This window comes from Exiguobacterium sp. RM11, assembly GCF_059821525.1.
Map to the genome: position 1 here is coordinate 2,380,001 of NZ_CM187558.1, position 115,343 is coordinate 2,495,343.

The 115,343-nt window shown below is 46.2% G+C and carries 114 protein-coding genes and 2 riboswitches (1 of these 116 cut by a window edge); of the genes, 38 read left to right on the forward strand and 76 right to left on the reverse strand.

Annotation, left to right across the window (positions count from 1 at the left end):
• On the forward strand, positions 1-570 hold the 3' portion of the coding sequence (locus AC5LIL_RS12395; protein WP_339963294.1) for a VanW family protein. 273 nt of this gene lie to the left of the window's left edge; 570 of the gene's 843 nt are visible here — the last part of the coding sequence; the start codon falls outside the window, past its left edge; it ends in the stop codon at positions 568-570.
• 26 nt (positions 571-596) lie between these two features.
• On the opposite strand, the gene AC5LIL_RS12400 is transcribed toward AC5LIL_RS12395, so the two are convergent.
• The 6 genes from AC5LIL_RS12400 to AC5LIL_RS12425 form a co-directional block, all read right to left on the reverse strand.
• Positions 597-1,955 (reverse strand): NCS2 family permease, encoded by a 1,359-nt coding sequence (locus AC5LIL_RS12400; protein WP_499824247.1) that lies wholly within the window; start codon positions 1,953-1,955, stop codon positions 597-599.
• 88 nt (positions 1,956-2,043) lie between these two features.
• Positions 2,044-2,145: riboswitch (purine riboswitch) on the reverse strand.
• Positions 2,146-2,280: 135 nt separating this feature from the next.
• A complete protein-coding gene (gene guaA / locus AC5LIL_RS12405; protein ID WP_074032595.1) occupies positions 2,281-3,804 on the reverse strand; it encodes a glutamine-hydrolyzing GMP synthase in 1,524 nt (507 codons plus the stop codon).
• Positions 3,805-3,914: 110 nt separating this feature from the next.
• A riboswitch (purine riboswitch) is annotated at positions 3,915-4,015 on the reverse strand.
• A gap of 41 nt (positions 4,016-4,056) precedes the next feature.
• Positions 4,057-6,156 (reverse strand): transglutaminase domain-containing protein, encoded by a 2,100-nt coding sequence (locus tag AC5LIL_RS12410; RefSeq protein WP_499824248.1) that lies wholly within the window; start codon positions 6,154-6,156, stop codon positions 4,057-4,059.
• Positions 6,153-7,223 (reverse strand): DUF58 domain-containing protein, encoded by a 1,071-nt coding sequence (locus AC5LIL_RS12415; RefSeq protein WP_499824249.1) that lies wholly within the window; start codon positions 7,221-7,223, stop codon positions 6,153-6,155. The genes AC5LIL_RS12410 and AC5LIL_RS12415 overlap by 4 nt, the downstream gene beginning before the upstream one ends.
• Positions 7,220-8,170, reverse strand: coding sequence for an AAA family ATPase (locus AC5LIL_RS12420; RefSeq protein WP_499824250.1), 951 nt, complete (start codon positions 8,168-8,170; stop codon positions 7,220-7,222). Before AC5LIL_RS12420 ends, AC5LIL_RS12415 begins: the two co-directional genes overlap by 4 nt.
• Positions 8,171-8,342: 172 nt before the next feature.
• Positions 8,343-8,948, reverse strand: a complete 606-nt coding sequence (locus AC5LIL_RS12425) for a flavin reductase family protein (protein ID WP_499824251.1) — start codon at positions 8,946-8,948, stop codon at positions 8,343-8,345.
• A gap of 237 nt (positions 8,949-9,185) precedes the next feature.
• On the opposite strand from AC5LIL_RS12425, the gene AC5LIL_RS12430 reads away from it, so the two are divergent.
• Both AC5LIL_RS12430 and AC5LIL_RS12435 read left to right on the forward strand, forming a co-directional pair.
• Complete coding sequence (locus AC5LIL_RS12430; RefSeq protein WP_499824252.1) at positions 9,186-11,027, forward strand: ATP-binding protein; 1,842 nt, start codon at positions 9,186-9,188, stop codon at positions 11,025-11,027.
• A 97-nt stretch (positions 11,028-11,124) separates the two neighbouring features.
• On the forward strand, positions 11,125-11,541 hold the full coding sequence (locus AC5LIL_RS12435) for a hypothetical protein (protein WP_143406605.1): 417 nt from the start codon (positions 11,125-11,127) through the stop codon (positions 11,539-11,541).
• 48 nt (positions 11,542-11,589) lie between these two features.
• Here AC5LIL_RS12435 and AC5LIL_RS12440 read toward each other — a convergent pair whose 3' ends face one another.
• Positions 11,590-12,855: a tetratricopeptide repeat protein gene (locus AC5LIL_RS12440; protein WP_271306300.1), complete on the reverse strand. Its 1,266-nt coding sequence runs from the start codon at positions 12,853-12,855 to the stop codon at positions 11,590-11,592.
• Positions 12,856-13,112: 257 nt separating this feature from the next.
• On the opposite strand from AC5LIL_RS12440, the gene AC5LIL_RS12445 reads away from it, so the two are divergent.
• From AC5LIL_RS12445 to AC5LIL_RS12455, 3 genes are all read left to right on the forward strand, one after another.
• A complete protein-coding gene (locus AC5LIL_RS12445; protein ID WP_337874697.1) occupies positions 13,113-13,784 on the forward strand; it encodes a hypothetical protein in 672 nt (223 codons plus the stop codon).
• Between the two features lie 74 nt (positions 13,785-13,858).
• A complete protein-coding gene (locus AC5LIL_RS12450; RefSeq protein ID WP_499824253.1) occupies positions 13,859-14,110 on the forward strand; it encodes a hypothetical protein in 252 nt (83 codons plus the stop codon).
• 224 nt (positions 14,111-14,334) lie between these two features.
• Positions 14,335-15,639, forward strand: a complete 1,305-nt coding sequence (locus AC5LIL_RS12455; RefSeq protein ID WP_499825365.1) for an N-acetylmuramoyl-L-alanine amidase family protein — start codon at positions 14,335-14,337, stop codon at positions 15,637-15,639.
• Between the two features lie 33 nt (positions 15,640-15,672).
• Here the strand turns inward: AC5LIL_RS12455 and AC5LIL_RS12460 are convergent, their stop codons facing one another.
• Entirely contained in the window at positions 15,673-16,194 is a 522-nt protein-coding gene (locus AC5LIL_RS12460) for a GNAT family N-acetyltransferase (protein ID WP_499824254.1), read from the reverse strand.
• A gap of 21 nt (positions 16,195-16,215) precedes the next feature.
• Positions 16,216-17,043, reverse strand: coding sequence for a CPBP family intramembrane glutamic endopeptidase (locus tag AC5LIL_RS12465; protein ID WP_499824255.1), 828 nt, complete (start codon positions 17,041-17,043; stop codon positions 16,216-16,218).
• 139 nt (positions 17,044-17,182) lie between these two features.
• Here AC5LIL_RS12465 and AC5LIL_RS12470 point away from each other — a divergent pair, with 139 nt between their 5' ends.
• A complete protein-coding gene (locus tag AC5LIL_RS12470) occupies positions 17,183-19,531 on the forward strand; it encodes a bifunctional diguanylate cyclase/phosphodiesterase (protein WP_499824256.1) in 2,349 nt (782 codons plus the stop codon).
• 39 nt (positions 19,532-19,570) lie between these two features.
• Here the strand turns inward: AC5LIL_RS12470 and AC5LIL_RS12475 are convergent, their stop codons facing one another.
• From AC5LIL_RS12475 to glmS, 6 genes are all read right to left on the reverse strand, one after another.
• Entirely contained in the window at positions 19,571-20,719 is a 1,149-nt protein-coding gene (locus AC5LIL_RS12475; protein ID WP_339963306.1) for a mannitol-1-phosphate 5-dehydrogenase, read from the reverse strand.
• A complete protein-coding gene (locus AC5LIL_RS12480; protein ID WP_214748595.1) occupies positions 20,720-21,151 on the reverse strand; it encodes a PTS mannitol transporter subunit IIA in 432 nt (143 codons plus the stop codon).
• 47 nt (positions 21,152-21,198) lie between these two features.
• Positions 21,199-22,620, reverse strand: coding sequence for a PTS mannitol transporter subunit IIBC (locus AC5LIL_RS12485; protein WP_214697278.1), 1,422 nt, complete (start codon positions 22,618-22,620; stop codon positions 21,199-21,201).
• Positions 22,621-22,787: 167 nt separating this feature from the next.
• On the reverse strand, positions 22,788-24,818 hold the full coding sequence (locus AC5LIL_RS12490; RefSeq protein WP_499824257.1) for a BglG family transcription antiterminator: 2,031 nt from the start codon (positions 24,816-24,818) through the stop codon (positions 22,788-22,790).
• Positions 24,808-25,077 (reverse strand): PTS sugar transporter subunit IIB, encoded by a 270-nt coding sequence (locus tag AC5LIL_RS12495; RefSeq protein WP_074034712.1) that lies wholly within the window; start codon positions 25,075-25,077, stop codon positions 24,808-24,810. The genes AC5LIL_RS12490 and AC5LIL_RS12495 overlap by 11 nt, the downstream gene beginning before the upstream one ends.
• A 144-nt stretch (positions 25,078-25,221) precedes the next feature.
• Entirely contained in the window at positions 25,222-27,018 is a 1,797-nt protein-coding gene (gene glmS, locus AC5LIL_RS12500) for a glutamine--fructose-6-phosphate transaminase (isomerizing) (RefSeq protein WP_499824258.1), read from the reverse strand.
• Positions 27,019-27,430: 412 nt separating this feature from the next.
• On the opposite strand from glmS, the gene AC5LIL_RS12505 reads away from it, so the two are divergent.
• Positions 27,431-27,766 (forward strand): hypothetical protein, encoded by a 336-nt coding sequence (locus tag AC5LIL_RS12505; RefSeq protein ID WP_427373782.1) that lies wholly within the window; start codon positions 27,431-27,433, stop codon positions 27,764-27,766.
• 29 nt (positions 27,767-27,795) lie between these two features.
• Here AC5LIL_RS12505 and AC5LIL_RS12510 read toward each other — a convergent pair whose 3' ends face one another.
• From AC5LIL_RS12510 to AC5LIL_RS12540, 7 genes are read right to left on the reverse strand one after another with little or no spacing between them, the layout of a single operon-like run.
• Positions 27,796-28,539: an endonuclease/exonuclease/phosphatase family protein gene (locus tag AC5LIL_RS12510; RefSeq protein ID WP_499824259.1), complete on the reverse strand. Its 744-nt coding sequence runs from the start codon at positions 28,537-28,539 to the stop codon at positions 27,796-27,798.
• A 26-nt stretch (positions 28,540-28,565) separates the two neighbouring features.
• On the reverse strand, positions 28,566-29,036 hold the full coding sequence (locus AC5LIL_RS12515) for a hypothetical protein (RefSeq protein WP_499824260.1): 471 nt from the start codon (positions 29,034-29,036) through the stop codon (positions 28,566-28,568).
• The gene (locus tag AC5LIL_RS12520; protein ID WP_427373777.1) at positions 29,023-29,541 is read right to left on the reverse strand and encodes a hypothetical protein; all 519 of its coding nucleotides are present in this window, start codon (positions 29,539-29,541) and stop codon (positions 29,023-29,025) included. The genes AC5LIL_RS12515 and AC5LIL_RS12520 overlap by 14 nt, the downstream gene beginning before the upstream one ends.
• The gene (locus AC5LIL_RS12525; protein WP_499824261.1) at positions 29,520-29,990 is read right to left on the reverse strand and encodes a hypothetical protein; all 471 of its coding nucleotides are present in this window, start codon (positions 29,988-29,990) and stop codon (positions 29,520-29,522) included. The genes AC5LIL_RS12520 and AC5LIL_RS12525 overlap by 22 nt, the downstream gene beginning before the upstream one ends.
• Positions 29,974-30,423: a hypothetical protein gene (locus AC5LIL_RS12530; protein WP_499824262.1), complete on the reverse strand. Its 450-nt coding sequence runs from the start codon at positions 30,421-30,423 to the stop codon at positions 29,974-29,976. Before AC5LIL_RS12530 ends, AC5LIL_RS12525 begins: the two co-directional genes overlap by 17 nt.
• Positions 30,424-30,852 carry a hypothetical protein gene (locus AC5LIL_RS12535; RefSeq protein WP_499824263.1) on the reverse strand — a complete coding sequence of 143 codons (429 nt, stop codon included), beginning with the start codon at positions 30,850-30,852 and terminating at the stop codon, positions 30,424-30,426.
• Entirely contained in the window at positions 30,852-31,295 is a 444-nt protein-coding gene (locus tag AC5LIL_RS12540) for a hypothetical protein (RefSeq protein WP_499824264.1), read from the reverse strand. The genes AC5LIL_RS12535 and AC5LIL_RS12540 overlap by 1 nt, the downstream gene beginning before the upstream one ends.
• A gap of 204 nt (positions 31,296-31,499) precedes the next feature.
• On the opposite strand from AC5LIL_RS12540, the gene AC5LIL_RS12545 reads away from it, so the two are divergent.
• The 7 genes from AC5LIL_RS12545 (at position 31,500) to AC5LIL_RS12575 (ending at position 37,076) form a co-directional block, all read left to right on the forward strand.
• Positions 31,500-32,210, forward strand: a complete 711-nt coding sequence (locus AC5LIL_RS12545) for a GntR family transcriptional regulator (protein ID WP_214696897.1) — start codon at positions 31,500-31,502, stop codon at positions 32,208-32,210.
• A 152-nt stretch (positions 32,211-32,362) separates the two neighbouring features.
• Positions 32,363-32,710 (forward strand): PTS lactose/cellobiose transporter subunit IIA, encoded by a 348-nt coding sequence (locus tag AC5LIL_RS12550; protein ID WP_214696899.1) that lies wholly within the window; start codon positions 32,363-32,365, stop codon positions 32,708-32,710.
• Positions 32,707-33,015 carry a PTS sugar transporter subunit IIB gene (locus tag AC5LIL_RS12555; RefSeq protein ID WP_015880671.1) on the forward strand — a complete coding sequence of 103 codons (309 nt, stop codon included), beginning with the start codon at positions 32,707-32,709 and terminating at the stop codon, positions 33,013-33,015. Before AC5LIL_RS12550 ends, AC5LIL_RS12555 begins: the two co-directional genes overlap by 4 nt.
• Positions 33,016-33,030: 15 nt before the next feature.
• Positions 33,031-34,437, forward strand: a complete 1,407-nt coding sequence (locus AC5LIL_RS12560; protein WP_214696901.1) for a GH1 family beta-glucosidase — start codon at positions 33,031-33,033, stop codon at positions 34,435-34,437.
• Between the two features lie 12 nt (positions 34,438-34,449).
• Complete coding sequence (locus tag AC5LIL_RS12565; RefSeq protein ID WP_214748622.1) at positions 34,450-35,778, forward strand: PTS sugar transporter subunit IIC; 1,329 nt, start codon at positions 34,450-34,452, stop codon at positions 35,776-35,778.
• A gap of 75 nt (positions 35,779-35,853) precedes the next feature.
• The gene (locus AC5LIL_RS12570) at positions 35,854-36,012 is read left to right on the forward strand and encodes a hypothetical protein (protein WP_214814679.1); all 159 of its coding nucleotides are present in this window, start codon (positions 35,854-35,856) and stop codon (positions 36,010-36,012) included.
• Positions 36,013-36,113: 101 nt separating this feature from the next.
• Positions 36,114-37,076, forward strand: a complete 963-nt coding sequence (locus AC5LIL_RS12575; protein WP_499824265.1) for a quinone oxidoreductase family protein — start codon at positions 36,114-36,116, stop codon at positions 37,074-37,076.
• A gap of 33 nt (positions 37,077-37,109) precedes the next feature.
• Here the strand turns inward: AC5LIL_RS12575 and AC5LIL_RS12580 are convergent, their stop codons facing one another.
• The 7 genes from AC5LIL_RS12580 to AC5LIL_RS12610 all read right to left on the reverse strand — a co-directional run bounded on the left by AC5LIL_RS12580 (position 37,110) and on the right by AC5LIL_RS12610 (position 44,244).
• Entirely contained in the window at positions 37,110-37,355 is a 246-nt protein-coding gene (locus AC5LIL_RS12580) for a hypothetical protein (protein WP_499824266.1), read from the reverse strand.
• Between the two features lie 85 nt (positions 37,356-37,440).
• Positions 37,441-38,793 (reverse strand): GH1 family beta-glucosidase, encoded by a 1,353-nt coding sequence (locus AC5LIL_RS12585; RefSeq protein WP_499824267.1) that lies wholly within the window; start codon positions 38,791-38,793, stop codon positions 37,441-37,443.
• 24 nt (positions 38,794-38,817) lie between these two features.
• Entirely contained in the window at positions 38,818-39,747 is a 930-nt protein-coding gene (locus tag AC5LIL_RS12590) for a carbohydrate ABC transporter permease (protein ID WP_499824268.1), read from the reverse strand.
• A 3-nt stretch (positions 39,748-39,750) separates the two neighbouring features.
• Positions 39,751-40,650 carry a carbohydrate ABC transporter permease gene (locus AC5LIL_RS12595; RefSeq protein WP_015880663.1) on the reverse strand — a complete coding sequence of 300 codons (900 nt, stop codon included), beginning with the start codon at positions 40,648-40,650 and terminating at the stop codon, positions 39,751-39,753.
• Between the two features lie 57 nt (positions 40,651-40,707).
• A complete protein-coding gene (locus AC5LIL_RS12600; RefSeq protein WP_214786128.1) occupies positions 40,708-42,009 on the reverse strand; it encodes an ABC transporter substrate-binding protein in 1,302 nt (433 codons plus the stop codon).
• A 202-nt stretch (positions 42,010-42,211) separates the two neighbouring features.
• A complete protein-coding gene (locus AC5LIL_RS12605) occupies positions 42,212-43,225 on the reverse strand; it encodes a LacI family DNA-binding transcriptional regulator (RefSeq protein WP_214748647.1) in 1,014 nt (337 codons plus the stop codon).
• 146 nt (positions 43,226-43,371) lie between these two features.
• A complete protein-coding gene (locus AC5LIL_RS12610; RefSeq protein ID WP_274664956.1) occupies positions 43,372-44,244 on the reverse strand; it encodes a TetR/AcrR family transcriptional regulator in 873 nt (290 codons plus the stop codon).
• A 164-nt stretch (positions 44,245-44,408) separates the two neighbouring features.
• Between AC5LIL_RS12610 and AC5LIL_RS12615 the strand changes: the two genes are divergently transcribed.
• On the forward strand, positions 44,409-45,905 hold the full coding sequence (locus AC5LIL_RS12615) for an MDR family MFS transporter (protein WP_499824269.1): 1,497 nt from the start codon (positions 44,409-44,411) through the stop codon (positions 45,903-45,905).
• A 140-nt stretch (positions 45,906-46,045) separates the two neighbouring features.
• On the forward strand, positions 46,046-46,669 hold the full coding sequence (locus tag AC5LIL_RS12620; RefSeq protein WP_499824270.1) for a glucosaminidase domain-containing protein: 624 nt from the start codon (positions 46,046-46,048) through the stop codon (positions 46,667-46,669).
• Positions 46,670-46,867: 198 nt separating this feature from the next.
• Here AC5LIL_RS12620 and AC5LIL_RS12625 read toward each other — a convergent pair whose 3' ends face one another.
• Positions 46,868-47,881, reverse strand: coding sequence for an ABC transporter permease (locus tag AC5LIL_RS12625; protein WP_499824271.1), 1,014 nt, complete (start codon positions 47,879-47,881; stop codon positions 46,868-46,870).
• On the reverse strand, positions 47,874-48,602 hold the full coding sequence (locus tag AC5LIL_RS12630; protein WP_499824272.1) for an ABC transporter ATP-binding protein: 729 nt from the start codon (positions 48,600-48,602) through the stop codon (positions 47,874-47,876). Before AC5LIL_RS12630 ends, AC5LIL_RS12625 begins: the two co-directional genes overlap by 8 nt.
• Positions 48,603-48,773: 171 nt before the next feature.
• On the opposite strand from AC5LIL_RS12630, the gene AC5LIL_RS12635 reads away from it, so the two are divergent.
• A complete protein-coding gene (locus tag AC5LIL_RS12635) occupies positions 48,774-49,373 on the forward strand; it encodes a TetR/AcrR family transcriptional regulator (RefSeq protein WP_499824273.1) in 600 nt (199 codons plus the stop codon).
• Positions 49,374-49,413: 40 nt separating this feature from the next.
• On the opposite strand, the gene AC5LIL_RS12640 is transcribed toward AC5LIL_RS12635, so the two are convergent.
• Complete coding sequence (locus AC5LIL_RS12640) at positions 49,414-49,797, reverse strand: hypothetical protein (protein WP_499824274.1); 384 nt, start codon at positions 49,795-49,797, stop codon at positions 49,414-49,416.
• A 186-nt stretch (positions 49,798-49,983) separates the two neighbouring features.
• Here AC5LIL_RS12640 and AC5LIL_RS12645 point away from each other — a divergent pair, with 186 nt between their 5' ends.
• The 3 genes from AC5LIL_RS12645 to AC5LIL_RS12655 all read left to right on the forward strand — a co-directional run bounded on the left by AC5LIL_RS12645 (position 49,984) and on the right by AC5LIL_RS12655 (position 53,058).
• Positions 49,984-51,480 (forward strand): phytoene desaturase family protein, encoded by a 1,497-nt coding sequence (locus tag AC5LIL_RS12645; RefSeq protein WP_499824275.1) that lies wholly within the window; start codon positions 49,984-49,986, stop codon positions 51,478-51,480.
• A 114-nt stretch (positions 51,481-51,594) separates the two neighbouring features.
• Positions 51,595-52,320 (forward strand): hypothetical protein, encoded by a 726-nt coding sequence (locus AC5LIL_RS12650; protein ID WP_499824276.1) that lies wholly within the window; start codon positions 51,595-51,597, stop codon positions 52,318-52,320.
• Between the two features lie 9 nt (positions 52,321-52,329).
• Positions 52,330-53,058, forward strand: a complete 729-nt coding sequence (locus AC5LIL_RS12655; protein WP_499824277.1) for an ATP-binding cassette domain-containing protein — start codon at positions 52,330-52,332, stop codon at positions 53,056-53,058.
• Between the two features lie 120 nt (positions 53,059-53,178).
• On the opposite strand, the gene AC5LIL_RS12660 is transcribed toward AC5LIL_RS12655, so the two are convergent.
• The 14 genes from AC5LIL_RS12660 to AC5LIL_RS12725 all read right to left on the reverse strand — a co-directional run bounded on the left by AC5LIL_RS12660 (position 53,179) and on the right by AC5LIL_RS12725 (position 61,731).
• Positions 53,179-53,643, reverse strand: coding sequence for a hypothetical protein (locus tag AC5LIL_RS12660; RefSeq protein ID WP_499824278.1), 465 nt, complete (start codon positions 53,641-53,643; stop codon positions 53,179-53,181).
• Complete coding sequence (locus AC5LIL_RS12665; RefSeq protein ID WP_499824279.1) at positions 53,636-54,127, reverse strand: hypothetical protein; 492 nt, start codon at positions 54,125-54,127, stop codon at positions 53,636-53,638. Before AC5LIL_RS12665 ends, AC5LIL_RS12660 begins: the two co-directional genes overlap by 8 nt.
• A 58-nt stretch (positions 54,128-54,185) precedes the next feature.
• Complete coding sequence (locus tag AC5LIL_RS12670) at positions 54,186-54,656, reverse strand: hypothetical protein (RefSeq protein WP_499824280.1); 471 nt, start codon at positions 54,654-54,656, stop codon at positions 54,186-54,188.
• Positions 54,657-54,784: 128 nt separating this feature from the next.
• Positions 54,785-55,258 (reverse strand): DMT family transporter, encoded by a 474-nt coding sequence (locus AC5LIL_RS12675; protein ID WP_214786100.1) that lies wholly within the window; start codon positions 55,256-55,258, stop codon positions 54,785-54,787.
• A 12-nt stretch (positions 55,259-55,270) separates the two neighbouring features.
• Positions 55,271-55,930, reverse strand: coding sequence for a Crp/Fnr family transcriptional regulator (locus tag AC5LIL_RS12680; RefSeq protein ID WP_499824281.1), 660 nt, complete (start codon positions 55,928-55,930; stop codon positions 55,271-55,273).
• A gap of 12 nt (positions 55,931-55,942) precedes the next feature.
• Complete coding sequence (locus AC5LIL_RS12685; protein ID WP_499824282.1) at positions 55,943-56,368, reverse strand: DMT family transporter; 426 nt, start codon at positions 56,366-56,368, stop codon at positions 55,943-55,945.
• A gap of 12 nt (positions 56,369-56,380) precedes the next feature.
• Positions 56,381-57,319, reverse strand: a complete 939-nt coding sequence (locus AC5LIL_RS12690; RefSeq protein ID WP_499824283.1) for a DMT family transporter — start codon at positions 57,317-57,319, stop codon at positions 56,381-56,383.
• 106 nt (positions 57,320-57,425) lie between these two features.
• Entirely contained in the window at positions 57,426-57,908 is a 483-nt protein-coding gene (locus tag AC5LIL_RS12695) for a hypothetical protein (RefSeq protein WP_499824284.1), read from the reverse strand.
• Positions 57,883-58,383, reverse strand: coding sequence for a hypothetical protein (locus AC5LIL_RS12700; RefSeq protein ID WP_499824285.1), 501 nt, complete (start codon positions 58,381-58,383; stop codon positions 57,883-57,885). Before AC5LIL_RS12700 ends, AC5LIL_RS12695 begins: the two co-directional genes overlap by 26 nt.
• Positions 58,380-58,883 (reverse strand): hypothetical protein, encoded by a 504-nt coding sequence (locus AC5LIL_RS12705; protein ID WP_499824286.1) that lies wholly within the window; start codon positions 58,881-58,883, stop codon positions 58,380-58,382. The genes AC5LIL_RS12700 and AC5LIL_RS12705 overlap by 4 nt, the downstream gene beginning before the upstream one ends.
• Positions 58,884-58,892: 9 nt before the next feature.
• On the reverse strand, positions 58,893-59,351 hold the full coding sequence (locus AC5LIL_RS12710) for a hypothetical protein (protein ID WP_499824287.1): 459 nt from the start codon (positions 59,349-59,351) through the stop codon (positions 58,893-58,895).
• Positions 59,352-59,364: 13 nt separating this feature from the next.
• The gene (locus AC5LIL_RS12715; RefSeq protein WP_499824288.1) at positions 59,365-59,814 is read right to left on the reverse strand and encodes a hypothetical protein; all 450 of its coding nucleotides are present in this window, start codon (positions 59,812-59,814) and stop codon (positions 59,365-59,367) included.
• A gap of 109 nt (positions 59,815-59,923) precedes the next feature.
• The gene (locus AC5LIL_RS12720; RefSeq protein WP_499824289.1) at positions 59,924-60,955 is read right to left on the reverse strand and encodes a flavin monoamine oxidase family protein; all 1,032 of its coding nucleotides are present in this window, start codon (positions 60,953-60,955) and stop codon (positions 59,924-59,926) included.
• A 5-nt stretch (positions 60,956-60,960) separates the two neighbouring features.
• Positions 60,961-61,731: a nucleotidyltransferase domain-containing protein gene (locus AC5LIL_RS12725; protein ID WP_499824290.1), complete on the reverse strand. Its 771-nt coding sequence runs from the start codon at positions 61,729-61,731 to the stop codon at positions 60,961-60,963.
• Positions 61,732-61,859: 128 nt separating this feature from the next.
• Between AC5LIL_RS12725 and AC5LIL_RS12730 the strand changes: the two genes are divergently transcribed.
• Positions 61,860-62,084 carry a hypothetical protein gene (locus tag AC5LIL_RS12730; RefSeq protein WP_214685682.1) on the forward strand — a complete coding sequence of 75 codons (225 nt, stop codon included), beginning with the start codon at positions 61,860-61,862 and terminating at the stop codon, positions 62,082-62,084.
• 6 nt (positions 62,085-62,090) lie between these two features.
• On the opposite strand, the gene AC5LIL_RS12735 is transcribed toward AC5LIL_RS12730, so the two are convergent.
• The 3 genes from AC5LIL_RS12735 to AC5LIL_RS12745 form a co-directional block, all read right to left on the reverse strand.
• Positions 62,091-62,468, reverse strand: a complete 378-nt coding sequence (locus tag AC5LIL_RS12735) for a hypothetical protein (protein ID WP_499824291.1) — start codon at positions 62,466-62,468, stop codon at positions 62,091-62,093.
• A 137-nt stretch (positions 62,469-62,605) separates the two neighbouring features.
• The gene (locus tag AC5LIL_RS12740) at positions 62,606-62,800 is read right to left on the reverse strand and encodes a hypothetical protein (RefSeq protein WP_214685678.1); all 195 of its coding nucleotides are present in this window, start codon (positions 62,798-62,800) and stop codon (positions 62,606-62,608) included.
• Positions 62,797-63,117, reverse strand: a complete 321-nt coding sequence (locus AC5LIL_RS12745) for a nucleotide pyrophosphohydrolase (RefSeq protein ID WP_499824292.1) — start codon at positions 63,115-63,117, stop codon at positions 62,797-62,799. Before AC5LIL_RS12745 ends, AC5LIL_RS12740 begins: the two co-directional genes overlap by 4 nt.
• Before the next feature lie 525 nt (positions 63,118-63,642).
• Here AC5LIL_RS12745 and AC5LIL_RS12750 point away from each other — a divergent pair.
• The 3 genes from AC5LIL_RS12750 to AC5LIL_RS12760 all read left to right on the forward strand — a co-directional run bounded on the left by AC5LIL_RS12750 (position 63,643) and on the right by AC5LIL_RS12760 (position 66,306).
• Positions 63,643-64,623: a LytTR family transcriptional regulator DNA-binding domain-containing protein gene (locus AC5LIL_RS12750; protein ID WP_499824293.1), complete on the forward strand. Its 981-nt coding sequence runs from the start codon at positions 63,643-63,645 to the stop codon at positions 64,621-64,623.
• 130 nt (positions 64,624-64,753) lie between these two features.
• Complete coding sequence (locus tag AC5LIL_RS12755; protein WP_074034792.1) at positions 64,754-65,602, forward strand: ABC transporter ATP-binding protein; 849 nt, start codon at positions 64,754-64,756, stop codon at positions 65,600-65,602.
• Positions 65,599-66,306 carry an ABC transporter permease gene (locus AC5LIL_RS12760; protein ID WP_499824294.1) on the forward strand — a complete coding sequence of 236 codons (708 nt, stop codon included), beginning with the start codon at positions 65,599-65,601 and terminating at the stop codon, positions 66,304-66,306. The genes AC5LIL_RS12755 and AC5LIL_RS12760 overlap by 4 nt, the downstream gene beginning before the upstream one ends.
• Positions 66,307-66,348: 42 nt before the next feature.
• Here the strand turns inward: AC5LIL_RS12760 and AC5LIL_RS12765 are convergent, their stop codons facing one another.
• The 8 genes from AC5LIL_RS12765 to AC5LIL_RS12800 form a co-directional block, all read right to left on the reverse strand.
• Positions 66,349-66,870: a VOC family protein gene (locus AC5LIL_RS12765; RefSeq protein WP_499824295.1), complete on the reverse strand. Its 522-nt coding sequence runs from the start codon at positions 66,868-66,870 to the stop codon at positions 66,349-66,351.
• Positions 66,854-67,822 (reverse strand): Gfo/Idh/MocA family protein, encoded by a 969-nt coding sequence (locus tag AC5LIL_RS12770; RefSeq protein WP_499824296.1) that lies wholly within the window; start codon positions 67,820-67,822, stop codon positions 66,854-66,856. The genes AC5LIL_RS12765 and AC5LIL_RS12770 overlap by 17 nt, the downstream gene beginning before the upstream one ends.
• Positions 67,819-68,508, reverse strand: a complete 690-nt coding sequence (gene rpiA / locus AC5LIL_RS12775; RefSeq protein WP_499824297.1) for a ribose 5-phosphate isomerase A — start codon at positions 68,506-68,508, stop codon at positions 67,819-67,821. The genes AC5LIL_RS12770 and rpiA overlap by 4 nt, the downstream gene beginning before the upstream one ends.
• A gap of 4 nt (positions 68,509-68,512) precedes the next feature.
• Positions 68,513-69,460 carry a sugar-binding transcriptional regulator gene (locus AC5LIL_RS12780; RefSeq protein WP_499824298.1) on the reverse strand — a complete coding sequence of 316 codons (948 nt, stop codon included), beginning with the start codon at positions 69,458-69,460 and terminating at the stop codon, positions 68,513-68,515.
• A gap of 126 nt (positions 69,461-69,586) precedes the next feature.
• On the reverse strand, positions 69,587-70,009 hold the full coding sequence (locus tag AC5LIL_RS12785) for a hypothetical protein (RefSeq protein ID WP_499824299.1): 423 nt from the start codon (positions 70,007-70,009) through the stop codon (positions 69,587-69,589).
• Positions 70,010-70,111: 102 nt separating this feature from the next.
• Complete coding sequence (locus AC5LIL_RS12790; protein WP_499824300.1) at positions 70,112-72,217, reverse strand: Piwi domain-containing protein; 2,106 nt, start codon at positions 72,215-72,217, stop codon at positions 70,112-70,114.
• A 151-nt stretch (positions 72,218-72,368) separates the two neighbouring features.
• Positions 72,369-73,268 carry a DUF5655 domain-containing protein gene (locus AC5LIL_RS12795; protein ID WP_215144540.1) on the reverse strand — a complete coding sequence of 300 codons (900 nt, stop codon included), beginning with the start codon at positions 73,266-73,268 and terminating at the stop codon, positions 72,369-72,371.
• Between the two features lie 13 nt (positions 73,269-73,281).
• Positions 73,282-75,441: an ATP-binding domain-containing protein gene (locus AC5LIL_RS12800; protein ID WP_499824301.1), complete on the reverse strand. Its 2,160-nt coding sequence runs from the start codon at positions 75,439-75,441 to the stop codon at positions 73,282-73,284.
• Positions 75,442-75,692: 251 nt separating this feature from the next.
• Between AC5LIL_RS12800 and AC5LIL_RS12805 the strand changes: the two genes are divergently transcribed.
• The 4 genes from AC5LIL_RS12805 (at position 75,693) to AC5LIL_RS12820 (ending at position 88,422) form a co-directional block, all read left to right on the forward strand.
• A complete protein-coding gene (locus tag AC5LIL_RS12805) occupies positions 75,693-79,871 on the forward strand; it encodes a PDDEXK-like endonuclease domain-containing protein (protein ID WP_499824302.1) in 4,179 nt (1,392 codons plus the stop codon).
• Between the two features lie 90 nt (positions 79,872-79,961).
• Positions 79,962-80,573, forward strand: coding sequence for a hypothetical protein (locus tag AC5LIL_RS12810; protein WP_499824303.1), 612 nt, complete (start codon positions 79,962-79,964; stop codon positions 80,571-80,573).
• Between the two features lie 128 nt (positions 80,574-80,701).
• The gene (locus AC5LIL_RS12815) at positions 80,702-83,764 is read left to right on the forward strand and encodes a hypothetical protein (RefSeq protein ID WP_499824304.1); all 3,063 of its coding nucleotides are present in this window, start codon (positions 80,702-80,704) and stop codon (positions 83,762-83,764) included.
• The gene (locus tag AC5LIL_RS12820) at positions 83,761-88,422 is read left to right on the forward strand and encodes a DEAD/DEAH box helicase (RefSeq protein ID WP_499824305.1); all 4,662 of its coding nucleotides are present in this window, start codon (positions 83,761-83,763) and stop codon (positions 88,420-88,422) included. The genes AC5LIL_RS12815 and AC5LIL_RS12820 overlap by 4 nt, the downstream gene beginning before the upstream one ends.
• Positions 88,423-88,477: 55 nt before the next feature.
• Here the strand turns inward: AC5LIL_RS12820 and AC5LIL_RS12825 are convergent, their stop codons facing one another.
• The 4 genes from AC5LIL_RS12825 to AC5LIL_RS12840 form a co-directional block, all read right to left on the reverse strand.
• On the reverse strand, positions 88,478-91,636 hold the full coding sequence (locus AC5LIL_RS12825) for a type I restriction endonuclease subunit R (RefSeq protein ID WP_499824306.1): 3,159 nt from the start codon (positions 91,634-91,636) through the stop codon (positions 88,478-88,480).
• 27 nt (positions 91,637-91,663) lie between these two features.
• Positions 91,664-92,842 (reverse strand): restriction endonuclease subunit S, encoded by a 1,179-nt coding sequence (locus AC5LIL_RS12830; RefSeq protein ID WP_499824307.1) that lies wholly within the window; start codon positions 92,840-92,842, stop codon positions 91,664-91,666.
• On the reverse strand, positions 92,832-94,424 hold the full coding sequence (locus AC5LIL_RS12835; RefSeq protein ID WP_499824308.1) for a type I restriction-modification system subunit M: 1,593 nt from the start codon (positions 94,422-94,424) through the stop codon (positions 92,832-92,834). The genes AC5LIL_RS12830 and AC5LIL_RS12835 overlap by 11 nt, the downstream gene beginning before the upstream one ends.
• Positions 94,425-95,238: 814 nt before the next feature.
• Complete coding sequence (locus AC5LIL_RS12840; protein WP_499824309.1) at positions 95,239-96,054, reverse strand: cold-shock protein; 816 nt, start codon at positions 96,052-96,054, stop codon at positions 95,239-95,241.
• Positions 96,055-96,251: 197 nt separating this feature from the next.
• On the opposite strand from AC5LIL_RS12840, the gene AC5LIL_RS12845 reads away from it, so the two are divergent.
• The 3 genes from AC5LIL_RS12845 to AC5LIL_RS12855 are packed head-to-tail and all read left to right on the forward strand — an operon-like array spanning position 96,252 to position 98,637.
• Positions 96,252-96,830 (forward strand): hypothetical protein, encoded by a 579-nt coding sequence (locus tag AC5LIL_RS12845; RefSeq protein WP_499824310.1) that lies wholly within the window; start codon positions 96,252-96,254, stop codon positions 96,828-96,830.
• Positions 96,814-98,163, forward strand: a complete 1,350-nt coding sequence (locus AC5LIL_RS12850; protein ID WP_499824311.1) for a hypothetical protein — start codon at positions 96,814-96,816, stop codon at positions 98,161-98,163. The genes AC5LIL_RS12845 and AC5LIL_RS12850 overlap by 17 nt, the downstream gene beginning before the upstream one ends.
• Positions 98,164-98,181: 18 nt before the next feature.
• Positions 98,182-98,637 (forward strand): hypothetical protein, encoded by a 456-nt coding sequence (locus AC5LIL_RS12855; RefSeq protein WP_499824312.1) that lies wholly within the window; start codon positions 98,182-98,184, stop codon positions 98,635-98,637.
• Between the two features lie 304 nt (positions 98,638-98,941).
• Here the strand turns inward: AC5LIL_RS12855 and AC5LIL_RS12860 are convergent, their stop codons facing one another.
• The 5 genes from AC5LIL_RS12860 to groES all read right to left on the reverse strand — a co-directional run bounded on the left by AC5LIL_RS12860 (position 98,942) and on the right by groES (position 103,053).
• Positions 98,942-99,550 carry an SH3 domain-containing protein gene (locus AC5LIL_RS12860; protein ID WP_499824313.1) on the reverse strand — a complete coding sequence of 203 codons (609 nt, stop codon included), beginning with the start codon at positions 99,548-99,550 and terminating at the stop codon, positions 98,942-98,944.
• Between the two features lie 408 nt (positions 99,551-99,958).
• Positions 99,959-100,162 (reverse strand): hypothetical protein, encoded by a 204-nt coding sequence (locus AC5LIL_RS12865; protein ID WP_499824314.1) that lies wholly within the window; start codon positions 100,160-100,162, stop codon positions 99,959-99,961.
• A gap of 16 nt (positions 100,163-100,178) precedes the next feature.
• Positions 100,179-100,961 carry a hypothetical protein gene (locus tag AC5LIL_RS12870; protein WP_499824315.1) on the reverse strand — a complete coding sequence of 261 codons (783 nt, stop codon included), beginning with the start codon at positions 100,959-100,961 and terminating at the stop codon, positions 100,179-100,181.
• Positions 100,962-101,094: 133 nt separating this feature from the next.
• Complete coding sequence (groL, locus tag AC5LIL_RS12875) at positions 101,095-102,729, reverse strand: chaperonin GroEL (protein WP_214697033.1); 1,635 nt, start codon at positions 102,727-102,729, stop codon at positions 101,095-101,097.
• A 39-nt stretch (positions 102,730-102,768) separates the two neighbouring features.
• A complete protein-coding gene (gene groES, locus AC5LIL_RS12880; RefSeq protein ID WP_074032569.1) occupies positions 102,769-103,053 on the reverse strand; it encodes a co-chaperone GroES in 285 nt (94 codons plus the stop codon).
• Between the two features lie 213 nt (positions 103,054-103,266).
• On the opposite strand from groES, the gene AC5LIL_RS12885 reads away from it, so the two are divergent.
• Positions 103,267-103,962: a CPBP family intramembrane glutamic endopeptidase gene (locus AC5LIL_RS12885; protein WP_251307233.1), complete on the forward strand. Its 696-nt coding sequence runs from the start codon at positions 103,267-103,269 to the stop codon at positions 103,960-103,962.
• Between the two features lie 16 nt (positions 103,963-103,978).
• Positions 103,979-104,188 (forward strand): YdiK family protein, encoded by a 210-nt coding sequence (locus AC5LIL_RS12890; RefSeq protein ID WP_214697034.1) that lies wholly within the window; start codon positions 103,979-103,981, stop codon positions 104,186-104,188.
• Positions 104,189-104,202: 14 nt separating this feature from the next.
• On the opposite strand, the gene AC5LIL_RS12895 is transcribed toward AC5LIL_RS12890, so the two are convergent.
• On the reverse strand, positions 104,203-104,604 hold the full coding sequence (locus AC5LIL_RS12895) for a hypothetical protein (RefSeq protein WP_499824316.1): 402 nt from the start codon (positions 104,602-104,604) through the stop codon (positions 104,203-104,205).
• A gap of 11 nt (positions 104,605-104,615) precedes the next feature.
• Entirely contained in the window at positions 104,616-106,241 is a 1,626-nt protein-coding gene (locus AC5LIL_RS12900; RefSeq protein ID WP_499824318.1) for an ABC transporter substrate-binding protein, read from the reverse strand.
• A gap of 102 nt (positions 106,242-106,343) precedes the next feature.
• Between AC5LIL_RS12900 and AC5LIL_RS12905 the strand changes: the two genes are divergently transcribed.
• The gene (locus AC5LIL_RS12905) at positions 106,344-107,579 is read left to right on the forward strand and encodes an MDR family MFS transporter (RefSeq protein ID WP_499824319.1); all 1,236 of its coding nucleotides are present in this window, start codon (positions 106,344-106,346) and stop codon (positions 107,577-107,579) included.
• A gap of 36 nt (positions 107,580-107,615) precedes the next feature.
• Here the strand turns inward: AC5LIL_RS12905 and AC5LIL_RS12910 are convergent, their stop codons facing one another.
• Both AC5LIL_RS12910 and AC5LIL_RS12915 read right to left on the reverse strand, forming a co-directional pair.
• Positions 107,616-108,014 (reverse strand): hypothetical protein, encoded by a 399-nt coding sequence (locus AC5LIL_RS12910; protein WP_499824320.1) that lies wholly within the window; start codon positions 108,012-108,014, stop codon positions 107,616-107,618.
• Positions 108,011-108,169, reverse strand: coding sequence for a hypothetical protein (locus AC5LIL_RS12915; RefSeq protein ID WP_015880595.1), 159 nt, complete (start codon positions 108,167-108,169; stop codon positions 108,011-108,013). Before AC5LIL_RS12915 ends, AC5LIL_RS12910 begins: the two co-directional genes overlap by 4 nt.
• Positions 108,170-108,273: 104 nt before the next feature.
• On the opposite strand from AC5LIL_RS12915, the gene AC5LIL_RS12920 reads away from it, so the two are divergent.
• Positions 108,274-108,609 (forward strand): TM2 domain-containing protein, encoded by a 336-nt coding sequence (locus AC5LIL_RS12920; RefSeq protein ID WP_499824321.1) that lies wholly within the window; start codon positions 108,274-108,276, stop codon positions 108,607-108,609.
• Between the two features lie 37 nt (positions 108,610-108,646).
• Here the strand turns inward: AC5LIL_RS12920 and AC5LIL_RS12925 are convergent, their stop codons facing one another.
• The 5 genes from AC5LIL_RS12925 to AC5LIL_RS12945 all read right to left on the reverse strand — a co-directional run bounded on the left by AC5LIL_RS12925 (position 108,647) and on the right by AC5LIL_RS12945 (position 112,624).
• Positions 108,647-109,225 carry an NADPH-dependent F420 reductase gene (locus tag AC5LIL_RS12925; protein WP_499824322.1) on the reverse strand — a complete coding sequence of 193 codons (579 nt, stop codon included), beginning with the start codon at positions 109,223-109,225 and terminating at the stop codon, positions 108,647-108,649.
• Between the two features lie 3 nt (positions 109,226-109,228).
• Entirely contained in the window at positions 109,229-109,702 is a 474-nt protein-coding gene (locus tag AC5LIL_RS12930; RefSeq protein WP_159563401.1) for a hypothetical protein, read from the reverse strand.
• Between the two features lie 95 nt (positions 109,703-109,797).
• Complete coding sequence (locus AC5LIL_RS12935; protein WP_499824324.1) at positions 109,798-110,604, reverse strand: ABC transporter ATP-binding protein; 807 nt, start codon at positions 110,602-110,604, stop codon at positions 109,798-109,800.
• Positions 110,601-111,647, reverse strand: coding sequence for a FecCD family ABC transporter permease (locus AC5LIL_RS12940; RefSeq protein WP_499824325.1), 1,047 nt, complete (start codon positions 111,645-111,647; stop codon positions 110,601-110,603). The genes AC5LIL_RS12935 and AC5LIL_RS12940 overlap by 4 nt, the downstream gene beginning before the upstream one ends.
• Positions 111,644-112,624, reverse strand: coding sequence for a FecCD family ABC transporter permease (locus AC5LIL_RS12945; protein WP_499824327.1), 981 nt, complete (start codon positions 112,622-112,624; stop codon positions 111,644-111,646). The genes AC5LIL_RS12940 and AC5LIL_RS12945 overlap by 4 nt, the downstream gene beginning before the upstream one ends.
• A 121-nt stretch (positions 112,625-112,745) precedes the next feature.
• Here AC5LIL_RS12945 and AC5LIL_RS12950 point away from each other — a divergent pair, with 121 nt between their 5' ends.
• Together AC5LIL_RS12950 and AC5LIL_RS12955 are read left to right on the forward strand one after the other, a co-directional pair.
• The gene (locus AC5LIL_RS12950; RefSeq protein ID WP_499824328.1) at positions 112,746-113,678 is read left to right on the forward strand and encodes an ABC transporter substrate-binding protein; all 933 of its coding nucleotides are present in this window, start codon (positions 112,746-112,748) and stop codon (positions 113,676-113,678) included.
• Positions 113,679-113,762: 84 nt separating this feature from the next.
• Entirely contained in the window at positions 113,763-113,945 is a 183-nt protein-coding gene (locus AC5LIL_RS12955) for a PspC domain-containing protein (RefSeq protein WP_026824450.1), read from the forward strand.
• Positions 113,946-113,979: 34 nt separating this feature from the next.
• Here the strand turns inward: AC5LIL_RS12955 and AC5LIL_RS12960 are convergent, their stop codons facing one another.
• Positions 113,980-115,326, reverse strand: a complete 1,347-nt coding sequence (locus AC5LIL_RS12960) for an FAD-dependent oxidoreductase (protein WP_211781838.1) — start codon at positions 115,324-115,326, stop codon at positions 113,980-113,982.
• Positions 115,327-115,343: the final 17 nt, after the last annotated feature.

The following is a 115,343-nucleotide window of genomic DNA, read 5'->3' on the forward strand; positions in this document are numbered from 1 at the left end:
CCGAACGACGTCTTTTCTTATTGGAAGATGATCGGAAAGCCCACCAAACGAAAAGGGTATGTCGATGGCATGATTCTGCATTACGGAAAGGTCACCTCAGGAATCGGTGGCGGCTTATGCCAACTATCTAACCTCATTTATTGGATTACACTTCATAGTCCATTGACTGTAACTGAGCGTTATCGTCATAGCTACGACGTGTTTCCTGATTATCGAAGAGACCAACCATTCGGAAGTGGCGCTACATGCTCTTACAATTATCTCGATCTACAAATTACAAATCAAACCGCACAAACGTATCAACTCCTTCTATATATAGAGGGAGATTATCTCGTAGGTGAATGGCGCTCTACCATCCCGAATAAAGAGCAGTATCGTATATATGAAGAAAACCATCATTTTACACGTGAGTGGTGGGGAGGGACAATACGACACAATCAGATTTTCAGAGAGGTTACTTCAATGAATGGGACTCATCTCCGAAACGAATTCATTACAGAGAATCATGCCATCACGATGTATGATCCTTTCCTACCCGAAAATACTGCATACAAAAAAGCCGACTCTTAATGGAAGAGCCGGCTTTTCAAATGAACTTATGCGTGTGGTAAGAACATGAAGTATGCCAAGAAGATGATTAACATCCCATACATGATTGGATGAATTTCTTTCGTCTTGCCTTTCGCGATCATCATGAGTGGGTAAAGGATGAACCCAAGCCCAATTCCTGTTGCGATTGAAGATGTCAAAGGCATCATAATGATCGTCAAGAAAGCTGGTACGGCGATTTCGATTTTCTTCCAATCGATATCAAGAAGAGCCGAAGCCATGAGCACACCGACAATGATTAATGCAGGAGCCGTAACCGGCGCTGTTACAACCGCCAATAGAGGTGAGAAGAACAATGCTAAACCGAAGAACAATCCTGCGAACACCGCCGTCAAACCTGTACGTCCACCTGCAGCAACACCAGCTGACGATTCAACATATGAAGTCGCTGTAGATGTTCCGAAGATCGCACCCGCTACCGTTGCTGTCGAATCAGCCATTAACGCCTTACTTGCGCGCGGTACTTTGTTTTCTTTCATGATTCCTGCTTGACGCGCCACGGCAACGAGCGTACCAGCCGTATCAAAGAAATCGATGAAGAAGAACGTTAAGATGACAATCAGCATTTGGAGCGTGAATACGTCACTGAAGTTGATGAACGCTTGACCAAATGTTGATGACATGCTCGGTGGCATTGACACCACATCAGAGATTGCCGTCGGAGTCGGAACGAGACCGAAGATCATACCAACGATTGCTGTCAACAACATCCCGATGAAGATTCCACCTTTTACATCACGCGCCATGAGCAAGGCACTGACAACAAGTCCAAATACAGCGAGAAGTGTTGTGCCAGTTCCAAGTGAACCGAGACTTACGAGTGTCGCTTCGTTCGCTACAACAATCCCTGCATTCTTCAATCCGATGAAAGCGATAAAGAAACCAATCCCTGCTGCGACCGCCATTTTGAGTGGCGCTGGAATCGCGTTGACAATCGTTTCGCGAATTCCTGAGAGCGTCAATACGATGAAGAAGAGACCTGATACGAGTACACCTGACAAAGCCGTTTGCCATGGGATACCCATCCCGATGACGACACTATATGCGAAGAACGCGTTGAGGCCCATGCCCGGCGCAATCGCAATTGGATAGTTCGCGAGAAGCCCCATCGTCAATGAACCGACTAACGCAACAAGTCCTGTTGCGACGAAGACCGCCCCTGTATCCATACCCGCTGCCCCGAGAACGTTTGGGTTAACGAAAAGGATGTACGCCATTGCGAGGAACGTTGTGAATCCTGCAATCAATTCAGTACGGACACTCGTTCCAAGTGCTGTGAGTTGGAAGTAACGATCAATCCGACTCGTTGTAGGTTGTTGCTGTTCTTGCTTGAGCTGTGTGCTCATTTGTTTTCCTCCTTGTACTCGCCGTAAAACGAGAAAAGGCCCCCGGCAAATGACCGAGGACCCCACGCGAAACATACGAGGGCATACACCCTCATCCATGTCTCGCCGTAGTGAAATCATTTAAGGTGATTTCGTAGAGACTCTCGGGCCATATCCCCGACATTATACGGCAAAATATTTTATAATTGTTCGGTTATAATAAGAACGTTCTTATCGTATCAGCGTGAAAATAGAATGTCAACTAAATTCACGGATTTTACATCTTAAAAAAACTTTAATGTTCGGTTTTAAGACAAAAACAGAGGGTGTGAGCCCTCTGTTTGGCTTATTCCCATTCGATTGTTGCAGGCGGCTTAGACGTAATGTCATACAGCACACGGTTGACGTGGCTGACTTCATTGACGATACGGACAGAGATTTTCTCAAGTACATCCCATGGAATGCGCGCCCAATCAGACGTCATCCCATCAATTGATGTAACTGCACGGACGCCGACTGCATAGTCGTACGTACGCTCGTCACCCATAACTCCAACTGAGCGAATCGGCGTGAGTACCGTGAAGTATTGCCAGATATCTCTTTCAAGACCTGCTTTCTTCACTTCTTCACGCAAAATCGCATCAGATTCACGGACAATTTCGAGTTTCTCTTCCGTGATTTCACCAAGTACACGAATTCCTAGACCCGGGCCTGGGAATGGCTGGCGCCACACGATATAGTCAGGAAGACCGAGCTCAGTACCGAGCGCACGGACTTCATCTTTAAAGAGCGTGTCGAGTGGCTCGATCAATGTGAAGTTCATGTCTTCTGGCAATCCACCGACATTATGATGTGATTTGATCGTTTGCGCTGTATCTGTCCCACTCTCGATAATGTCTGTATAGAGCGTTCCTTGTGCGAGGAAGTCCATGTCGACAAGTTTCGATGCTTCTTCATCAAATACATAGATGAACTCGTTTCCGATAATCTTACGTTTTTGTTCAGGATCCGACACACCAGCCAACTTCGTCAAGAAACGTTCCTGCGCATCGATTTTAATGACCTTCATGTTAAATCCGTCAGCGAACGTCTTCATGACACTATCCGCTTCTCCTTTACGAAGGAGACCGTGGTCGACGAACATACACGTCAATTGATCACCGATTGCGCGATGCACAAGTGCCGCAACTACAGAAGAGTCGACGCCACCTGAAAGGGCACAAAGTACTTGCTTGTCGCCGACGATTTCACGAATCTTTTCGACTTCGAGGTCAATAAAGTTTTCCATTGACCATTCACCTTTAGCACCACACACTTCATAGATGAAGTTTTTCAAGATGTCGTTCCCGTACTCCGAGTGACGAACCTCTGGATGATATTGAACGCCATACATTTTCAACTCATCGTTTTTAATCGAAGCGACCGGGCAAGATGGGTTCGTTCCGTCAACGATGAATCCTTCAGGCGCTTCCATGACGAGGTCGCCGTGGCTCATCCAGACTGTATGCTCGACTGGGAGACCCTTGTAGATGGCTGATGCTTCCGGCGTTGAGAACAATGTCGCTTTTCCATATTCACGGTGCGCGGCACGTTCGACACGACCACCAAAATGATGCGTCATGAGCTGCATGCCGTAACAGATTCCGAAGATTGGAATACCTAATTCGAAAATTTCTGGGTCACAACGATATGCACCTTCTGCGTATACGCTGTTCGGTCCACCAGAGAAGATGATGCCGACTGGGTTCAATTCGCGAATCTCCGCTGCAGTCATTTTATGTGAATGCAACTCACTGTATACGCCAAGGTCACGGACACGACGCGTGATCAATTGGTTATACTGTCCACCAAAATCGAGCACCAAAATCATTTCTTGTTCTACTTTCACGAAATCTCCACCTTTCTGCCTTCTCCTCAAAAAAAGGACGAGCCTCTCCCCAGATTATCCAAACCGAAGAAGAAGCACGCCCTTTTCTTTGTATACGAAACGTGCTCCTTCATAGTCGGTCCATTTACGGTGGTCCGGTAGAGACTCTCGCGCCAATTCACGAGTATATACGAAGGAATGCCATGTTCAATTATCTAACTAATGCGTCTATCTTACTTGATGCATCCCGCCACTTCAACTCATAATTCTACGAATCATGATTTTCCAATATTCTTTATATTTTGAATTCGGTTCTTGTTCGGCATAAACCGCTTGTTCGAACAAATCCGTCAAGCGCGTCATGTCGTTCGTTTCGTAATAGGCATCGACTTCTTTGGCAAGCTCCGACGGCGTACGCCCCTCAACTTTAAATCCGTTCGCACGAAGTCGCTTCACCAAATAACGATGCATCGATACGAGACTACCGTCTGTGAGCGGACGACTCATCCACCAGACGTACATAATTTGTCGCTCAATGATTTTCCGGTTCCAAATGACAACGGCCACGAGGAATAGAATGACGATCCACCCCCATACAGGGATACTGCGAGACTCTTCTTGTACCTCACCTGTTGTGACATCATCGATCAACAAATCTTCTTGAGGACGATTTTGCGCGCTGTTGTCTTGCGTCGCCTGCGGATCATTCGTTGCCGGTGTCGTGTCATCTGTGTCCGTTTCTCGTTCCATCTGTAGTAAGTTAGCGTCCGAGAAACTGATGGTTGCCTCTAACGGGACCCAACCTGCACCTTCAATAAAGTATTCGACCCACGAATGGGCGTGACGGTTACGAATCGTATGCTCTTCCTCACCTTGAACAACTCCTCGCGTATCACCCATCGTAAAACCTTTTACCCATCGTGTTGGGATTCCATTCGCCCGTAATAAGACGGCTGCTGACGTAGAAAAGTTATCACAATACCCAATCTGTGTGTCGAACAAGAATTGGTCAACATAATCGGTTTCCCCTTCTGGTTGCGCGACATCTTCAGTATCGTATTGAAATTCTCCGTTCCGAAAATACGCTTCTACCGCTTCTGCTTTCTCATTTGGAGTTTCACTTTCAGCGGTAATCTCCGTAGCCAAGTCACGTACACGATCCGGTAAAGAATCCGGTAGTTGCAAATAGACCTGCTCTTCCTCTTCTGTCAGGGATGTTACCTCTTCATTTAAGGCAAGTTGCTCTTCTGAGAAAGCCGGTACACTGTAGCGAAGTTGAATCGTTCGCGGTGTCGCTTGATTTTCGTTTTCAAACACAATTTTCCCGGACGGTTGGATTGTGATGGTCTCGTTCGGAAAAGCTTGTTCGATATCTCCGACCCGAAATTCAGTGCCTGACTCTGTTTCCGTCGCTTGAGGATACTCTCCCCCATACGGAACGAATGTTTGACGACGATCAAAACGCAAAAGCGCCTGCTCCGGGGTTGTATCTACTTCAGAGTCGACCAATTGCCCCCGATTATAGTTAGAATCTAAAACAGGTGCCTCAATCCAACCTTTTCCTGTATAGATGGCTTTTGATTCGATTCGCCAGTAGCGAGCCGGTACGCCTCGCGCGATAAAGACAATGCTATCATCCTGTTCAAATGGGCCGCCTAGCGCCTCATCGTTCACACCATATCCTACGCGACCTGGTCCGTTCCCATCACCTTCTGTTGTCGCATTTCGGAAACTCGTTGTGATTCGGTCGGACCAGTCTCCTTCTAGTGTCGGGGAGGCACTCGCAAGCGCAACGACGACACTGAGAAGCAAACCGATGCTGACGAAGCGTACGAGCGATTGACTTGGTCGCTTCGCTAAATCCGTGACAAATAGTAAGAGAAGTGACGTGACGATGGCATAAAGGATATTGCCCTCTCCGTCATATAGTGTCCACGTATCAAAATAAGCCATGACACCCAATGTCGAAACGATCATCCCAAGTGCGAATCCGTAACTCGGGTATGTTCGTCCGACAAGAATGGCAAATAGTAGACCAATGAGAGCCATCGCAGAGAAGAAAATCGCCTCGTTTGGTAACTCACCGCTCATGACACCCATAAAATCTTCCATCCATATGCCGAACCAGTCGAAAATACTTCCGTGATAGACGTATAACACAACTAGGAAATTGAGAAGGGAGATGCCAAGAAATGCACCCCACGGAAGAAGACTGACGAACATCGGGACGATCAAAAGGAAATAAAACGGCCAACTTACATCGAACGTTGTACTTCCAACAATCGGCTCAATCCAAAAAGATAATAAATAGGCGGCGAGCACTGTATATATGATTCGCGTGATCCATGTCTTCATTCCGTCACCTCATTTACCGCTGTGTACAGGTGATAACTGCCTTGCGTCTCATGCATGAGTTCACGAATCGAGGTCGTTTCAAACGGACTGATCAGAATCAAGTCCCCTGTTTGTTGAGGCAGGTTCTGTTTCACCCGCTCGACAAGACGCCCCTCCGCTTCTGGAGTCGCAGTCAACAGATAGTGTCCGACTTCTGCACTTTGATCCGGAAGATGGAACAGACGGACCTGTTCTTCAATGACATATAGTTCAAACGGCAAATTCTTTCGTTCCAACTGTCGAATCGCACCAACGAGCAAGGACAACGAACGTTCAAACGCCTCCTCATACCCGGCAGAGACAGCCGGTACGAATACGAGTGAAAGTTTCTTTTCTTGCTCTTGGTCAAATGTTTTTGTCATCAAGTTCCCACGTCGAGCAGAAGCTTTCCAGTCAATCCGTCCAATCCGATCCCCTGCCGCGTATTCACGGACACCACTCGTCGTATTGGCAACTTCCGTGTAAGTACGCATTTGACGATATTGTTCGCCGCGTCCTCCGACATGCTCATCCTGTGGAAGATCGAACGGAAGTTCAGCAGGTGACACTTCTACAACCGTTTCGATTCGCAACGTCCGCTTCCGATCGAATAAACCGAACACATCACGCACATGAAAAACCGTTCGGTCAAAGACATGAATCCCCCGCTTAATCGCATTGACCTCGTAATGGACCACTTCGGCGCGTCGAAAGAAACGATCTACCGGTACGATGATTGTCCTGTCTTCATCAATCAATCGTTGTGGCAATCGTTCTTCTAACGTCACCATTCCAATCAAAAAAGGATATTTTCGTTCGATTCGTAACTCGATGTCCATTGATTGACCCGAGACGAGACGTTTCGTTGTGACTCGTCGTGACACATTTGCCGCAGTGACCGGATAAATCATAAAGAGCGTCCAATAAACCGTCAATACCACGAACGACCACCATAATGTCGAAGCAACGATACTCCCTTCGATACGGGCAAATGCGTATAACCCGAATGCCGCCGCCCATACAACGAACAGCTTCATCCAGTTTTTCATACCTCGTTGACCTCACGATCCATCGGGACAGCCAACGTATCAAGCCAACTTTGAATCAATTGATTTGGTGTTTTTCCTTTATAACGTGCTTCCGCCGTCAACAAGACGCGATGTCCAAGCACACTCGTCGCCATCGCCTTGACATCATCCGGTAACACGAAGTCACGATTATGAATATACGCCCATGCCTGCGCCGCTTTCATCAACGCGAGCGTAGCTCGCGGACTACCTCCTAAATACGTATGGGGATCCTTCCGTGACTCATGTACCAATCGTACAATGTATTGTTTGACGGCACTTGATACATGGACCTCTCTCACTTCACGTTGCATGAGTTCTACTTCTTGTTTTGTAATGACACTATGAAGTGCATCAAGCGGCTCGTCCTTTTCAAAACGACTTAAGAGTGCGACTTCTTCATTAAATGTTGGATACCCCATCTCGATTTTGAGTAAGAAGCGGTCCAACTGTGCTTCCGGTAATGGATACGTCCCTTCATGCTCAATCGGGTTTTGTGTCGCCATGACGAAAAATGGTGAAGGCAACACTTTCAACTCACCGTCTACCGTTACACTCCGCTCGGCCATTGCCTCGAGAAGAGCGGACTGCGTTTTTGGTGAAGTTCGGTTAATTTCGTCCGCTAAGATAATATTGCCCACGAGCGGTCCCGGACGATATTCGAACTCTCTCGTTTTTTGGTTGTACATCGAGATCCCCGTCAAGTCGGACGGCAACATATCTGGTGTGAATTGAATTCGCTTAAAATCTAAGTCGATTGCCCGGCTAAACGTACGAACGAGCATCGTTTTTCCGACGCCCGGTACATCTTCTAGAAGAACGTGCCCTCCTGCTAACAAGGCAGTCAGACTCTTGGCGATGACTTCTTCTTTTCCGACAATCACAGTTTCAATGGCAGTTATAATCGATTGGACAGTTGGACGATACATGACGGATTCCCCTTTTTCTCTGAATCTAGGATGACTTGAAGTTAGAATGTTCTGACTTTATTGTGACATAAGAGCATATCGGAATGAAAGAAATACTACATGCAAATACGCTCCTTATTCCTTTACCCAAAAAACGTGCTCGTTCTTTAGAAGAAACGGGCACGTTTGTCGATTATTCAGGACGCTTTACATCAAAAAGTTCACCAAGTGTTGCATAACTATTCCCGGCCATACGGCTGACCGGCGCCAACTGTCTCGCATCGATTCGTCCATGTTCATACAATTCCCGATCAATGTGAAAACGGACAACCCTTGCAATCAACAAGTCTGCTGTCGTTTGTCCTTCATATTCGATTGGAACATGTTGATGTAAGACACATTCAAATCGAATTTTTGCTTCTTTGATTCCTGGAGTCGCAATCACTTCGCTCGGTTGAATTGTGAACGTTGTACGTGACAGCTCACTCTCATCAGCGTCAAGATTCGCAGCCGTTTCATTCACATCGTGAACATTTGTTTCGTCAACAACATGGATGACAAGTTCTTTAGTCGTGATTGTGTTTCGTGCCGTATCTTTCATCACGCCATTTTTTCGTTGAATAGACACGGAGACGAGAGGCGGATCGGAAGCGACTACGTTGAAATAACTGAATGGAGCAGCGTTGACCACGTCTCTATTACGTGTCGTTACAAAGGCGATTGGTCGCGGTACAATACTACCAATCAAAAACTTATACGTGTCCCGCTCAGTTAAAGCGGACGGTTCAATGGATAACATTTTGTCACGCCCCTTGTTTTTTTATCTTAAATTCAAGATAATAATTATTGATAGTCTTGTCAACGACTAGAAAGTTGGGACGTGTATATTTCAATCATTTCGGGTAAATCGCTTTATGTGTTAGATATGCACATCACGTAAGCAAATTAATTCAATTTCCTTTCCCTTTTTCATAAAATGCAGGGCAAGGAAAAGAGGGCCTATCGTTTTTTATGTTCAAGGAAGGAAGTAGAACGAATGATCAGCAAGTGGATTGAACAACTAAACAGTCGTCAAATACTCAGTATTTTATATAGCGTATGCGGATTTAGTCTCATTTTAACTGCCATTGGAGCCTGGTTTGTTCGAGATGGAAATGTGTCTACTCTCGAACTTACCGCCCTTCGGTGGATTTGGATGATGGGACTCGTCATGTTCATTAGCGCTATTCTTTTGATTGGGCGTCCGCTCATCAAACGAATGGCCGATCAAAACAGTAGACTTAAAATAAAAAAAGAAAAACTCGAAAATGTGATTAAAGAGTCAAAGCTGAACGAAATGAATCTTCAATACCGTAATGAATTGATCGAAGTATTGGCATCGAAAGAATCTTTATTTGATTATTCTTCTGTCATCGAAAAAATCGTATTACTCACGAAGTCTGAATTCGGCGCGTTGTTACTCACTAAAGACGGAGAAATCACGTCTGTCGTACCAAAAGAAATGACGGAAGACCAACAAGAGAGTCTCAAAAAGGAATCACTGCTTCTTAAACGTGTCATGATTTCAAAGTCGCCTGCAGCTACTTCAAAGCGGGTCGTCGATGCATTGCACACGTATCCGTATTATATTTATGAAACGGTCATCCCAATTATGGACCCGTCAGATAACAGCCTGATTGGTTGCCTATATTTGGCCCGTTACGATGAACAATATGACGCAAGTGAAAAGTCTGAACTGAATGCGTTTGCTAGTCAGCTCGCCATTTCACTGCTTCGGATGCAGCTTTATCGTCAGATGCAACAAGATCGAAAGGAAACCGCACAATTGATCAATTCCGTGCGTGAAGCCATTTTATACGTGAACTATGAAGACGACACTGTCGTTGGAAATCGCGCGTTTATTCGCATGTTTGATGATCTTGACTTTGATTACAAAGGATATGAAGAATTATCAGCGATTGATATCGATATCGAGCAACTCGCAGAACGTGTGGATCAGCACGAGCAATTCGTCAAATACTTTGAGCGTGTCTTCACTCAAGACCCACCAGAGGACGGACTTACGATTTCAATCGATCAAGGCGATTGTTTCATTCAGCTTTATGCCGAAAGCGTTTATCGCGATCGTCGACTTCGCGGAACGATGCTTGTGATACGTGACGTTACGGCTGAGACTGAGGTAGATCGAATGAAGTCAGAGCTTGTGTCGACCGTATCACATGAGTTGCGAACGCCCCTTTCGTCAATCTATGGCTTTACGGAGCTTATGTTGTCACGGGATTTGAAAGAAAATCGACGAGAGCTTTATTTAAAAACGATTCATGATGAGGCGAAGCGATTATCTTATCTCGTTAATGATTTCTTGGACCTTCAAAAAATGGAGTCCGGGAAACAAACGTTTGAATGGGAGCCAGTCGATTTATATAAACTCGCCACAGACAGTGTGACGTTTTATCAAGAAACGACTGCACAACATGAATTGTTTATCGACGCCGATCCTGAAGAGAATCTTATAATCGATGCAGATTTAGAAGGAATGCGTCAGTTGCTCGGCAACTTATTAAGTAACGCCATTAAGTACTCTCCAGACGGGGGGAACATCCTCGTGTCACTCGAACGAGTAGACGAACAAGTCGTGATGAAGGTGCGAGATCACGGAATGGGTATTCCAAGCGCCTCTCTCCCTCATCTCTTTGGAAAGTTTTATCGTGTCGACAACTCAGATCGTCGTAAGATCGGCGGTACTGGACTCGGACTCGCAATCTGTAAAGAAATCGCTAAAGCACACGATGGTCAACTTCACGTGGAGTCGGTCTACGGAGAAGGAAGTACCTTCATCTGTGAGTTACCAACTTCAAAAGAGCACATCATGCAATAACACGGTCAATCAGATCGTGTTATTTTTAACTCTTTTCAGAAAAATAAGAAGGAGTTTTTTACAAAATATAGAAAGCCACAAATAGTGAATTAAGAGGATGGAACGAATCACACCCTATGTATTTATTTTTGCACGTACTAGAGCAAAAACAAGATATACTGATTATAAAGAGATGTTAGGATCGGAGGGCTTGCCATTGGATCATCGTGACCCACCTTTTTCAGAAATTGGAGACTTTAAACAATGGGGGCGTTTTGAAATCGATGTCCCTCACATGGGGGAGCAAGCGAAGTTCCAAAAAGCTGCCGCATTAGTCCGAAAACATATTCCATTGCGACTAGGTGGATTTTATATTATTGCGAGCGAAGAGCAAATTTTGCACAGTGGCTCATATGAAGGAAATCTTCAAAAACACTTCATTCATTTATTGCAGCAAGTCCACAACGGTCATTTAACAGATGAACGTCTTGTTCAAGAACAAGTCTGGACGGTGCATTATTTTACAACGCCATAAAAAAGAACTCGAAATCGGTACGCTTACTGATTTCGAGTTCTTTTTTATTTATTCCCAGCGTGACATAATTGCTACAGTTTTTTCATAATATTCTGTAGCCAGCTTATATTTCCCTGCGTTTCTTAATTCTCTTGATAACCACAACGCGTATTTATGCGTATAATATTCATCATACGCTTCAAAATAGCCCACTGCTCTTTTTAAACTTTCAATAAAAGCGTTGTGATCTTCAAATTTATATTTATTCAAGTAAATATCAAAATGATAACGAAACTCTATTAAATTATCTTCATTACCCTTTAACTCATAACCTGTTTCTAACCACTTCATGATTCCCTCGATATTTTGTTGAGCTACATTCACTTCAAGAAGTGACATGACACTCAATAGCTTACTCTTTTTATCTTCTTTTAAATTGAAACCATCCAAAAAGTATTGTTGAGCTTTTTCTTGATCACCAATAAGAAAATGAATGTCCCCAATGTTATTGTATAGCATCCCAAAATAATTATTTAATCTCGCGGTCTCAGCGACTTTTGCAGCTTTTTCGTAATGCTCAAGAGCTGTAGTGTAACGTTTACGACGCTTAAATGAAAGACCAATAATCATATGCGACTCAATAATTCTTTCTAAACAAAAATTGTCCTGAAAATAGCCTAGTGAAGCTCGTACATTTTCAATAGCTTGCAAATAATCAGTAAATCGATGATACAATGCCCCGATGATATAATGCATATCTGCTACTTCCCAGTCAGGCATATTTGTATTTTTCAATCTTTGTCCAATCTGTTCTAACAAATTTATTATCGTCTCTCGATCTGCTGTTTGATATTGAAACATATACAGACAGTGAATAATGTCATATCTTAATCTATTATCAAAATCTAGTTGATCTTCAATCCATCCTACTTCAATCAAATAGTTTGAATTGCCTTTCGGTGTCATACCAAATCTAGCCAATGTAATCATTAGTGTTATATATAGTTCTTTAGACTGAAGTACCACGGGATTCGTTTTATATTCTTCTATTCTTTTTAAATAATTTTCTTCTTTCCGAGATAGAATTGCTTCTTTTAAAATTTCTCTAATTTCAAACTTCACCTGATGTACTTTTTCGCTAAAATCATAATATAGAGGGATGTCTAGCTCTAATCTTTCAAAGATCAATTCTAATACGGTTTCGCTTGGAGAAGTTTGGTTGTTCTCGATTTTACTTAAATAGGAAATAGAGCATATGCCTCTAGCGAGAACGGACTGCTTCATATTCTTTCTCATGCGCTCTACTTTAATAACGTTTCCGTAATTATGTTCCATATCAATTAGTAACTCCCTTAGTACTAAAGTATTTTAAGTTTCTTTAATAATAGGCTTTTTGTCACGTATTGAAGAAACTGATTAGAAAAAGGTATAAATAACAGTACTTTTTGACGATGATTTTCCCAACCTGTTCGTCCCCTTCATTAATAGAAAGCATGATAATATTGAACTAGTTAAAAAACTTCTACCGAATGCTTTAGTATTTTTTAACTAGTCCACTGACGTTTAGCTATGAATAAGGGGTGAAATCACAAATGGGAAAATTAAGTTTTCTACTCGCGGAAGACTACATTAAACCTAAAATTTACTTTAAGTCAAAACAAGCATCGACTATGAATGACATATTTACTTCTGAAGATAAACAGTATTTTTCAGGTTTAGAAAATCTGCCCCCATTGTTGAATGCACCTAGAGGTTTTATTGTAAACGCTTTTCAAATTGATTACTATCAATCCTTACCCCGACTTATCGCTAGATCTTTGAAAAAAACTCACTCATTTAAAAAGCTATACATTTTAGGACCAGAATTATCTCTTTCCATTTTAAAAAGAAGTACCAAAACCATTTACGAAACACAGTATAATGACTATGAGTATATTAATGTAGAGCAAGATACTGACTTCGTAACAAGCCAATGTGAAAAACTAATTCAAGAAGGACACATTTTATACATTCTTCCTGAGACGAACGTTTGTTGGAAACCGCAACATAAAACCGATTCTGCTGATCTTTCTCACTCACTTTGCAGCACATTATTTAGCCAACAACTGCAAGTCCCTATCTTAGCAACAGCTCATGAGAATGGATCTGATAAAGTTATTATTTTCCCGTCAGACTCTCCAGATTCATATAGTGGCGAGCTAGACAGTCGTGTCTACGCACAATCCGAAGCTTTATGTCACTTACTAGAATCTACAAAAATATAATTCACATGCACCTTCAACATACTAGGAATTACAGCTTCATCAAATAAACAATTAATCTAATGGAGGTTATTCAAATGAAAAAAATTACAGGAGTATTATTCTTAGCAACGGCTGTTTTACTTTTAGGGAGTGCAGTCAAACCGATGGCAGATGAAATGCCACGCATCGTCAAGGTTGAACAACCAATTAAATCATACGCAGATGAAATGCCACGTATCGTTAAAGTTGAGCAACCTGTCAAATTATTTGCTGATGAAATGCCGCGCATCGTTAAGGTTGACGCTCCTATCATCCTTTTCGCAGACGAAATGCCACGTATTGTATGACAATGTTTTAAAAAATATAAAAACATACAAGCCTTTACATCAATCATCTTAGACGCCTCGTGCGTCTTTTTTATTTGTAAAAGTCTTTTATATTTCAAAAAAAGATAAATAAATTAAATATTAATGTCCAATTTTTTCTTTATTATCTATATAATAATAGTGATTTGTTGATCGAATAATGAAACGTTCAACTATTTTTCTGCAAAGGAGTCACTATTTTGAAAATGTTAAAGTCTAAATTACATACAAAATTGTTTATCAGCTCGACACTCATCGTCTCGGCTGTCACATTTACACCATTTGATTTCCAATCTCCATCTTCTCTTAATCATCGTGTTGAAGCAGCAACGAAATATTACACAACGACCGTCAATTTAAATCTTCGTAAGATGGCATCGACTTCGGGAACGATTTTGACGACGATTCCTTCTGGAAAAACCGTCACGTATATCAGTACATACGGATCATGGTATCGTGTTTCCTATAACGGAACTATCGGATATGTGTCTTCTCAATATCTTAAAACATATCAGCCGACCACTGTGAAAACCTACACGACAACAGCTAATTTGAATCTTCGTAAAATGGCGTCGACTTCAGGCACGATTTTAACAACGATTCCGAGCGGAAAAGAAGTGATTTATCTCAGTACATATGGCTCGTGGTATCGCGTGTCTTATAACGGAACAATCGGGTATGTGTCTTCCCAGTATGTCAAAGTCACGTCTTCCTCTACAATTACACCAGATTCAACAGCAACCTACTATACTACCGCAAACTTGAACCTTCGCAAGATGGCATCGACTTCAGGTACGATTTTACTAACCATTCCATCAGGCAGTGCTGTGACGTATCTGAGTACGTATGGCTCTTGGTATCGCGTTACTTATAAAGGTGTCACGGGCTATGTTTCTTCTCAGTATGTAACAACATCTAGCGGAGGAGATGCGGACACGTCTCAAAAAACGATCGTCATCGATGCAGGACACGGTGGGAATGACTCTGGTGCTGTTTATGGATCGGTATACGAAAAAGTCATTGCCCTTGATATGGCGAAACGATTGATGAGCACGTTGACGAACACCTATGACTACAATGTCAAATTGACACGCTCGACCGATATGTATCTTTCCTTATCAGAACGTGTCTCATTGAGTAAATCGTATAAAGCGGATGTTTTCGTTAGTCTCCATGCAAACTCATCTGTGTATAGTTCTGCGAATGGACATGAGGTGCTCGTGCCGACAACGGAAAGCTACACGACAAATCCATACGTTTCTGCGAGTCGATCGCTTGGTTCTTCGATTAATCAAGAGATTGGTTCACGTATTTCGGCCGTTCAAAACCGTGGCGTGAAATACCAAAATGTATATGTTGTCGGAAAAAATGTCGTTCCTTCCACACTTGTTGAGTATGGCTTTATCAGTAACTCAAATGATCGAGCCTATTTGACGAATGCGACGAATCGTCAACAGATGGCGAATGCGACAGCGACCGGTATTCATCAGTTCATGCGTTCTTATTACTAACAAAAAGGAACTTAGCATTCACCGCTAAGTTCCTTATTTTATGTTCACTTCCCAAATCATGTGAGGTGCACCAGGACCCCAGTAATGTTCAAGAGTCAATGAAGGTTCACCAAATTGTTTTCCCCAATATGCCTGTGCACTAGGAAAGCCCGCGTCCAAATAGAAGACGTGTTTCTTTCTCGCAAGGATTTCTCGTTTCATTTCCTCTAATAGAAAATGCCCGACTCCTTGACGTTGCATACGAGGAAGGACATAGACGCTCCCGAGTTCGATGGCACCACGCTTTATTTCCAAGTTGCCCGATATAATATCGTTTGGAGGCAGCAAAGCCCCCGCTCCGATAAGGATTCCCTCCTGCTCAACCACATACAGTTGAACTTGATCGTCATCAAAGTGGTCCTGAATGGTCGTATTCAGGCGCGCCACTTCTTCATCGAGCAAATCGGCATCTTCAAAACGCTCTCGTCGAATCAAGTCACTCAAACTCTCCATAAATAAGCGTTGCAAAGATTTTACGTCTGATTGTTCGAGTGCGCGAAAGTCCAAGACGTCCACTTCCTTTTCTCTTTTTTTGTTTTACTCTTTACCCTCGCGAATCCGATGCGTAACACTCGGGTACGAAGGAATGAATTCTTCGAGCGGCTCGTAATTCAACTTCCCATAGGTTTTCCATAACACTAAAATCGCTGCGGTCCATAACGTGATCATTAAATGAATCAAGCCAATCGGATACCCTTCTTCTGCTTCGAAGCCTACCATCACGAACATGACGTTGAACATCGTATGCATGAGAAATGCGGACCACAAATTGCGCGATGATCCATTGTATACCCAGCTAATCAGAATCGAATAGGCCATGACAGACAACCCATATGCCCAAAACGGCAAATTTGCCTGACCGGTACCAGCCATAAGAAAGAGCGGTGTATGCCAAATCGCCCAAATTCCCCCTAGCACTAAACTTGCCAATAATGGGGACAATCTCGACTGCAACGCATCAAGCAAATAACCTCGCCATCCGTATTCTTCTTGTAGCGTCCCACCCAGGAAGAGCATATATAAAAAGTAAGGGGCAATCCACCACGGTTCACGAGCGATTAACGCACCACTCCGGTCCGTCCACCAATACGCGACAAGGAATATGAATGGAATCAATCCGAACGGGATTGCGTACGTTTTCCAACTCATTCTCACTTGAATACTTTTTTGAAGAATATGCCTGACCCCTGCTACACCTCGAAGTCGATACATCGTCAACACACCGGAAAGACTCGGTCCAAACGCTCCGATAATGACGATTGCCATAATCGGTAAATCGGTCCACCGATAGAGGCTCGCCCAGACAATCCATGAATAGCTGAACGCAATCAATAAAAAGTAAAGAATGTATTTGTTTTTATACATAGTCAGCACCCCTTCAGCAACTTAGTACCCGTTATTTGACGCAAAGAATAGCATTTCAATATTTTTATATGTAATTGACACGATTCCGCATATAATAAACTGAACGTACTACAAATAAACCCTACGAGGTATGGATACTATGGAAGAGATTAGCACACAGACCATGAGTCACAACGGATTTCTAATGACGCTCGCCTTTATCATCGCTAGCGTATCTGCCTTAATGGCACTCGAGTTAGCGAAACGGGTCAGGGGAGGATCGACCTCATCCAACCGAATTTGGATCTTGTTTGGCGGCACTATATTAGGACTTGGAATCTGGTCCATGCATTTTGTCGCCATGCTTGGTCATGCTTCTCTGCACGAAAGTACTTATTCCATCTGGCTCATTATCGGATCTATGATGCCTGCAATTGTTGGATGTATTCTGTCATTCGGATTAATTGCGCGTAACACGACATGGATGACATTGCTTCAGTCTTCCGGGTTGATGGGATTGGGCATTGTCAGTATGCATTATATCGGGACTGCAGCCATTCAAGGCGTTCAACTGACTTTCGACTATCTTTGGGTTCTCTTATCACTCGGCATCGCATGGGGAGCCTCGTTTCTTGCTTTATGGGTAGGTTTCTTTTCTTCCTACCCGACAACACGTGTCACCTTTACCGTGAAGCTGATGTTCTCACTATTAATGGGAGCAGCCATTTTTAGTATGCATGTCGTTGGGATGAAAGCCACGACGATTACACCTGACGGTTCCGTAATGAGTCGAATCCCAATCGACCCGACTATACTTGCTTGGCTCGTCACGAGCATCGTATTCCTCTTGTTCGGGATGTACTTTATCGCTTATACGTTAGATCAACAAATTCAGAAACGTGACCTCTTTCAAGCGACCATATTAGAATCGACGACGGATGCCGTATTGACGACGACAAACGATGGGGAAATCCAATATCAAAATCGAGCGTTCGTTCACTTATTCGAGGGACATCCGATAGAACCTTTTTTTCAAGACTATCATCCGTCGTTATCGGCTCAACAACCGTTCTACCAACCAATTCAGATTGAGACAAATGATCGAGTGTTAGAAGTAACATCGTATCCGCTCCAAGATGGTTCGAATCGTCAAATACTTTGGTTCATCCGAGATGTGACGAAAACGGTCACTTCACAGCGCTTAGTCGAACATATGGCGTTCCATGATGTATTGACCGATTTGCCAAACCGTCATAAACTCGATTCGCTTCTTCAAGAGAGCATCTCACAAGAGCGTTCTGTTGCCTGCTTGTATATCGATGTGAACCGCTGGCGTTTTTTAAGTGATATTCTTGGTCATCATGGAGCTGATGAATTAATCATCCAAGTCGCTGATCGTCTGCGACTTACAATTCATCCAGATGATGTGCTGACGCGAATCGGACCATCCGAGTTCATCATTTTATTATTCGCTCAACGCAGCTCGCTCGCTCATCAAAAAGCTGAAAAATGTATGAAAGCCATCTCCTCGACGTTTGATGTCGACGGGACGACTATTGAACTCACGATGAGTGCAGGAATTAGTCATTATCCAAAAGATACACATTCTCCGAATGAACTGATTCAGTTCGCTCGTCTAGCTGCGCACGAATCAAAACGGGACGGGAAGAATAAGATCAAGACATTTGAAGAATCGTCACGTCCTCAAATTTTACGCAATATCGAGATTGAAAAAGCGCTCGTCACCGCATTAAGTAAAGATGAACTCACACTCGTCTATCAACCAAAAATTGATTTGAAGCGGAATCGATTAGAAGGTGTCGAAGCGTTACTTCGTTGGCATCATCCCCGCATCGGGAACATCGCACCTTCTGACTTTATCCCGATTGCCGAGAACACAGGGTTGATTCATTCGATCGGCAATTGGGTGATTCGGGAAGGCTGTCGTACTTGGGTGCGCTGGCAACGGAGTGGGATTGATCCATTCACGCTATCTCTCAACGTCTCACCGCTTCAATTTGCACGTGAAGATTTCGTTGATACCTTGCAATCCATTCTTTTAGAAACGGGGATGGACCCCATGTATCTAGAATTAGAAGTGACAGAGTCCTCGATGCTCTCTTACGAAGCCTCAACCCGTGAAAAATTGACACAGTTGCATCAACTAGGGATTCTCATTTCCCTTGACGATTTTGGTACGGGTTATTCTTCGTTCAGTCAACTTCGAGAACTTCCGGTGCAAGTACTTAAAATCGATCGGTCGTTCATCGTGAACTTGTTTACCGACCGTAATCAAGAGGCCATCGTTCGCTCGATGATTCAACTCGGTCACAATTTGGGCATGAAAGTTCTGATGGAAGGTGTCGAAACATCCGCACAATTGGAATGGCTTCTCAAAGAGTCATGCGATTTTGTTCAAGGGTATTATTTTAGTCGCCCGTTAGCCGAGACAGACGTTCCACTTCACGTAAAACAAACAACGACCTATCTCGAATTTGGGAAACACTAAAAAAAACCGCTTCTGTCACCTGACAGAAGCGGTTTTTGGTTAAGACACGCGTTCTTTCTCTTCTTCCCGAATCAAATGATATTGGTCGAGAATCAATTGCGTCAATGTGTCTCCCTCATGGAGCTGCAAATATTTTTCAATCGTTGATGAGATCCCGTGCTCTTCAATCGACAAATTGAGTTCTGACGATTCCGAATCCTCCGGGTTGTGATAATGGAGGGCCGCTGCAATCCCGTAAGCGAGTTCGTTCGGCTCGATCCCATTATCCATCAACTCACGGGCTGGTTTGACGAGACGGTCGCTCGGTCCGAGTTTACGAATCGGCGAACGTGCCACCCGTGACACTTCATCCTTCAATTTCGGATTCTCAAAGCGCTTGATGATTTTTTGGATGTATTGGCTATGCTCTTTCGCCTCGAAACCATATTTCTCAAGCAATAACCAACCCGTTTCATACAATGCGCCTTGAACGACTTGACGCACACGACGATCTTGTAGCGCCTCATCAATCGTCGCCTTCCCGAACAACGAACCGATGTAAGAGGCGATGGCGTGCCCTGTATTCACTGTAAAGAGCTTCCGTTCAATGTACGGTCCGATTTCCTCGACCCATGTCACACCTTGAATCGGTGGTTGCTCGTTCAGTCCTTGCGTCTCAATGACCCACTCATGGAACGTTTCGACTTCCACGTAAAGTGGGTCTTCATGCTGTTGAAGGGGAACGATACGGTCAACTGCCGCATTCGGGAAGAAGACGTTCGCCTCCCCGACACCGCCACGTGCCTCTACTTCTTGACGAAGAATGGCACTCCCACCAATCATGTTCTCACATGCGATGACATAGACCGGCGCGTCCTCAACTTCACGCGCACGGAGACCTTCACTGATCAATGGCGCTACTTTTGAAAGAAGTGAGGGTCCGACAGCCGTCGTCACGAGATCCGCTTCTGCAATCAAAGCCGCGACACGGGCTGGCTCTTTTAAACTGTTGACCCCGCGTACTCGGTCGACGACGATTCGATCGACACCGTCTTCAGCGAATCCGACCTCATAGTGACGTTTTGCTTCGAGTGCTTCGATGACCGTGTCGTTAATGTCGACGAACGTCACCTCATAACCACTTTGATTGAGCAACAATCCGATAAATCCGCGTCCGATGTTTCCTGCTCCAAAATGAACAGCTTTCATTTATGCCACCTCTTCCATGAAGAGCGCCAAGATTTCTTCTTTCGTCTTCGCCTGAACAAGACGCTCCACGTTTTCTTCGTCCGAGCAGAGAATCGCGATTTGCGAAAGGAGCTCTAAATGTTCATCATTCACGCCTGCAATCCCGATGACGAGTTTAGCCGTCTGTCCACCAAAGTCGACACCGTCCGGTACTTGCAGGAACGAGATTCCCGTCTTCTGAACCGCTGATTTCGCCGCTTCTGTACCATGTGGAATGGCTACGTGATTTCCGATATAGACGTTTGCGATCGCTTGACGTTCATGCATCGCTTCTACATATTCCGGCGTCACACAGCCGGCGTCTTGTAGGACTGCCCCGGCTGCTGTGATTGCTTCCTCTGTCGTTGCGAATGTTTGGTTAAGTCGAATCATCTCTGTTTGAATGAATGGCATTTTAATTTCCTCCTAATAGCTAAACCGTATCTCTATCTGTTCTGTGTTCAAGAAATTTTGCTGCGTTCCGCTTTAATCTCTTCTACCAATTGATCATAGTAATCGGCGTTCAAGAAGTTTGTGACCGAACGATGAATCGCATTCGGTGCTTGCGCTTCTGCGCGCTCCGTTAAATCTTCATGCGTAATGACAAACTGCGCATCTTTCGGCAAGTTGCTGATCGACGTGTTCGTCACTTTGATTGGTAAGTTAGCTTTATTGACCTTGTTCCGGAGAACCGAGGCCCCCATCGCACTTGACCCCATTCCTGCATCACATGCGAAGATGATGTGATCGACTTTATCAAGGCGATCTGTCACGAGAGCAGATGCGTAAGACTGTTTGCCTTTCATCGCGCTCACGTTTTGTGTCGCTTCTTCGAGTGATACTTCTTCTGCTGCGCTCGATTTCAAGATGACGCTCGCCACAGCAAATGTGACCGCTGCCGATAAGAAAATCCCTGCCACGAGTCCGAGGTATGAACCGCGTGATGCCATCGCGAGAATAGCGAAGATACTACCTGGTGAAGCTGGTGCGACGAGACCGACATCAAAGAGTACGAATGTGAAGATTCCTGTTGCGCCCCCTGCGATCATCGCAAGAATCAAAATTGGCTTCATCAACACGTATGGGAAGTAAATCTCATGAATCCCACCGAGGAAGTGAATGATTGCTGCACCAGGTGCTGTACGTTTCGCTGCACCTTTGGCGAAGAACATGTATGCGAGAAGTAATCCAAGACCTGGCCCTGGGTTCGCCTCAAGTAAGAAGAGAACTGACTTTCCAGCCTCTGCCACTTGATCGACACCGAGTGGACTTAAAATCCCGTGGTTGATGGCATTGTTCAAGAAGAGAACTTTTGCTGGTTCAATGAACAAGCTCGCCACTGGAAGTAATTTCGCGCCGACGATCCAGTCAACACCTGCTGCCATCACTTTATCGAGGGCACTCATGATTGGACCGAAGATTTCGAATCCTCCAAGCATGAGAAGTCCACCGATGATCCCGACCGAGAAGTTGTTGACGAGCATTTCGAATCCTGCTTTGACTTTGCCTTCAAGGGCACGGTCGACTTGGCGGATGATGTAACCACCGAGTGGACCCATGATCATCGCTCCGAGGAACATCGGAATGTCTGTCCCGACGATGACCCCCATCGTGGCGAGCGCCCCGACGACACCGCCTCGTACGTCATGAAGTAATTTACCACCTGTGAAACCGATGAGTAATGGTAAGAGATATGTGATTGTTGGACCAACGAGTTCTGCTAAGTTTTCGTTTGGCCACCATCCTGTCGGAATGAAGAGTGCTGTGATAATCCCCCAGGCAATGAAGGCACCGATGTTCGGCATGACCATCCCACTGAGGAAACTACCGAATCGTTGTACTTTGACTCGGACCCCGCCCGAGCTCGCTTGCGTATTCGCCATGTATAAAACCTCCAGTCTGTAAAATGTGAAAGGTTGAATGTGTAGTGTAGCTAACCGGTTTGTGCTCTACACCCATATTGTATGTCTAGAGTAAGCGCTTTCTCAATTCAATCCAGTTCACACTTTGGCAACATTTTGTGCCAAACAAAAAAATGACCATGGTTCGGTCATTTTTCGTACAACGTCTCATGAATCATTTTCTTCATGCATTCGTGCAACAATAAACGAAGGTCCTCTTTCGCCCCCGTGCTGTATAAACGCATATGTTCCTCACTCTCAATGAGCGACCCACTGATCGCACTTAAAAATTGAAGTTCGACATCGCGCGCCTCTTCTGGTGCTAAGAGCACGAGAAGTCGCGTCACGGGTTCAGTCGATTGATCCATCATGAGAAGCGGGATTGACGTCGTTAAATCAAATGCAAACACACTCGCTTTCTCAATCGAAGTATGTCGTCCATGGAAGAGTGCCAGTTTTGTACCTGGGACACCAAGACCTGCAACTTCGTGACGCCGGAGCAATTGCGCAGATAACTGAATCCCGCTTTGCACGAGGTCTCGCTCCTCGAGATGCGTTCCGATGTCGACCAAGATATCTTCTAAACGTTCTGTATTGTTGAGTGTGACCAAATCAAACTGATCATCCATTCGCTCGAACGTCTCTACGAGTTCGCCAAGTTCGGCAAAATCGAGCATCGTCGATCTCGGCTTTGAAGTCATCGTTTGGAATGATTGCGGTAACGACAACAAGAGATGACGGACGCGCTGTACTTCCTCACTCGTCAACAACGGATTGACAATCAATGTCGGTACCGAGAGTGGTGGTAATGGCACCGTCGACAAGATGACATCATATTCCTCAAGTCGGTGCTGCTCTAATCCAAATAAAGACGAGTTGACGACGTCTTGCATCTCCGGGAACTCTTGACGTACCCGATTGACGAGCATTTTCGACGAACCGAGTCCGGCCGAGCAGACGACGAGTGCCCGATACTCACGACGCCGCACCGGTTTGACGAGTGCTGCCGCGAAGTGCATCGCCCAAAATACCGTCTCTTCCTCGGAGAAGGTATTTGTCCCAAAGACGATGTCGGCAGCCTGTTGAATGGCCGAACGGAGTCCCGGATAGTCGCGGTCGATATGAGGTTTCACCGTACTCGTTTCCGGCAAAGCCTGCGTGTTCATACTCGACAAGATGTGCGCGAGCAGTCCACGTTCGAGCGCTGCGTCATCCGTAAAGGTAAACCCGTAAATGAGCGAGACGTGATGAATTAGTTTATGCACCCGAATTTGCATGATCCACCGCTCTTCTTCATCTTCTTTCATTTGATCTTTAATCGAGCGAAGTCGATTCGCCTCCTCGGCAAACCAGACGCGTTCCGCCATCGAGTAAGTGATGCCAAGCGCTTCCTCCATGTCGGTCGCGACTTTCAAATAGTCCTCAGACCGGCCTTTCGTATACATCTCTAAAAAGAATCCGGACGCTAGCCGTGCTTGTTGCACACCATAGGCGAACGTGACCCGCATGATAGTGCGGTCATCCATCCGCTCAAACGAGCGTGACTTCAAATAATCATAACCGTCCCGAAGACCTTCCAGCATCTCTTCGCATGGTACGGTCTTCAAAAAGGCCGGAATGTAGTCATCCTCGCCACGAACGAAGCGGTAAAAGGCAAGTGTATCCCAGTGAGCGAGCAACGCGTTGATCAGTAATTTTCGTTTCTCCGACTCATAGCCGAGCACTCTGGCACCGACACCTTTTTTCCGCTCGACTTCTAAATGATACTCTTCGAACCATCGATCCAACTTCTCCAAATCTTGTGTCAACGTACTCGGAGAGACGTGCATCTGTTTGGCGACCGCCTGCAATTTGAGCGTATCCTTCTCGAACAAGAGACGCCACGCCAGCTCAAATAAGCGGTCCTCGCTCGTCGGGATCGCTTCTGCAGATAGGATGAGATCTTCTCGTAACTGTTGCTTCGCAGACGGTTTGCCAACCAGGCTCAGTCCATGCCCTCGTTGCCAAGCGAGTTCGAGTTCGAACTCTTTTAAGATGCCTTCAAGTAATTGTCGTTCTCGTTGAATCGTACGCTCAGACAAATTCACCGCCTGCGCGATTTCGGCGAGCGGTGTCGATGTCTCAGTTGCCAATAAGTGTAGTAAAATCGACCGTTCTCTCGCGGTCCACTCATGTCTCATGCTCATCCATCCATTCTTCGACAAGTAGTCGGTATTCCTCGAGCGACAGGAGTTGTCGGACTGACCGGACACGTGCGGTCGGATGGGTGACCGGGGTCGCCCCTTCCTGATAGAGAATCAAATCCACCTCATTCGGGATGTTTTGAATCGTTCCGTGCGTAATCGTACAAGACAAGCGCCCCTCGCTTGCCTGTGCGAACAACTTCGCCGCCATCGCACTTGTCACAAACCCGCTATGGCAAGCAATGTATACGTTCATGTCAGCCCTTCTTTCGTCGCTTATCTTTATCTAATCATAAGTTGGAACCGCTTACTTCTTCTACTATTTTGCTTGTTGGCAAAGATATCGGCAAGCAGTAAAAAGCACCTCTCCTGAAGAAAGGTGCCTTACACTATGTTCAGTTTATTCGACCGTCACCGATTTCGCCAAGTTCCGTGGCTTGTCCACGTCACATCCACGAGCGAGCGCCGCGTAATATGCCATCAACTGAACCGGCAATACGTTGATGAGCGGTGCCAAGAGAGGCTCGACGTGCGGCAAGATGAAGTCATCATTCTCATGTTCGACGCCTTGCATGGAAATGATACAGGCGTTCGCGCCACGGGCAACGACCTCTTTAACGTTTCCACGAATATTCAAGTTCGTCTTCGGTTGCGAGATGAGCGCGATAACCGGTGTTCCGTCTTCAATCAAGGCGATCGACCCGTGCTTCAGTTCCCCACCTGGGTATCCTTCCGCTTGGATATACGAAATCTCTTTTACTTTGAGCGCTCCTTCGAGACAGACAGAAGCGTCAAGCCCACGACCGATGAAGAACGTGTTCGGTGTCGTTTTCAAATAACGTTCTGCGAGGTCTTCGAACAACTCTTTTTGCGCCATGATGGAGTCCATAATGGTCGCAACACGTGCAAGCTCCGGCATCAGGTCGAACGGTAATTCTTTCCCTGTCGCACGAGCGATGTCGTATGCGAGAATCGCGAGGACGGCAATCTGTGCCGTGTACGCTTTCGTCGACGCGACGGCGATTTCCGGTCCGGCGTGGAGGAGCATCGTCTCGTTCGCTTCGCGTGAGAGCGTTGAACCCGGTACATTCGTCATAGTGAGCGCTTTATATCCGCGTTTCTTCACTTCGACGAGGACGGCACGGCTGTCCGCCGTCTCACCGGATTGTGATAAGAAGACGAACAACGGACGTTCACTTAAGAGCGGCATATTGTAGCCAAATTCAGAAGAAACGTGCACTTCTGTCGGAATGCCGGCGATGCGTTCTAAAATGTCTTTTCCGACGAGTCCGGCGTTATAGCTCGTCCCACATGCGACGATATAGACACGGTCCGCTTCCGAGACGAGTTCACGCACGCCGTCCGTGAGTTCGATGTCACCGTTCTCGTTCTGGTAATGCTGGATGATGTTGCGGATGACGGCCGGTTGCTCGTCCATCTCCTTCAACATGTAGTGCGCGTACGTGCCCTTCTCGATGTCTGACGCATCGATCTCGGCCGTGTACGGTGCACGCTCGAGCACGTCGCCGTCGAGCGTCTTGATCGTCGCCGACTCACGTGTAAGGATAACGATCTCGCCATCGTGGAGTTCGAGGTACTGGTCCGTCACCTGGAGCATCGCCATCGCGTCTGATGCGACGACGTTGAACGTGCCGTCACCGAGTCCGACGAGGAGTGGTGACTTGTTCTTCCCGATATAGAGGCGCTCTTTGTCCTCTGAGTCGATCATCGCGATCGCATACGAACCGTGGAGGTCCGAGAGCGTCTTGCGGAACGCCGCCTCGACGTCGCCGAGCTCGACGAAGTGTTTCTCGATGAGCTGGACGATGACTTCCGTGTCCGTCTCCGAAAGGAACGGGACATCAAGTGTGGCTTTCAATTGTTCATCGTTCTCGATCACTCCGTTATGCACGAGCGTGAAGCGTCCTGTCGTACTTTTGTGCGGGTGGGCGTTCGGTACGCTCGGTACCCCGTGTGTCGCCCAACGCGTGTGACCGATTCCGATGGTTCCTTCAGCGTCAGCCGGTACGATGTCACGGAGTGCTTGGATTCGTCCCACTTCTTTGAATGTAAGAACGTCCTCACCGACCAAGGCAATCCCTGCCGAGTCGTAGCCGCGATACTCGAGCTTTTCAAGCCCTTTTAATAAAATCTCTTTCGTTCCAACTTGTCCGATCATTCCTACGATTCCACACATAAACAAATCTCCTCTATTCTTCGATTTCTCGAAAAAGGAAACGGGCTTTTTAGAGTAATGTCATCAAGTCTCGCTTTGTCCGTCCGGTCACCCGAACGCTTTAACGAGACCCTCTCAGTCGTGACACGCGACTGGAAGGCATCCGCCGAAATCTCGATCACCTTCGTCCTCGTCAACTCCGTAGAGTTCTGGCGCTTCTGTTTCATATCCAACCGTTTCTCCAGATACGCTTTCATGCTATCGAGTACAAGCCGTGTTGGATAGAGCAATTCGAAAAAATGTCGCCGAATACTTTTTTACCGTTCATGTAAAAGTCACCACTTTCACTAAAAAGCCATCACTCCTTCAGGTTTTCGACTAGGGAGAGAACGGGCATGATACAAGTAACGAGTAAAGAAATGAGGGAAAACACATGGGCGGCATCTTCCTGTTAATTGGCATACTGTTATCTGTCTTATCCAGGTGGCTTGAATTTGAAGGGAATAGCACGTTAGGGGATGTCATGTTGTTTCCTGCGATTTTCTTTATGGCCATGGCATTCTTCTGCAGTTTTCCTTACTTTAAAGAATGGTGGGACGACCGCTCCACCCGTAAGAAAGCATTCTTATTCGTGATATTTGCCGCAGTTGGCATTCTTTGTCTGCAAGCTGCTTTCTGGTTTGTTGTTTGGCGCGATCAATGGCTCGGGCTCCTTTTCGTCATACCGTTCCTAGCATGCGCAGGATTCATCGCTCGCCTGTTCAAATAAAAAAGGACGCGCCGCAGCACATCCTCCCATTATTTCACGGTAAAGTCGACCATCACACCGTAATGATCACTCGGTACAACATCCCTACTCGTTCGCATGTCGCCGAATACATCGATATGCTGAACCTCAACGTCTTTCCACTCGGAACGGATCAAAATCCAATCGTATCGTTCAGACTGCTCGAGATGAGAGGATTGTAGGTACGGGTTGTGCTTTACGTCTAGCGTCGCCCGTGGCTCTTCCGCAACAAACGTCGTCACGTCCCGCCACCCTGCATCCGATATGTCATGATAGATAATGGATTGAGGATGGTCATTGAAATCCCCACATAACACCTCGACCGATTTTTGACGTCCTTTGTGTAGCCAACTTCGCACCGTTGCCATCTGACGTTCTCGAATCGACACGGAACGCCAATTCAGATGTACGTTCGTGAGTCCCCATTCCTGACCGCCGAACGTAAGCGTCACTCGGGTCGCACAAAAATTTGACTCTTCCACATCTTCTTCCCAAATCGCTTCAACTGAAGACAAGGGAATTTTACTCAAAAAAGCGAGTCCTTCGTCCGGGGAGTCGGGGTAAGCATGAAAGACGCAGAACGGATAACCCGTTGCTTCCGCAATGTCATGAGCTACACTGCCTTTTTCATAAGAACGGACTTCTTGTAGTGCGATCACGTCCGCGTCGATTCGTTTCACTTCTTGACAAATCGCATCGATTCGTTTTTGCCATGACGTGTCATGATTCCAAATATTATATGTCGCAATCCTCACTTCATCTTCCTACTTTCTCGAGTGAGTCACGCGCCCCCCCATTTTTGTTCTTCTTTTAACTCTCGTTCCGTGACATAGTTCTCGTCGAGACGAACCATATATCGCTCGTACCATTTATGACCGATGACGGATATGACACCTCCAGTCACCATCAACCCAATAAAGTAAGGTGTCTCAATTTGTTTCGTTACCCATCCGAACATAAGGATGAGCAAAATCGGGAACGTCAAAAAATTAAAAATCGACATCAAGTGTATGTGACGTTTGGCGTCTCGATTCGTTAAATACTTCAATTGAATCGTTTCTTTCCTCCAAGATTTTTTAATCGCAAATAATCCCGCAAATTGACCAATCAAAAGAACAGTTCCTGCTGACACCCATCCTTTTTCAGTCGCCACAAACAACGATATACAGACCATCCACGACAGAAAAGTGAAGACTCCATTCTTTTCAGTTTCCACTGTGACAAGCTCTCTCATCTGATCACGTTTGTTCACGACGTTGCTCCTTCTCGTATTCGCGGACTTCACGAATCTCTTTTAAATCTTGATCCGTCAAATAGTTCTCATCATAAGATTGAATGACCCGGTCAAAGCGTTTCGCCAAATATTCAATCCCGAAAAACGTCAGCTGCGAAAGGAGGAACACACGGAACGATTGTGGACCTGTCGCTTCACTCGTGAAGTAAAAGAGTCCGTAAATCCCGACCCCCGTCAAGGCGAGCGTGTGTGCCATCATTTTGAATGATAAGAGGTTACGTGCCTTTTGATTCGTCACGAAACGTAGCCACATCCGATATCGGATAAATACACTCGTCAGAATTGCGGCAAGTGCCACATATAACGATCCCGTGATCACCCCATCTGAAAGCGTCCAATATGAGGCGTAAATCAAAAAACTGACGACGAGCCCGATGACGATGATGCCAACACCCCATCCGGTCCAACGGTCTACTTTTAAAATCGTGTCGATTTGCGCTTTTACTTTTGGTGATAGTTCCATACGTCCTCTCCTCCTTCCAACACTTCTTCATACGTCGGTAGCCTAGACTGATGTCCAAGAATTCGCTCTTTCCACTTCTTCTCTCGATACGATTTCGTCAACCCCCAAAGGGCGACGATCCCGCCAATCAGGATGAAGGCATCTTCGTTTACATACATCGGGATGAAGAGCGCAAATAAAGAAATGGCATCAATCCAACAATCAATGAGTCGATAGCGTAACACGCGAGCAACCGCTTGATGTTCGGCAAAATGGCGAATGACTCGATATTCCATATATCCTTTATAAGCCAAGCCCATGGATACGACCAACATGACTGGGATGACCCACATCGCCTGTGTCCGCAACATCACGATGAACGAAATCAAGAAAATGACGAGTACGGGCCAACCAAAGAACCGCTCGAACTGTTTGGCATGCGTTACTGTGAGTTCAAATGGACGATTCATGCGAGACCTTCCCTTCAATCACCTCTTCATACGTCGGAAGCCCTGGTTCAATATGTTGGAGTTGATTTGTGAACCACTTCTTCCGAAGCGGACTAAGTACTCCCCATATCCCGAAAAAGAGACCAATTATAAGACCAAAATCTTCTGCGGTCAGCAGGGTCACCATGAGTGTCGTCAATAAAATCGCATCCACCCATTCGAATACGTATTGAATAATGAGAATTCGATGCGCCTTTGGATGCTCGGTCATTCGCCACATGATGCGCATTTCTTGATAGCCCATCACGACGATAATCACGGAAACCGACCCCATGATGGGAATGAGCCACATTTTCTCTAACAAGAGGGCGACAATGACGGCTGTGACATATAGAATCATGACGGGTACGGCATAACCTCGCATCCGTTGCATCCACTTTACATCTTGCTCCACTTATATCGCCTCCTTGTTAAAGTTGATACACTCTACATCTTGTCGTTTTGTCTGCGTCTCCACGTTCCATGTCCATAACATCGCGCCTGCGATGAATACCGTGACACATACATACGCCACGTTTGATGTGAACAATAATTGATGATTCAATGCGAGAAAGAAGGCAACACTGTTGATCCCGTCCCGAACAAGTTGACGACGATATAACCCTTTCAATTCTGGTTGAAATGACAGGCGCATCCGATAACGTTTCACATATAAGATGTTCAACGGAATGAATGTACAGGCGATATACAACACGCCCCATGTAAGGTCATCCGTCCATAAACTGATGGGAACCATGAGTACCACCAATGTTCCAAATATGCCGAAGATCCATTGGTCGAATAGACGTTTCCATGCTTTTTCTTGCGTTATCCGTTCATTCATCATTTTTGTCGTTCCTGGTCCAACTGGTTTAATAATGGAACCTGTTCATTTAATTTCTTTTGAAACGTTCGTGACACTTGATCGCTCACCACTCCCCATACAAGAAGGCCTATCGCTAACGCCAAACTGTCATATTGAAAGATGAGAAGAGCTGAAATGAGTGAGATAAGGACACCCGAACTGATCAAATCATAAAGTAGGTTCCATATCAGTAATCGCATCAGATTTTGATTATCCATATGCTTACGACGCATCCGATACTTTTTCACATCTAATCCAATCATGGCGATTCCGATCAAAACAAACGGAACGGTCAGCCAGACATAACGTCCGAAGAACGATAGGATAATTGCAAGTACAATAAACGCCAGCAATGTATAACCGACCCGAAGGTGTGACTTGCGCCATGTGGTTTCTTCCGTATACCAATGTGTCTCAGTCAACTAGAGCACTTCCTTTCTTGCCTGTGCATACTCCTCTATACGTACTCTATGCCATTATTGTTTCACATTTTCCGAATATTCCCGCAATGAATCGTTCGACTTTTTTCAACAATTGACGAATGAAACGTATCCGCTTACAAAGGTTATCTGCTATACTGTTAGCAAATTCATTCCCACAAATTTTTTTGAAAGGTGTAGAACTGTATGTCTCCGAAGTACAAGCAAGTTGCGAGCCAGATTGAATCAGACATTGTCAATCACGTCTACCAACATACGAATAAATTATTGACCGAAGATGAGTACGCCAATAAATATGGTGTCAGTCGCAATACGGTCCGAAAAGCAATCGAGATCCTCGTCAACAAAGGATACGTCTATCAAGTTCAAGGGAGCGGCGTCTTCGTCCGCGACCATTACAATAGCGATTACATCAACCTTGAAAAACTTCAAGGTCTCACGAGTGACTTCAGTGGCCGAAAAGTCGAGACACGCGTCTTACATTTCGAACAGACGGTCGCAAACGATGAAGTCGCAGAACGTATGAAGTGCCCGATCGGGACACCCGTCTACTTCGTGAAGCGTCTACGTCTCGTCGATGACCACCCGTTCTCGGTGGAAGATTCATACTTCCGAAAAGAGCTCGTCATCTACTTAGACGAGAACATCGTTCAAAAGTCGATTTATACGTATTTACGAAGTGACCAAAAACTTGCCATCGGATTCGCCGACCGAGTCATTTACGCAGACTTTTTAGATTCTGAGTCCGCCGATCTGCTCGACTTGAACGAGAATGACCCAGCCTTGATTGTCGACAACACCGTCTATTTAACAAATGGTCAAATCTTCGACGTCTCTCGTTCCATCCATCATTTTAAACATGTCAAAATGCTCAAAGTCTCGAACATCAAGTCCTAAACGCGCCCGAGAGATGCTTTTCTCGTGCGCATTTTTTATGCAATTTTTCGAAAAGAAAGGGTTTACACGAAAACGCTTTCGTGCTACTATCAACGTGTAGAAAATATTTGTACCTATGAATTTTAGTTATCCATACAAAAAGGAGAGATACTATGGTTTCTGAAACAATCGAAATTTCACCGGAAGATATTTTCGGTCTCATCGCCCTCTCGGGTGACGCCAAAGCGAGCTACCATCAAGCGATGCTCCTCATGCAAGAAGGAAAAAAAGAAGAAGCCGAGGCAGCAGTCGTTGCTGGTGACGCAACATTAAAAGAAGCACATGCGATTCAAACGAAATTCGTCACGCTCGAAGCACAAGGTAAATCGGCAACAGTCGGTGTCCTCATGGTGCACGCGCAAGATCACTTGATGAACACAATTCTCGTTAAAGAAATGCTTGGATATATGATGAACATGCAAAACGAAATCAACGAATTGAAAGGAATGGATCAAAAATGATTAAAATCGGACTCTTCTGTGCGGCAGGTATGTCAACAAGTATGTTAGTAGAAAAAATGAAAGCGGTTGCCTCTGAACGTGGCATCGAAGCTGAAATCGCAGCTTACCCAGAATCAGAGATGGAAACGTACGTTGACAACATCGACGTTGCACTTCTCGGACCACAAGTGAAGTACCTTCTTTCAAAAGGGAAGCAAATCTGCGAACCAAAAGGTGTTCCAATCGATGTCATCAACACAGTCGACTACGGCATGATGAACGGTGCGAAAGTATTAGACCACTCATTGAAACTTGTAAATAAATAAACTGAGGTGATGACTTTGAAAATGCCTAAAGATTTCTTGTTCGGCGCTGCTTCGGCCTCTTATCAGGTCGAAGGCGCATGGAACGAGGACGGGAAAGGTCTCTCGAACTGGGACGTCTTCTCGAAAATTCCTGGTAAGACATTTGAAAACACAAACGGCGACGTCGCAGTCGACCATTACCACCGTTATAAAGAAGACATCGCGCTCATGGCGGAGATGGGACTCGAATCGTATCGCTTCTCGATCTCATGGCCACGCGTCTTCCCGAACGGTACGGGTGAAGTGAACGAAAAAGGACTTGAGTTCTACAACAACTTGATCGACGAATGTTTGAAACACGACATCGTCCCATTCGTCACACTCTACCATTGGGACCTTCCACAAGCACTTGAAGAAAAAGGCGGCTGGAAGAACAAAGAGACGGTTGACGCATTCGTCCGTTTCGCAGATACTTGCTTCCAATCGTTCGGTGACCGTGTCAACCACTGGATCACATTCAACGAAGCGGTCATCTTCTGCTCACTTGGATACTTAACAGGCGCACACCCGCCAGGCATCGAAGGCGACGTCAAAGGTTATTTCCAAACGACACATAACGTCTTCGTCGCTCACGCCCGTGCCGTCGAGCTCTTCAAACAAAACGGTCACACTGGCGAAATCGGGATCACGCACGTGTTCAACCCGGCGTTCAGTATCGATGACGCAGAAGAGAACAAGTTTGCCGAAATGCATGCGAACGCTTATGCGACACATTGGTTCTACGACCCGATCTTAAAAGGTGAATATCCAGAGTACGTCGTGAACGGTCTGAACGAACAAGGTCTTCTCCCTGAAATGACAGAGGAAGAACTCGACGTCTTGAAACGTACCGCTCCGATGAACGACTTTATCGGTCTCAACTACTACAGCCCGCAGCGCGTCATGAAAAATGACTCAGCACTCGTCATGGCTGGTGGACGTGAGAACTCGACAGGTCGCCCTGGTAACCCATCATTCGATGGCGTCTACAAGACAGTCAAGATGGACGACAAAGTGTACACGAAATGGGATTGGGAAATCTCACCGGAAGCGTTCCTCGATGGGATGCATATGTTGAAAGATCGTTACGGCGACGTCAAAATCTATATCACAGAGAACGGTCTCGGTGATGTCGACCCAATCGTCGACGGTGAAATCATGGACACGCCACGAATCGAGTACATCGAAGGTCACCTTCGTGCAGTCAAACACGCTGTTCAACAAGGCATTAACGTTGCCGGTTACTACGCTTGGTCTGCAATTGACCTTCTCAGTTGGTTGAACGGTTATAAGAAACAATACGGCTTCATCTACGTTGACCACAACAACGGTCTCGCACGGAAGAAGAAACAGTCGTTCCACTGGTATAAAGAGATCATCGCCACGCGCGCTGAAGACCTATAAGGAGGTTCCCCTATGAGCCGCTTAGAAAGAGTATTTGAAAAGTTCACCCCTGCTTTTGTTCGCTTCGCGAACGCCAAGCCCGTCCTTGCGATTAAGGACGGGTTCATCCTCACGATGCCGATGACCATCATCGGGTCGCTGTTCCTTCTCATCCTGGCGTTACCGATTCCAGGTTGGGCTGACTTCATGTCAGGTCTATTCGGGGCAGACTGGTCACTCCCGCTCACGCAAGTCGTCGGTGCGACGTTTGACATTCTTGCTTTAATCGGTGTTTTTGGAATCGCTTACTCGTACGTCAAGAACGAAAAGATTGAAGGGGTACCGGCTGGTATTCTCGGGATCATCTCGTTCCTCATCATCACACAAGCTTCTGTCTTGTCTGAATCTGGGGAATTCGTCGGTGGCGTCATTCCAAAAGTATGGACAGGTGGACAAGGTGTCCTCGCTGCCATCATCGTCGGATTGACAGTTGGATTCATCTACTCGCAGTTCATCAAACGCGGGATCAGCATTAAAATGCCAGACGGTGTACCGCCAGGCGTATCGAACTCATTCTCTGCACTTGTTCCTGGTTTGGCAATCATCTCACTCGCCGTTGCGACGTTTGCGATTTTCCAAGCGGTTGCAGAGCGTACGTTCACAGAAGTCATCTATGATGTGCTTCAAGCACCACTTCAAAACTTGACTGACACACTCGCTGGAGCCGTTATCATCATGGTGCTCATGTCTGTCATGTGGTGGTGTGGGATTCACGGTGCCGCAATCCTTATGGGAATCATGGGACCTCTTCTCACAGCGAACGCGCTTCAAAACCAAGCGATCCTCGATGCTGGTGGTACGCTTGTCGCTGGTGAGAACGCAAAAATCGTTACAATCCAGTTCCTTGATGTGTTCACGAAACTCGGTGGATCAGGGATCACAATCGGTTTCATCATCGCGACACTGATTGTCGCACGTTCGGCACACTTGAAGCAGCTTGGTAAGTTATCACTTGCGCCAAGTATCTTCAACATCAATGAGCCGGTCATCTTCGGGATGCCAATCGTCTTCAACCCGATCATGTTCGTCCCATTCGTTGTCGTGCCAGCTATCGCTTCATTCATGGTTTACTTTGCCATCCTTTGGGGTTGGGTCGAGCCGTTCAACGCCCTTCAAGTACCATGGACGACACCTCCAGTCATCTCTGGATTCTTGATCGGTGGATGGCGTGCTGCCCTCTTACAGATTGCAACGATTGCTATGGCCGTTGCGGTTTACCTTCCATTCGTTCGCATTCAAGACCGCGTTTCGTATGGTGAAGAATTGAAAGCACAAGAAGAAGCAGATAAAGCGTCAGCCTGAAACAAAAACGACAGCCCTTCTCAGCAATGAGGAGGGCTGTTATGATGTAGGAAAAGATTGGAAAGTTGGGGTAGGATGAAAAGAAATGTCACCGTCATGTTCGCGCTATTTGCCTCATCCTCGTTTGCAGCAGGTCTTGCCTTTCAGTCAGTCATTCCTTTCATCGTAGGTATCTTATTCATTTTAGCGGCCGGCTATCAAGCAGGAAAGCAAATCGAGACGAAGAAAGCCTGAGTTCATCAAATTGGACTCAGGCTTTGTCTTGGGCATCTCTATAAGTGATTCAAGCAACGTATGCTATAGTTTGAGTGAATCTAACGAAGGAAGTGATCAGCATGAAGGCACTCGTCTTCCATCGGTTCGGTGGTCCTGATGTTTTAACATATGAAGAAGTCCCGACACCGATGCCACAAGTCGATGAAGTATTGGTTCGGACGAAAGCCATCGGATTGAACTATGCCGATGTGTATCGCCGGAAAGGAAACTACCATCTCGTCGGAGAACCTCCCTACATTCTCGGATATGAAGGAGCCGGCGTCATCGAAGCGGTCGGGGCGAACGTCACATCGCTTCAAGTCGGGGACCGGATTGCCTTTGCGGATGTTCCGCATGCCAACGCAGAATTTGTTGCCGTTCCGCTCGACAAGGCCATCCCCCTTCCAGATGCCATCTCATTTGAAACGGCCGCATCTGTCATGCTTCAAGGATTGACGGCTCATTACCTCGTTCACGACAGTTATCGGATTCAACCTGATGATGTCGCGGTCGTACATGCGGCCGCTGGCGGCGTCGGTCAATTGTTGACGCAAATGATTCAGCGCCTCGGCGGTCGGGCCATCGGTCTCACGTCCACAGCCGAAAAAGCGGCAACTGTCCAAGCTCATGGTGCCCGTGCCTATCGCTACGACGAAGCATGGGTCGAAGAGATTCGTAACACCATGGACGGTCACGGTGCCGATGTCGTTTATGACTCGGTCGGCGCGACATTAGAAAACAGCTTCGAAGCGACGCGCATCGGTGGGACGGTCGTCTTCTACGGTATGGCCGGAGGCGACCCAAAACCGGTCGACCCGCGTATGCTCATGGACACATCGAAGACGTTGACAGGTGGCGACTTATGGAACGTTCTCACCTCAAAAGAGGAGCGAATTCGTCGGTCACACGAATTGTTCAGCTGGATTGAGGACGGTTCACTCATCATTCCATCACCGACGACGTTCGCTTTGTCAGACGGGGCATCGGCCCACGCCTTTTTAGAAAGTCGGAAGAGCCAAGGGAAGATCCTCTTGATTCCATAAACAAACGCCAGCCCGTTTTCGGTGTTGGCGTTTTTACATGTCTTCTTTCCGGAGTGAGTATCCGTCTACCTCAAGCAGTCGCATCCGTCTCTGGTCAATCGCTGCATGAACAATCACGGTGACGCCCGGGTTGAGTTCCATCATCTTCTTGATTTTTCGTAAGTCGTCTCCTTTAATCTCAACCGGCAACACGAACTCCCCTTCTCTCAAATGAACGAACTTGATCTTCCCTTGGTCGTCATAGCCTGTAACTTCATACATCGAAAATTCACGCTTCATAAACATCCCTCCCTTCTACTCGTTCCCATAATAAAAAGATTCCACACAAAAAATCCATCCCCGTAGCGGCAGGGATGGATGCATGTTACGCCTCGACGCTATCCGCGTGTTCGGCTTTATGGTCGGCGATGACACCGGCATACCACTTCGCGCTATCTTTCCAGATACGCTCTTGTGTCTCAAAGTCGATATAGAGGATTCCGAAGCGCTTCTCGTATCCGAAGCTCCATTCGAAGTTATCCATGAGTGACCAGAGGTAGTAGCCTTGAATGTTCATGCCTTCATCGTTCAAGTCAGAAACGGCTTCGAGGTGCTGGCGGACGTAGTCGATCCGGTTATCGTCATGGACTTCGCCATTTTCCAGCACGTCGTCAAATGCGGCGCCGTTCTCTGTGATGTAGATGGGAAGGTCAGTATACTCGGCGCGTAAACGACGGATCAGGTCTTTGAATTCGTTCGGGGCGATATCCCAGCCCATGCCCGTCTTCTCATAGTCCGAATAAGCGTCTGCCTTCAAGAAATCATTTGCTGCGTTGAACTCGACAATGCCACGGCTGTAGAAGTTAATGCCGAAGAAATCGCAAGCTGTCGAGATCGTCTCCATATCACCCGATTGGATGAAATCGAAGTTATGCACATATTTGGAGAACAAGTTCATCATGTCGACCGGATACTGGCCTTTGAAGACCGGATCGAGGAACCAGCGATTCGAATACCCGTCGGCATTGTTCATCGCAAGGCGGTCATTCGCCGAATCCGTCTTCGCGTACATCGGTGACAAGTTGAGCGTGATGCCAATCGGTGTCGTGGATGTCATCTCTCGCTTCAACAATTCGACCGCTTTTCCGTGCGACAACAAGATGTGGTGCACGGCGCGTACCGCTTCGTTCATGTCACGATGACCCGGTGCGTGAACACCGACATGGTAGCCGAGGAAGCCGGCACACCAAGGCTCATTGTGGGTGATCCAAGAGTCGACGATGTCATCAAGCTCTTCAAAACAGACTTTCGCATAATCGAGGAACCAGTCAACCGACTCACGGTTGACCCAGCCACCTTCTTCATGAGCCCACATTGGAAGGTCCCAGTGGTAAATCGTGACGGCTGGTTTGATTCCTTCTTCACGGAGACGCAGCGCCAAGTTTTTGTAGAACGCCATACCTTCTGGGTTATACTCTCCCTTGGCAGGGAAGATTCGTGGCCACGCGATGGAGAATCGATACGTATCGACACCTAGCTTTTTGATGTGCTGGATGTCTTCTTCGTAACGATGGTAGTGGTCACATGCGACATCGCCGTTATGCTTTTCAAACACGCGCCCGTCGATGTCACAGAACATATCCCAGATGGAAGGGGTACGTCCCCCTTCATTGTGTGCGCCTTCAATTTGGTATGAGGACGTGGCTGTCCCGAATACGAAGTCTTTCTTAAAATGCATAGTGTTTTCCTCTTTTCTCTATATTTATTCTTTGACAGCACCTGCCGAAATACTGCTGACGATGTACTTCGAGAGGAACAAGAAGGCAATCATGATCGGTACGACCGAGATCGCGATTCCTAGGTAAAGCGCGCCAAGGTTTTCTGCGACTTGTGATCCTTTCAAGAAGCCCATCAAGACAGGCAACGTGTATTTCTCAGGAGAGAATAAGAGGACAAGTGGCATCAAGTAGTTGTTCCACGAGCCGATGAACGTGAAGATCGACATCGTCGCAATCGCTGGCATCATCATTGGGAGCGCGATTGTATGGAAAATACGTAACTCGCTCGCACCGTCAATCCGTGCCGCTTCAATCAAGCTGATGTGAAGTGTCGCTTGCGTGTACTGGCGGATGAAGAAGACCGTGAACGGTGTTGCAATCGCAGGGACAATCAATGGAATGAACGTATCGAGAATACCGAGTGTCTTCGAAATCTCATAGAATCCGATGAGTCCAAGTTGTGCAGGTACCATCATCATGACGAGCATGAAGATGAACATCGCGTTTTTCCCTTTGAAGTTATAGAACGTGAATCCGTAAGCCGTAAGGGCTGAGAAGTAACCTGACAGTACCGTAACCGATACAGAGATAATCAAGCTGTTCTTGAATCCGTTCCAGATGTTGATGTACTCACTAAGCGTCGCATAGTTCTCTGTGAGCGCTGTTCCCGGAATTAGTGAGAACCCAGCCATGATTTCTCCATTCGTCCGTGTCGCATTGACGATCATCATGAGAAACGGAATGAAGCAGACGATTGCTAGGAGGATGAGTACTGCATAGATCAAGCCTCGTACGAATCGTTTATTCGTTTTTTTCTTTGAAGGAGGCGCTACTTTTAACGGGCGCTCCTCTTTTCGTTTCGGCTGCGCTTCGCTATCTGGAAGCATACGCCGCGATTCTGCATTTTGTTCCATTGCTTACGCCCCCTTCTGTGTCGCGCGCTCTTTGCGGAACATACCCTTGAAGACGACCGCTGAGAAGATGAGCGTAATCAAGAATAGGCCGTAAGCGACTGCTGACGCATAGCCGTAGTTGTTGTACTTGAAGGCTTGGTTGTACAAGTAAAGTACCATCGTGTTCAATGAACCGTCCGGTGATCCAATTCCGTCTGTAATCAACATCGGGAGGTCGAACAATTGGAGTCCACCGATGAGCGATGTGATCATGATGTAGAGAAGGATTGGTTTCAGGAGCGGCAACGTCACTTTCGTAAACATCTGCCAACGGTTCGCACCGTCGATGTGAGCGGCTTCGAAGTAATCTGTCGAGATCCCCGACACCCCTGCCATGACGATGATGAAGGAGTGACCGAACCACATCCATGTCAAGATGAGCGAAACGGATAACTGTGCCGTCACTGGTTCTGCTAACCAGTTGATTGGATCCGAAATCAAGCCGATTTTCATCAACACCATGTTGAGTGAACCGTGTTGCCAGTCGAGCAAAATACCGAACAAGAGCGCGACCGAGCTGATCGTGATCAAGTTTGGAAGATAGAAGAACGAGCGGAAGAACGAGAGTCCTTTTAACTTCAAGCGAAGATCTGAGAAGATGAGTGCTAATAGAAGTGCCAACCCGATCTGCAAGACGAAGTTAATTCCCCAAATCTTGATGGTGTTGAAAAACGCCTCGATAAAGTACGTATCCGTCAACAACCGTGTATAGTTCGCAAACCCGACAACTTCCTCACCAGGACTCCCCGTATAGTTCGTGAAGCTATAGTAAAGTGTTAAGAGAACCGGATAGATGCTGAACGTCAAGAAGACGACCCAGAACGGGGCGATGAACAGATAGCCGTAACGATCTAGTTTTTTCACGTGTATTTCTCCTTCCATAAGAACCGAGGGGGGAGTTCCCCCTCGTGTTGGTCATCGTCAGTTTACTACGATGTCTGGGTAAGCGTTTTTCGCTTGTTTCTTGAATTCTTCAATCGCTTCTTCTTTTGACTTCTTACCTTCTACGTATTGAAGGACTGATGCTCCGTAAAGCGTATCGAGCTGTTGGTCGTATTTCGTGACGATTCCTGGTGTGATTTCATCCGCTTCATCGAGGAAGAACTCATAGTTGTTCTGTCCACCGAGGAACTCTTCACTGAAGTCGTCTTTGATTTTGTCTGTAACTGGGTTGAAGGCAAGTACATCTCCTGTTTCTTGTGCCCAGTCTGTCAAGAACTCTTCATCTTGCGTCATGAGTTTGACGAAGTCGTAAGCTGCTTCTTTATTTTTCGATCCTTCATAAACACCGAGCCATGTACCACCCCAGAAGTATGGGCTTGGTCCGCTTGTGACAGCCCAGTCACCCGCAGTTTGCTTCGCGTTTTCTTTCAATACAGAGTGGAGACCCCATGTTGGGAGGACGTATGAGAAGACTTGTGTCTCTGTCTCTTTTCCGTTCTCTTTTACTTTGATTGGCTTATCCATTCCTTCGAACCAAGATGGTGACCATTCTGGTGCGAGAGCCGTGTATTGATTCTCACGAAGTTCTTTTGCATAGTCCATGTAGTTGATTTTATCTTCCGTTAAGACGAGTTCGTTTTTATCGTTGACCCACGCTTCTGGGTTTGCTCCTTGTGAGAACCAACGGATGGCACCTTCGTCTGGGAACATTTTATATCCTTTTTGCTTCATCTTCTCCGCAACTTCGAAGACGCCGTCCATCGAGCTCATCATTTCGCCGATTTCAGTTGGGTCATCTGTACCGAGTACTTCTTTTGCTAAGCTACGTTTGTAGTAAATTCCACCTGGTGTCGTTTGCCATGAAAGAGCGCGAACGTTTCCGTCCTTGTCTTTTCCAAGATCAAACACGTAAGGGACATAGTTGTCTGCAATTTCATCAACGCTATATGGTTCGTCCGAAAGATTTTCCCAATATCCAGCGTCTACCCATTGTTTGAGGAACGCGATTTCTCCTGTGAAGACGTCTGGTGCGCCAACGCCGCTTTCAAGTGCTGGCTTTAATTTTGTTGGATAGTCAGCGATTGGAACGATTGTCAATTCAACTTTGACACCGTTTTTCTCTTCATATGTTTTAATTGGTTCTTTTAATTCGTCCGTAAACGACCAGACTTTTAAGACGTCATCTTTTGATTCTGAAGCTCCGCCTTCGCTGTCTGAGCAACCGCTCAAGACGCCAACTGAAAGTGCTCCGAGTGTAAGTAAGCTGACTAATTTACGCATGTGTTGTTCCCATCCCTTTTATAAGTAGTATTAGAAAGCGCTTGCAAAAAGAGGTGAATAATTGTCGAAAGCGCTTTCGGTTTATCCGAAATAAAATATCGAAAGCGGTTTCGATTTTCTCTAAAAATGACTTTCGAAATCGCGCTCCCCTCTCCATCCGCTGAAGAAAAGAGAGCGACTTCGAAATATCATTGGCTATAAATCACTGTTTGACCGGCGCACAAGATGCCCGTTCTACTAAGCGTACCGGAATGATGCGACGTTCGGTGAGTCGCTCTTTCGCGGTCATTTGTTCAAGTAAAAGTTCTGCTGCCGCTTCCCCGATTTCATCCGTATCTTGGCGAATCGTGGTCAGTTTCGGCGTAATGTATTGAATCATTTCAATGTCGTCGTATCCGATGACAGAGATGTCATTCGGGACGTGAAGACCGTGTTCGTGAATCGCTTCGATGACGCCAATTGCCATTTGATCCCCGGCCACAAAGACTGCAGTCGGTTGATCGTCGAGTTCAAGCAATCGTTCCATCGCTTGCTTCCCTTCTCCTACTGAGAAGAAACCGGCGTTGACGAGGTAGCCCGGTCGAATCGGAAGGTTCAGCTCTTGCATCGCAAGTTCATATCCTTTGATCCGTGCCGCTCCAGCGTCAATCGTCTCATCCCCAGCGATGTGGGCAATTTTTCGATGACCAAGTTCATACAGATAATTCACAGCGAGACGCGCCCCTTCGATGTTGTCGGAATAGACGACGCTACAATTGGCGCTGTCCATATCGACGACGACGATCGGGATGTCGCTTCGCATGAGCTCCTGAACTTGCTCATCCATTCGGTCCGAGCAGATGACGACGATGCCGTCGACCGCACGGTGTTTGAAGTGTTCGAGATAACTCATATCACGGTTGCGCAGGTTACGCGAGGCGAAGATTAAATCGTAGCCTTGCTCCTCTGTCGCGTGACGAAAACTTTCAATGATTCCGTTGAAGAACGGGTGTTTCATCCCCACTTCATTCGCTTCTGAGAACATGACCCCGATCGCCCATGATTTTTTCGTCGATAACGACTGGGCATGTGCGTTCGGCAAGTAGTCCATCTCAGCAGCGGCTTGAAGAATCTTTGCTCTCGTCTTGTCGCTCACGTCTTTGTAGTTGTTCAACGCTTTGGACACTGTCGTGATTGAGAATCCTGTTTTTTTGGCTAAATCATAAATCGTACCCATGTTATTCTCCTCTTCCCGAAAGCGCTTTCGGTAATTTGATTGTAGCGCATGAATTTGTAGGAATCAATTCTTTTTCGAGGAAACTTTTTGATTCTTTTTTCCATTCCTTGTTTCTTCTATATTACTGTATCGGGAAATTTTTGTCCTTAATGTGTCCGTGTATACAGCCAAACAAGATTCGTAAACTTTTGGACTTCCGTCTCGCCTGTCACGCCTTTAAATAGACGCTGAAACGGCTTCAACAATTGCTCTAAGACAATTTTCCGAAGGCGTTCTTGTTTCAGTTCATGTGAGATTGCATCGAACAAATCTCGTTGTTCTTCCGTCATCTCGACATGTTCTTCGATGCGAGCAGCCATCTCAATCAATTCTTCAATCGTAATGAGATGTTTATCTGTCGTGCCACGCATTTGATCGACCGTGACCGGGTTCAAGACGTGCTCCCCTGTCTCTATCATTCGTGCAGCAATCAGTTCTACGTACGTATATAAACTCCTTACGACTTTTTGAGGAGAGTAAGCGGCATTCGTGATCCGGTTCGTGAACAAGATATGTTGCAACATTCCGTTGAAGAGCACCGTCAATTCCATCGAATACGGTCTGACAGCCTCTCCGATGATTTCCGTCAAACGCATCGCAATCCATTCAATTTCATAAATGCGATGTTGAAGTACGAGTTTCTTCAGTTCATTCTCGTTTGACGACATGATCGATTCAAATAACGCGTGCAAGTTCCGTTCTTCGTTCAATTGAATCAATATCGAGATTTGCTCGATAAAGACATCACGATCTCGTTTATCTCGTCCCATCTGCATCTCAATCCGGCGCTGCCCGGCATCATATCGTAAGTTCTCGAGGATACTGGCCACACAATCCGTCTTCGATGAGAAGTAGTTATAAAACGTCCCTTTTGAGATATTGGCACGGTCGATAATCTCTTGCACCGATGTGTGTTGCACTCCATTTTCGATGAAGAGAGACATGGCAATATCTGCGACTTTTCGCTTTTTCTCTTTCATTCTTTCATGACTCCGTTCTGTCTGGTTTGTACCTTTACTATAGCACCGAAAACCATTTTAGACTAATAGTACAAAATGGTTGCTTTATTTATACAACGGGTATAAAATCATTTCATCGACATTTACCAACACATAACTATTTAGAAAATAAAGGAGCCATCCATATGAAACCAGAATTCCAAAAGAAACCGCCTTACGTCATGTTGGCGGTCCTCTTTGCGGGTGCGTTTATCGCATTTTTAAACAACTCATTACTCAACGTCGCGCTCCCATCGATCATGGTCGATCTCGAGATTGCAGACTACTCGACCGTACAATGGCTTGCGACAGGCTTTATGCTCGTGACAGGTGTACTCGTCCCGGCATCCGCCTATTTAATCACTCGTTTTTCTAACCGAAGCTTGTTCATCACCTCGATGAGTATCTTCGCCATCGGTACGGCGATCGCGGCCTTCTCGCCAAACTTTGGCTGGTTGTTGAGCGGTCGGATGATTCAGGCCGTCGGAGCCTCCACGATGGGGCCACTCTTAATGAACGTCATGCTCGTCAGTTTCCCGCGTGAAAAACGTGGGATGGCGATGGGAATCTTCGGGCTCGTCATGATCTCGGCACCTGCGATTGGACCGACACTCTCGGGTTATATCGTCGAGTACTATGACTGGCGCGTCTTATTCGAAATGATTTTACCGCTCGCCATCATCGGTCTCGCGCTCGCTGTTTGGAAAGCGGAGAACGTCATGGTCCAAAATAAAGATCAGTCACTCGATTACTTGTCACTCGTCTTATCGACGCTCGGATTTGGTGGGATTTTGTACGGTGTCAGCTCAGCAAGCTCGGACGGCTGGGATAACCCAATCGTCTTGGCGACGATGATTGTCGGTACCATCTCGTTGATCGCATTCATTTATCGTCAGCTCCATATGGAAAAACCATTACTCGACTTGCGTGCTTATAAACATCCGATGTTCGCACTCGCGTCAGTCATTGCGATGGTCAACGCAGTCGCGATGTTCTCCGGTATGATTTTGACACCGGCTTACGTCCAAAGCGTTCGTGGCATCTCACCACTCGATTCAGGGCTCATGCTTCTCCCTGGTGCGATCATCATGGGAATCATGTCGCCGATCACAGGTAAACTGTTTGACCGATTCGGACCAAAACTATTGGCACTTACCGGATTGACAATCACCGCCGTGTCGACGTACATGCTCGCAAACGTCCAACTTGACTCGACCTACACATACATCGTCTTAACGTACACGTTGCGTATGTTTGGGATGTCAATGGTCATGATGCCGATCATGACTAATGGATTGAACCAATTACCGACTCGCCTTAATCCGCATGGAACGGCTATCAACAACACGGCCCAACAAGTATCTGGTGCGATTGGTACGGCAGTACTCGTCACTATTATGAACTCGGTGACACGTACGGAAGCTGAATCATTGATGACGGGAGTCGATCCTGCGACGCTCACAGAAAGCTCGATGGGTGCCATCACTCAACAAGCCCTCTTATCTGGAATTCAATATTCATTTTATGTCGCACTCGGGATGAACCTCTTGGCGCTTGTCCTTGCGTTCTTCGTAAAACGAGTGGATGTTCGTAAGTTTGATGATCAAGTAGAGACCGTCGAAGAATTGAAACAAGCAAATTAATAGGAAAAGCCGTTCTGAATGATCGATTCAGAACGGCTTTTAATTTCTCATTTCCTTCATGCATAAATATGAAATTAAACTTCAATACATATATGGTATTATTTCTCAATGGATAGGATTCGTTTAGGAGGGTACATATTATGAAAAAAGTGTTCGGCTTTATCATTGTTGTTCTTCTGGTCACTTCATCTTTCGTCTCGACTGACTTAATCGTTGAGGCGGCCCCAAAGAAGCAGAATCGTGCTATCATGGGAGTATCGGCTTTAACTCCGCAACAAATGGCGGATTACGTAAAACAAAAGAATCCTCGTGATGTCCGGCTCGCGAAAACGTCTGTCGAAGATTTGGCGAAACTTTTCGTCATCATCGGTGCAAAAGAAGGCGTCCGTGGTGATGTTGCGTTCGCACAGGCACTAAAAGAGACAGGGTATTTCCGTTATGGCGGCGATGTCCTTCCAAAGCAGCATAACTACTCAGGGATTGGGACGACTGGGAACGGCGTGAAGGGACACTTTTTCCGTTCACCACACCAAGGCGTAACCGCTCAAATTCAGCATCTAAAGGCATACGCCTCAAAAGATGCATTGAATATGACAAAAGTCGATCCACGCTTCCACCTCGTCAAACGGGGCTCTGCGACGACTTGGCCGTCACTTCACCGAAAGTGGGCCATGCAGCCAAAAGGAAATTACGGAAACGAGATTCTTTCGATTTATCAAGAAATGTCGAAAACACCGAAACGTGTCGCTAAAGCAAAACGATGAAGAAATGTAGGGGTGAAAGAACGTGACGTGCAAACAAGTTAGACTCGCGAGCGGAATCGCACTATTCGTGACCGGCGTGATGTTGTTACTCAAGCGCTAATGAGCATTTCGGGCAATTGTCCGAGTGCTTTTTTTGTGGATAAACAAAAAGCCATGGCGCTCTATAAGTACCACGGCTTTCGCTAACGTTTATTTAACTCAATGTCCTCTGTATTTTCCGAGTGCCCGCATATTTAAGAGATACAAGACACCTGCATAGAGAATCAATCCGAGTAAATACACCCAGATGCCTGAGAAGCCGCTACCGTAAATCATGACTTCCTTGATTGCTGTTGCTCCGTAAAAGATTGGCATGACGTAACTCAAGTTCCCGAGACCATATGGAATCAAGTCGAGCGGGATGAGTCCCGAGAAGAACACCTGCGGGATGATGGTGAACGGAATCATCTGTACGACTTGTAATTCCGAACGGGCAAACACCGAGATGGTCGCTCCGAAGAGAACCGCCGTACCCGCCATGAGTAGCATCGTCAACATGACCCATGCCATGTTCCCAAGAGAAGAAAGACCGAGCACATAAATCGAATAGAGCACGATGAAAATCGACTGAACGACCGCAAACGTTCCGTACCCGAGCGTATATCCTAAAATGACTTGTCCTCGCTTGATTGGAGTCATCAAGAGTCGTTCGAGCGTTCCGCCACTCCGTTCTTTGACGAGTGCCATCGCAGAAAGGATGAACACGAAGAAGAATGAAAAGAGGGATAGGAAGACGAAGCCGAACGAATCGAACGTAGATTGGTCTTCTTCTCCATAGACGAATGCCGTATCGATCTCGGCTGCAGGATTGAGCGTCGTCAACGCATCTTGAATCTCGCGAACCGCCTTCGAAGACTTCGTCGACGGCTCACGTAACGTGATAGTCGTACCTTCCTGATTCATTTCAAAAACGGCATCGACCTGTTCATTGTCTTCGATATACGTCTTCGAATCATCGAACGATGCCTGTTCCACTTCGAGCGTCTCGTCCTCAAATGCGATGACGAGCTGTTCTGGTGCATTTTCGTCGAGGACGACGGTCGGCACATAATCCGAGTCTCCGAGTAAGAAGTAGACGAGTGTCAAAATGAGAAGCGGTGCGATTAAAATCAAGGCGACACTGCGCTTGTCGTTCAACGTCTGGAAGATGACACGTTTCGCTAAATTACGCATGACCGCCCACCTCCTCTTTCCCAGCAATCAAGAACAACTCTTCCACGCGACCGTTCTCGGTCTGGTCGAGCAAGTCTTGCACATGATCGTACGCAATCAATCGTCCATTATAGACGAGTGCAGCACGGTCACACTCGAGCACTTCATCCATGACGTGTGTCGAGACGATGATGGTCGTCCCTTCCGCTCGAATCGTTTGGAACTGATCCCAAATCTGACGGCGTAAAATCGGATCAATCCCGACCGTCGGCTCATCGAGAAACAACACGTCCGGCTTATGAAGGATCGCAATGGCTAAGGAAAGACGTTTCTTCATCCCTCCCGAAAAATTACGGACGAGTTTATGTCGATCGTTTGTTAAATCAACAAGCGCGAGCACTTCGGTGATCCGTTCCTGAAGCGCCTTTTTCCCTAACTTATAAATCGAACCGAAGAAGGCAAGGTTCGCCTCGGCCGCCAGGTCTTCGTACAACCCATCGTTTTGCGGCATAAATCCGATTTGTTGGAGCATGGCCATATTCGGCATCTTTGTTTCCCCGATATGGACACTTCCTTTGTCCGGTGCAAGTGCGCCAATCATGAGTCGAATGAGCGTCGTCTTCCCCGATCCAGATGGTCCGAGCAAGCAGCAAATCTCACCGGACGGAATCGTGAAGTCGATGTTGTCGATGGCGAGCTGGTCACCGAACGACTTGTCGACGTGTTGCAATTGAATGTTCATGCTTATCACTCCTTTTCGGCGCCTCATCGTGTATACTCAAGATAATCAACACCGTGTTGGTTTATAAGTTTAGTATAGACCTCGTTCACGGTGGCAACAATCGTCAATATCAGTCATCGTGTCGGTTTTCCGACAGATGGTCTGAATATGTTGAAGAAAAGGAGAAAATGGATGGAACAGACTGATTTACGCGTCATCCGGACGAAGAAGTTGATCAAAGATGCCTTCTTCAGTCTTATTGAAGAACAGGGATTTGAAGCCGTCACCGTCAAGCAATTGACCGAACGGGCCGGTATCAATCGAGGAACCTTTTATAGCCACTATGTGGATAAGTTCGAGTTGATGGAGAAATGCGTCAACGAAATCTTTGAAGAGGCTGAACAGAAGTTGATTTATCACTTGCCACACATCTTCGGAGACGAACGGACCGACAACTCGTACCATTACCTCATTCCGTTCATCCGCTTCATCGAAGACAACCAAATCATCATGAAGCCACTGCTTGGACCGAACGGAGACCCGACATTTCAGACGAAGCTCCGTGCATTCATGCAGGCTGCCTTGTTTCAGCGTTCGCCTGCTACGTTGTTTGACCCGGACAAAATGATGGTGCCGCCCCCGTATCTCGTCGCCTATCTCTCTTCGGCGCACATGGGGGTCATCTACGAATGGTTGAATAATCCGTCAGCAGAAGAGACAGCAGAAGACATCGCTCGGATTATCTATACGATCACGTTTGAAGGACCACTCGTCGCTGGTGGTGTGAAGTGAAACAATTAAAGCCTCCCGCACACGTTGCGAGAGGCCCTTTTTACGGAATGCGAACATGCACATGCAAGTTCCCATTGTCTTCCGCTGTCGTCTGATAAGCGTTCTGTACTGCCTCTAAATCATGCCAGGCAATGCGGTATGACTTTCCTCGCATCCCTTCAAACTCAAAAGCGAGGTGCTGTAAGTCAGCGATTCGCATGATGCGTTCAAACGGTTTACTCTCACCATCCCATTCCAATTGATTCGCTGAGTCGTTTAACACGAGGTCGAGTCCATGCATCACTTTTTCTTTGATCAATTGTCCATCCGCCGCAACACGCATCCCGTCTTGAATATCATGCATCCGACACGATTCGATATCATCAAACGGGATCGTGATTTCATCCCCGTTCGCAAAGTGAAGCGTGATTGTTTTTACGATCATCTTATATTCCTACTTTCGTTCAGACTCTGTTCCCTTACTATACAAAACTTTTCCCCGTTCAGGGATGACATCTTTGTGGATGTGGCAAATCCGTAAAAGCATGTTCGATTCATTTAGAAACGGGAATAGAAGAGGTAGCAATCATTCTGTTTTTTGAAAATAATACTTCGGAAAGGCGGCGAATATATGCCATCAGTGGATAAATCGGTCATCGTCATCGGCGGAGGGCTCGGTGGATTGTCAGCAGCCATCTCGCTCGCTCAAAAGGGATACGACGTCTCACTCTACGAAAAGAACGACCACATCGGAGGGAAAGTGAACCGTCTCGAACAAGACGGATTCGGCTTCGACCTCGGACCCTCGATTTTAACGATGCCCCATATCTTCGACAAACTGTTCCGCGGAAGCGGCAAACGGATGGAGGACTATGTTTCCATCCAGCGGCTTGAGCTCGAATGGCGCTCGTTCTTCCCGGACGAGACTGTGCTCGACCTCTATCATGACCTCGAACAGATGCAACGCGCGAATCCCTCCCTCTCTCGAAAAGACATGCAAGAATATCGTGAACTGTTGAATTACGCAGCCCGCATTTATAAGACGACCGAGAAAGGCTACTTAGCTGAAGGGTTTGAGTCACCTTTAGAAGCCGTCATGAAGACGGGGATCTTCCCAACGCTCTTTGGGTTCGATTTGACGTCGACGATGTATAGCGCCATCAAGAAGCGCATCAGTAATCCGCATCTTCGGGACATGCTGTCGTATTACGTCAAATATGTCGGGTCGTCTCCTTATAACGCACCAGCCGTCTTAAACATGATGATTTACATGCAGTACGCCCAAGGCTGTTGGTACGTCGAAGGTGGGACCCACAAGCTCGCGGAAGGATTGACAAAGCTTGCCGAAGAAATCGGTGTGAAGCTACATACCGGTCAGGGCGTCGTCCGTGCCCATACGGTGAATGAAAAGATCTCAGCGATCGAACTTGAGGATGGACGTCTCCGTTCGGCCGATTATTTTGTCTCGAACATGGAAGTCATCCCGTTCTATCAGAAAATGGTCGACGCGGACGAACAGTACGTCGACAAACTCGTCGATAAATATGAACCGGCCAGCTCTGGATTCGTCCTCCATCTCGGGGTGAAGAAAGCCTATCCTCAGCTTGCGCATCATAACTTCTTCTTCTCTGAAAATTTGCATGAGCAGATGGATAAAATCTTTGAGAAACACGAACTTCCAGACGACCCGACGATTTATCTCGTCAACGTCAACAAGACCGATGCGACTCAAGCGCCACCGGGACATGAGAACATTAAAATCTTGCCACACATCCCGTATATCCAAGACAATCCGTTCACCGAAGAAGAGTACGCCGCCTTTGAAGAGCGTGTACTCGATAAGTTAGAACGCATGGGTCTTGATGGTCTGCGTGAACATACGGTGACGCGTGACGTATGGACACCTCATGATATCGAGCGGACGTATGGGTCAGACCGAGGTGCCATTTATGGTACGGTCGCCGACAAAAATCGGAACGGTGGATTCAAGCATAAGAAGCAGAGCGAACTCTATCACAACCTCTACTTTGTCGGGGGAACCGTCAACCCGGGCGGTGGCATGCCGATGGTGACGCTCAGCGGTCAGCAAGTGAGCGACAAAATCGCGAAGCGCGACAAAGTGAAATGACTTTCTTTCATCCCTCATTCGATATGAGGGATTATTTTTTTGAAACTTTTTCCAAATCCATTCCGTATAGTGTGGTACGATACAAACAATCAAATAGACAAACGGAGGAACAGGATGCATCAAATCACAAGTTATTTCTTTATGTATGCCAAAGTTGTCGTCACGGATAAAGTTCCATTCTTTTGGACACTAGGGATTCCACTTGTCATCGCCTTGACGCAGTCGTTTGCAGATATTCGCCAAGCAACGACAGCAGAATACTACCCAGGACTCTCTTATTTCTGGGTGTATATTATTCTTGCTACATATGTGAACGGTGTGGGCATCGAACTCGCCCGCATGCGCGAATATGGACTGATGAAAACATACGTGATGATTTCCGGGAACAAACTGACATACGTCATCGCCGTCATCTTGGCGCAACTTCTATTCGCCTCCATCAGCCTACTTTTATTCACAACGGTCGTTACGCTCGTACACGGATTCTTCTCGTTCAAATTGATTGCAACGTCTCTACTCGTATTGATTGGGAGTATCCCGTTCGCGGTTGCCAGTGTTGCCATCACGGCACTTCCAGTGAAAGTATCGAGTCTCGGAACGTTTGCGAACATTCTCATGTTCCCACTCTTTTTATTGGCAATCAAGTCACCTAATCAATGGTTCAGCTTCCTCAACCCGTTCTACGCGCTCCATGAATTCGCGCTCGGGTTGCTGCATCTGACGACTCAAGTCGATCTCTCGTTCGGAGTATGGGCGACATTCCTTTCCGTACTCGGTTACTTCATCATCGGTGCGATTGCGTTGAAACGCTTCAGTCTCGTCTCACTCATCACACGCTAGGAGGTTCTTATGCACGTAAACCAACTCACGTATCGCTATCCGAAAGCGACGCGCCCTGTACTCGACGGCGTCTCGTTCACCCTGCAACCAAATAAGCTGAATGTGTTGATCGGACAAAACGGTGCCGGCAAGACGACACTGTTTGATAGTATGACGGGTACCCTTCCCGTTGACAAAGCGTCACTCGACCTCGTTCCGACAACGGACATGTTGTATTTGACACAACTCATGTACAACCATCATGAGTTGACAGGAAAAGACTTCGCCTATTTCATCGGACGTCTGTCAAAGCGCCCCGACTTCAAGAAACTTGAGTCTTATATAAACAATCTTTCGACGTCCCGAGAACAAGAACTGTTCGAACATCTATGGACGATGAAACTCGGGAAGATGTCTGTCGGGGAGAAAAAATGGCTCTTCGTGACACTATTGTCTTCCATCAAGCGTTCCCTCTACTTATTCGATGAGCCAACGAGCGGGGTCGACCCGGCGTCACGCATTCAAATCATGCGTCGCCTGCAGCGACTCGTCGATGACGGTAAGACATGCCTCATCTCGACGCATCAGTTGCATGACTTAGTTCAACTCGATGCCCACGTCATCTTCCTACACGGCGGACGTATTTTGTATGAAGGGGACTTCCAGGACTGGCTCAAAGAATCTGGAACGACCGACCCGGATGAAGCGTTCGTTCGGATGGTCGACACACCGCTTGATGATGTGGCGGTGACACAATGAACGACTCGTTTTGGGAACGACACCGGTTTACATTCTATACGATCGGCATGGTCGTCTGCGGCTTTCTCATCTCCATGTTCTCATAAGAAAATCAGCTCTGACACACGTCAGAGCTGATTTTTATTGTTCACGACGTGCGCGTCGTAACTCTCGATTGGTCACATGCTCAGGATCCGCTTCACGTAATTTACGGTCCATCGGGATGTACAAGATGAGAAGCGGGATGACGCCTATCAATGCGACACCGAGTAGTTCCTGCATCGAATCGAGTACGAACTTCGTGAGGAAAGTGAATACACCAAGTGACACAAACATAGTGACGATGATTAGAAATTCTCGGCGCACGAGGCGTTGATATTCCTCGTCTTCGTTGAATGTGCGTAACAGTTTCATCCGTCGCCATGCTTGATAGAGCATCGGCAGTTGGGTCACGAGAAAAGAGAAGGCAACCGTCGTCACCGTGATCCCTTTTATGACCGAAACAACCAGTAAGAGAAACAGACCGATGATCCCGAATATCGCGCTGATCCCTCGGGCGTCAAGGTCCTGTTCGACCATTTTGGGGAGACGCTCTTGTTTATCCATTCACCTTCCTCCTTTTTTGTTTCTTCCGCTCAAATTGGACATGGCCGAGCTCGACACCCGTCACATGTAACGGGTCGATTTCTTTTAGCTTGCGGTCTAAGCGAACGCTTAACGTCAACAAGCTGATGATTCCGATAAACGCTGCGATGATGAACGTGAGTAATGTAATCCATTCAAGCTCTATACAAGCAATCAGGATGAGAAGCAGAAGCGGCTGAGCAAAATTCAATAAAAACTCGAACCGCACAAGTTGTTGGTATCGCGTGTCCTCGTTAAATAAAAGGAGTAACTTTTTGCGATGCCATGCATGATACAAGAGCGGAACTTGTCCAACGAGAAGCATCGGTAACAATAAGAGAATATCCGTCTTCCAAAAATATAAAAAGAAGAGCAACATGACGCCGATTAGCGGAATCACCATTTGTCTCTTTCGTTTCTCATCATCTTTCAACATTCGTTCTAATCTAACTTCATGGTCTACCATCGAATCCCCCTCGAGTGTTCTCGTTAGTTTTATGTACGAAACCTATTCTCGATTCGTTTCATCCCTTACGCTTCTCCCGATTCATCAACTCCAATAAACTCTCGACGACATGTTCGTCATCAATCTTCAGAACCTTCCAATCCACCCATGACTCAAGAAGTAGGCAACTCGCGATGAGAACAGCTCCCCCAAGACTCATCGTGTCTAGCGTAATGTACTTCAATGAATAGAACATCAACATTGACATGACACCAATCAAAAGGACGAACTGGATCGCGCCTTTCAAATAAATGAAGCGTTGGTATGTAGATGAGTCATTGAACTGTAAAAACAACTGCAGTTTGTGCCACGTCGCAACCAGAAGTGGCATGAACACTGCCGCACAAAAGATGAAGAGTGACAGGTTCATTCTTGAGTCATTGAACCATAACCAAAGTGCTGTCACTACACCGACTATCATCACAAAGAGCGGACCTTTTTTATTCCACGATTTGTCGTACAAATACTCCATTCGTTCTTCTCGTAACACATCACACACCTCCAACAGTAAAAAACATCCAATTCTCTCTACATGTTTATCCTAACAATCTAAAAGCAAACTTTCGAGGATTTTCCATTAAAAAGAAAAAAGCACCTGATGTTATCAGATGCTTCTCGTTATCCGGCTTTTGAAACTTTCGCTGATGTGACGGGTGTCTTCCCACTCAACTGAAACACGAGCACCCCACCAACAATCAACACAATCCCGACGACCGTCTTCCATGTGAACGGAACAGCCGTCAAGCCGAACCATCCTAACGTATCCCAGAGGAGCGCGAACAAGATTTGAGACACCATGACAATCGAGATGGCATAACTCGGTCCGAGTCGCTCGACACCTTGCGTCACACTCATGACGACTCCGACGCCGAGGATTCCGCTGAACCAGTACCATGTCTCCATCTCCTCTACTCGGAACAAGGCACTCCCTTCTTGGAATAGACCAATCAGGAGCGATGCTAAAAATCCGAGTCCAAGGACGAGTGTCGTCGTCGCCCACGCCCCGACACGCTTCTTGACGTTGGCGTTAAACGTGTTTTGCATACAGACGAGCATTCCGCCGATGACAGCAAGCATCATCCCAATCGCCATGGTTCTCCCCTCCTATTCATAAATACTCTCCCCGACAATCTCCAACAACCCTTCCCGGTCGATGATGGTAATCATCCGCCGATTTCGTTCAATCAATCCTGCCTCGACGAAACGCCGAAGCGTCCGGTTCACATGACGATAACTCGTCCCAATCAAATCAGCGATATCCGTCAATTGGTCGACGGTCGAGCCGAGTGTTTGGTCATCTGGCGTCATCGACAATAAATAACTCGCTAAGCGAACCTCAACGGGATAGAACAAGTTGAAGCTGAGGGATTGCGACTTCCGTTCGAACTTTCGCGTGATTTCTTCTAATAAATAGTGTAACCACGCAACATTTTGGTGCGCATGACGAACCAAGTTCTCGAATCGGATGACAAGCATCTCAACTTCTGTGACCGCTTCAACCGTATTCAAATAAGGGGTTCGTTGAATATATTCGATGTCCCCAATCAAATCGAGTGGATATTTGAAAGAAAGGACGAGACGCTTACCGGTAGCGGAAGTATGAGAGACACGAATCTTCCCTTTCACTAAGAACCGAAGATGCTCCGCTTCATCGCCTTGCGTACAGATGACGTCTCCTGGCTCGTATCGGACGAGCTTCAATTCGTTCTGCGCAGCGACAGGTAAGACAGACAATTCAAATTGCTTCACATACGCGTCAACCATGCATGTTTCCCCCTACCATTTCAATAATATGACGCCCGCAATCATCATGAACACCCCGAACAACTGCATCCCGTTCAAGTTCCGACGCACCATCCCAAACCATCCGCGCCAGTCAATGACGAGCGCGAGCGCCAACTGCGCAATGAGAAACAAGGAAATCGTGAGCGTGACCCCGAGCTCGTGGACGGCTGTCATATTACTGAACAAGATGATTGCCGCGAACGCTCCGCCCGATAAATAGAGCGGGTTCACGTGACGCATCTCGATATACGTGCGGTCGCGTAACGTCAACATGACGAGGAGCGCGACGATGAACCCTGTGAACTGTGTCAACGTCGCTGCTTGCCACGTCCCAATCTGTGAACTGATTAGCGCATTCGCCACACTTTGTAACGTCAAAAAGAAGCCTCCGCTGATTGCAAACAACACTCCTCGCATCGTTCTCCCCCTTTAAGATAGACGAATCAATACAATTCCGATCACCATGACAATCAGACTGATGATTTGCACACCAGTGACCGGGTTCTTCTTCGCTCCGAACCAACCGAAACGGTCGATCAGTAAACTTCCACATAACAGTCCGACAATGACGATGATGACAGCAATCCCCGTCCCGACGATTGGAACAATAAGGACGTTTCCTCCGATGAAGAGCGCCCCGATGATCCCACCGAGCCAGATCCACCACGGTTGACCTTTCAGTTGACCGAGCGGAACGGGTTGGCGTGAGACGAGCAAGATGAGTAAGAGCGCCAACGTCCCGACAACGAAAGAGACCAATGCCCCTTTCAGAGCCGATTCGAGCACCGTACCCAAATAGCCGTTAATGGCCGTTTGCGTGGCACTCATCATTCCTGTGAAAATTCCAAACAGTCGCCAAAGATTCAGGTTCCCGGTGTCCGTTTCCATGGAGACGACCAACTTGCCTCTTCGGCGGTTGAGCCAGTCGGATAAGGCGACCGTTCCGATGACGCCAAGTAAGACGAGCACAGCTCCGAACAAACGAAGCGCCGTGATCGGATGCTCAACGGAGTTGAACCAACCAAAATGGTCAATCAACAAGCCCATCAAAATCTGTCCAAAAATCGGCATGATGACCGTCTGGACACTTCCGAGCCTTGGGAACAACAAGATATTTCCCGTTAAGAACAAGACCCCTAACAGTCCACCGATCCACATCCACCCTGGACCTTCCTGAATCACTGAGCCGTCAAACCCGAATGACTGTCCGGTCAAAAGGAGTAACAGAGATAAAAAGATGGTCCCGACACTAAACGATAAAAACGATGCGACGAACGGGGAGCCGACCACTTGGCGCAAACGAGAGTTCACACTCGTCTGCATCGGCAACAAAATCCCAATCGTCAATCCAATCAAAATAGCTAACATGACTATCTTCCTCGATTCTTCTACTAGTTCTCTATACATTGTCAGCTTACGCCTCCGTACCCAAGAAGAAAAGGACCGATGTCCTCAAATAAAAAACGAACCCTTTTCAGGTGTTCGTTTTGGACTCATGGAAACGCTGATTGCGTGCTTCACGCAATTCTTTCCCAAGTACGTGATGCACATCGAACTTATGCAGATTTCGATTGATGGTATAAGGTGCCAGAATCGACAGCCCACCGATCCCGAATAACCCGGCAATGGCAACGACGGGCGACAACGAATCAGCATAATAGGCGGCTAGTAGGCAGATGTTTGAGACGAAGCAGAGCCACTGGATCCCAAAGTCTGTATACACCAGACGTTGATAACGCGCATCCTCGTTAAAGGTAAGAAGCAGTTTTGTCTTCCGCCACTCGAGACAGAGATATGGAAAAAAACTGATGAACACGATGAGCGGAGCGTACAGTCTGTACTGCGCAGCGATGAGGAATGTCATCACGACGGTCGCGACGGCGACGCCCCACCGCCAACGCCAATGACTGTCATCTTGTTTGAGCAACTGTTCAATTCGCTTTTCTTTCGTCAGCATATGTACTCCCTTCGTAAGATCGATAGTGCTTCGTCACCTCATCCCGTGTCGGTTGATTCGGGTCGGCTTGTCGTAATTGCCGGACGGTCTGATAGTGGGCCCATGCTAACAGGACGATACCTAGACCAATGATGCCCAGGATAATGAAGCCTAGACCGATTGATGAAACCTCAAGGCGACTGAGAAGGACCATTCCTGTGACCGTTCCAATCCAGTAAGAATAGAGGCGGTACAAGCGTTTCGTGAGTAACTCGGCTTTTCCGGACGTCATGGTTTGCAACTGTTTACTTTCTTGACGTGTTAGATACATGAGTCCAGTCGCTGCTAGCGTCGACCCGATTCCCCATATCCACCATATGTCAAAACCGAGCACGAAACTGTTACAGACAATAAGAGCCGCTGTAAGCCAGATGCTCGTATTTTGATGCATTTTCCGATATGCCCCGATATATTGAATTCGTTCTTGTTTCGTCATGACTCTTTACGACCTTTCCTTGAAATATCATCTAACGCATGTTTCAAACGCTCACGGTTTGCCCGGGTCCATTCGCCAGATGTGACGTGGTGCTCATCAAGCGCGGACTGCTTTCGGTCAATCCAGCGTGGAATCAATATGAGACACGGTCCGCCGATGAGGAGCGTCCAACTCATCCACGGTAAGAGATCGATTCCGTTGAAATGCATGACAATCAAAATCACGAACCACATCAGACTGATTAACATGACAGTAAAATCCATTCGTAACAGACGATGATAGCGTGTCGATTCGTTGAAGGATTGCTGTAATCTCATCTTCTTCCATTCAAGCCATGTCGCATAAAGAAGTGCGACTCCTGGTAGGAGAATGCTATACGGACTCCATGTCGACAGAAAATAAATCGATACGCCAAACATGACCACGCTTGCGATTATATTCAGACGATTGAAGCGCTTCTCAAACTGCTCAATTCGTTGAAGTCGTTCCGCCTTGTCCACGCTGTCACCTCAATCTTTCACGAAGTCGAGTTTGATTTCGCGGCGCATCGGTTGATCCGCATCATACTCGGAAATCTGTCTGTCGAGCATCTTCTGTAAGAAATGCAATAAGATGACTCCACTTAAAAAGACAACGAAGAGCGACCATCCCGGCCAACCGATCAGAACGATGAATGGAAAGAGGATGGCTAATAAGACGAGTAGCCCCATTTCCGATACATACTGCCAATCGATGATCCGTTTGGCTTGTTCCACGTTCGTTAACTTCCTGACGAAGCGACGCTCTCGTCCAATGATGTAAAGCATAATCGTGAGTGTGAACGCTAATGGAATGGTGTACATCGGCTCTCCATTAGATTGAAGCACGAGTACGACAAGTCCACCTATCAATATTGCAAGAATTGAGCGCAGCAGGAGCCAACGCTGTTGATAACGATAAATCGTATTGATTCGTTCTTGTTTATTCATCCCATTCACCCTTTCAGAATCGTCGAATCTCGCGACGTGTCGGTTGTTCCGGGTCGAGCCAGCGGATTTGTTGATCGAGCTTCTCTTGAGCCCATAAGATATAAAGCAATGCCCCACCGATGAGAACCGCAGGAATCCAAGACCACTCTATGATTCGAATGGCCAACGGATTCACCAATCCGAGCAATGCGATAAAGAGGAAGTCCAGATGATACTGCAGTGTCACGACACGCTTCACCTGTTCTTGCTCCGACAATTGACTGATTGCCTCTGCTTCATTCGAAAAGAAGTAACGCGTCGCAAGTAACACCCCACCGATGATTGTGAACCCAATCCAAATGTTCCCGTCCGTTCGCATGAGGAAGTAAACTGCAAGACCTGCCGGAAGCGCTAAGAGTAAGCGTCGCAGGAGGCGCTTTCGATTTGATCGTTTGATTGTATGTAGTCGTTCTTGCTTGTTCATCTCATTCACCTCTTATTTCACTATACGGGATGCGCATGAAAAAAGTTCCGTTATTTTACAAATTAAAAAAAGGAGGGATCAACCCTCCTTCCTTTACTTTCGATTCACTTCAAAACTTCTGGAGCATCACCTTGACAGACCGTAATGCCCCTTCGATATGTCCCCCAAACTGCGCATCCGTCTCTGAACCGATCAGATGGAGATGTTCCCCGAGTTCGATTGGACCGTAAACCGGGAATGCTGTGAGCGGCATGAGGTCGTCCGATATCGCCGTTTCAGATTCTGTCGACCAGTCCATATAGTGAAATCGCAAGAAGTCATTCGCTTTCGGACCGTATAACTTCTCCAGTTGCTCAATGACACGTGTCTTCACTTGTCCTTCCCCTAGCGCTTCTCGTTCTCCGGGTGACAGACGGAAGAATCCGAATAGCGCGCCTTGACCGTCAATCTGCGAGGCGTCATGAATCTCTTGGAGCGGACCGACCCAGCTCATCCCAAAGCCAGACAGACCCTCTTCTCGCCAGAACGGTGTCTCGTATACAATCAGTGCCTTCGCCTGAGATGCCATCCAAGTTGGAGTCGTCTTGAGTGCATTTCGCGTTGAAGCTGGCAATTCAGGCTCGATTGTTAGATTGGCGACAAGGCGTGGAGGAAGTGCAAGAATCACGTCATCCGTGTGATGCACCGACCCATTTTGGAACGTCAATTGGAGTCGGTCTGTCTGTCGATCGATGGACGTGAGGCGATGCCCAAGCCGGACGATGTCATCGGGCAACTTCGCGTACAGGGCTTCCACTAAACTCGTCATCCCACCGACTACACGTTTCGATCGGACAATGCTTTCCTCCGGCAGCACATGTCGTTCTGGCGCAGTCGTCGCCTGGCGTTCGAGCACCATCTCCCCTGTCGTATGTTGAAGGAATGACTCGAGTCCAAGTGTATCCACGAGTTCCGAGATCGTCTTCTCCGTATCCGGCCAATACCATGTCGGTCCGAGGTCATAACCGTCCTTCGTCAAGATACGACCACCAATACGATCACGAGCCTCAAAGATGGTGACGTCATATCCCTTTTGATGAAGTTGGATTGCAGCATAAAGCCCGCTGACACCAGCTCCAATGATGGCGATTTGTTGTTTCATCGTACTCACATCCAATCTATTTCATTCAAATAGTCTAGAAGCTGTTGATTTGTAATGTCGCCTTGCCTTAACAACGTATCCCCTTGCTCTACACGCTGTTCTCCCGGGAAATAGAGTTTTAGAATCAATAAGCACGCTTCTACAGTCGTTGCGAAACTTTCATCCTTCACGTTAATCGTCAAATACCAACCTCGAATGACTCGCTTTACGATTGAGCGCTTCTCGATATGTGACATCTCTCCATGAAGTAATTTGGCCTTCGTCGTTTCAATCGAGGAAACTAAATCCTGATTCAGTGCCATGCTCACACGAGCATCCGGCTTCATGAGTGGGAATTGAGTCGAAACATCTTCCCCGTAAACAAACGTACAGAGATGTCTTAGCCAAAAGCCCCATTCAAAACGGTTCGCCGGATCCAGTGCCACATCCAGACGTCCGATATCGTAGTCGATTTTGATGACTTTCGGATGTTCCGTTAGTAGTTGCTCCGTCTGTTCCACCAATTTCGTCGCATCGATATCCTCATGCACGAGCACCGTCAAATCTAAATCCGATTGCCCGGCAACAGCCGTCCCGCGACCGATGCTTCCATATAGGTATATGCTATGTAGCTGTTCATCGAATGCTTCTTTCACCAATTCAATTGATTTGAAGAGGATTGTTTCAAACTCAGGCTGAATATGTTTGATGGACGTTTGGTTGATGACGTAACCATCCTCGTCCGTTCCAAGACGGGTCGGACACTTCAAAGTACGCTGTCGATTTGTTGAATTCATTCTGATCAAGACCTCTTTTCTATATGCTTAGCCTACCGAATGTCTGATATAAAATTCTACTGTCGACCCTGTTACGATGGATGTATTTGGAAGTATAATGGAGTGTAAAGGTAAAGGAGGAAGTTCTCGTGAATATTATCATCAGTTCATTATTTGCAAGTCTTGCGTTTTTCTTACCCATCATCGCCATTGTCTTCGGAATTGTATGGCTTGTCAAAGTGGTTAATCGATTTGAAAAACGCGCAGCAGAAAAACTCGAATTGGAGCGTCAAAACATTGAACAGTTTCGAGTGTTAATTGAACGTCTCGATCGAATCGAACAACAATTGGACTCGAACACAAAACGCAGCTGACTCAGGTCAACTGCGTTTTGTCTTATATTGAGCCATATCTAAATAGGTCACATGTTCCGGGTCATGTTGCTTCATCCGCTGATCAACATGTCTGGATATCATCGACACAACGAACATCAATAAGAACGAAATAATCGTGAAGCTATATATTTCGGTAACAATGATTGCAATCGCAATCCCAATATTTAAAAGCACGACAATCAGCGCGCAAATCAACTCAAGCCACACAGTATGACGATATGCAACGTCCTTATTGAAACGTAGCAACGTCTGTGTGCGTTTCCACATCGGAAGCATCAAAAGGAGTGGAGCGAGCAATACACTTCCAAACAATGCTTGAGCAACGGTGAGCCACCCTAACCACCAAACCAGCAATCCACTCATAATAAAAATCACGGAAAAAATGAAACTCAAATGAATGGTATGAACATGGCTTCGACTTAACTGATCTAGACGTTCCTCGTGTGACATCGTTATCTCCTTTTCACTCAATTGATTTTCTATGGCTACAATCGATTTTATTAAGCTTTATTCTGCTTCATCCCTCTCCAATGCACAAACGCATTCGCAAACCAAATGATTGTTAGTAGCGGAAACATGACGTTCATCCAGTTCGAACGTTCTATGTAGAACAAAGGAATCGCAAGAAAGAGAGCCAAACTCAATATGCCTGCTCCAAGATACATGACGAATAACAATCGATGATTGGATTTCATCGTGAATCTTCTGCACTCAAAATCGAATACTTCACTGCGTTTTTCACGAGCTTGTCTTCAATCGCTTTCGACACATTGATGTTAGCAGCATGCGCGAACGTCAGCGCATAGATCAATACGTCGGCAAGTTCTTCTTCCATCTCCGTTTTTTTCGTTTCAAGCGCTTCTTCACTCGAGATCCACTGGAACACTTCAAGTAACTCACTCGCCTCGAGCGACAAGGAAAGTGCCAAGTCTTTCGGGTTATGGTGAAACGCCCAATCGCGCTCATCTCGGAATTTAATGACCTCGTCCATTAATCGATGTACTTCGTTCATACATACACTTCCTCACTATTAATATTCAATCATGTTACCCACAGTAAAAACTCCACGTCTTACATACTCTTGAATCAGTCGAACGGAAACCTCTTCCGATAAGTCTTCTAATTCAAGTATTTGTTTCAATTCTTCATGAAATGAAATCAACGTTGGTATTTTGTTTTCAAACTTATACGCCTTTTCGAGACGAATCAGAAAAAATGAAACGTCATGTCTCTTTCCGACTGGTAAATCATGCTTTAGTAAGACGTATTCTAATTCCGTTTTTACTGATTATGTAGTATTGAATCTTGCTCAATCACTCGAAGTAGAAGGGATTGAAGCATCTCAACTTGAGATTCTAACTCGAACATGCGTGTTTGCATCTCTTCGAATTGCTTATCCATTGAATAGAGTCACTCCCCTTTACTAATTCGACATACATCTCATTTTACCAAAAGATGTAACTTTCATGTGTAATCATCTTCCTCTTAAGCCCTTCTCTGTAAAATGTTATACTCCAACTAAAAAGGGAGGGATTCGGTGCTTACTTTCCAAAGCGTCTCGGTTCGTCAACAAGATACACTCATTCTCGAAAACATTTCATTTACAATCCAACCAGGTGAGTTGGCCGCCATTCATTGTGGCGTCATTTCCCGAGAAATCATCTTCGGTCTCATCAGTCAGGAGATTTCGACATATACCGGGAACATCAACCACGCTTCAACGCTATCCCTCTTCTCCATCCGTGACGGTTTATACGACCGTCTCACCATCGAGGAATATTTACGCTTCACCAAGCGTCTTTATGACTCATCCGAATCAGTCGACTCGGTGATGCAACAGCTCCAACTCACAACTTACCGCAAGCAACGCCTCCATCGTCTCAATCGTTCCCTTGTCAGACGCACACAGTACGCCGCGCTGCTTCTCCAGGACCGCGACCTGTATGTGTTTGAAGAACCGGACCAAGACGTGGACCAAGAGACACGCCACCTTTTACGCGATATGTTACAGACATTGACGTCGAGACAAAAAGCCGTCCTCGTGTTGACGAGCAACATAGAGAGTGCGCTCTTCATGACATCGACCGTTTATCGGATCGACCATCGTCACTTGCGCCTGTTAGACGTGGAACCAGAAGAAACGGATGAGACAGACATCTCATCTGAGGTCATCCATGTCCGTTTCGAGAAAATCCCGACGAAAGTGAATGAAAAAATCATTTTACTTGATCCTCCTGAAATCGACTTCATCGAAAGTCAGGACGGACAGTCGATTTTACATAGTCAATCGGATCAGTTCCCGAGTGTCTTCACGATGAACGAGCTCGAGACGCGTTTGACTCCGTACGGTTTCTTCCGCTGCCATCGGTCCTATCTCGTGAACTTACAACGTGTGCGCGAAGTCATCACCTATACGAAAAATAGCTTCAGTCTCGTCTTGGATGATTCAGAGAAAACAACGATTCCGTTATCCAAGACAAAAATGGCAGAATTGAAGACGATGATGGGGCTCAAATAGTCTCCATTCACAGTTCTATTCATTTCATTCAACTCCTGATAAGCGCCATTTATCGCCATTTTAGTGCAGCCTTCCCCCATTCCCTATACGATAGAGGCAAGCAAGACGACATCGACAAGGAGGAACGGGAATGGAACCAATCATTCAAGTGAACGGGTTAAAGAAATTGTTTGGGAACGAGGAAGCGTTACATGATGTGACGTTTACAGTTGGAAAAGGAGAAGTGTTCGGCTTCTTGGGACCGAGTGGTTCAGGAAAGACGACGACGATTAAAATTTTGACGTCACAACTCGCACAGACAGCTGGCGATGCCACCGTATTCGGTGTGCCGGTCGCTGACTTGAAACAAGAACAGTACCGCAAACGCATCGGCGTGTTGACGGACAATAGCGGTCTCTATACACGACTTTCTATAGAAGAGAACTTGAGCTTATATTGTGACCTCTATGATGAACCAAAGACCCGGATCGATGAGGTATTGAACATGGTCAATCTTAGCGGGGAACGGAAAAAGCGCATCGACAAGCTCTCTAGAGGGATGTTGCAACGGGTGACGCTCGCACGCGCTCTTCTTCATGAGCCAGAGCTCCTGTTTCTAGATGAACCGACCTCGGCTCTCGACCCCGTCAACTCTCGACATATCTATAAAGGGATTGAACGGTTGAAGGCAAACGGAACGACCATCTTTCTGACGACACACGATATGCAGGAAGCCGAAGAGCTGTGTGATCGTGTCGCTTTCTTACATCAAGGGTCGATTCAACTGCTCGATGCCCCGAACGTATTGCGCAGGAAATATGCGACTGGTTCGATGCGAGTCGAATTGAACAACGGTCAGACGCATGAAGTGACGCAAACCGATGAAGGCGCAGACTGGCTCCATAAACAGATGCGTGCTAAAAATATCGCATCGATCCATTCCAATGAGCCGACACTCGGCGACATCTTTATCGAAGTGACAGGGAGGAAATTATCATGACTTTTTCATTGAAACGCGCACTCGCCATTTTCCAAAAAGACTATAAAGATTTGTCTCGAAACTTGTTCGTCTCGTCGACCTTGATCATGCCGTTCTTCTTCGCTGTCTTCTATTCGCGAATCGGTGACGGCGGCGTCGATATCACGTACTTCGTCATCAACATCACGTTCAGCCTCGTGGCGATCTTCGTACAGTGTGCATTGATTGCCGAAGAGAAAGAGAAGAACACGCTTCGCGGGCTCATGTTGTCCCCGGCGAGTACGCTCGACATCTTGCTCGGAAAGAGTGCTCTCACATTCGTGACGACGATGATCCTCATCGTAGCCTCGACATTTTTGATGGATTATGCTCCGCAAAATCTGGCTGTAATCGCCCTCGCGCTCATCGTCTCGACATTCTTTTATATCGGAATCGGAACGATGTTCGGCTTGATGTCGAAGACGGTCATGGAAGCTTCATTGATTGTCATGTTGCCGTTCTTTTTCTTCTCGTTCTCACCGATGTTGTTGCCACTACAAGACCGTTTCGCCATCATCGGAGTGCTCGAGTATTTACCGAACGTGCTCTTGATTGATGTGGCTCATCAAGTGGAAGACGGTGCGAACTTCGGTGCCGTCGGGCTAGAACTAGGTTTGCTCACAGCTTGGGCGCTTGCTGCATTCGTCGGTAGCGTTTTGATGTATAACCGAAAACAGACGGACTGAAAAAAGAATCGCCTGAGAACGGGCGATTCTTTTCGTATACACTCATTTATGTTGCGCGGGTGTCCAACGCTCCTGTTCACTCGACGCAGGATAATCAATTCCATCCGGATAAGCAATCAGCTCGATGAGTGATCCCCATGGTGCCTTCCCATACACACCTTGGTTATTCCCACTGTCTTCGACACCGGTTAACAGATGCGGTTTCGACAACAACTGCCCACCTGCACGTTCAAAGCGCTGAGCCGCCTCTTGCATATCATCCACATAAATCGCGAAATGATGTAAACCGTACGATGAGATTCCTGTCGGTTCGGTTTCATTTACTCGTGCGACTTGAAACAACTCGATAGACGGTCCTGATTTGATTTGAAGCAGCCGCATATGAATGATTTGTTGTCCGTCTGGTAAGTCCAGTTGCTGCTCCGCTTCTTTCCCTTCCATCGGCTCATCTTCTGGACGTTGCACGTCGTAACAAATCTCAGCGTGGAACGCATCCTTCAAAAAAGTAGTTGCCTCCTCAATAGAAGGCACCGTCATTCCGATGTGATCAATTCCTCTGTTCATGATGAGTCCCCTTCCATTGTTGACGGATCCGATCCATCCACGTCATGACATCCCGTGAATAAAGTCGCGTCTCGTCAGATTCACCAGAAATGACACGGTGCATCGCGTCGATTTCATAGCGTAATGCCTGCTCCGTCTCCCCGAGCTGAACGGTCTCAACCGAGCCATCTTTCGTATACGTGATGGTCGCCTCCGTTGCACGAGGAAACGCATTGACGGTAATGTACCCGTCTTCTCCAGCGACTACTCCTTGTTTCGGTAACTTTGTACGCATCGCAAGGGTAATGTTCACCATCTGATCAGAATCCGTACGAAGGATCATACTTGATTGTTCATCGACCCCGGTTTTGTATGGCTTCATCGTCGTCAACACTTCCACTACTTCTTCGTCCAAGAAATTTCTAGCGAACGATAAGGCGTATGTCCCGATATCGAGCATCGCACCCCCAGCCAATTCCGGATTGAAGAATCGGTTAGACGGATCATCTTCTTTATAACTCCCGAACGTCACATGAATCATATTGACTCGTCCGATTGCACCTTCCTGAACACGCCGTCTCAACTCTTCAAAGAGCGGCATATGATAAATCGTCATTGCTTCGAGCACAATCACCCCTTGATCATCAGCCAGACGTTGAATGTTCTCGAGCTCTTCACTGTTTAGTGTGATGGCTTTTTCGCAAAGGACATGTTTTCCATGTGCGATGGCTTGTTCCATCATCGAATAATGGAGGTGATGAGGTGTCGCCACGTAGACGATGTCGATGTTAGGTGAAGACAACATCTCATCTAATGTTTGGTATACATGTCTCACACCATATTTTTTCGCAAATTGTTCGGCTTTTTCAACATCTCGTCCCCACACCCCGTAGGCAATGCCATCTGATTGCTCGAGTGCTTGAGCGAATTCTGTCGCAATCGTACCTGGTCCAATGATTCCCCATTGCTTCATTTCACTTCCCCCGTTTCTGTTGAATAGACGACTGTATCATGATGCGATGCGACGATGACATCCGTGACGACATCTGTGAACAAGGACGTATCAACCACGCCACGTACTTGAGATAACTGGTGGTGCACCTCAATCGAATCTTCAGACGGGTGGACGACCACGTCGAGTAATCGGTTTCCGTTCACGGTCACCAAGGCCCCATCACTGTTCAAACTTTGACGAACTTGTAGAGATTCCACCCATGGGAGCTCTCGGACTTTCTCGCTCACATAGGTGAATGCTTGTGGAAGAACTTCTAAGACAACCGGATGATCAAACGTCAATTGTTTAACAAATTTAGAATCATCCACCAGTAATACGTATCGCTTCGCCATGGTCGCAATAAGTTTTTCTTCCGTATGAATCCCACCTCCGCTCTTCAAGGCGTGGTGTCGTGTATCGACTTGGTCACAACCGTCAAAGGCAAGGTCGATCAGCGAGACATCCCTCGTCTCAACAACCCGAAGCCCTTTTTCCAGACAAGCGCGTCGTGTGACAAAAGAAGGCGTCACGATTGTCACGTCCAGTTCATTCGCATGAATCATATTGATGAGGTGTTGAATCGTACTGCCACCCCCAAGACCGATTGTCATCCCCGATTCAATCCAAGGGAGCGCGGCTTCCGCACACTTCTCTTTTACATCCATCTGTTCATTCCCCCTGTAACAGTTGTTGGGCCGTGCGATCAGTTGTCACGATGACATCAATCAACCGATGCTCGGCGGCGACTCGAATCGCCTCTACTTTCTCACTTCCATAGGCCACTCCGATTTTAAGCGGCACCTTCGCGAGTTGTTGATGCTCAATATGGACTGTTCGATCCGATAACGAAGTGGTCACGGTCTCTCCATTTTGATTATAGAAGTGCGAGCAAAGGTCTCCGATGATTTGGAGTTCGTTCATTTCTTCGGTAAACGTTTGACCATAGAAAGCCAACCAGTTGGATTCCTGATTCAGTTGGGCCGAACCAATCCCAAAGAGGGCGATGTTCATCCGCCCCCATAGCTTCTCGACTTCTTGAGCATGTGTTGACTGCGTCAATGCTTGTTTGATGGCGGCATTCGGTAAAATAGCAGGAACATCGATTAGTTTCGAACGCCCACGCCATTTCCGTGAGGCGTCATACGCTAACGTGTTCGCATGAAAACGACTTTCGAGCTTTCCGTCCGGCCCACCGATGAGTGGAACACATTGGATAGTTGAATATTCCTCTTTCGGTGTCAGTGCTTCCACGACGGCAGCGAGTGCTGTTCCCCAAGAAAAGCCGATCACATCGTCATCGGTCACCATCGACTCGACGTATGTTGCGCATGCTTCCCCCATACGTTGTAACGTCTCTTCACGTTGTCCTGACTTTTCGGGCACTAAGATGACATGCTTTAGACCGAATTGCTCTTTTAGTTGAGCTGCCACGTCAATCGATTGAAAGCGATCATAATCGATTTGGAACTTCACGATCCCTAATTCCCGAATACGTTTTAACATGCGACTGATAGTTGCCCGATTGACATCGAGCGTCTCTGCAATCTGGTGTTGTGTTTGATTCTGTTCGTAATACAAATGCGCTACTTCGTAAAGCCTCTTCAGTTCTTCTGACATTCAGTCACACCCCTTTGCACAAATGTACACTTAAATGAACATTTGTGCAAATTAGAAAGAGCGACGAATTAACTCGTCGCTCCTGCTTTTCTTATATACTTCGTATTCCAATCAGACTTTCAAAAATCAGTCTTTTTTCGTCAGCAAATTAGTAAGTGTTTTTCTCACTTCTGGATTTTTTGCTAATGCTAATGCGGCACCACTGACTCCTGCTACAATCGATGCCCCCATCCATTTCTTGAACTCCGAATCTTTTTGAAATGACTTATCTACCATTCGTTCAATACGATCATTGAGTTTGTCTCTAGTTTCATCTGATAGGTTTTCTTCTTTAAGTTGCTCGGAAAAGACATCAATCGCTCTATCAATCGTATTGTATACTTTGTCTTGCGATTTTGAGCCAACTCCTCCCATGTTGCTAACGGCATTTATGACGTCTGGAGTATGCTTCAATATCATTTCGTATTGTTGAAAAGGGATGTCATTCATCTCATGTTCATCTCCCATAAGCTGTTTTGCAGATTGAACAATTTCTCCTTTTTCACTCATCACTCTACCTCCTAGTGTAATCTCAGTTCAATGATATGATACCCAATATTCGACAAACAGGAATACTGATAATAACGATATGACAACTTTCAACTTTACATGTTATACAAACGGCAATGCCTCTTCATGTTCTGTATTTGCATTGAGTAAGCCGCGATTATGGAACGTCGAACTTAAATCTGCATAATGCGTTGTGATCGGCAGTCTTGTTTTCAATAGCGAGTGGACGTGCATGAACGATAAGCGATAGACATCCGTCAAAATGGCTTCAAACGGCAAGGTAGTTGTTTGTTGTACGACTTTGAGTGGTTTTGCCATCCCGACACGCGTATGAGGATTCGTCGAGAGGAGATAGCCCATGCGCTCTTTTGTATAACTGAGTCCCTGTGAAGTTTTCCACTCATCTTCATGAATCGCCATCCGTCGATTGATATTCTTCAAAATTTCCACGTAGTCGAATTGAATTTCACGCGGAGATAGAATTGAATCAATAAGAGTCAAATCTTCACGCCCAAATCCATCTCGATGGAACGTGATATGCTTAGGGGCATGTCCGTACTGTTCTTCAAACGCATGAAGTGTATCATAGACAATTTCCCGCATCGTCTCAGAACTGATTTTCTCCCCCGCTTCACTTGTCGAGAGTGCTTTCTGCTTGATCATCGCCCCGTCTTTCCCAATGATTTGAATGATGCCTGCTGCATGTTTACCATTCTCATGACTTACGTCTAATCCGACAAAACAATCCGAATGGAGTGGCTCACCAAGAATCCAGGGTTGTAAACCTGCCTTCACGTAAATCCCCAGTAGAATGTTGTATAGCGTGTCCTCAGAATTCAATACACGGTCATGTAACTCGACGCATTGCGTCACCACATCCTGTTTCCCGCCAAACTGCCTTTTGATGGCTTGATATGAATGTTGGAGCGATGCTTCCTCGGCAATGACAACGACGACACCCTCAAATTGTTGAGGGATACTCTTCAGTTGGTATAGAACATCTTCTGTCTGCAACAAATCAGAAGGTAGTTTCTGACTCAATCCTTTTGGTTTATGCGAGACATTGAGAGTCACCCCAAAGCGCTCAGAGGTAGTTTTTAGTTTATTGATAAACTCTAGGACTTGCAGTTTTTGATGATCTCGTAATTTCGGGTCGACAAAGAAACTGACGGTCGCCTCTCCTGTTTCAAACACACCACCTTGCTTTAATCCAGTTTTTGCATAACTCGTGGTCCTCCCTTTACCGAATCGGAGACGTGGCGAAGGCAACGTTTGAATTGAGTAACCAAGACGAGCTGCTCGTACATCTTGTCGCTCAAACTGAAGCATTGGGAGACGACCAATTAACGCAAGCGCTTCCGGCATAAGTTTCGACATGCGTGCGTCAGGCGACAGTTTGATGATCCGATTGACTGCACCGAATTGATGAGTGGGAATCGTTTCAAATGAACAACTCTGTTTCAGTTGCTCAGGTAAGTAGATAAGGATCTGATTGTTTCGATCTTTGACGTGTACGACGAGCGCGTCGGGTGCTATGACTCGTTTCGGGTCTTTCTTTGCGAAATAATCAATGATCGAACATTTCATAATCGTGCTCACTTCATTCGCTCGGTATGGTGCGACCTCTACAAATTCGTACTCATACGATTTCGGGTGAGTCGAATCGATGACGCGCATCCCTGCAGATACGGATTTCGGATCACTCTTAATCTGCTGCAATAAGTTTTCACGGTATTCAAATTGATGAGTCAAATCGAATCCGAATACAATTTCAGCCTTCTCAGATACATTCACATTGAGATCTAATGCCGGATAAATGAGCAGCCCACTTGTAGACTGTGGGTGCGCCTGTTTCGAGCGGAACTTTCCACGGTTCATCATGTAATTTGGATGAGCCAATCGCTCCAATTGTTTTTTCAACAGACGTTCAAGTAATGTTCGCTCGACATTCCGTGATGGACTGATCGGACGCGCCTCATATTGAAGAAACGTCTCGTCTCCCCATTGTTTGATTTCCTCAAATGAAGCAATGTACTGATCGAAAAACACCATCGGTTGAAAATTGTTCAATTTATTCAAGTGAAAAATCAACTTCCCACCCTGCGTATTTCGTGATGATGGATCTTTGAGCGGTACGGTATAGAGATGGAGTGTCACTTCCGTTGCTGTCGTTAACGCTCGCCATTCTGTTAAATAATATTGGTTCATCTTTAGCTCATCCTTCCCCGTTGTTCAATTCTTGCATCCACTATAACGGATTTCCTAATATTAGGTAGATAAAATAACGAATAGGGTTCAAATGAGAAGTTTACTTATGAGACAAAACAAGAAGCCCATCAATCCGATGGGCTTCCCTTAATTAATTCGCTTCATAGCTTTTCTCGATGTAAGGCTTCGCTTTTTCAAAATCTTCGTAAGAATACAAGACAATCTCTAAATCTCCAGTTCCATAGTGACCAATCCCTCGCATATCTCTCGTAAAGCCAGGTTCGAGTGCTACGGTATCTGGGTCTACTTTCACATACATCAAAATCTTTTGAGTACTTGGGTGAAACTCCACACATGCGAAGTTTTTAATACGCTTATATGCAATATAGTGCTTCGTCACATTTTCCTGCACGTCATCACCTAGTGCTATAAGATATGAAACGAGACCATCAAATAAGTCTCTTGATTCTTCCGTTGCTTGTTTCAAGTAGTCGCTGACCGTCTTACTTGTCACAGAGAACTCCGTTGAAGTCGTGATAGGCTTTGCTGTCGTTGCGTTGACGAGATCAAGTAGCAACAGATCATTCTCATAGTATTTGTATTGATACAATTCGATATTGCGATTGATTTGTTTAACAGCGTGCTCATCATACTTCGTGAAGCCACCGGCGATACAGACGAGACGTGGATTACTCCAATCAATTGTGTCGGACACGCCTTTCCCGTACTGCTTCAAAATTGACAACTCGAACTCCGCTTGGTGGTCGAGTAACCAGTCCAAATAGAACAATCCTTGATTAATCACATTTTCGTTTGTCGACCGCTTGTATTCAATAATAACAGGTGAATTGTTCTCATCTAAACCCAGCGTATCAATCCGGCCACCGTGTGTACGACCCGTGCTGTACTCAGAAGCAACAAAACGAATACCAAGCAACTGCTCTAAATTTTTTTCAAACAATTGTTGGAGCGATTTCTCAATGGTCATCGACTGGCCATATAATTCTTTCGTACCTTGTTCGCTTATTTGAAATAGTTTAAGGTCCCCCATTTTTATTCTCCTTTCACACTTCCAACAGCTGATCAGCTAACAAAAGTGAGTATTCATTTGTAGTATGAAGAACTACTTCATGTAACGCCCTTGTTAGAGAAACATATAACTGTCGAGCTTCCTGAGGAGTATCAAAGTAGTTCATTTCATCCACGTCCATCATCAATACTGCATCGAATTCCATTCCCCGCAAGTAATCGATTGTCGAGATGACAATCTCGTCACTGACTTTTGTAGTTTCCGATTGAATGAGTTGCGTCGGCAACTGTAACTTTGAATGCAAGAAAGACGCACGCTCCATCGTTGGTGTGATGATACAAATTGAATATTCTTCTTTACCCCATCGAGATAGCAACTCTTTTAATTCACGACTCTTTTTTGATCTTAATAGTTCAATCGGCTTCCCGTCCCTTTCAAATGGATCGATCCAACTCGTATCATGACCAGTATCAGCCAATACCCCTTTAGCTAAATCAACAATAGGTTTCGCAGTACGGAACGTTTTTGTTAAGTACTCGATTTTCCAATTTGATTGTCCGTGCTCTTTAATCGGTTCCCAAGAAATCATTTCGAGCGAACGATAGCTTTGGAGTGTGTCACCAAATATCGTCATCCCGTGACACAACTTCTCGAGTACGAAAATGTCTAGCGGTCGAAGCGTCTGTCCCTCATCGACAAACAGATGACTCCATTTATCTGGATACCCATTTGTTTCATAGTGCAGATACATCCAAAAGAAACGATCAAGTTGTGTTGGTCGCTTTAATTTATGCCACATCTCTAACAATTCTTCTGACTGGGTTTTCTTGAGATAAACAAGACGACCTGGTTGCTTCATAATCGACCAAACCGTCGCAGCCTCTAGCTTGGTCGTCTTCTTCCAAAAGTCGATTAATTGAAGATGCTCTCGCTTTTCACGTGCCAATTGACGCTTCATATTTTCTTGCATAATCTGATCAAGCGTACGAGTTTTCGTCGAATCTAAATCTCCGCTCCATCTCTGCATATCCGTAATTAACTCATTCTTGTACTTCTCTTTATTCAAGATAGCTGTTCGTTCAGACTCACTGCGCAGCATCTGTAAAATTTGCTCTGTTTGAGCAGGACCTGGCCGTTCTTGTCCAAACCAAATGGCTAACGCACGCTCATGTAAATCTTCTAGCGTCTTAATCGGCTCATACCGTCGAAGCAACACAGCAACATCGTCATACCACTCCTCAATTGCCGCATCAGCCCACTCGAATAAGTCGTGTCCTTGATATAACGGAAGAAGTTCTTGAACGATACTTGCGGAGAAGTCTTTAGACGATACAGTCTTTAACCATTCATCAAATGCCATTGTAGAAACTGATTGAATTTGTAAATGCTCCGCATCCTTCAACAGTTGATGAATCGTCGCTTCGTTCGGAGCTAAATAAAGCATCTTTCGGCGTTCATCTTGATACTGCAAATAAGACATACGATGTAGCGCCGTTAACGATTTCCCAGTTCCCGCCGCCCCTTGGACAATCATATATGTATTCACGGGTGCCTGAATAATGTTGTTTTGTTCGGCTTGCCGCGTCGCAATGAATCCATCAATAGAACGATCTTTTTGCTTCTTCGTCAACTCTTTCTCCATAAAACTCTCTTGTGGAACGTCAGGCACCGTCGACGGCTTTTTAAATGTCGATTTGATTTGCTCGGTAAATCGTTTTGTCAGTGAGCTCGATTCCCGTTTTGGAGCACGACGATGATTTGCCTGAACGACACGTCGCTGTCTTCGATCAAGCTCGAGCTGTGTCATCCCGATGATGTCACCACCTGGCGTCTCAATTGTCTCTCCGTTAAACATGGACGCACGCATCGCCATCTCGCTCCGCCAATCTAGGACGAGCGGAATTTCAGGTGAGCGAGGGTGCGCCACCCCGAACTTCCCGACCGGATAAATCTCTTCTTCCCCTTCGTCCTCAATTACGAATGTGAACGAATACAGTTCTTTCAGAGCGTCTTCATACTTTTGGCGTTCCTGCGCGCTCTCCGATTGACGTGAATGTCCTCGCATATCAATCATTTCATAGTCACTTGATTCAAGACCTGGTTTGTCCCCTGCCGTCTTCCCATTTAGATGAGACTCGATCACCATACAAAAGTTATCAAGTCGTTGCTGTTCATTTTCTAAAATCACTTTCATAATCTGCACTCCCACATTATTATATATCCTCATTTTACCAAATATTCCAGACGTAAAATTACGTTTTTATTTAAAGGGGTAAATTCTTTAATTGAAGTTAGAAACACATACCACCTATTATAATTTTTATCTCCCTTTCTTTTAAAACGGACGTTATAATGTTAGTTGATTCCTAAATTAACGGGAAACATTCCCTTTGTTTGGAATAAGACGAATGCCACATCATCGTTTTAAAAAGGAAGGACTACATCATGAATCCAACAACTCAACAAAAAACAGCTGACTTATTTAAATTTTTAGCCGCTGTTAAACGGATGGATATCCGTACTGAAACCGATACAAAAGGCTATGAACTTCTTTTATCTCTAGAAGCGTTAACGTATCCAAACGTTCACATCACCCGAGATGAAGAGCTCTCTATCGAAGTGCATTTTCTCTCGCCATTCGCAGAGAAACGACCAAGTTTACCGCGAGAACTCTATGCATATGTCCTCCAAGAAGGCGAAACATATAAACGTACGGAATTATTCCCTGAAAAGCTAGATAAGACCTTCAATGATTTTTTAGCTTCAATTGAAGATTGGGAACAAAAGAAAACAGCACACGAATCTGCTCGGAAACTATACGATTCGATGTATCGAACGATGCAACTTTTATCGACCGAGAGCGATACATACGAACTCGTCTACTCCTTCGGAATGCTGCACTGGCCAAATGACAAAGTCGAGCGTCCACTATTTACAAGAGCTGCCGTACTTGAATTTGATCAAGAGAAGAGTCTGTTCCGCATTGAAGCGTCAGCTATACCGACAAAACTTGAACTCGATATGCTCGACCGTGACCACGTTTGGATGTCATCTGAACTATCCCGATATGAGGTCGATTTCAAAGAAGAACTCACTTTTGACTTTAAACCGTGGATTGAGACAGAACTAAAGGATCAGTCCGAGCGCGTACTGAAACTGTTACACGACGATCACGCTTATGGAGAAGTCGCGACTGTCTACGCGATGCCGGGCATGTGCTTATACGTTCGCAAGAAGTCAGCACATGCATGGGTCGAAGAACATGAGAACTTGGCCACGTTGATTGAAGACGGGCTATCTCCCTCACCTGCACTACAGCAATTCTTAACATCAAGCGATGAAGAAATTCACGCACTTGATGCGCTCGATCGAGACGCGTGGAAACCTGTCGGGGAAGAAATTCTGTTTCCACTCCCTTACAACGAGGAACAAAAACGAATTTTAAGTCAACTCAGTAATCATGCTGGCGTGGTTGTACAAGGTCCTCCTGGAACAGGGAAAAGTCACACGATTTCTAACTTAATCTCACATTTGCTTGCTCACGGAAAACGCGTTCTCGTCACCAGTGAAAAAGAACATGCGTTAAACGTCTTGCGCGATAAACTCCCTGCCCAAATTCGTCAACTCGCGGTATCCGTCCTCGGGTCGGATTCAAAGACGACAAAGCAGACGGAAAGTTCCCTTCAAGCAATCGCTTCGGAGTTGAATCGCACGACTGCTTTAGAGTTAGAGGATAAAGGAAAACAAAAGCAACAAAAGCTGTATGAAACACGAGAAGAGATTGCCCGTTTACGCCGAAAAATGATTGAACAAGCTGCCAGTGAACACACAGAGATTCCGTATCTTGACGAGACTCGTTCCCCGACCGATTGGGCTAAATGGACGAGTGAACAAAAAGTCACGATGCAACTTCCAGTCCCTATTTTGACGGATACTTGTCCGATGACGGCAGATGAGTTGGCGGACTTTTATCAACTTATGGCAGAACGAGAAACGCTTAATCAAGGACCGAATGTGACGACTTATCCAGCAACTACAACACTTCCTACTGTTGAAACGTTCTTAGCTCAAAGTGGTCGTTACGAAGAACTTGTCGCTCTCGAACAGACACAGGTCGCCGCGTCGTGGTTACAGGAAAAATCGACGTCACTTCGTCAACAGACGCGAGACCATATTCAGACGTTGCTCGAGTCGATTGATCGACAACCCGAGTGGCTACGTGAACGATACAGCTACTGGACCACCCATCGTAGCGATGAAGTGCAATGTGAAGAGGATTGTCAGACGTTTGAACGTGATGTCAAAGCACTCGAGTCGTTGGAGCGTAAACTCGCTGTCCATGACATCGAATTGCCTGCTACCTTGCCAAATGATGTCTGGACACTCGCTGACGAACTTGGCCCTATTTTAGACGCAGGAAAAACCGATGGCTTTTTCTTTAAGCTGACGAAACGTAAAAAATATGCCGTCTTACTTGATGAAACTAAAATTGACGGCAAGGCTCCGCAATCGAGTGCCGACCTTCAACTGTTGAAACAATTCGAGGAATTGAAATCATCGTTGACGACATTGTCACGTCGTTTCAAATACGCGTGTGAGCACTTTGAGCTCGAGTTAGAGACGCCTGAATTTTCGTCTTATCGGACGGCGCTTCATGCACTCCGTGAATGGAAAGCTGTCTTTGTGACGTACAACGAGTCAATGGTTCCGATTTTCCGTCTGTACAACGAACGATTCCATTATGAGAAAGATTGGTTGACGCAAGCGAAACAAGAGCTAGATGCCTCGCTGGCGCTCGATGAGATGAAGGAGCTACAGACAATCCAGACATCCTATTTATCACTCATCCATGATACGCACATCCATCCAGCGGCGTTACGTATCAAACAAGCGATGCAAACTTGGAATGCCGCATGTTACACGCAGTCCATTGAAGAGTTGGCATTACTCGAACAACAAAATATGAAAGCGACACGCCTAAAAGAACTGACAGTACGTATCAAACAAGTTGCCCCGGGTTGGTTGAATGCATTTTATGACGGAACTGCCCCGACACTTCAACTTCAGACGTTCGAACTCGATTGGAAAGTAGCACGTATCTTGACGCTGCTCGAAGCACTTAGTGATGATGATTATCGAGAGAAAATGAAACAGTTGGAGAAAGAGGAAGGAAGAGCGACAGCGGACTTGTGTGCGACATATGCGTGGAAAGAACAACTGACGCGGATGACGCCGTCGAAACAAGAACGTTTGAACAGTTGGGCGAAGTTAATTCGCCAAATCGGGAAAGGCACTGGGAAACATGCGGCCCGTCACAAACGTGAAGCCGCCCGTCAAATGGCTGCGGCTCAAGACGCGATCCCAGTTTGGATCATGCCGGTGAACCGCGTTCTCGAATCGTTCAAAGAAATCGACGAACTGTTCGACGTCATCATCTTCGACGAGAGCTCACAAAGCACGATGGATGCGATCTCGCTTTTGTCGCGTGCTCGAAAAGCCATCATTGTCGGGGATGACCGTCAAATCAGTCCGACGACGTTCCAAGACCAAAACGCGATCCAAGAGAAGAAAAAGACATACTTTGGTAACGATACGACGATGACGTTATTCGATGGTTCATCAAGTCTATACGATCTTGCATCCGTCAAGTTCAGTGCGACGGTCGGCCTCCGTGAACACTTCCGTTGCGTACCAGAGATCATCGGGTTTAGTAATGCTCATGTGTACGAAGGTCGAATCATACCGCTCCGACTACCGCAACGCGCCGAGCGATTGACTCCAGCGGTCCAGCACGTCTTTGTCGAAGATGGGAACGTTGCTGAAACAACGAAAGACAAGTTCAACATCCCGGAAGCGAAAGCGCTCGTCAATCATTTGAAACAGTTGATCGATGATCCACGCTACGCGAAGCGGACGTTCGGAGTTATTTCGCTCCTTGGGAAAGCCCAAACGGACCAAATCGAGCGAATGGCGACTGACTTGATTGGTATTGATAAGCTGATTGAGCACAACGTCCGATTCGGTGACGCCTATACGTTCCAGGGTGATGAGCGTGACGTCATGTTGCTGTCACTCGTCGTTGCACCGAACCGTCGCTTTACGGCACTTACGAAAGAGACCGACAGCCAGCGCTTCAACGTTGCGGCAAGCCGGGCTCGAGATCAGATGATTTTGTTCCACTCTGTGACGCTACAAGACATCGGCAATCAGAACTGTATGCGCTATAAACTTGTCAACTACTGTCAGAATCCGCTCGGTGATCAAGAGTCGTTTGAAGCGGCCCAACATTTATTCGACTCTCCATTTGAAGAGGAAGTGTATAAGCGCTTAACGAACCGCGGTTATCTCGTCCGCCCACAAGTTCAAGTGAACGGGTATCGTATCGATCTTGTCGTCGAAGGCGAATCGAACCGCCTTGCTGTCGAATGTGATGGTGAGCGTTGGCACGGTCCTGACGTATACGAGCAAGATATGTTCCGGCAAAAAGTGCTCGAACGGGCCGGGTGGACATTCTGGCGCGTCCGAGGTCGCCATTTTTACCGTGATGCGGATCAGGCAATGGAGCCGTTATGGGCGTTGCTCGATGAGATGGGGATTGAGCCGATACGATTAAATAGTAAATAAGTTTTTGTTTGGTTGATGACCGTTCGAAAGGACGGTCATCGTTTTACATAGCATCTAGTTGTTCAATGTCATAGATAACGGAGAAAAATTATGAAGAAACAATATGTACAAATGCTAGTGGTGTTGGTGTTTGTTATCGGTATCAGCGCAATCGTGGTTCTCAACTTAACGAAATCTGTATCCTTAGTACTCGAACCTAATACTGAAATCACGACTAATGAAGAGCAATCTAATGCACAGACTACCTCTTCAGATGAGATTGAGACTATAGATAATCAAAGTGATGTGACGACTATAGATGAGGAGTCTTTGCGAACATTTGCTCAAGTTTTAGGAGTCTCCTTAAAAGATATTGTGTCAATTGATTTTAGTACCGGAAAATACAGTTGGGCTAATGGTTATGATGAATCTATGATGTCCTATTATCAAACCATCATTCAATTAAATACTAAGCAAACCAAAGAAGAATTAGCAGATTATATCAATGCTGTTGCAAGAGCCAATTATCGAATGGAGAAATTTCGAATTAAAGTACTCGAAGAAAAAGGATATAACCTCGTTAAGTGGGATGAAAATCAAGATACATTCCAGTATTTATCGGATTACTCTCGATATTCAGTAGCGGAGCTATATTATAAAGAGTTTCCTGAAAAACGCGTAGACGATCAAGACTCTTATTTTTTAAATAATGCTTTAAAATAAATTGCGTGAGACTTATTCTTTCGAAAGAGAATAGGTCTTTTCATTTACATTAAAGGGAATATTCATACAAATATAGAAGTAAAAATTAAAAATAGTCATTTAATTTTCGGGGGAAGGAGAATAAGGTCATGTCCGAATTTAATGCATCCTTTAAAGAAAAAGAATGGTCAACTTATTGGAAAGAACATGATTTACATTTTGTCCATGAACTTCCGCTAAAAAATGAAGAAATCACAGCTGTTCAAGATTGGTTAAAATTTCAAATGACTCATCAACGTCATTCCTCCGCTTCGCTCTTAACAGAGCGTCTTTGGCGGCTATATCCACTTACTTGTTTAATCGGTACGTCGATGATTGCACTACATCAAGAAGATCGGGGCTTTTGGACGCTTTTTAGTGACTTCTACTCAATCAGTGACAACTTTGTCGGCTATTGGAAAACTACAATGCATCAAACATTAATACATCAACATATATTCACAGCAGTAGACGGTAACTTAAAATATTATTTAACCGCATTGATTCATTCAGGTATCACATCAGTGTACGCACTTGAGAATATCTACAACCATTTTATAAGCCATGTGATTGAAGATCGAAGACAGCTTCCTAGTGCAATCAAACAAGTCACACAAAACGAATGGCCATGGAATGAACAGTTAAACAAACCGGTAAAGCTATACATTGAACAGAGTATCAATAACCCAGAACCTTTATTGCGTCTTAAAGAGTTCTTTATGGAACAACGGAAAATTCAATCGTTCCCGCCTTATATGCGTAACAATCTACAAATCATACAAACTATCGTGAAGAAGGACCAGCAACGGCGCTCTCGTCGGCAGTTCATTTTTTGGGACGAACTCGCGTCCCGTCCTCGTATTAAGCTTCCTAAGATTTATCGAGAAGATGCTAAGTCAGCATATTGGCGAATTGGTGATACCACAGTCCAATGTAGTCGCGAAGTATTGCCGCATGCCATTCGATTTCATCCGCATGATTCAATCGTCGATTTTTCTCCAAACATCACTACGGCTTGCATCACGATTGACAATGAAGATGAAGTTTATGAATTACCCTCTACCTATCCTATGATCTTTAAACAGAAAGATCAAAATGAACAATGGGAGCTGCTACGAGGAAAGTATGTGGCTCCAGGGACGGAGTTAATTATCGTTAAACCAAGCAATTACTCTACAATCGACTCCTATCACCCTGTCTCAGATTCAAAATGGCATGAATATGAGTACAAAAAAGTACAACTGAATGAAGATGTTGAACTTTATTTCCATACTCCGGATCAAACGATTTATCGCCAACTTGTCACATCACCACGCGCTGAAGTTACAATTGACAGCCGACCGCTCTTTTATTCCGATCGAAATCACTATACCGATTTTCCTTCTCTAAGATTTCACGACCTAGATATTCATGACTTGCTCCATTGGAAAGTAAACGTAAAAGACAATGTTTTCGGGTTAGAAGATTTCCATGGCGCATTTCTCCAAGATGAAGATGATGTATTGCTTGATATCCGGGCTCTTAAGCTCCATCGGAATTTACTTGAAGACATCACTCTAAAACTTCGAAACACTGAACGTAATGATACTTATACATTTCGTTTCACTTTATTACCACAAGATTTCTCGTACAAGATGAGTCAAGGTTCAATCCAATTTGAGTCAAGATACTTGCAACGTGTGCGCATTGATCAGAAATCTTATGCACCTCATCAACAAAAAGTAACAATCCCACTCCACGAGGTGAATCACTCTGTCCTGTTAACGTTAACGATTGCAGGACACTCATTGTACACTACGTCTTTTAGTAAGACTTTTTACGAATATGAGATCATCTCTTCCGAAGGCCGACATCAAATTTTTACACAAGAAGAAATGCAGTCACTCATGATTCGTGTGACAACTCGCTTTCACTCCGATGAATCAATTCATGCACATTTAATTGTTCGAAATCAAATGCAGGAAGAGTATGTTCCTATCCCATTAAAACGCAATCAGAAATCAAATTTGGTCTCTCTTTCAATTTGTCAGCATGTCATTCATCGTTTTCAATCTGGTCAGATTACGTTAAGTATAAATGGCCAAACGGAATTGATTGGTCAGTTTACTGATGAGCTTCATTCGCTCCTCTCTATGGACGAATCGTATACGGTCCATTTATCACATGCGCTACCATATGAAATTAGCTTTAAAGTCTTTCATCCCTACTCTTTAGAAAATAAATCTCATGTCTTTACATTCGAACAAGGAAAAACCTATAAGATGCTTCATCCATTTCCTGATTCTCGAGTTATTGTAAATGGGGTGAAACAAGAGGAAACCAGTTGGTTCGATGATGAAACAGAAATTCTTTTTCCGAAGTTAAGTCATAAACTAAATCGTACAGAAGTTTATCTATTTATTGATTCCTTAGATGAAACAAGTTGGGGACTATTCATCGATAAGTTAAACGAATATGGGGCTGCATATCTACGAGCGCTCGAATCGGTCGCTAATCCATCACTTATTGAAAAGGTGCTTTGTTCTCCTGATTTGATTGAAATTTTGCTCTCTCGGTTTGACGCAGAAAGAGTATCCTGGGAACGCTGGGTTACGCTATTCGGTGTGTACTTGTGGAAATATGAACAACAGAAACGTTTTTACGAAAAGGCCGAAATTTACCCTCTCATTCATTCTAAATTCGGTCATCTTCAAACATTTTCATCATTGAATCCCACAAATCGCCAACAGTTACTTCAACAGTTCAGCAGATTATTACTTCCTCAAGATGTACATCCTTTAGAATACAGCGTTCTCGCTAGTTGTAAACGTTATCTTGAAGACGATTTTTATCAAAGTACAACTCAATTAATAGCCTACAAACAAGATGCCCAAACGCAGTTAAGTTGGATTGAATCAAAACTTACTGAACGACAACAGGATATCCCACCTCGTGTTCAAGAATTATTGACGAAACGACTATTTCCACCAAAAATCGAATTCAACCAATACCCTACTCTCTTATATATATTGGTACAGACGAAACTTCTAGCACTAGGCACAAAGCCAAATTTAAGTGTCAAAGGAAAATTGAAAATCCATAAAAGACTCAATCAAATTCCCGCATTGTCGATTAAAGATGTATGTCATAACAGCTATCATTTTGCCACAGCATGGGAGGACAAAACGCTATGAGTATTCACCCGATTCAAGCAACCGCTCGTCTGCAAGACAGATATATGGACTACTTGACTTCTTACTTTAAAATCAATGATGCCGACCTTAATCAGCAATTTATTGACGGGTTAAGACACGACAAACAGTTTTTAAAAGGACCTTATCTTGAAGCAACTCTCCCCTACAAGCCAGGTCGAAGAATTACTGACTTAGTAGATGATGGGACCGTCCACTCTGACATTACCCGCTTCCTACCAGGTGAGGACAACTTTCGTCTATATCTCCATCAGGAACGAGCGATTCGAACCGCAAAAAATGGGCAGTCTTTTGTCGTTGCGACCGGAACCGGGTCTGGTAAAACAGAAAGTTTTATTCTTCCGATTTTCAACCACCTTCTAACACAACGTGACAACGGTCAGTTAAACGATGGTGTGAGAGCTTTATTACTCTATCCGATGAACGCTCTTGCTAACGATCAGCTTGATCGCCTACGTGAATTGTTAAAGGACACTCCGGACATCACGTTCGGTCGATTTACTGGAGAGACAATCGAGAAGACACAAGATGCTCGGAAATCATTTTATAGTCAGCATGGCAAAAATCCGTTGCCGAACGAGCGATTATCTCGAGAAGAAATTCGCCGTAACCCACCACACATCTTGTTAACGAATTATGCCATGCTTGAATATTTAATGATGCGTCCTGAAGATAACACTTTATTTTCCGGGCACTACCGAGATCATTGGCGCTTTGTTGTACTCGATGAAGCCCATACGTACGATGGCGCGACCGGGGCGGAAGTCGCTATGTTGCTTCGACGTCTCCGGACCGAAGTCGAACAACAAACACCCCTTCAATTCATCGCCACGTCGGCTACACTCGGTTCTTCAGAACAAGCTAAACGAGATGTGATGTCATTTGCTGAAAAGTTGTTTGGTCAGCCTTTCAGTTTAGAGTCGGGTCAGCTTATTACCTCCGAGCGCATTGATTATGATGAATTATACGCAGCGGTCGAGCTGCCTGACCCGACCGTTTATACCTACTTGAAACGTTGTTATGAACAGGATGAGTCTCCTGACATCACCGAGTACAACTATTTAAACTTATATGAAGGTTCTCCTAAATCGCTCATCTATGAATTATTGGCACATGATCGACGGTTACATCGTTTACGAAAACACTTGAGCGATGTGCACTTACTCTCTGATTTGGCCAATGATATCTTCCCAGGTGAGTCCGATGAGCAGGCGCTTGAGTATTTGATTCAATTGATCGACGTGGCTACGTTAGTGAAGGATGATACTCGTCCGAAGTTACTTCCGGCTAAGTATCATACGTTCTTCCGTGCGTTAGAAGGGGCATATTTAGAGTTCTACCCAACAAGAAAGTTGCATTTGTTCCCAAAACAACAGTCTGAAGACGGTCATCCGATTTATGAAATTGGTGTTTGTCGGCGGTGTGGAGAAATACATGGTTACGGTCACTCGCCTCACGTCGGTCACATTCATTCAAGGAGTAGTGATGGCGATGCCCCGAATGTGTTGTTCCGCCTTTCTACGGATGAAAAAATGATCACTTCTGATTTAGAGGACGAAGAAGAGACGAAGGTGTCTGTTAAAGAGTGGTGCCCTAGTTGTGGAGCTACTAGATTCCCGGGAGAACAGCATGAACCTTGTGACTGTCATGTGTCCTTACAAAAGATTCAGACCATTAATCTACAAGAAGAAAAACCAATCTGTTTATCTTGCGGTCTCACCTCTCTTCGAACCGATGCGATTCGACCATTTTATACAGGTGCAGACGGCGTGACTTCCGCTCTGGCTGCTCAACTCTATCAAGAATTGGTCATTGGCAATCCGAAACGTCAAGAAAATCAAAAACAAATACAAGATAGCTGGTTTGATGACGAAGAAGCAGAGACTACAGAAGAACTACCCGCGTACGAAAAACAGAACTTAATCGTCTTTTCAGATTCCAGACAAGATGCTGCTTTCTTTGCACCGTTTTTAGATCGCACGTACCGAAATTACTTATGGCGCTCTTACTTTTGGCGTGCCATCGAAAATCGTGAAGGACTGATTTCGATTGAAGAGTGGAAAAATATCGTTATCAATCTTCCAGGTTCTCGTTCAATTCATCGGTTTGATGAACTAGACGTCGAACATGAAGTAAAGTTACGTTTATTCCGAGAATTCATTTTAAGTGACGATGACTTTTCTCTCGAAAATCTTGGTATAATCGGATTTGAACTGAACCTTCCACCTGATAAAAAAGCCAAACTAGAAGAGCTAATCAGTAAAAACTTTCAAATTAAACACGAACACGCCTGGGCCTTCTTAATGACTGTCTTTTATTACTTGCGCTTGCAGGCCATCGTGAGTATTTCTAAAGATTTGAATCGTAAGCATCTCATTCTTGCGCCTAAACAATATGAATATGGAATTGTAGCGACAGGCGGACATCCTACCAATTATGTAAAAAACTTTGTCCCCGAACGAACAAATGTCTTTCTACAATTGTTTGAACGCTACTACACAAGATATGAAGTTCCCTATTCTACCGAAGACATAAAGGGCAACCTAAATGACTTATTCACCAGACTATTAACGCACCCGTCATCTCCGCTAAATGATTTGTTTGATCACTTACCGCCTGAACAAAATCGTTCGGAGCTCTGGACGCTACAAGCCTCACACTTCAAAGCGTATCGACCTCAAACGGTGTATGAATGCTCGCTTTGTAAAACGGTTCATACGCATGATGCAGGGATCTGTAAGACGCGCAACTGTGACGGGCAGTTAAACGAAGTTCGCGTGGAAGAGCTAGAACGGGGACAACATTATCGGGAGATGTATCGCGACTTACTTCCGATTGATATGGTCGTAAAGGAACATACCGCTCAACTTTCTAACCGACTGGGTCAACAATACCAAAATGAGTTTATTCGTCGTGAAATCAATGTACTGTCCTGTTCGACGACGTTTGAGATGGGCATCGACGTCGGAAGTTTAGAGTCCGTGTTTATGCGAAACGTTCCGCCGAAAACAAGTAACTATATTCAACGGGCCGGGCGGGCCGGACGAAGTTCTTCCGCCGCTGCGTTCGCATTAACGTTCGCCCAGAAAAAATCACATGACCTCACTTACTTCGAAAACCCGAAGGACATGATTGCGGGTAACGTCAAAGCACCAATCTTCTCATTAGAAAATGAAAAAATCATTCGCCGTCATATTCACGCTACTGCGTTAGCTCTATTCTTTAAAGAACGTCGTGAATTTTATGGCAACTGTCAGACGTTTTATCGCTTTAACGAGTCTTCTGCGAAAGGACCTGAACAGTTTATTCAATGGTTGGACTCACATCCAACTCACTTAAAGCACCAACTTTTCTCCATCGTCCCCAGTACACTCTATTCTACTTTTGGGTTGGACGATTGGCGATGGATTGAAGTAGTAAAAAATGAAGATGAATCGTTTTATACTGCGGCACTCCAATATGAAACTGACTTAAAGAGTTTAATAGAGATTCATGCTGAAAAAACGAAAGACTTAGGGTTAGGCGATACGTATGCCAAAATGATTAAAACGCTTAAAGATGATTCTTTGATTGGCTATCTATCCAGTAAAGGATTCTTACCGAAGTACGGCTTCCCAGTCGATACGGTCGAAATGAAACTGATGGACAAATCAAATCGCTCTAACTTGAGACTTCAACGGGATCTAAAATTAGCCGTATCGGAATATGCGCCTGGTAGTAAGTTAGTCGCGAACGGCATGTTAATTGAATCAACCGGTTTAAAGCTGATTGACGGAAAACAATTGCCGCTTCACCACTACACTTACTGTAAAAACTGTAACAAGTACACCTATGTTGGAAAGTATGGCGTCAATGACGAAACTGAAATTCCTTGTGACAAATGCATGGAGCCTTTACGAGTGAAGTACTATGCGATTCCGAAGTTCGGTTTCTATGGAAAAGCTAAAGAATTGAGCACGGAACGTCGTCCTGATAAAGCGTATGGATCACGTGTCTTTTTTGCAGATCACACTGAGGAATCAATCCAGCCTTTACACATGGAAGGCAATGGCTACGAACTAGATTATCTATATTCTCACTATGGGAATCTATCCATCGTCAATGACAACAAAGGACAGCAATACTTCGTGTGCGAATCATGCGGATCACATGTGGATCATAAACGTCCTCACACGTCTCCGTTAGGACACAAGTGCTCTTCTAAAAAGCGACTTACTGTTCGAAATGCTCCGATTTCATTAGGACATCAATTTACAACGGACATTTTACGGATGAGCTTTAACTTCAATAACGGTAGCTTTCTATACGAATCAAACCAAGCCCATTCTCTCTTGTACGCATTGATTCGCTCAGCGAGTTATGTGCTTCAAATCAGTGAAGATAGCTTAGGGGGCGTCATTCATTACGTGTCTGCCACAGGTACGTATGATTTGATTCTATACGATGATGTTCCAGGTGGTGCCGGCTTCGTTCGTGCTGTCAGTGAACGATTACCTGAAATTATGGAACACGTCAAAAACAGTATTCAACATTGTACGTGTGATGCAGATACAAGTTGTTATACTTGCTTGCGTTCATATCGCAACCAGTACTTGCACGATCAGTTGAAACGACATTACGTCATGGATTTGTTCGCATGAAAAAATGGTGTGTCTGCTTGTATGCGGACACACCTTTTTGTATTTTATAAAAATATCACTTCAACTCTTGCCCGAGCGGAATGACGACTTCGTCTAATAACATTCGCCATTGTCGCTTCAGTCCAGGTCCATATTTCAATTTCATCGCACCTGGATTCGCTTCTTTATACTTTTCAAAATTGTTGCTGCTGATGATACGACCGATGTGTGGAATCGGGTCGGCCCCAATATGATATTGAACGGCAGAAGCATACAACTCATCTTCCTCCACAAACCAAGTCGCAGCAAAATCAGAAATGGCTTGATCATAAGAACGTGTGAAGAAACGACGTTTGACCGCAAAGATACTTTCTTCTTGAATTTCTCCATCGTCAATCGCATTCAAAATTGAGCGATACACATCTTTAACCACTTCTGGTTTGTTCATTTTTTGCAAGGCTTTCTCGATTTCAGAGCGGATATCTTGGTCGTTGGCAGAATAATCTCCAAGCAATTTATCGATATATCGTGAATCGACATCATATAAAATCGCTGAATTCTCACCATAAAATTCAAGTTCGGAGTAATCAGGGACTTCCGTTTCGTACTCTGAAGGTTCTTCTGCGATTAATGAACCTTTAATCGTATTGTAGATAGCCGTATACTCTTCCAAAGTTTTGACCTTGTCAGGCAATGCGTTCGACTTTTCCATATCATCGTTATAGTCATCATATGTGACAAGTGCACCAAAGGCATTGTTTAACTCTTGATACGCTTTGACAAATTCAATTTTATCCTCGATTGGCGAATGCTCATCGATATCGTCCGGACTTGAGGAAATCGCATGCAGTGCTTTATGTGCTTTCTTGAATCGTTTCTTCGATTCCTCGTACGTCGGATAAACGAGGCTTGAATCGTCGTTTTCGTTTGAATAGAGGCGGGTCGCATCCTGGACGTTCTTCTCCATGAGGGCCGGCTTCCGGAACGTGACAATCAATCCTTTCGTTTTGCCCGGGAAAGTGCGGTTCGTTCGGGAGAACGCCTGAATTAGGTTCGCATAGCTCAGGTTTCGGTCGACGAATAGCGTTTGGATGGTCGGCGCATCGAACCCGGTGAGCAGTCGGTCGACGACGATGACGAGGTCGATCTGGTTCCCGAACTCTTTAAACTCGGCCTTCTTACGCGCGAGACGGTTGTTGATGTCCCCGTTGTAGCGCTCGATGTCCTCGATCGACCACGCCGTTCCATAGTACGCGTTATAGTCGCAGATGACCTGTCTCATTTCGTCTTCGACCTGCTTCGAGTTGTCCTCATTCTCCTGCATCGAGTACGTGATGGCAATGCGTGGGAAGTCCGGGTCTTCGATAGTACGTCCTTTCCGAATCGGTTGGCCGGCAAACTCATTCATCATCCAGTCCGGGTCTTGCTTCATCGCCTGGATAGCCTGATAATAGCGTTTCGCCATCGCGATCGAGCTCGTCGTCAGAATCGCCGACTTCTGTGGGCGACCGTTCTTGAAGTCGAACTTCGTGTAGGCATTGTCCGGGCGGAACATCTTATGGATGACCTTCTGGATATGCTCGTCACGCTCGTACAGGTCGTTCGGGATATGCTTCTCCTTCTCCATCGCGTCCATCTGGTCGATGAGCTCGTTCAACTCGTTGTCGGAAAGGTCGGCATGCCTCTCGTCCTGACGTAGGATGCTGAAGATGCGGTTGTTCAGCGAGGTCGGTTCGATCGTGTCCTCATGCTCGACCTGGAAGCCGAGCACGGCCCCGTCCTCGAGCGCGTTCTTGATCGTATACGAATGGAGCAGCTCCCCATACTGGTCACGAGTTGTGCGGGCGAGCTGGCCTTGCGCCTGCTTCTTGTTCTCGTTGAAGATCGGTGTGCCGGTGAAGCCAAACCAGGTCGAGTTCGGGAAGAAGCCTTTGATGGCCTCCATCCCTTCCGCACTAAGCGCCCGGTGACACTCATCGACGACGAAGACGATATGTTGCCCGATGAGTTTTTGGAAGCGGTGTGTGCCCTTCTCCTCTTCCTGCTTCTGTGCGATCCGGAGCGCCGCCTCGAGCTTCTGACGCGTCGTGATGATGACCGTGTTCGAGTTCGTGTCGGACAGGAGCGTCTCACTCAGCTTCTTCGAGCTTGACGTCCCAACGATCAGACTGTTGGCTGCGGCGTTCCCCGACGAGATGCCGGTGTTGAACTCCGAGGCAAACTTCGTGAACTCGCTCGTCGTCTGGCTGTCGAGGTCCTTACGGTCGATCAACATAATGGTCCGGTCGACCCCGGGCTTCCGGGCGAGGAGTTTCGTCGACACGAAGCTCGTCAAGGTCTTCCCGGACCCGGTCGCGTGCCAGACGAACCCCGACTCATGTCGCGCTGCCGATGCAAAAAGTGCCTCGATGGCATGGATCTGATACGGATGCAGGACCATGAGCGCCTTGTTGTCCTGGTCCTCGCTGACAATCGTGTAGTTCGCAATCAAGCGGTGCGCGTCCGGGATGTTCAACATCTGTTTCACGAACTCGTATAAGTTGTCGACTTTCCGGTTCTCGGTCGTGCGCCAGCTGAAGACGAACTTCCGATGCATGTCTTTCGGGAGCGCGTTCGCGAAATAGCGCGTCGTCTGTTCGTTCGAGATGACGAACAATTGAAGCGTCGAGAAGATATTGTTGCGGAACAATCCCTCTTCCGCATACTTCTTGATCTGGTTGTGCGCCTGGTAGACCCCGTCCTTCGCCGTCACCTTCTTCAACTCGATCTGGACGATCGGGAGGCCGTTGATGAGGAGGGTCACATCGAAACGACGGTCACGCCCGTCCTCGTCCACCTTCTGCTTGGCGATCTGATGGACGACCTCATACGTCGAGATCCCGCCCCCGATGTCACGGTTCGAGTAGAGGATGAGCGACATCGAGCCGAGCGAGGCATCTTCCCGCTCGATAGTGATGCGTGCGATGCCGTTCTCCCCTTTCAGCCAACGTGCCGCGTCGAACGGTGTCTGCGTCTTCGAGAGGAGCTCCGTCTTGATGGTATCGAACTCTTTGTCCGTAATCGGATGTTCTCCGATTTCCGATAGGTTGTTGCGCGTGATCTTATGACGGAGGTTGTCCCAGAGGTCCGCCTCCGATTTCAAATCCGGTCGATAGTTCCATTGGTTGTGCCCTTCCCCGAGCACCTCGATCAGTCGATGTTCGACCGCGAGCTCATCACTATGTGTCGTCTTCACCACGATTCCCCTTTTCGTCTCATTCGATTATACGAACATCTTTTGAAGAAAGCCCTTCTTCGTTTCCATTAAGACTTCAAGTTCTTTCTCCTTTAGTTCGATGACCTCATCCAGTTGTCGGAAGAACTCACCGATTTTGACTTGTTCATCATAAGATGGAATGCGGACGATTTTCTCTTCCATACCTTTTTTTGTGATATGAACCATTGTAGATCCGTTTTTATCACTCATTATCTTAGCTTTGTCATATTCAAACAATTGAACTATAAAGTGTTTATCAAATCCATCTTTTAAATCAACTCTCCAAATATGATAATGATATATTACTTTATCGCCTTTCCAAATATGGGGTCCAAAAGATGCCGACCACGTATACAATAAATCACCAAAGTTCGCATAATACTTTTCACCCAATTCTAAATCTGAATAGTACCATGAAGTATTTGTATAAAAATTTCCTACTCTCAACACTTTATATTTCCCTGAATCCAACAGTTCGTTTTGTTTATAAGCTCTTCCGTTAATAAACGTCGCAACATTTTTCAATTCACACAGCGTCCATTCGTCAGTAAAACCTTTAAGGCGAATTTCTGGAACAGCATCTTCATTTTTCGGAAACATCTTTTGCAAGAAACCTTGTTTCGTTTGTTTGAGGGCTTCAAGCTCTTGCTGATGAAGAGAAATCGTATCGTCTAAGCTTTTAAAGAATGAACCGATCTTGGTTTGCTCTTCTCTAGAAGGGACATGCATCGAAAGGGTACCGAAGTCATTAAAACTTATGCTCCTACCGTCTCGAATCCCATAAGTGACAGCCTCTAGACTTTTAATAAAATTTCGACTACTAAAAATAATTTTCCAAAACAAGTCGTCATGTTCTTCAGGATTTTTAAAATCGATGATTGTATATGCAGGAGAAGTTATTCCTTCGACTGAAGAATATGCGAATCCCCCTTGAAAGGATCTTAGATGAATGACGAACTGCCCTGGTTTTACACGTTTATAGCCTTTTACCGAATCTTTCTCATATTTTATGTCGATACCAATCTGATCACGGAAAACCATGCCTCTTTCCTGGGATGCTGATAAAACAGGGAGTGTAGGATGATTCTTATCTGAAATGCTTATAAATATTTCTTTTGCTTTAATTCTCTTCCAGCCATCTTTATGAATACCAAATCTAACATCAGGTAACTGCTTATCTTTCATTTTGAAACACCTCAAGAGCCCCTTTTACCCATTCATCATTATCTTTTTCGTAATGTAGTGACGATATTATATCAGTCAGACTTTTCTCTAGTTCTGTTCTCTTAGAGCGAATAGCTCTAAGTTCAACCCCTACTGATGTCAAATCTATATCATCTTCTCTTTCAAAAGTATCAACATACCGTGGAATATTTAAGTTAAAATCATTTTCTTTGATTTCATCAAAACTTGCGACATAAGCATATTTGTCTACATTCTCACGCTTTTTATATGTCTCTACGATTCGGTCAATGTTTTCAATCGAAAGTTTGTTCTGATTCTTCCCTTTAACAAAGTCCTTGCTCGCATCGATGAAGAGAACATCCCGTGTCTCACGGTTCTTCTTCAAGATGACGACTGTCGTCGGAATCGATGTTCCAAAGAACATGTTTCCTGGTAATCCGATGACTGCATCGATACTACCATCCTCCAACAACTTCTTACGAATGACACCTTCTGCCGCTCCACGGAAAAGAATCCCGTGAGGCAAGACAATCGCCATCGTTCCTGAATCCTTCAAGTGATAAAAGCCATGCAGGAGGAAGGCGAAGTCTGCTTTCGTCTTCGGTGCCAGCTTGCCGTAACGGTTGAAACGAGAGTCATCAAGGAACGTGTCGTCCGCTGACCACTTTGCCGAATACGGTGGGTTCATGAGGACCGAGTCGAACGTATATGGCTCATCTGTAGGCCAGTCCTTGTTCAACGTGTCCCCGTTACGTAAGCGCATGTCCTCACTGTCGACACCATGAAGGATCAAGTTCATCTTCGCCAAGTTGAACGTCGTCGTGTTCAACTCTTGACCGTGATACTTCACGCTGTCCGGATAGTTGAGATAGTTCCGGACGTTCAACATGAGAGATCCCGAGCCCATTGTCGGGTCAAAGGTACTGAAGAGTTTTTTGTCTTCTTGTCCGATGGTGACGATGCGTGCCATCATATCCGATACCTCGTGCGGGGTATAGAACTCTCCGGCTTTTTTCCCTGCCTCTGATGCGAATTGGCTGATCAGGAACTCATATGCGTCCCCGATGACATCCCCACCATGACCGACGAGGTCGACATGAGCCAATTTTTTCAACACTTCGGTAATCGTAATGTTCCGTTGTTGATCGTCTGAACCGAGTTTCTTCGACTTCAAATCAACGTCATCGAACAGGCCGTTAAATTGCTCATATTTTGAGGCTAAATCGACGAACGCCTTGTTGAGGTCGTTCAATTGGAAAATATTTTGCTGCGCATGGTCGGCTAAGACGTTGAAAAGATATTCTGGCGCGATGTCATAACCGAGCGTGTCGACCAATGTCTCGACCAAGTCATCCTTGATCTCATCATCCGACATGAGCTCTATGTAAAGTTCCGTCTGTTTCTTCTGCGTGTCATATTCCTCTAGCGAGGCATCCGCACTCACGACCACCTTTTCCAAGAGTTTGTCTGAGAGATACTTATAGAAGATGAGACCTAGAAGGTAATTTTTATATTCTGAGGCGTCCATTTTGCTGCGAAGGTTGTCCGCTGCGCTGAACAGTTTTTGGTTCAATGCTGACATGTCTTTTTTCCCCTATCTGATATTCGAAGTTTAGCAATAAAAAATTATTCCACACTAAGAATTATAGCGGTTTTGATTGGTTTTCGAAAGGGATACCCTACCCATTATTTTCCACACCTGTATCGTCCATATTTTTTTAAGATCATATATTGACGTACAAGATAGAATCACTGGATCGTTTCGAAATTATTGACATATACTTCCCTAATCAAATATATTATCAGTAATCAACTAGCAGGCTCGACTGACTAGCCAACAACGGCCTCTTTACCTTTCGGTAAGGGCCGTTTATTTGATACTATCTATATTTAAAAACATATTTATGAAAGAACTAGTCTATGTCGATATCGGAAAAGGTATTCAAATCTATGATTGACCAACTTCAACTGCTGCAACGACGTGGTTTCGTTATTGATGACCGATTAAAATAATCCTTCTCAGAGATGTTTAACATCCTGGTCGCTTTTCGAAACTGAGCGACACACAGAAAATGTGTATAAGACCATAGCTACTTAGGAAACTAAGCCATTCTCCCGTACGTGTCCGTTTCAACGTAATGACAACCCGGGCTTCATCATCACCTTGTCTTATCCAAGAGAGCGAGAAAGCATCCGATTGGTCACCTCAGAGATACATGATTATGCGATCAGCTTTTCGAGGCACGAGGAGATGCTACTGAGTCAGATGAATATCCCACCCGCATTGTATAAAGAGTTGCTACATCATTTAGAATCAAGAAAATAAAACCGGAAAGCTTCGAAAATGAAGCTTTCCGGTTTTATTTGATATCTTCATTTCGTTCCGACTCAGGCGTTCATCGAACGAGTTCCAGCTTCACCTGATCCAAACGCTCTTCCAATGTTTCCGTGAATTGATTCTCATAGAACTTGAAGTTATCACCCTGATAGGTCGTGATATATATGAATCTCTCCTTGCGCCGCATCACATCGGACTTATCAATCGTCTCATTGCTATCACTGAGCTTCCAGCCGAAATCATTGTGATTCAAATCGATGTAACCGCTGAAAGGGGCGATAATCGGTTCCTCTTGCTTTCGGTCATCATAGGAGCTCGAGATCAATTGCCAACCGATTTGCTCGCCCTGTACCGCTTTCAAGACATGATAAACATGCCTCTTCTCCCCGATGACTTTGTTGAACCTCTCCTCGCTAATTCGATGCATCTTTTCAGACTTCACGTACGTGAACGTATGTGTTCCGTAAAGCATTTCTTTGAATAAGGTCTTGAGTTTACCGCCCTCATGTACATTCTTCTCTTTGACCAGAGTATAAACCCTCTGATAATAGCGATATTCTCCTGAGATGCCATAATTCTTGATGTTGCTTTTTTTAATGTCATGACCATTGATCGAAAGGAATGGATGTACATCTTGAACGACAGTGACGTCCTCCGCAACAAATCCTTTATCATTTCGACCCGGTTTGAAAGAGAGTGCCATTCCCTGACTGGGGAGGATAGATGCTTTAAAACTAGAGACATGAAAGAAATAATCCTTTGAGTCCTCCCCGATGATAAATCCAAACCCTTTTTCCGTATTATAATGTTTGATTCTTCCCTGCATATTGAACTCCCCTATTTGATTGATTAGTTGTACACCCGAACTATCCATGTACGACAACCTGCCTTATGATTATATTGTAAAAATCTTGAATTAACCTGATTAATCAATCAAAAGGCACACTTCCATGGATAATAAAATGTATAGAGCATTTCCCCAAACGATGGCTAAATACAATTATTGGATTGACCTAATTAAAATTGGTAGATTATCATTTATGTATACCATTTTATTTCAGGAGTGATGAATTGAGATTCGTATCGATCACCATACTCTCAGCCGCTTTCATGTTATTGAGCGGGTGCTCTGAGGCATCAATCGATTCCCCGGAAGAAGCGGCACAGGTCGCCACGACGAAAAGTGAATATTATCAAAATATCTATCTTTATCTTGGCAATGAGGAGAATCAGACAAAGATATCCCCTGCATCTGCCTCCTATATCGACGAGCACGAAAATGTCTTCCCTGCCTCCGATGGACAGATTGACTGGGTGAAGGGACATGCGACCCCTCTGACCTATACCGACATACAGTCGATTAATAAGAACCCAAAAGATTACGAGGGTGCGCTCTTGTCTTATGAAGGTACAATTTATGACGTGAGTGAACAAGAGGATGAGGACGGTGGTATCTTGACGACGTTCTACATCAGCGATGAGAACTTCCAATATCCTTTACGTATCATCTATGAGGGTCCATTGGACGTCCTGGACGGGGACTATCTATACTTTTGGGGAGTCCTGGCCGGAAACTCCTCTTATCAGAATGTCGACAATGGGATAACCCTGATTTCCGATTTCGTGGCCTCTCATGTCGAAGGTTATTGAGAAATTAAAGGATGGGTCGCAGAAAGCACCGGTCACGGTCCTTATCCTTTTCTCTGTCATTTTCCTTTCGCTGACAGGCATGCTAGAAAAGTTATCATTATCCAGCGACGAGACCAATCTTAAAGAGATGAAAGAGCTGTTGCTCTATCCGATGGTCTTGACGGAAAATCTGGCGATGAACCTTTTGTTTATGGTCGCATTTTACTATCTGGGATATAAAGTCGAGAGGCATCTCGGTTCCGTCAAATTCACACTTCAATTAATATTGTTGAGTCTGTTCACTGCCTTATTCGGGATTTATAGATTTGAAGGGATTCACTTCTCTGGACTTGCGATTTGGGTGTATGGGATAGCAGGCATGCTACTGATTTCCCAACTCAGAAACGGGTTCATCTATGTCTACTCCGAACTGTCTCTCTATAGATTATTCTTGTTGATGATGTTCTTTCAATGGTTCTATCTACCATCACCTATACAATCACTCGCGTTATCGAGCTTCTTGTTCGGTTGTCTTTTTGGATTTTTCATATCTTCCATGAACCTGACTCCTGCTAGGACTACGAAAACGGGAACATTGGTCCAGCTCGCCGCTGCGCTGGTGATTTTACTTATGGTGCCGCATTGGTTCTCGCTTGTCGGAGACGCAAGAGTATTGTATCGAGTCGACACGTTAGCAGCCGAAATGGAAAAGGCCTCGATTAAACGAGAGACGGTCCGAGCCGAAGAAGAGAAACAGAAGGCATTGATGAAAGAAGAAGAGAAACGAATCGAAGAGGCCAAGCGGTTGCAGGATAAGAAACAAAAAGAGGCACGGGAAAAGAAAGAGAAACAGGCCGAGGAGCAGAAAAAGAAAGACGCCGCACAAAAAAAGATTGATGAGAAAAAAGAAAAAGAAGAGAAAGAACAACGACAGATTGCCGCTGCCGCCGAGAAAAAACGAGAAGAGGCAATTGGACAGACCCCATATAAGAATCGGTCCATCGAATCTTACTGGCATGAGGACGGAGAGATGTCACTCTATCTCAAGTCCATGAACTTCCCCGATCAATCGAGCCCACACTATGTGGGTGTATCATTCACAATCCAGGTGTTCGGGTTATCAGACTGGTCTGTAGACATACGTAACGAACAATTCGCTCTCTACTACGAAGAACTGGGGACAGGACTCGCATCGGTGATTGGAAATCCATATGATTACATGACCGTTTACCCTGGTGAACTTCTCGATTATGAGCTTTACTTTGAAATCCCTACCTCCGTCCGTGAGGTCACTCTGGTGTTTTTTGACGATGAGTACATTGAAAAATCTACGGTCAAGGTTCGTATATATTAGGAAAGGGGCTGCACGTCTTTGAAAAACCATGTCATTTGGCTCACCACCCTATTTCTCATCGGATTCTTGGTGTTGGTCTTTACAGAGAAGACACCCTATCTCCCTTACTTGACTACGCTTATCTTGTTGGCGGGTTGGATTTCTCCTGACCTTCGTCGTCTCTCCTCATCGGAGGTCGTGACCGTGGCAGTCGGAACGAATGCGAAATTCTCACCTCCGGACCACAAAATATCTTCGAATAAGGAGTTGAGGCAGTACATGCGCCTCATTCTTCGTGATATCCCATCATCGATGTCATTGATATCCAGGCACTATCGAGAACATGGAACAGTCGATCATCCCTTAATGGCCAGCATACAACTCAAGGTTTATCATCAGCTTGAGAACCATGTCGAACCGAGCTTGTTAGAGGTTCGCACATTCTATGATATGGTCAAAGAAGAGGCCCATCATCTGATTCGACGTGGTATGTAAGTCTAGTTCGTCCATAATGTGCTGTACAATAAAACATGGTAGACGTTGATTCGCATCAGTTCTCACACTTATTTGAAAAATAGATATTGATGTGGAATCAAACTGGTCTGACAGACACATTTCGATATGCATCACCGTATATCGTAAAGGTGACAATCGATTGAAGACGAAGTGTCTACCACTCCAAGTGACGAAACTAACTTTAAGGAAGATTCGTTGAAAATGTGGAAGGGCCACCTCTCGAATCATAAACAAAAGGATTGGTCCGTCTTTGAAACGACGGACCAATCCTTTTTAGTTATGTTCATGGTACGAATGTGAACTCAGCTGAGATGAATCCAGATATCGCTTCTCCATCATAAGTGGTCGTTTCGATATAGCACCACAGCTGGTCCTCACTGTAAGCCAAAATACGCATCTCGTATCCGTCCGTGAGGCTAGTCAAAATCTTGCCTTCTTTAGAAGGTTTATCCCGAACATGCAACACACTGCCGTCAGTCTTCGCATAGGCATAACGTTCCTCAGATGGATCTAAGTATTCCATCCGCTCCTGCTCACTAGCCGTAGGAACATACGTGCCCGGTTTTGGCGAAGGGAGGGCAGGGTCTCCCGGTGTCGGGATGCCGCGACCTAGATCCTCGCTCTCATCGACTACACCTGTCGATGCATATAGTTCTTCCAGCTCTTTCTCAGTTTTTTTGAGCTTCTCATCTAACTCTTTCTCACGCGCTTCTGCCTCTTCTTTGAATTTATCGAGTTCTGCTTTCGAGTCCTCCAATTGTTTCGACAATTCCTCATTCTCAGCCATCAGCGTCGCATTCTTCTCTTCGAGTTTCTTGTCGGCACCCGTGTCATCTGCGCTAGCGCATCCGAACAATAGCAGTAACGGTATGATACACATCATTTTCTTCAAAATCTCACTCTCCTCTTTTAGAAAAATCATACCATTATATGGGGTCTAAGGAATATAAGGATTTAATTCTTAAGTGAATTGATCTCTCTGAAACTGTAGAATATATCAATAAACTGTGAAGAGATTTATTAGAATCGATTTGAGATTATAAAATGAAACACTACATGTCGTGAGATATCCAAACTCAACCTCAATCATATGAAGTTGCAACTCTAGTAACTGATTTGAAAAGAATAGCGATGCACGATGTTTGGCGATGCCTGAACATTCAACGATGATTGATGTCTAAAAATATATTGATCGAAGTACCAAAGTATATTCACTCATCGACATTTCATCAAGTTAAATCACGAAGTTAAATTGCGCCAAAAAACTAGAATCTTGAAGACCCTATTTTCTCATAACATTTTAAAACTTTTCGTTCCAGTGCCTATCTAATCTATTTTCGAGTTGCTTGGCTACACCTGCTAAAGTTCTATCCATTTCTTCCGATAATTTTTCTGCTTCCTGTTCTAGCTCTTTTCTCGAAGTGATTTTTGCTGCACAATCGTCTAACTTCTTCATCTCTGCCTCGGTATATACTTTCCCCTTGTTTTTAGGAACAGTGATCATAAATACATTTCCTCCTTTACTTAATTGAGTTGAGCGTCTCCATCAATTTCGAAATGGACGGTTTTAAAAATGTAACATTATCCCAAACATTTTTGTTTTCATTTAAAATCTCCCAAGCAAGTGTATTCGGATGAATATCAGTAGTTAGGAAAAAGATATGTTTATCCGGATTAGTTAGATGAGGGATAGAATTCACATAACCTTGAAGGTATTCATCCAATAGTTCGTGATTAGAAGAAGTCATAATGACCGAATTGCTAGGAACATTTTCACGATTTAAGATTTTTTGGACGTGAGCATGGTCAATACTGTTTTTTATCGATCCAATCATGAAAAACGTATTTTCTTCTGGCACTCCATGTCTTCTTGCTGTCATTAAACCGTGCTTAACGGCATCATAGTACGCTTCCCCTCTGCAAAAACCTAAATCTGTTTGAAAGCGAAATAATGCTTTATTCTCGCCTTCTCTTTGCAATAAGATGTAGCCTTCTTGCGATGAAGCAATTAAATTTACCATATGCTCATTTAAAAAATCAGCTATAGTTCCCCCGAGCTCATTCGACACTCTAACAGCAGATTTTCTTTTTAAACTCTTTTCTTTTTTCATTTTTTCTTCTTTAACATAGACTTGAGTAATTCTTTGCAAAAAGTCTAATTCTAATGATGCTTCTTCACCGATTACTTTGCTTTGTTTGCCCGAAGGTAACTGTTTATTAGCTATCTGTCTTAAAGACTTTTCAATACTCTCTAAACTATTAGCAATCCGGTCAAAAACTGCAAAATCAGTCTCTTTAGGCACAACAATGACCTCCTTTATTTTATATACCTATTATCTCGAGATATCTAGATAAAATCAATACTTAATTCTCATTAACACAAAAAAACCACCCACCAGCTTTCGCTGATGAATGGTTTCTGTAAAAGCGTATGACTTACATCATGCCGCCCATTCCACCCATGCCGCCCATGTCAGGCATTGCAGGAGCGTCTTTTTCTGGCTTGTCTGCGATGACAGCCTCAGTTGTGAGGAACATCGCTGAGACAGATGCTGCGTTTTGAAGTGCTGAACGCGTCACTTTCGCCGGGTCGACGATACCGTGTGCGATCATATCGACGTATTCGCCAGTTGCCGCGTTGTACCCGACACCGACTGACTCGTTCTTGAGCTTCTCGACGATGACCGAACCTTCTTCACCCGCGTTTTCCGCGATTTGACGGACCGGTGCTTCGAGGGCGCGAAGGACGAGTTTGACACCAGTTGCTTCATCCGCTGTCACTTCCGCAAGCAACGCACGAACGGCTGGGATGACGTTGATGAGTGATGTACCACCACCTGCAACGATTCCTTCTTCAACGGCCGCACGTGTCGCGTTGAGGGCGTCTTCGATGCGGAGTTTACGCTCTTTGAGCTCTGTCTCCGTAGCTGCACCGACTTTGACGACGGCTACGCCACCTGCGAGTTTCGCGAGACGCTCTTGGAGTTTTTCACGATCGAAGTCAGACGTTGTCTCTTCGATTTGGTTACGAATCGTTTGAACGCGTGCTTTGATTGTTTCTTCGTTCCCTGCACCTTCGACGACAGTCGTTGTGTCTTTTGTGACGACGACTTTCGACGCGCGACCGAGCATATCGAGTGATGCCGATTTGAGGTCGAGACCGAGGTCTTCTGTGATGACTTGACCACCTGTGAGTGTCGCGAGGTCTTCAAGCATCGCTTTACGACGGTCACCGAATCCTGGTGCTTTGACGGCTACCGCGTTGAACGTACCACGGAGTTTGTTCAAGACGAGTGTCGCGAGGGCATCGCCTTCGATATCTTCTGCGACAATCAAGATCGGCTTCCCTTGTTGTACGACTTGCTCGAGCACTGGGATGATTTCTTGAATGTTTGAGATTTTCTTGTCTGTGATCAAGATGTATGGATTGTCGAGTGACGCTTCCATCTTGTCAGAGTCTGAAATCATGTAAGGTGACAAGTAGCCACGGTCGAACTGCATCCCTTCGACGACGTCGAGTTCAGTCGTGAAGCCGCGTGATTCTTCGATTGTGATGACACCGTCGTTACCGACGCGCTCCATCGCTTCTGCGATCAATTCACCGACTTCTTCGTCAGCTGCCGAGATGGCTGCGACTTGTGCAATCGCTTCTTTCGACTCGATCGGTTTTGAAATCAATTTCAATTCTTCGAGTGCACGACGTACCGCTTTGTCGATTCCTTTACGAAGGATCATCGGGTTCGCGCCCGCTGTAACGTTCTTGAGCCCTTCACGAATCATCGCTTGTGCGAGGACTGTCGCTGTTGTCGTACCGTCCCCTGCGACTTCGTTCGTCTTCGACGCGACTTCAGCAACGAGTTTCGCGCCCATGTTTTCGAAGCGGTCTTCGAGTTCGATTTCTTTCGCGATTGTCACGCCATCGTTTGTGATGAGTGGTGAACCGAATTTCTTCTCGAGGACGACGTTACGTCCTTTTGGTCCAATCGTTACTTTGACTGCGTCAGCAAGTGCGTCGACGCCGCGAAGCATCGCGTGACGTGCATCTTCTGAGAATTTGATATCTTTTGCCATCGTTCATTTCCCCCTAAAAAAGTTTTTGAATAATGGTGCTTAGCCTACGATTGCGAGAATGTCGCTCTCGCGAACGATTAAGTACTCTTTTCCATCATGCTTCACTTCGGTACCTGCGTACTTCGAGTAGATGACCAAATCATTTTCTTTCACGTCGAGAGCGATACGCTCGCCTTGGTCTGTCACACGGCCCGTTCCGACTGCGATGACTTTCCCTTGTTGCGGCTTTTCTTTCGCCGTATCAGGAAGCACGATGCCCCCGATCGTCTTTTCTTCTTTCTCCACGACTTCGATGATGACACGATCGCCTAGTGGTTTTAACATGGAAAAACCCTCCTCCGAATATGAATGATGTAATGTGTATCGTAAGGTTTTAGCACTCAGTTAAAAGGAGTGCTAACATTGATAAGTGTAGTATGCGACGATTAAAAAATCAAGTGGGGAACATCAAAAAATGCTCCTACTCGCGGTCAAGAGAACTTATTTGTTACAATGAGAAAAAGGTAGGTTCATTCTTATGATTAAGGACGTGTTGAATTGGCTACATTAAACTCAAACCAATCGATAAATACCCGTTTTTCGATGGCGCCTAACATTCGTCTCCGGCACCTCACCCCGATTTTATTATATGCGTTCGTTCAACTATTCCCGATCGTGATTAGCGAAGTGCGACCGGAATGGTTAACAGAAACGTTCGTCGGACTCTGGCTCGCCATCGGATTCGGTGTGACGATTGTTCTGTCGATTTTACTCATCTGGCCAGACTTGAAACAATACAAGGCGCAAGGCATTCAGTCGAACTTGAACGACACGGTCAAATGGATCGGGCTCGGGATTTTGATGCAATACGGGCTCGTCATCGTGGCGAACTTGATTGAAACGGCCATCTCTGGTGAACTGGTCGAGTCGATGAACACACAAAATATTGCTGAAATGGTGGAAGTCATTCCACTCATGATTTTGCCGGTCGTCTTGCTCGGACCGATTATCGAAGAGATTCTCTTCCGCCATATTTTGTTCGGAAACTTGAACGCTCGCTTCGGATTCTGGATTGCCTTTGGGGTCAGTTCGATCCTATTCGCGCTCATTCACCAAGACAATCGGTTCCTCGTGTATATCGCGATGAGCTTCGCGTTCTCATACGCGTATGCGAAGACGAGACGATTAATCGTTCCAATCGCCATCCACGCGTTCAACAACGCGCTCGTGATGCTCGTACTATTTTTAATGTAGAAATGAGGTGGCAGTTATGCCGCGACAATTAAAAGTGATGTTGCTCTTTAGTCTCTCGTTCGGTGTGTTGTTCACCGTCCTCGCGTACTTCTCGGTACAAGAGTATGGGTTCAGCTTCTGGACGTACTTCATCATCGCCGTCGCCGCTTACGACTTTTTCAAAGTGTATCAAATCTTGGCACTCGCCCGAAAAGTCAAAAAAGAAGGCACGGACAAATCCGCATAACGAAACCCCGAGTCTTACGAGCTCGGGTTTTTTCTTATCGTTGTCACTTTCGATTGATCCTGTATTTCTTCTTGATAGACACTCCGAATGAGCAGTCCACGCAGACCGAACAACACACCTAAGGCGACATAAACGACATCAATCAGTAGGAATTGCGGTTCATCCAAGAAGAAATTGATGACCACGCCAATGACCAGCATACCGTAAATCGTGATGTTCATGAGTGTCGCATCGACTTGTCTCATGATTCTCTTACTCACCTTATCCTCAAGCTTTTCAATTTCTTCGTGTCGATAACCATAGATTGTGAATCCTAGACCCACGATTGTTATGCTAAGAAACACACCATCCCATAGCGCGAACAAAAACAGCCCCACAAAAAAGATCATGAACCCAATGAGTAACTTCTTACGCACCATACCCCTCCTTACGACGGAATCCATAGTTTTGCAAAATCAAAATAACCGAACAAGTCGACACAGACGTCCTTTAGTTCAACTGGGAACGGAATCGTTCGCTCCTCGTTATAGAGCGGAATAAAGTACGACTTCTCCTTCAACTCGCGCTCGATTTCTCGGTGCAACTGCAACCAGTCCTCAAATGGCAAGTCGTCATACCGTTCGATTCGTTCCGCTAATCCCTCCATGTAAGGGAACACTTTATGCGGCGGAGAGTACTCGTTCGTCATGAATTGTACGAACCCGAGCGTGACGTTCCGCTCGAATACTTCCCCGTGAACGACCAAGTCGACATATTCATAATACGTTTTGTCGTGGATCGAATCTTTGAAACTGATGGGCACGAACTCATAGGCAATCCCGTGACGTGTCAACATCTCCGCAATCCAGTCGGTCGTATCGTTCGTGTAGTCCGTCTGTTTGATTCGTATCGGACGATTGAACGTGACGAGTGCTCCTTCCGGAACATCATACGTCTCACTCAGCGAACCGAGAAAACCTCGGTCGTTCGGCGTTCTTCGCTCATTCAACGTCCCAATCTCCGGACGAATCTCCGCAATCAAGCGATGTATATAATGCCTCGCCTCTTCATTAGCGAACACACTATTCGGATGACTGTTTAAGATGACAAGCCCGAACCCGGACGGTGTCGAGATCAGTCCTGTCTCTTTGGAATCCCGCGACGAGATCCGATATGTCGGGTCATATCCGTCTGGCACTTTGATGAACTCGACACGATCCAAGAGTGCTCGAACTCCAAAATAGTTCTCGAAAGCGAGAAGGACCGTCTTCTCCTTGTCGTGGCGATCCAATTGAAACGGTCCTGTCCCAACGCTCCCTTTCGCGATGCTCGTATGAATCATCGACAATTTCGGGATGTAGGAATTTCGGCGACGGTCGAGCGTGACATCGACGCGATACGTGCCGTTCGATGCGATATGCCGGACGTGCCGATACATATAGCGATACACATCCGACTGAACGAGTGTGCGTAAACTCTTCGTCACGTCTTTACTCGTCATGAGCGACCCGTCATGAAAACGGACGCCTTTCCGAAGAAACAAGACGAGCGTACTTCCTTGCCATTCGTAATGATGGGCAAGTTCTCCTGTGACCTCTCCGGACGCATCAATCATGAAGAGACGATTGAATACGTTTTGGACGAGGTGAGCGCTATGAATGTCAGCCGCCTCAAGCGGATGTGTCGTTAAAAAGTGACGACGGCGCGGAATGATGAGCGCATCGCTCGATGTTTGGACGTAACCGAACTTCTTCTCAAGCTGGCGCATGAAGCGCCCTGCCTGCGCAGGCGACCAGTCCCATTCGAGCTGACTCGTCACCGCCTCGACCGACTCTTTCTCCATGCGTTCGAGTAGCTGTTTCGCCAAGTCGCGCTCCACGTGTCGCAGCCATTCAAGTCGCGTCAAGTTTCCGCGACCGCGTCCGCTCGTATACGTGAGCCATCCTTCCTCTTGCCATCGTGCCAAATGACGCTTCGTCTGCTTCGGGCTTAAATGGATAGCTTCCGCCATATCAGAAATCGTGTAAGCCCCGTCCCGACATTCTTTCCACAATCGAAATAAATATGCATCCACGTCACATTTCCCCCTTAAAAGTGGACATCACTTCCCCATGTCGTCCATTTTTTAAATCCGTTGTCTTGTTTATCATACAGGTACAGAATGGAAGGTGACAATATGAAATGGAAAGATATACCTAAACCCATAAAAGTCCGACTCGTGACATCGTTTTTCAACCGCTCGATCTCTTTCGCCATCATGCCGTTCATGGCACTTCTCTTTGTCAAAGCGTTCAATGAATGGATTGCAGGCATCTTCTTAGTCTCGCTCGTCTGTCTCGGATACGTCATCGGGTTAATCGGGGGATACCTCGCTGATAAATTTTCACGGAAGCGACTCCTCGTGTTGACGGCTAGCCTCACAGCATCGATGTTTCTCGTCATGACGCTCAGTCTCCAGTTCGACCAAATGATCGTCTTCATGATCGCCTATACGATCTTCACGGTCACAAATAACCTCGGTCGGCCGGCGATGAGCGCGATCATCATCGATGCGACGACGCCGGAGAACCGAAAAGCCGTATACGCGCTCGATTACTGGTTGATCAACTTATCGATCACGATTGGGACGGCGCTCGGGGGCTGGCTCTATGTCAGCAATCAGCTGTTACTGTTTTGGATTTTGACGTTCACGTCGAGCATGTTGCCGATTGCGTACGCCATCTTCCTCGAAGACACGAAACGCACGTGGACCTCACAAAAGCTCAAACTCGTCTTCGTCGACGTGTTCCAAAGCTATCAAATTGCCTGGCGTGACCGTCCGTTCGTTAAAGTCGTCTTCGGCTCGATGTGTATCCTCGCCGCTGAGTTCTCCATGGGCAGTTACGTCGCCGTCCGACTCGCCGATTCATTTGAACCGCTCTCGTTCGAAAACTGGACGATCAATGGGGTGCGGATGATGAGTCTCATTCAAATCGAAAATACGCTTATCGTCGTCGCGTTGACGTTCTTCATTCAACGTCTCGCCTCCCGTTTCTCAAACAAGCACACGTTACTCGGTGGGCTCGCGTTGTACACAATCGGCTACGCGGTTATCACGAGTGCGAATTCGATGATGCTCCTTCTCGGCTTCATGCTCATCGCCACGTTCGGAGAATTGTTGTACTCTCCGGTGTTAAATACGGAGAAGGCGAACATGATGCCAGAAGACCGACGTGGTGCGTACTCGGCGTTTGCCGGGACGTCGTTCGCCGGTGCCGACTTCTTATCGCGCTCGACGATTTTGATTGGGTCGCTTCTCACCCCGTTCATGATGAGCGTCTACATCGGACTGTTGGTCAGCTTCGGCTGCTTCCTCGTCTATAGCGGTATCTATGTAAAAGAAAAGCTCGCCCTACGACGAGCGGTTTCTTAAATAAAACCCATCCTTTCTCATGCGAAGGGATGGGTTTTAGTCGAGCTGTTCTTGGTGCATGGCATAAATCAATGTCAACGCCCGGATACAAAAGATTGTCGAGAAGCCGTAAATGCTCAGTTCGAGCAATGAAATAGAAGGTTCTTGTAAACCGAGCGAGACGGCATAGCCTACGAAGCAAAGCAAGATGACGAGTGTGATCGTCCACTCGTTCGACCGCTGCTTCATCTTTTCGGCTAACGCCTTGTCTTCTTTCTCGACACGTTCCCGTTGCCAAAAGTAAAAGAACAAGGCATACATCGCAAATGAGGTTCTCGGAACGTCACCTAAAAGTAAATCAAAGATGATGAGACCTAAAAATAGATATGTCCCCAACTGATAGCCACTCTGCATGTGAAGACGCGAACGAAGTGGTCCATTTGCCCCCCACTTCATAACCCGATCACAGCCACAGTCAACCCACCGTAGACGAATCCGAGTACGATGGCACTGATGGCCATTCGTTTATATTGTGGATATTGATACAGCGCAATCGCCCCACCGACGACGTGAACAAACGCGACGATGAACGTCAAAATCGGAAAAAGCATAGCAAACCTCTTTTCTTTTTAGGAAATCATGGAAACAAATCCATTTTCCGATATACTAGAGTCCGAACTTATTATAACAATTATGGATAGGGAGTTGAAATCCGATGAATGTGTCACGCATGGATTTGACGACGGAAGAAATGCAGCTCGTCAACAGCGAAGTCGAGAATCGCAAGCGCAGCTTACTCGTCGCGTACTTACTTTGGTTTTTCCTCGGTGCACTCGGTGCACATCGCTTTTATTTCAAAAAGATTGGGTCAGGAATTGCGATGGTCCTCCTCGTCGTCTTGACGCTCGGTTTCGGTGTCATCATCACAGGAATCTGGGCACTCGTCGATGCGTTCCTCATGCCAGGTTGGCAACAGCGCGAAGTCGAACAAATCGAACGTGAGACGATCGAGCTACTGCAAACACGCTCTGACCGCTACACAGGGTTCTAATCAAAAAACGATCGAGGCTACTCGCCCCGATCGTTTTTCACTGTTCTTTTAAGTAGAATGCGAAGTCCCGTGTCTTCCGTTCTTTCACCGCATAATGAATCCATAGCCACGCTAACCCTTCTAGTTCACGGGCAAGCTTCAACCCATGGAGCGGATGCGTATCGAAGCCGATCTTGTTCGATAGCTCGACGACAAGTCGCACCGCTTCTTCATCATCTCCTGCGATGAACATGACAGAACCATCCGGATTACCTAAATTCTCGACGCCCGTCTGATTGAACGCTTTGACGACTTTCGTATCAGGAACGAGCCGTTGCAAATACTCCGCGCCCGAAACCCCATCCGGTCGCTCGACCTCGTTAAACTCGATGGCGATCGGATTCGTCACATCAATCAACACTTTCCCATTCAGTCCATCAAGTGTCGGTAGCAGATCGACCGCTGCCGCAAAAGGCGTACAAAGGAGGAGCACATCGCTTGCTGAGGCGACTTCTTGTAACGTCAACGTCCCTTCCCGCTCCGTCCGTGTCCCGTACAGCACCTCATAACCGGCCTGTTCGAATTGCTCCCCGAGCGTGCGACCGACTTTCCCGGCACCTAAGATTCCGAGTTTCATGTCTCACAACTCCTCGTCTGTCCGTGTGACCGTTCCTCCATACTCTTCTGCAAGTCCGTCTAAAATCGATGGGTCGAATTCCTCCCCGATGGCCATGACGCCCGTCTGACCCGGTTCGATGTTTCCGACCGTCCGCTTGAACGTGTCTTGGATGCCTTGTAAATGTTTTACGTCTTTCGTACCGCCGATGAGACCACCTGTAAGTGTCCCGAACAGGATTCCGAACGGACCTCCGAGGATCCCAACCGCCATCCCGATGAGCGCACCTTTCGTTGACTTGTTGACGGGTGCTAGCTGCGCCGCATCCTCAAACGAGAACGCCCCGTTTTCTTCACGCTTGATGACGACCAATTGTTCAAAACCGACGAGCCCATCCGAATGGTACTTTTTCAGTTTACTGAACGCTTGATACGAAATCGCCTCTTCTGGGAACGTGAACGTGACGATATGATACGGTTGTTTTTCCTTTTTAGCCATGACAATTTCCTCCTTTAAGGTAGAAAACATGACGCGCACTTACCCTACTCTTTTTCCCTGCTTTTCCGTAAAAAAACCTAGTCCGTAGACTAGGTTCAGGTCGGTCGTTTTTCATTCAACTCGTAGTGCGAATACGGTACACAGAGCGGTGTCCCATATAGGGGGTCTTCGGTTACGACGACCTTGAGACCGAATACGTCTTTCATGAACGTCTCGTCGACGACATCGTTCGGACTTCCTTCCCGATACACGTTACCACCAGCTAGTGCGATGACATGATCGGCATAGCGACAAGCGAGATGAAGGTCATGAAGTACCATGATGATGGTTTTGCCTTCTAAACGATTCAATCGATACATCAAATCCAAAATCTCGATTTGGTGCGACATATCCAAGTATGTCGTCGGTTCATCGAGCAGAATCGTCTCCGACTCTTGGGCAAGTGCCAACGCAATCCACACCCGTTGCTTTTGTCCACCGGAAAGGTTGCTGACGAGCGTGTCACGGAGCGACACCGTATCCGTGAAGGCGAGTGCCCGCTCAACCGCACGTTCATCGTCTTCCGAGTATCGTTTGAAGAACGTCTGATACGGATAACGACCGAAGCGGACAAGTTGTTCGACGGTCAATCCATCCGGTGCCACGTTCACTTGCGGCATGAAGGCCATGAGTCGAGCCGCCTCTTTCGCGCGATACGAATCAAGCGGTTTTCCCCGAAATGCAATCTCCCCACCTAATGCATCACGTTGGCGCGCGAGCGTCGAGAGGAGGGTTGACTTCCCACATCCGTTCGCCCCGAGAAGGACGGTGATTTTCCCATGTGGGATGGAGAATGATAATTGATCGAGCACCGTCTTCTGTTCATATCCGATGGTTACGTGGTTCAAATCAAATGTGTTCATCTCATGCTTCCTTTCATCATCCGTCGAAGTAAGTAGAAGAAATACGGTGCTCCGATGACGGCTGTCATCACGCCGGTCCGTAGTTCATACGGATAAAAAATCGTCCGAGCGAGTACGTCCGCCAACACGACAATCGTCGCCCCTACAAGCAGCGTCGCCCAAATGTAAGGGAGCTTCAACCCTTGTCGAGCGATATGAGGTGCCATCAACCCAACAAAACCGATTGCACCGACAAAAGCGACACCAATACCGGCGAGTAAACAGGAAAGCAACAACGTCCCACGCTGAATCCCTCGTACCGGTACGCCGATGCTCGTCGCTGTCGCTTCACTGATATGAAGCGGACGAACATGACGTTCAATCAAGAAGGCTGCCAGCAAAAAGAGAAGGACGAACGGCACCATAATCTTCAATTGATTCCACGTCGCGGCGTAGACTGTACCGGTGAGCCATTGTTGGATATCATTCTTTCGGTAAACGTTCGAGGCGAGCATCATGAACTGAACGATTCCTTGCGAGAAGATGCTGATTCCAATCCCAACAAGTGCTAGCCGGACAGGTGGAACTCCACGTTTCAACAAATAGAAGAGGAACATCCCGACAACAATCGCCCCAAGGAACGAAGCGATTGGGATATAGGCGAGCGGCACTGACAGCTGATTCGTTCGCTCATCCGAGAAAACGGTGAAGAACGTAGCCGTCGCAACCCCTGCACCTCCGACAATCCCGAAAATCTCCGGGGATGCCAGTTCGTTTTTGATCGTCAGTTGTAACAAGTGACCGCTGACGGCGAGACTTGCGCCGGCAGTGATCGCCATCAACACGCGTGGCATCCGAAACTCGAAGACGACGAGCTGTTCGAACGCATCCCCCGCCCCGACGAACAAAGCAGCGAGTGAGGCGGGACTAAGGAATGTGTCACCGATTGCGAGCCCGAAATAGATTGACAGGAATAACCCTGTAATCAGTAGAAGAGCCAACTCGATTTCACGCTTTCGGAGCGTGAACGAGACAGGACCTTTTCGAAAGCGATATGTTTTCATGATTTAAAGACTCCTTGTCTGACACTGACGAGATAGATGAAGAATGCCCCACCGACGACCGCGAGCACGACGCCCACTGTCACTTCGCGTGGGAACAGGATGACGCGTCCTAAAATATCGGCCGCAAGCAACAGGACGCTTCCGAGCAGGGCACTTCCCGCAAGACGTGCAAAAAACGCCGTCCCGAACAGATATTTCGCCAAATGGGGAGCGAGCAGACCAACAAATGCGATTGGTCCGGCAAGTGCCACCCCGAATGCGGAGAGCACGACGGCGAGCGTCACGGCGACGAACTTGATGATGCCGACATTTTGCCCGAGTGAACGGGCGACCTGGTCTCCGAGCGATAACGTCTCTAACTCTTTACTGAGCAAGAGAACGAGAATGACCGCCGCCGCCATCCATGGCAACAACGTCTCGACGAGCGTGAGCGATCGTCCGGCGACTGATCCGGTCAACCAGAACAGTACCTCATCAAGCGCACCTTCCTCATACGCGATGATTGACTGGGTAAATGAGCTGAATAGAGCGGCAAGCGACGCCCCGGCAAGCGTCATATACATGACGTTTCCTCCGTTCGCACTCAGTAGATAGACAATCACGCCGGCAACAAACGCTCCGATGAGCGAAGCTGTCGTGAATGAGGCAATACTGCTAAACCCAAAAAGGGTCACGAGCACGATGGCCAGGCTCGCACCTGCGTTCACAGCCAAAATATCGGGAGATGCGAGCGGGTTACGCGTCACAAGTTGAAAGATGAGACCGGCGAGACCGAGTACGCTCCCGACGAGTAGCGCAACGACTGTACGTGGGATCCGATTGTCTGCCAACGCAATCATCGCTTGTGATGAATTGTCTGCTTGGAACGTCATCAGATCTTCATGACTGACGGCGATGACACCGACGCGCAAGCTGATATAGCTTAAAATTGGTAAGCAAATGATCAAGAGAAGTAATTTGATCCAAGGTTTTTTCATGTCCTCACTTCTTTCCTTTCCTACCATAGCAAATATTGCGTTCCAGAAAAAGGGGTTGACATTGAGAATCATTATCACTTATAGTCAGGAAGGAAAATCACCTACATAGAGGAGAATGGTAATGAAAAAGTGGATGCTCGCGTTACTTACGCTTTGCTTAACCGTCGTCCTCGCTGCTTGCGGCGGGTCTGACGATACAGAGAACGATACAAGTTCAGAAACAGCGACTCGCTCGATTGAGCACGCGATGGGAACGGCGGACGTACCTGAAAACCCGGAACGTGTCGTCATCTTGACGAACGAAGGGACAGAAGCCCTTCTCGCCCTCGGCGTCAAACCAGTCGGAGCCGTCAAATCATGGAACGGCGACCCGTGGTACCCGCACATTGAGTCCGAGATGACAGACGTCACAGAAGTCGGAACAGAAAGCGAAGTCAATCTAGAGGCCATCGCAAAATTGAAACCCGATCTCATCATCGGAACGAAACTTCGTCAAGAGAACATCTATGACAAATTAAACGCCATCGCACCGACGGTCATGTCAGAGACGCTCAAAGGTGATTGGCAAGAGAACTTCGCCCTTTATGCGAACGCACTCAACCTAGAAGAGGAAGGCAACCAAGCGTTGGCCGACTACGATCAGCACGTCGAAGATACGAAAGCGGAACTCGGAGACGCCGTGAATAAAGAACTCTCGGTCGTCCGCTTCCTTCCTGGCGAGTCACGCATCTACTTCAATGACAGCTTCTCCGGCGTCATCCTTAACGATGTCGGCATCAAACGTCCAGCGTCACAAGATAAAGCGGAATTCGCTGAGCCAGTCGCGATGGAACGCATCCCAGAGATGGATGGTGACCATATTGTCTACTTCACATATGGTGGAGCAGACGGGTCGAAGACAGCCGAAGAATGGCAATCGAATCAGTTGTGGAAAGACCTCGATGCTGTCAAAGCAGGGGAAGTGACAGAAGTCAGTGATGACATTTGGAACACGTCTGGTGGCGTCTTGTCTGCCAACCAAGTGCTCGATGAACTCGTCGACATCTTGAAATAAACAGTAGCGCATCAATTAAATTGATGCGCTTTTTTATACACTCATATGGTAAAATTTACATATCAACTCATAAGGAGCTTTACTATGCAACGTACACTTCGAAAGTCGGCGACGGACCGCTCTATTGCCGGAGTATGCGGCGGGATCGCTGAATACGTGAATATCTCATCACTCGGTATTCGGCTACTATTTGTCTTTTTGCCGGCTAACTTTCTCATCTACATCCTTCTTGCCAATTTGATGAAAGATGAACCACACTATCTATAAAAAACGCAGAAGCTGTTCGCTTCCGCGTTTTTTGTTAGGCATTCACTTTGTCTTTCATCGCTTCAAGCGCTCCGCTGTTCAGGAAGTGCCATGGCTTGTTGTAGTGCGGTTGGAAGAAGAAGTCGACATAGGCGAGCTCTTCAATCGTCATCTCGTTTTGAATGGCGAGGGAGAGCGTGTTGACCGCTTGCGTCAAATCCGCTTTCGATAACACTTGTCCACCGACAATACGATGTGTCCCTTTTTCATAGACGAGTTTGAATTCGACTTTCTCTGCGGTCGGCATGAACTCCGGACGATACGCGTCCTCGATGACGACACTTTCCACTTCGAGTCCAAAGAGTGCTGCCGCTTCTTCCGTCAGACCAGATGACGCGATATTCCAGTCATAAAGTCGAAGTCCCGACGTTCCTTGTGTCCCTTGGTAGCGGACGCGTGGTTGCATCATGTTCTCCGCGACGAGTGTTCCCATGCGGACAGCGTTCGTCGCAAGTGGGATATAGGCGTGTGTACGCGCCGGGTTATAGTAGACGGCACAGCTGTCCCCTGCCGCAAAGATATCTGGGTTGCTCGTACGCATATATTCATCGACGATGATGGCACCGTTCCCAAGCATATCGATCTGTCCTTCTAAGAGTCCTGTGTTCGGACGGAATCCGACACAGAGAATGACGAGATCCGCTTCGAATTCACCTTTGTCTGTTACGACATGTGTGACATTTCCGCTCGTTCCACGGAATGCCTCGACCGTCTGACCGAGTTCGAGGTCGATTCCGCGACTGGTCATATCCGCTTCCAATTGATCCGTGAACGACTTGTCGAGATACTTATTCAAGATGCGGTCGGCACTATCGATGAATGTGACGTGTTTTCCGTATGATTCGAACGCTTCGACGAGCTCGACCCCGATATAGCCAGCCCCGATGACGGCAATCTTCGTCGCGTCTGTCGCCCGCTCGATGATGCGTTGGGCGTGCGCGTAGTTTTTACAGAGCTCGATTCCATTCATTTCGATTCCTGGGAGCGTCGGGACGATCGGCCATGAACCCGTCGTGACGATCAAGCGGTCATACGTGTCATGCACGTCTTCACCGGTCTCAAGATTTTTAGCGTGGACCGTCTTCGCTTCGGAGTCGATCGACAAGACGTCATGTTTCATGCGCATCGTCGCACCGAGTTCTTCAAGTTCACGTGGTGACGAGTAGAATAACTCTTCCGCACGTTGGACGACACCACCAACGTGGAGCGCAATCCCACACGAGAGGAAGCTAACGTTATCGTTCCGCTCGTAAACGGTGATATCGAGATTGTCGTGCTTGGCGAGTAATCCTTTGACTGCTGCTGTTCCTGCGTGTGTACATCCGATGACTGCGATTTTCATATGAGTCGTCTCTCCTT

What these genes read in the sequence shown, in the direction of transcription:
- AC5LIL_RS12400 (WP_499824247.1), bottom strand. Translation starts at nt 1,955, where the DNA reads ATGAGCACACAGCTCAAGCAAGAACAGCAACAACCTACAACGAGTCGG.
- guaA (WP_074032595.1), bottom strand. Translation starts at nt 3,804, where the DNA reads ATGATTTTGGTGCTCGATTTTGGTGGACAGTATAACCAATTGATCACG.
- AC5LIL_RS12410 (WP_499824248.1), bottom strand. Translation starts at nt 6,156, where the DNA reads ATGAAGACATGGATCACGCGAATCATATATACAGTGCTCGCCGCCTAT.
- AC5LIL_RS12415 (WP_499824249.1), bottom strand. Translation starts at nt 7,223, where the DNA reads ATGAAAAACTGGATGAAGCTGTTCGTTGTATGGGCGGCGGCATTCGGG.
- AC5LIL_RS12420 (WP_499824250.1), bottom strand. Translation starts at nt 8,170, where the DNA reads ATGTATCGTCCAACTGTCCAATCGATTATAACTGCCATTGAAACTGTG.
- AC5LIL_RS12425 (WP_499824251.1), bottom strand. Translation starts at nt 8,948, where the DNA reads ATGTTATCCATTGAACCGTCCGCTTTAACTGAGCGGGACACGTATAAG.
- AC5LIL_RS12430 (WP_499824252.1), top strand. Translation starts at nt 9,186, where the DNA reads ATGATCAGCAAGTGGATTGAACAACTAAACAGTCGTCAAATACTCAGT.
- AC5LIL_RS12435 (WP_143406605.1), top strand. Translation starts at nt 11,125, where the DNA reads ATGGAACGAATCACACCCTATGTATTTATTTTTGCACGTACTAGAGCA.
- AC5LIL_RS12440 (WP_271306300.1), bottom strand. Translation starts at nt 12,855, where the DNA reads ATGGAACATAATTACGGAAACGTTATTAAAGTAGAGCGCATGAGAAAG.
- AC5LIL_RS12445 (WP_337874697.1), top strand. Translation starts at nt 13,113, where the DNA reads ATGGGAAAATTAAGTTTTCTACTCGCGGAAGACTACATTAAACCTAAA.
- AC5LIL_RS12450 (WP_499824253.1), top strand. Translation starts at nt 13,859, where the DNA reads ATGAAAAAAATTACAGGAGTATTATTCTTAGCAACGGCTGTTTTACTT.
- AC5LIL_RS12455 (WP_499825365.1), top strand. Translation starts at nt 14,335, where the DNA reads ATGTTAAAGTCTAAATTACATACAAAATTGTTTATCAGCTCGACACTC.
- AC5LIL_RS12465 (WP_499824255.1), bottom strand. Translation starts at nt 17,043, where the DNA reads ATGTATAAAAACAAATACATTCTTTACTTTTTATTGATTGCGTTCAGC.
- AC5LIL_RS12470 (WP_499824256.1), top strand. Translation starts at nt 17,183, where the DNA reads ATGGAAGAGATTAGCACACAGACCATGAGTCACAACGGATTTCTAATG.
- AC5LIL_RS12475 (WP_339963306.1), bottom strand. Translation starts at nt 20,719, where the DNA reads ATGAAAGCTGTTCATTTTGGAGCAGGAAACATCGGACGCGGATTTATC.
- AC5LIL_RS12480 (WP_214748595.1), bottom strand. Translation starts at nt 21,151, where the DNA reads ATGCCATTCATTCAAACAGAGATGATTCGACTTAACCAAACATTCGCA.
- AC5LIL_RS12485 (WP_214697278.1), bottom strand. Translation starts at nt 22,620, where the DNA reads ATGGCGAATACGCAAGCGAGCTCGGGCGGGGTCCGAGTCAAAGTACAA.
- AC5LIL_RS12490 (WP_499824257.1), bottom strand. Translation starts at nt 24,818, where the DNA reads ATGAGACATGAGTGGACCGCGAGAGAACGGTCGATTTTACTACACTTA.
- AC5LIL_RS12495 (WP_074034712.1), bottom strand. Translation starts at nt 25,077, where the DNA reads ATGAACGTATACATTGCTTGCCATAGCGGGTTTGTGACAAGTGCGATG.
- glmS (WP_499824258.1), bottom strand. Translation starts at nt 27,018, where the DNA reads ATGTGTGGAATCGTAGGAATGATCGGACAAGTTGGAACGAAAGAGATT.
- AC5LIL_RS12505 (WP_427373782.1), top strand. Translation starts at nt 27,431, where the DNA reads ATGGGCGGCATCTTCCTGTTAATTGGCATACTGTTATCTGTCTTATCC.
- AC5LIL_RS12520 (WP_427373777.1), bottom strand. Translation starts at nt 29,541, where the DNA reads ATGGAACTATCACCAAAAGTAAAAGCGCAAATCGACACGATTTTAAAA.
- AC5LIL_RS12525 (WP_499824261.1), bottom strand. Translation starts at nt 29,990, where the DNA reads ATGAATCGTCCATTTGAACTCACAGTAACGCATGCCAAACAGTTCGAG.
- AC5LIL_RS12535 (WP_499824263.1), bottom strand. Translation starts at nt 30,852, where the DNA reads ATGAATGAACGGATAACGCAAGAAAAAGCATGGAAACGTCTATTCGAC.
- AC5LIL_RS12545 (WP_214696897.1), top strand. Translation starts at nt 31,500, where the DNA reads ATGTCTCCGAAGTACAAGCAAGTTGCGAGCCAGATTGAATCAGACATT.
- AC5LIL_RS12550 (WP_214696899.1), top strand. Translation starts at nt 32,363, where the DNA reads ATGGTTTCTGAAACAATCGAAATTTCACCGGAAGATATTTTCGGTCTC.
- AC5LIL_RS12555 (WP_015880671.1), top strand. Translation starts at nt 32,707, where the DNA reads ATGATTAAAATCGGACTCTTCTGTGCGGCAGGTATGTCAACAAGTATG.
- AC5LIL_RS12565 (WP_214748622.1), top strand. Translation starts at nt 34,450, where the DNA reads ATGAGCCGCTTAGAAAGAGTATTTGAAAAGTTCACCCCTGCTTTTGTT.
- AC5LIL_RS12570 (WP_214814679.1), top strand. Translation starts at nt 35,854, where the DNA reads ATGAAAAGAAATGTCACCGTCATGTTCGCGCTATTTGCCTCATCCTCG.
- AC5LIL_RS12575 (WP_499824265.1), top strand. Translation starts at nt 36,114, where the DNA reads ATGAAGGCACTCGTCTTCCATCGGTTCGGTGGTCCTGATGTTTTAACA.
- AC5LIL_RS12580 (WP_499824266.1), bottom strand. Translation starts at nt 37,355, where the DNA reads ATGAAGCGTGAATTTTCGATGTATGAAGTTACAGGCTATGACGACCAA.
- AC5LIL_RS12585 (WP_499824267.1), bottom strand. Translation starts at nt 38,793, where the DNA reads ATGCATTTTAAGAAAGACTTCGTATTCGGGACAGCCACGTCCTCATAC.
- AC5LIL_RS12590 (WP_499824268.1), bottom strand. Translation starts at nt 39,747, where the DNA reads ATGGAACAAAATGCAGAATCGCGGCGTATGCTTCCAGATAGCGAAGCG.
- AC5LIL_RS12600 (WP_214786128.1), bottom strand. Translation starts at nt 42,009, where the DNA reads ATGCGTAAATTAGTCAGCTTACTTACACTCGGAGCACTTTCAGTTGGC.
- AC5LIL_RS12605 (WP_214748647.1), bottom strand. Translation starts at nt 43,225, where the DNA reads ATGGGTACGATTTATGATTTAGCCAAAAAAACAGGATTCTCAATCACG.
- AC5LIL_RS12610 (WP_274664956.1), bottom strand. Translation starts at nt 44,244, where the DNA reads ATGAAAGAGAAAAAGCGAAAAGTCGCAGATATTGCCATGTCTCTCTTC.
- AC5LIL_RS12615 (WP_499824269.1), top strand. Translation starts at nt 44,409, where the DNA reads ATGAAACCAGAATTCCAAAAGAAACCGCCTTACGTCATGTTGGCGGTC.
- AC5LIL_RS12620 (WP_499824270.1), top strand. Translation starts at nt 46,046, where the DNA reads ATGAAAAAAGTGTTCGGCTTTATCATTGTTGTTCTTCTGGTCACTTCA.
- AC5LIL_RS12625 (WP_499824271.1), bottom strand. Translation starts at nt 47,881, where the DNA reads ATGCGTAATTTAGCGAAACGTGTCATCTTCCAGACGTTGAACGACAAG.
- AC5LIL_RS12630 (WP_499824272.1), bottom strand. Translation starts at nt 48,602, where the DNA reads ATGAACATTCAATTGCAACACGTCGACAAGTCGTTCGGTGACCAGCTC.
- AC5LIL_RS12635 (WP_499824273.1), top strand. Translation starts at nt 48,774, where the DNA reads ATGGAACAGACTGATTTACGCGTCATCCGGACGAAGAAGTTGATCAAA.
- AC5LIL_RS12640 (WP_499824274.1), bottom strand. Translation starts at nt 49,797, where the DNA reads ATGATCGTAAAAACAATCACGCTTCACTTTGCGAACGGGGATGAAATC.
- AC5LIL_RS12645 (WP_499824275.1), top strand. Translation starts at nt 49,984, where the DNA reads ATGCCATCAGTGGATAAATCGGTCATCGTCATCGGCGGAGGGCTCGGT.
- AC5LIL_RS12650 (WP_499824276.1), top strand. Translation starts at nt 51,595, where the DNA reads ATGCATCAAATCACAAGTTATTTCTTTATGTATGCCAAAGTTGTCGTC.
- AC5LIL_RS12655 (WP_499824277.1), top strand. Translation starts at nt 52,330, where the DNA reads ATGCACGTAAACCAACTCACGTATCGCTATCCGAAAGCGACGCGCCCT.
- AC5LIL_RS12660 (WP_499824278.1), bottom strand. Translation starts at nt 53,643, where the DNA reads ATGGATAAACAAGAGCGTCTCCCCAAAATGGTCGAACAGGACCTTGAC.
- AC5LIL_RS12665 (WP_499824279.1), bottom strand. Translation starts at nt 54,127, where the DNA reads ATGGTAGACCATGAAGTTAGATTAGAACGAATGTTGAAAGATGATGAG.
- AC5LIL_RS12675 (WP_214786100.1), bottom strand. Translation starts at nt 55,258, where the DNA reads ATGGCGATTGGGATGATGCTTGCTGTCATCGGCGGAATGCTCGTCTGT.
- AC5LIL_RS12680 (WP_499824281.1), bottom strand. Translation starts at nt 55,930, where the DNA reads ATGGTTGACGCGTATGTGAAGCAATTTGAATTGTCTGTCTTACCTGTC.
- AC5LIL_RS12685 (WP_499824282.1), bottom strand. Translation starts at nt 56,368, where the DNA reads ATGCGAGGAGTGTTGTTTGCAATCAGCGGAGGCTTCTTTTTGACGTTA.
- AC5LIL_RS12690 (WP_499824283.1), bottom strand. Translation starts at nt 57,319, where the DNA reads ATGTTAGCTATTTTGATTGGATTGACGATTGGGATTTTGTTGCCGATG.
- AC5LIL_RS12695 (WP_499824284.1), bottom strand. Translation starts at nt 57,908, where the DNA reads ATGCTGACGAAAGAAAAGCGAATTGAACAGTTGCTCAAACAAGATGAC.
- AC5LIL_RS12700 (WP_499824285.1), bottom strand. Translation starts at nt 58,383, where the DNA reads ATGACGAAACAAGAACGAATTCAATATATCGGGGCATATCGGAAAATG.
- AC5LIL_RS12710 (WP_499824287.1), bottom strand. Translation starts at nt 59,351, where the DNA reads ATGAATAAACAAGAACGAATCAATACGATTTATCGTTATCAACAGCGT.
- AC5LIL_RS12715 (WP_499824288.1), bottom strand. Translation starts at nt 59,814, where the DNA reads ATGAACAAGCAAGAACGACTACATACAATCAAACGATCAAATCGAAAG.
- AC5LIL_RS12720 (WP_499824289.1), bottom strand. Translation starts at nt 60,955, where the DNA reads ATGAAACAACAAATCGCCATCATTGGAGCTGGTGTCAGCGGGCTTTAT.
- AC5LIL_RS12725 (WP_499824290.1), bottom strand. Translation starts at nt 61,731, where the DNA reads ATGAATTCAACAAATCGACAGCGTACTTTGAAGTGTCCGACCCGTCTT.
- AC5LIL_RS12735 (WP_499824291.1), bottom strand. Translation starts at nt 62,468, where the DNA reads ATGAGTGGATTGCTGGTTTGGTGGTTAGGGTGGCTCACCGTTGCTCAA.
- AC5LIL_RS12740 (WP_214685678.1), bottom strand. Translation starts at nt 62,800, where the DNA reads ATGAAATCCAATCATCGATTGTTATTCGTCATGTATCTTGGAGCAGGC.
- AC5LIL_RS12745 (WP_499824292.1), bottom strand. Translation starts at nt 63,117, where the DNA reads ATGAACGAAGTACATCGATTAATGGACGAGGTCATTAAATTCCGAGAT.
- AC5LIL_RS12755 (WP_074034792.1), top strand. Translation starts at nt 64,754, where the DNA reads ATGGAACCAATCATTCAAGTGAACGGGTTAAAGAAATTGTTTGGGAAC.
- AC5LIL_RS12760 (WP_499824294.1), top strand. Translation starts at nt 65,599, where the DNA reads ATGACTTTTTCATTGAAACGCGCACTCGCCATTTTCCAAAAAGACTAT.
- AC5LIL_RS12765 (WP_499824295.1), bottom strand. Translation starts at nt 66,870, where the DNA reads ATGAACAGAGGAATTGATCACATCGGAATGACGGTGCCTTCTATTGAG.
- AC5LIL_RS12770 (WP_499824296.1), bottom strand. Translation starts at nt 67,822, where the DNA reads ATGAAGCAATGGGGAATCATTGGACCAGGTACGATTGCGACAGAATTC.
- rpiA (WP_499824297.1), bottom strand. Translation starts at nt 68,508, where the DNA reads ATGGATGTAAAAGAGAAGTGTGCGGAAGCCGCGCTCCCTTGGATTGAA.
- AC5LIL_RS12780 (WP_499824298.1), bottom strand. Translation starts at nt 69,460, where the DNA reads ATGTCAGAAGAACTGAAGAGGCTTTACGAAGTAGCGCATTTGTATTAC.
- AC5LIL_RS12785 (WP_499824299.1), bottom strand. Translation starts at nt 70,009, where the DNA reads ATGAGTGAAAAAGGAGAAATTGTTCAATCTGCAAAACAGCTTATGGGA.
- AC5LIL_RS12790 (WP_499824300.1), bottom strand. Translation starts at nt 72,217, where the DNA reads ATGAACCAATATTATTTAACAGAATGGCGAGCGTTAACGACAGCAACG.
- AC5LIL_RS12795 (WP_215144540.1), bottom strand. Translation starts at nt 73,268, where the DNA reads ATGGGGGACCTTAAACTATTTCAAATAAGCGAACAAGGTACGAAAGAA.
- AC5LIL_RS12800 (WP_499824301.1), bottom strand. Translation starts at nt 75,441, where the DNA reads ATGAAAGTGATTTTAGAAAATGAACAGCAACGACTTGATAACTTTTGT.
- AC5LIL_RS12805 (WP_499824302.1), top strand. Translation starts at nt 75,693, where the DNA reads ATGAATCCAACAACTCAACAAAAAACAGCTGACTTATTTAAATTTTTA.
- AC5LIL_RS12810 (WP_499824303.1), top strand. Translation starts at nt 79,962, where the DNA reads ATGAAGAAACAATATGTACAAATGCTAGTGGTGTTGGTGTTTGTTATC.
- AC5LIL_RS12815 (WP_499824304.1), top strand. Translation starts at nt 80,702, where the DNA reads ATGTCCGAATTTAATGCATCCTTTAAAGAAAAAGAATGGTCAACTTAT.
- AC5LIL_RS12820 (WP_499824305.1), top strand. Translation starts at nt 83,761, where the DNA reads ATGAGTATTCACCCGATTCAAGCAACCGCTCGTCTGCAAGACAGATAT.
- AC5LIL_RS12830 (WP_499824307.1), bottom strand. Translation starts at nt 92,842, where the DNA reads ATGAAAGATAAGCAGTTACCTGATGTTAGATTTGGTATTCATAAAGAT.
- AC5LIL_RS12835 (WP_499824308.1), bottom strand. Translation starts at nt 94,424, where the DNA reads ATGTCAGCATTGAACCAAAAACTGTTCAGCGCAGCGGACAACCTTCGC.
- AC5LIL_RS12840 (WP_499824309.1), bottom strand. Translation starts at nt 96,054, where the DNA reads ATGGATAGTTCGGGTGTACAACTAATCAATCAAATAGGGGAGTTCAAT.
- AC5LIL_RS12850 (WP_499824311.1), top strand. Translation starts at nt 96,814, where the DNA reads ATGTCGAAGGTTATTGAGAAATTAAAGGATGGGTCGCAGAAAGCACCG.
- AC5LIL_RS12865 (WP_499824314.1), bottom strand. Translation starts at nt 100,162, where the DNA reads ATGATCACTGTTCCTAAAAACAAGGGGAAAGTATATACCGAGGCAGAG.
- groL (WP_214697033.1), bottom strand. Translation starts at nt 102,729, where the DNA reads ATGGCAAAAGATATCAAATTCTCAGAAGATGCACGTCACGCGATGCTT.
- groES (WP_074032569.1), bottom strand. Translation starts at nt 103,053, where the DNA reads ATGTTAAAACCACTAGGCGATCGTGTCATCATCGAAGTCGTGGAGAAA.
- AC5LIL_RS12890 (WP_214697034.1), top strand. Translation starts at nt 103,979, where the DNA reads ATGCCGCGACAATTAAAAGTGATGTTGCTCTTTAGTCTCTCGTTCGGT.
- AC5LIL_RS12905 (WP_499824319.1), top strand. Translation starts at nt 106,344, where the DNA reads ATGAAATGGAAAGATATACCTAAACCCATAAAAGTCCGACTCGTGACA.
- AC5LIL_RS12910 (WP_499824320.1), bottom strand. Translation starts at nt 108,014, where the DNA reads ATGAAGTGGGGGGCAAATGGACCACTTCGTTCGCGTCTTCACATGCAG.
- AC5LIL_RS12915 (WP_015880595.1), bottom strand. Translation starts at nt 108,169, where the DNA reads ATGCTTTTTCCGATTTTGACGTTCATCGTCGCGTTTGTTCACGTCGTC.
- AC5LIL_RS12920 (WP_499824321.1), top strand. Translation starts at nt 108,274, where the DNA reads ATGAATGTGTCACGCATGGATTTGACGACGGAAGAAATGCAGCTCGTC.
- AC5LIL_RS12925 (WP_499824322.1), bottom strand. Translation starts at nt 109,225, where the DNA reads ATGAAACTCGGAATCTTAGGTGCCGGGAAAGTCGGTCGCACGCTCGGG.
- AC5LIL_RS12930 (WP_159563401.1), bottom strand. Translation starts at nt 109,702, where the DNA reads ATGGCTAAAAAGGAAAAACAACCGTATCATATCGTCACGTTCACGTTC.
- AC5LIL_RS12935 (WP_499824324.1), bottom strand. Translation starts at nt 110,604, where the DNA reads ATGAACACATTTGATTTGAACCACGTAACCATCGGATATGAACAGAAG.
- AC5LIL_RS12940 (WP_499824325.1), bottom strand. Translation starts at nt 111,647, where the DNA reads ATGAAAACATATCGCTTTCGAAAAGGTCCTGTCTCGTTCACGCTCCGA.
- AC5LIL_RS12945 (WP_499824327.1), bottom strand. Translation starts at nt 112,624, where the DNA reads ATGAAAAAACCTTGGATCAAATTACTTCTCTTGATCATTTGCTTACCA.
- AC5LIL_RS12950 (WP_499824328.1), top strand. Translation starts at nt 112,746, where the DNA reads ATGAAAAAGTGGATGCTCGCGTTACTTACGCTTTGCTTAACCGTCGTC.
- AC5LIL_RS12955 (WP_026824450.1), top strand. Translation starts at nt 113,763, where the DNA reads ATGCAACGTACACTTCGAAAGTCGGCGACGGACCGCTCTATTGCCGGA.
- AC5LIL_RS12960 (WP_211781838.1), bottom strand. Translation starts at nt 115,326, where the DNA reads ATGAAAATCGCAGTCATCGGATGTACACACGCAGGAACAGCAGCAGTC.